The sequence below is a fragment of the Rhizobium sp. rho-13.1 genome, assembly GCF_007000305.1.
Taxonomy (GTDB): domain Bacteria; phylum Pseudomonadota; class Alphaproteobacteria; order Rhizobiales; family Rhizobiaceae; genus Rhizobium; species Rhizobium rhododendri.
In genome coordinates, this window is record NZ_SCFL01000001.1 from 613,168 (window position 1) to 728,510 (window position 115,343).

General features: G+C 61.7%; 101 protein-coding genes, 5 tRNA genes, 1 pseudogene and 1 riboswitch (2 of these 108 only partly in view). Of the genes and pseudogenes, 37 read left to right on the forward strand and 70 right to left on the reverse strand.

Features of this window, described 5'->3' with window-relative positions; translation table 11 throughout:
- Window positions 1–430, reverse strand: the 5' portion of a protein-coding gene (locus EQW76_RS03200) for a cold-shock protein (RefSeq protein ID WP_142823021.1). It extends 149 nt beyond the left edge of the window; only the first 430 of its 579 coding nucleotides appear in the window; its start codon is at window positions 428–430; the stop codon falls past the left edge of the window.
- Between the two features lie 195 nt (window positions 431–625).
- Between EQW76_RS03200 and gloA the strand changes: the two genes are divergently transcribed.
- The 4 genes from gloA (at window position 626) to EQW76_RS03220 (ending at window position 2,744) form a co-directional block, all read left to right on the forward strand.
- Window positions 626–1,066 carry a lactoylglutathione lyase gene (gene gloA / locus EQW76_RS03205; protein ID WP_142823022.1) on the forward strand — a complete coding sequence of 147 codons (441 nt, stop codon included), beginning with the start codon at window positions 626–628 and terminating at the stop codon, window positions 1,064–1,066.
- Window positions 1,067–1,366: 300 nt separating this feature from the next.
- Window positions 1,367–2,149: a hypothetical protein gene (locus tag EQW76_RS03210; protein WP_202617100.1), complete on the forward strand. Its 783-nt coding sequence runs from the start codon at window positions 1,367–1,369 to the stop codon at window positions 2,147–2,149.
- 190 nt (window positions 2,150–2,339) lie between these two features.
- Window positions 2,340–2,414: transfer RNA gene (locus tag EQW76_RS03215), tRNA-Glu, on the forward strand.
- A gap of 255 nt (window positions 2,415–2,669) precedes the next feature.
- Window positions 2,670–2,744 (forward strand) — tRNA-Glu (locus tag EQW76_RS03220).
- 59 nt (window positions 2,745–2,803) lie between these two features.
- Here EQW76_RS03220 and recJ read toward each other — a convergent pair.
- From recJ to EQW76_RS03240, 4 genes are all read right to left on the reverse strand, one after another.
- Window positions 2,804–4,612 (reverse strand): single-stranded-DNA-specific exonuclease RecJ, encoded by a 1,809-nt coding sequence (gene recJ, locus EQW76_RS03225; protein WP_142823023.1) that lies wholly within the window; start codon window positions 4,610–4,612, stop codon window positions 2,804–2,806.
- A 117-nt stretch (window positions 4,613–4,729) separates the two neighbouring features.
- The gene (locus EQW76_RS03230) at window positions 4,730–6,055 is read right to left on the reverse strand and encodes a homoserine dehydrogenase (protein ID WP_142823024.1); all 1,326 of its coding nucleotides are present in this window, start codon (window positions 6,053–6,055) and stop codon (window positions 4,730–4,732) included.
- A gap of 53 nt (window positions 6,056–6,108) precedes the next feature.
- Window positions 6,109–7,329: an LL-diaminopimelate aminotransferase gene (locus tag EQW76_RS03235; RefSeq protein ID WP_142823025.1), complete on the reverse strand. Its 1,221-nt coding sequence runs from the start codon at window positions 7,327–7,329 to the stop codon at window positions 6,109–6,111.
- Between the two features lie 223 nt (window positions 7,330–7,552).
- Window positions 7,553–7,957: a hypothetical protein gene (locus tag EQW76_RS03240; RefSeq protein ID WP_142823592.1), complete on the reverse strand. Its 405-nt coding sequence runs from the start codon at window positions 7,955–7,957 to the stop codon at window positions 7,553–7,555.
- 156 nt (window positions 7,958–8,113) lie between these two features.
- On the opposite strand from EQW76_RS03240, the gene phaC reads away from it, so the two are divergent.
- The 6 genes from phaC to sthA all read left to right on the forward strand — a co-directional run bounded on the left by phaC (window position 8,114) and on the right by sthA (window position 14,759).
- A complete protein-coding gene (phaC, locus tag EQW76_RS03245) occupies window positions 8,114–9,958 on the forward strand; it encodes a class I poly(R)-hydroxyalkanoic acid synthase (RefSeq protein WP_142823026.1) in 1,845 nt (614 codons plus the stop codon).
- A gap of 56 nt (window positions 9,959–10,014) precedes the next feature.
- Entirely contained in the window at window positions 10,015–10,695 is a 681-nt protein-coding gene (gene sfsA, locus EQW76_RS03250) for a DNA/RNA nuclease SfsA (protein ID WP_142823027.1), read from the forward strand.
- A 72-nt stretch (window positions 10,696–10,767) separates the two neighbouring features.
- Window positions 10,768–11,604, forward strand: a complete 837-nt coding sequence (gene map, locus EQW76_RS03255; RefSeq protein WP_142823028.1) for a type I methionyl aminopeptidase — start codon at window positions 10,768–10,770, stop codon at window positions 11,602–11,604.
- 102 nt (window positions 11,605–11,706) lie between these two features.
- Entirely contained in the window at window positions 11,707–12,450 is a 744-nt protein-coding gene (gene radC / locus EQW76_RS03260; RefSeq protein WP_244616926.1) for a DNA repair protein RadC, read from the forward strand.
- Window positions 12,451–12,691: 241 nt separating this feature from the next.
- On the forward strand, window positions 12,692–13,249 hold the full coding sequence (locus EQW76_RS03265; protein ID WP_142823593.1) for a dual specificity protein phosphatase family protein: 558 nt from the start codon (window positions 12,692–12,694) through the stop codon (window positions 13,247–13,249).
- Window positions 13,250–13,352: 103 nt separating this feature from the next.
- The gene (sthA, locus tag EQW76_RS03270; protein WP_142823030.1) at window positions 13,353–14,759 is read left to right on the forward strand and encodes a Si-specific NAD(P)(+) transhydrogenase; all 1,407 of its coding nucleotides are present in this window, start codon (window positions 13,353–13,355) and stop codon (window positions 14,757–14,759) included.
- A gap of 742 nt (window positions 14,760–15,501) precedes the next feature.
- Here sthA and tig read toward each other — a convergent pair.
- From tig to EQW76_RS03290, 4 genes are all read right to left on the reverse strand, one after another.
- Window positions 15,502–16,989, reverse strand: a complete 1,488-nt coding sequence (tig, locus tag EQW76_RS03275; RefSeq protein ID WP_142823031.1) for a trigger factor — start codon at window positions 16,987–16,989, stop codon at window positions 15,502–15,504.
- Window positions 16,990–17,178: 189 nt separating this feature from the next.
- Window positions 17,179–17,263, reverse strand: a tRNA-Leu gene (locus EQW76_RS03280).
- A gap of 142 nt (window positions 17,264–17,405) precedes the next feature.
- Window positions 17,406–18,008 (reverse strand): GDYXXLXY domain-containing protein, encoded by a 603-nt coding sequence (locus tag EQW76_RS03285; RefSeq protein WP_142823032.1) that lies wholly within the window; start codon window positions 18,006–18,008, stop codon window positions 17,406–17,408.
- On the reverse strand, window positions 18,005–19,108 hold the full coding sequence (locus EQW76_RS03290; RefSeq protein ID WP_142823033.1) for a DUF2157 domain-containing protein: 1,104 nt from the start codon (window positions 19,106–19,108) through the stop codon (window positions 18,005–18,007). The genes EQW76_RS03285 and EQW76_RS03290 overlap by 4 nt, the downstream gene beginning before the upstream one ends.
- A 741-nt stretch (window positions 19,109–19,849) precedes the next feature.
- On the opposite strand from EQW76_RS03290, the gene EQW76_RS03295 reads away from it, so the two are divergent.
- The 3 genes from EQW76_RS03295 (at window position 19,850) to trmFO (ending at window position 21,988) form a co-directional block, all read left to right on the forward strand.
- The gene (locus tag EQW76_RS03295) at window positions 19,850–19,996 is read left to right on the forward strand and encodes a DUF1127 domain-containing protein (protein ID WP_111221764.1); all 147 of its coding nucleotides are present in this window, start codon (window positions 19,850–19,852) and stop codon (window positions 19,994–19,996) included.
- 289 nt (window positions 19,997–20,285) lie between these two features.
- Entirely contained in the window at window positions 20,286–20,429 is a 144-nt protein-coding gene (locus EQW76_RS03300) for a DUF1127 domain-containing protein (RefSeq protein ID WP_111221763.1), read from the forward strand.
- A gap of 113 nt (window positions 20,430–20,542) precedes the next feature.
- On the forward strand, window positions 20,543–21,988 hold the full coding sequence (trmFO, locus tag EQW76_RS03305; protein WP_142823034.1) for a methylenetetrahydrofolate--tRNA-(uracil(54)-C(5))-methyltransferase (FADH(2)-oxidizing) TrmFO: 1,446 nt from the start codon (window positions 20,543–20,545) through the stop codon (window positions 21,986–21,988).
- On the opposite strand, the gene EQW76_RS03310 is transcribed toward trmFO, so the two are convergent.
- The 5 genes from EQW76_RS03310 to yajC form a co-directional block, all read right to left on the reverse strand.
- Window positions 21,979–22,440 (reverse strand): hypothetical protein, encoded by a 462-nt coding sequence (locus EQW76_RS03310; RefSeq protein ID WP_142823035.1) that lies wholly within the window; start codon window positions 22,438–22,440, stop codon window positions 21,979–21,981. The two genes, trmFO and EQW76_RS03310, sit on opposite strands and share 10 nt — an antisense overlap.
- Before the next feature lie 71 nt (window positions 22,441–22,511).
- Window positions 22,512–23,366, reverse strand: a complete 855-nt coding sequence (locus tag EQW76_RS03315) for a phytoene/squalene synthase family protein (protein ID WP_142823036.1) — start codon at window positions 23,364–23,366, stop codon at window positions 22,512–22,514.
- A 9-nt stretch (window positions 23,367–23,375) separates the two neighbouring features.
- Complete coding sequence (locus tag EQW76_RS03320) at window positions 23,376–23,765, reverse strand: Mth938-like domain-containing protein (RefSeq protein WP_111221759.1); 390 nt, start codon at window positions 23,763–23,765, stop codon at window positions 23,376–23,378.
- Window positions 23,765–26,314, reverse strand: a complete 2,550-nt coding sequence (gene secDF / locus EQW76_RS03325) for a protein translocase subunit SecDF (protein WP_142823037.1) — start codon at window positions 26,312–26,314, stop codon at window positions 23,765–23,767. Before secDF ends, EQW76_RS03320 begins: the two co-directional genes overlap by 1 nt.
- A gap of 62 nt (window positions 26,315–26,376) precedes the next feature.
- Window positions 26,377–26,727 (reverse strand): preprotein translocase subunit YajC, encoded by a 351-nt coding sequence (gene yajC / locus EQW76_RS03330; RefSeq protein WP_142823038.1) that lies wholly within the window; start codon window positions 26,725–26,727, stop codon window positions 26,377–26,379.
- 203 nt (window positions 26,728–26,930) lie between these two features.
- Here yajC and EQW76_RS03335 point away from each other — a divergent pair, with 203 nt between their 5' ends.
- Window positions 26,931–27,803 carry an ATP-binding protein gene (locus EQW76_RS03335; RefSeq protein WP_142823039.1) on the forward strand — a complete coding sequence of 291 codons (873 nt, stop codon included), beginning with the start codon at window positions 26,931–26,933 and terminating at the stop codon, window positions 27,801–27,803.
- A 214-nt stretch (window positions 27,804–28,017) separates the two neighbouring features.
- Window positions 28,018–29,565, forward strand: a complete 1,548-nt coding sequence (locus EQW76_RS03340; RefSeq protein ID WP_142823040.1) for a bifunctional diguanylate cyclase/phosphodiesterase — start codon at window positions 28,018–28,020, stop codon at window positions 29,563–29,565.
- Between the two features lie 134 nt (window positions 29,566–29,699).
- Here EQW76_RS03340 and EQW76_RS03345 read toward each other — a convergent pair whose 3' ends face one another.
- The 15 genes and pseudogenes from EQW76_RS03345 to EQW76_RS28985 form a co-directional block, all read right to left on the reverse strand.
- Window positions 29,700–30,248, reverse strand: coding sequence for a TetR/AcrR family transcriptional regulator (locus tag EQW76_RS03345; protein ID WP_142823594.1), 549 nt, complete (start codon window positions 30,246–30,248; stop codon window positions 29,700–29,702).
- A gap of 7 nt (window positions 30,249–30,255) precedes the next feature.
- Window positions 30,256–30,717, reverse strand: a complete 462-nt coding sequence (locus EQW76_RS03350; protein ID WP_142823595.1) for a nuclear transport factor 2 family protein — start codon at window positions 30,715–30,717, stop codon at window positions 30,256–30,258.
- A gap of 155 nt (window positions 30,718–30,872) precedes the next feature.
- Window positions 30,873–32,474 carry a LysM peptidoglycan-binding domain-containing M23 family metallopeptidase gene (locus EQW76_RS03355; RefSeq protein WP_142823041.1) on the reverse strand — a complete coding sequence of 534 codons (1,602 nt, stop codon included), beginning with the start codon at window positions 32,472–32,474 and terminating at the stop codon, window positions 30,873–30,875.
- Window positions 32,475–32,641: 167 nt separating this feature from the next.
- A complete protein-coding gene (locus EQW76_RS03360; RefSeq protein WP_142823042.1) occupies window positions 32,642–33,295 on the reverse strand; it encodes a protein-L-isoaspartate(D-aspartate) O-methyltransferase in 654 nt (217 codons plus the stop codon).
- Between the two features lie 216 nt (window positions 33,296–33,511).
- On the reverse strand, window positions 33,512–34,795 hold the full coding sequence (gene serS, locus EQW76_RS03365) for a serine--tRNA ligase (protein ID WP_142823043.1): 1,284 nt from the start codon (window positions 34,793–34,795) through the stop codon (window positions 33,512–33,514).
- A gap of 101 nt (window positions 34,796–34,896) precedes the next feature.
- Entirely contained in the window at window positions 34,897–35,724 is an 828-nt protein-coding gene (tatC, locus tag EQW76_RS03370) for a twin-arginine translocase subunit TatC (protein ID WP_142823044.1), read from the reverse strand.
- Between the two features lie 374 nt (window positions 35,725–36,098).
- Window positions 36,099–36,590, reverse strand: a pseudogene (tatB, locus tag EQW76_RS30210) (Sec-independent protein translocase protein TatB); the annotation flags it as partial.
- Window positions 36,591–36,644: 54 nt separating this feature from the next.
- Entirely contained in the window at window positions 36,645–36,878 is a 234-nt protein-coding gene (locus EQW76_RS03380) for a twin-arginine translocase TatA/TatE family subunit (RefSeq protein ID WP_111221750.1), read from the reverse strand.
- Between the two features lie 187 nt (window positions 36,879–37,065).
- Window positions 37,066–37,743, reverse strand: coding sequence for an SMC-Scp complex subunit ScpB (scpB, locus tag EQW76_RS03385; protein WP_142823596.1), 678 nt, complete (start codon window positions 37,741–37,743; stop codon window positions 37,066–37,068).
- Between the two features lie 35 nt (window positions 37,744–37,778).
- The gene (locus tag EQW76_RS03390) at window positions 37,779–38,624 is read right to left on the reverse strand and encodes a ScpA family protein (RefSeq protein ID WP_142823046.1); all 846 of its coding nucleotides are present in this window, start codon (window positions 38,622–38,624) and stop codon (window positions 37,779–37,781) included.
- Window positions 38,625–38,649: 25 nt separating this feature from the next.
- A complete protein-coding gene (gene nagZ, locus EQW76_RS03395) occupies window positions 38,650–39,663 on the reverse strand; it encodes a beta-N-acetylhexosaminidase (RefSeq protein ID WP_142823047.1) in 1,014 nt (337 codons plus the stop codon).
- A gap of 113 nt (window positions 39,664–39,776) precedes the next feature.
- Complete coding sequence (locus tag EQW76_RS03400) at window positions 39,777–42,818, reverse strand: SPOR domain-containing protein (RefSeq protein WP_142823048.1); 3,042 nt, start codon at window positions 42,816–42,818, stop codon at window positions 39,777–39,779.
- 60 nt (window positions 42,819–42,878) lie between these two features.
- Window positions 42,879–44,639: an arginine--tRNA ligase gene (gene argS / locus EQW76_RS03405; protein WP_142823049.1), complete on the reverse strand. Its 1,761-nt coding sequence runs from the start codon at window positions 44,637–44,639 to the stop codon at window positions 42,879–42,881.
- Window positions 44,640–44,693: 54 nt separating this feature from the next.
- Complete coding sequence (locus tag EQW76_RS03410; RefSeq protein ID WP_142823050.1) at window positions 44,694–45,911, reverse strand: deoxyguanosinetriphosphate triphosphohydrolase; 1,218 nt, start codon at window positions 45,909–45,911, stop codon at window positions 44,694–44,696.
- Window positions 45,908–46,072 carry a hypothetical protein gene (locus EQW76_RS28985; protein ID WP_153816507.1) on the reverse strand — a complete coding sequence of 55 codons (165 nt, stop codon included), beginning with the start codon at window positions 46,070–46,072 and terminating at the stop codon, window positions 45,908–45,910. Before EQW76_RS28985 ends, EQW76_RS03410 begins: the two co-directional genes overlap by 4 nt.
- A gap of 45 nt (window positions 46,073–46,117) precedes the next feature.
- On the opposite strand from EQW76_RS28985, the gene erpA reads away from it, so the two are divergent.
- Both erpA and xth read left to right on the forward strand, forming a co-directional pair.
- The gene (gene erpA, locus EQW76_RS03415; RefSeq protein WP_111221744.1) at window positions 46,118–46,450 is read left to right on the forward strand and encodes an iron-sulfur cluster insertion protein ErpA; all 333 of its coding nucleotides are present in this window, start codon (window positions 46,118–46,120) and stop codon (window positions 46,448–46,450) included.
- 125 nt (window positions 46,451–46,575) lie between these two features.
- Entirely contained in the window at window positions 46,576–47,367 is a 792-nt protein-coding gene (xth, locus tag EQW76_RS03420; RefSeq protein ID WP_142823051.1) for an exodeoxyribonuclease III, read from the forward strand.
- Between the two features lie 22 nt (window positions 47,368–47,389).
- Here the strand turns inward: xth and exoR are convergent, their stop codons facing one another.
- The 8 genes from exoR to EQW76_RS03460 form a co-directional block, all read right to left on the reverse strand.
- Window positions 47,390–48,193, reverse strand: coding sequence for an exopolysaccharide production regulator ExoR (gene exoR, locus EQW76_RS03425; RefSeq protein WP_142823052.1), 804 nt, complete (start codon window positions 48,191–48,193; stop codon window positions 47,390–47,392).
- A 666-nt stretch (window positions 48,194–48,859) separates the two neighbouring features.
- Window positions 48,860–50,128, reverse strand: coding sequence for an OmpP1/FadL family transporter (locus tag EQW76_RS03430; RefSeq protein ID WP_142823053.1), 1,269 nt, complete (start codon window positions 50,126–50,128; stop codon window positions 48,860–48,862).
- 402 nt (window positions 50,129–50,530) lie between these two features.
- Window positions 50,531–53,458 carry a valine--tRNA ligase gene (locus tag EQW76_RS03435; protein ID WP_142823054.1) on the reverse strand — a complete coding sequence of 976 codons (2,928 nt, stop codon included), beginning with the start codon at window positions 53,456–53,458 and terminating at the stop codon, window positions 50,531–50,533.
- A 118-nt stretch (window positions 53,459–53,576) separates the two neighbouring features.
- The gene (locus EQW76_RS03440; protein ID WP_142823055.1) at window positions 53,577–54,530 is read right to left on the reverse strand and encodes a DUF2497 domain-containing protein; all 954 of its coding nucleotides are present in this window, start codon (window positions 54,528–54,530) and stop codon (window positions 53,577–53,579) included.
- Window positions 54,531–54,770: 240 nt separating this feature from the next.
- A complete protein-coding gene (locus EQW76_RS03445) occupies window positions 54,771–55,442 on the reverse strand; it encodes a protein-L-isoaspartate O-methyltransferase (RefSeq protein WP_142823056.1) in 672 nt (223 codons plus the stop codon).
- A 205-nt stretch (window positions 55,443–55,647) separates the two neighbouring features.
- Window positions 55,648–56,148: a hypothetical protein gene (locus EQW76_RS03450; RefSeq protein WP_142823057.1), complete on the reverse strand. Its 501-nt coding sequence runs from the start codon at window positions 56,146–56,148 to the stop codon at window positions 55,648–55,650.
- 468 nt (window positions 56,149–56,616) lie between these two features.
- A tRNA-Cys gene (locus EQW76_RS03455) sits at window positions 56,617–56,690 on the reverse strand.
- 157 nt (window positions 56,691–56,847) lie between these two features.
- Entirely contained in the window at window positions 56,848–57,165 is a 318-nt protein-coding gene (locus EQW76_RS03460; protein ID WP_142823058.1) for a hypothetical protein, read from the reverse strand.
- Between the two features lie 117 nt (window positions 57,166–57,282).
- Between EQW76_RS03460 and EQW76_RS03465 the strand changes: the two genes are divergently transcribed.
- From EQW76_RS03465 to EQW76_RS03485, 5 genes are all read left to right on the forward strand, one after another.
- Window positions 57,283–57,357, forward strand: a tRNA-Asn gene (locus EQW76_RS03465).
- A gap of 250 nt (window positions 57,358–57,607) precedes the next feature.
- Window positions 57,608–57,898 (forward strand): hypothetical protein, encoded by a 291-nt coding sequence (locus EQW76_RS03470; RefSeq protein WP_142823059.1) that lies wholly within the window; start codon window positions 57,608–57,610, stop codon window positions 57,896–57,898.
- A gap of 153 nt (window positions 57,899–58,051) precedes the next feature.
- Complete coding sequence (locus EQW76_RS03475) at window positions 58,052–58,543, forward strand: hypothetical protein (protein WP_244615254.1); 492 nt, start codon at window positions 58,052–58,054, stop codon at window positions 58,541–58,543.
- Window positions 58,544–58,670: 127 nt separating this feature from the next.
- Window positions 58,671–61,616 carry an excinuclease ABC subunit UvrB gene (gene uvrB / locus EQW76_RS03480; protein WP_142823060.1) on the forward strand — a complete coding sequence of 982 codons (2,946 nt, stop codon included), beginning with the start codon at window positions 58,671–58,673 and terminating at the stop codon, window positions 61,614–61,616.
- 139 nt (window positions 61,617–61,755) lie between these two features.
- Window positions 61,756–61,959, forward strand: coding sequence for a hypothetical protein (locus tag EQW76_RS03485; RefSeq protein ID WP_142823061.1), 204 nt, complete (start codon window positions 61,756–61,758; stop codon window positions 61,957–61,959).
- Between the two features lie 99 nt (window positions 61,960–62,058).
- On the opposite strand, the gene EQW76_RS03490 is transcribed toward EQW76_RS03485, so the two are convergent.
- The 4 genes from EQW76_RS03490 to EQW76_RS03505 all read right to left on the reverse strand — a co-directional run bounded on the left by EQW76_RS03490 (window position 62,059) and on the right by EQW76_RS03505 (window position 64,677).
- On the reverse strand, window positions 62,059–62,640 hold the full coding sequence (locus tag EQW76_RS03490; RefSeq protein WP_224127713.1) for an SH3 domain-containing protein: 582 nt from the start codon (window positions 62,638–62,640) through the stop codon (window positions 62,059–62,061).
- 8 nt (window positions 62,641–62,648) lie between these two features.
- Complete coding sequence (locus EQW76_RS03495; RefSeq protein WP_142823062.1) at window positions 62,649–63,143, reverse strand: invasion associated locus B family protein; 495 nt, start codon at window positions 63,141–63,143, stop codon at window positions 62,649–62,651.
- Window positions 63,144–63,329: 186 nt separating this feature from the next.
- Window positions 63,330–63,809, reverse strand: coding sequence for a hypothetical protein (locus tag EQW76_RS03500; RefSeq protein ID WP_142823063.1), 480 nt, complete (start codon window positions 63,807–63,809; stop codon window positions 63,330–63,332).
- A 286-nt stretch (window positions 63,810–64,095) separates the two neighbouring features.
- A complete protein-coding gene (locus tag EQW76_RS03505; RefSeq protein WP_142823064.1) occupies window positions 64,096–64,677 on the reverse strand; it encodes a J domain-containing protein in 582 nt (193 codons plus the stop codon).
- A gap of 676 nt (window positions 64,678–65,353) precedes the next feature.
- Between EQW76_RS03505 and EQW76_RS03510 the strand changes: the two genes are divergently transcribed.
- Complete coding sequence (locus EQW76_RS03510) at window positions 65,354–65,566, forward strand: cold-shock protein (RefSeq protein ID WP_111223035.1); 213 nt, start codon at window positions 65,354–65,356, stop codon at window positions 65,564–65,566.
- 318 nt (window positions 65,567–65,884) lie between these two features.
- On the opposite strand, the gene dusA is transcribed toward EQW76_RS03510, so the two are convergent.
- The gene (gene dusA, locus EQW76_RS03515; RefSeq protein ID WP_142823065.1) at window positions 65,885–66,934 is read right to left on the reverse strand and encodes a tRNA dihydrouridine(20/20a) synthase DusA; all 1,050 of its coding nucleotides are present in this window, start codon (window positions 66,932–66,934) and stop codon (window positions 65,885–65,887) included.
- Window positions 66,935–67,156: 222 nt separating this feature from the next.
- Here dusA and EQW76_RS29295 point away from each other — a divergent pair, with 222 nt between their 5' ends.
- Window positions 67,157–67,702 carry a hypothetical protein gene (locus EQW76_RS29295; RefSeq protein ID WP_202617098.1) on the forward strand — a complete coding sequence of 182 codons (546 nt, stop codon included), beginning with the start codon at window positions 67,157–67,159 and terminating at the stop codon, window positions 67,700–67,702.
- Between the two features lie 445 nt (window positions 67,703–68,147).
- Here EQW76_RS29295 and EQW76_RS03525 read toward each other — a convergent pair whose 3' ends face one another.
- The 3 genes from EQW76_RS03525 to EQW76_RS03535 form a co-directional block, all read right to left on the reverse strand.
- Window positions 68,148–68,348: a hypothetical protein gene (locus EQW76_RS03525; RefSeq protein ID WP_142823066.1), complete on the reverse strand. Its 201-nt coding sequence runs from the start codon at window positions 68,346–68,348 to the stop codon at window positions 68,148–68,150.
- 223 nt (window positions 68,349–68,571) lie between these two features.
- Window positions 68,572–68,793 (reverse strand): hypothetical protein, encoded by a 222-nt coding sequence (locus EQW76_RS03530; protein ID WP_111218049.1) that lies wholly within the window; start codon window positions 68,791–68,793, stop codon window positions 68,572–68,574.
- Between the two features lie 46 nt (window positions 68,794–68,839).
- Complete coding sequence (locus tag EQW76_RS03535; RefSeq protein ID WP_142823067.1) at window positions 68,840–69,319, reverse strand: DUF2938 domain-containing protein; 480 nt, start codon at window positions 69,317–69,319, stop codon at window positions 68,840–68,842.
- Between the two features lie 211 nt (window positions 69,320–69,530).
- Between EQW76_RS03535 and EQW76_RS03540 the strand changes: the two genes are divergently transcribed.
- Complete coding sequence (locus EQW76_RS03540) at window positions 69,531–70,733, forward strand: amidohydrolase family protein (protein ID WP_142823068.1); 1,203 nt, start codon at window positions 69,531–69,533, stop codon at window positions 70,731–70,733.
- Window positions 70,734–70,754: 21 nt separating this feature from the next.
- Here the strand turns inward: EQW76_RS03540 and EQW76_RS03545 are convergent, their stop codons facing one another.
- The gene (locus EQW76_RS03545; RefSeq protein WP_244616921.1) at window positions 70,755–71,828 is read right to left on the reverse strand and encodes a prolyl oligopeptidase family serine peptidase; all 1,074 of its coding nucleotides are present in this window, start codon (window positions 71,826–71,828) and stop codon (window positions 70,755–70,757) included.
- 273 nt (window positions 71,829–72,101) lie between these two features.
- On the opposite strand from EQW76_RS03545, the gene EQW76_RS03550 reads away from it, so the two are divergent.
- On the forward strand, window positions 72,102–72,794 hold the full coding sequence (locus EQW76_RS03550; protein ID WP_142823070.1) for a fumarylacetoacetate hydrolase family protein: 693 nt from the start codon (window positions 72,102–72,104) through the stop codon (window positions 72,792–72,794).
- Window positions 72,795–72,807: 13 nt separating this feature from the next.
- Window positions 72,808–73,338, forward strand: a complete 531-nt coding sequence (locus tag EQW76_RS03555; RefSeq protein ID WP_142823071.1) for a gamma carbonic anhydrase family protein — start codon at window positions 72,808–72,810, stop codon at window positions 73,336–73,338.
- Window positions 73,339–73,420: 82 nt separating this feature from the next.
- On the opposite strand, the gene EQW76_RS03560 is transcribed toward EQW76_RS03555, so the two are convergent.
- The 17 genes from EQW76_RS03560 to EQW76_RS03640 form a co-directional block, all read right to left on the reverse strand.
- A complete protein-coding gene (locus EQW76_RS03560) occupies window positions 73,421–73,603 on the reverse strand; it encodes a hypothetical protein (protein ID WP_142823072.1) in 183 nt (60 codons plus the stop codon).
- A 73-nt stretch (window positions 73,604–73,676) separates the two neighbouring features.
- Window positions 73,677–74,633 carry an alpha/beta hydrolase gene (locus EQW76_RS03565; protein ID WP_161990934.1) on the reverse strand — a complete coding sequence of 319 codons (957 nt, stop codon included), beginning with the start codon at window positions 74,631–74,633 and terminating at the stop codon, window positions 73,677–73,679.
- Between the two features lie 188 nt (window positions 74,634–74,821).
- The gene (locus tag EQW76_RS03570; RefSeq protein ID WP_142823074.1) at window positions 74,822–75,757 is read right to left on the reverse strand and encodes a lipid A biosynthesis lauroyl acyltransferase; all 936 of its coding nucleotides are present in this window, start codon (window positions 75,755–75,757) and stop codon (window positions 74,822–74,824) included.
- Window positions 75,758–75,760: 3 nt separating this feature from the next.
- Window positions 75,761–76,789 carry a zinc-binding dehydrogenase gene (locus EQW76_RS03575; RefSeq protein WP_142823075.1) on the reverse strand — a complete coding sequence of 343 codons (1,029 nt, stop codon included), beginning with the start codon at window positions 76,787–76,789 and terminating at the stop codon, window positions 75,761–75,763.
- Window positions 76,790–76,987: 198 nt separating this feature from the next.
- On the reverse strand, window positions 76,988–78,274 hold the full coding sequence (locus EQW76_RS03580) for a beta-ketoacyl-ACP synthase (RefSeq protein ID WP_142823076.1): 1,287 nt from the start codon (window positions 78,272–78,274) through the stop codon (window positions 76,988–76,990).
- 5 nt (window positions 78,275–78,279) lie between these two features.
- Window positions 78,280–79,488 carry a beta-ketoacyl-ACP synthase gene (locus tag EQW76_RS03585; protein ID WP_142823077.1) on the reverse strand — a complete coding sequence of 403 codons (1,209 nt, stop codon included), beginning with the start codon at window positions 79,486–79,488 and terminating at the stop codon, window positions 78,280–78,282.
- 42 nt (window positions 79,489–79,530) lie between these two features.
- Window positions 79,531–80,004: a 3-hydroxyacyl-ACP dehydratase FabZ family protein gene (locus EQW76_RS03590; protein ID WP_142823078.1), complete on the reverse strand. Its 474-nt coding sequence runs from the start codon at window positions 80,002–80,004 to the stop codon at window positions 79,531–79,533.
- Window positions 80,005–80,123: 119 nt separating this feature from the next.
- The gene (locus tag EQW76_RS03595; protein WP_007814022.1) at window positions 80,124–80,402 is read right to left on the reverse strand and encodes an acyl carrier protein; all 279 of its coding nucleotides are present in this window, start codon (window positions 80,400–80,402) and stop codon (window positions 80,124–80,126) included.
- A gap of 123 nt (window positions 80,403–80,525) precedes the next feature.
- Entirely contained in the window at window positions 80,526–80,954 is a 429-nt protein-coding gene (locus EQW76_RS03600) for a L,D-transpeptidase (protein ID WP_142823079.1), read from the reverse strand.
- Between the two features lie 143 nt (window positions 80,955–81,097).
- The gene (cbiB, locus tag EQW76_RS03605; protein WP_142823080.1) at window positions 81,098–82,078 is read right to left on the reverse strand and encodes an adenosylcobinamide-phosphate synthase CbiB; all 981 of its coding nucleotides are present in this window, start codon (window positions 82,076–82,078) and stop codon (window positions 81,098–81,100) included.
- A complete protein-coding gene (gene cobD / locus EQW76_RS03610) occupies window positions 82,075–83,076 on the reverse strand; it encodes a threonine-phosphate decarboxylase CobD (RefSeq protein WP_142823081.1) in 1,002 nt (333 codons plus the stop codon). Before cobD ends, cbiB begins: the two co-directional genes overlap by 4 nt.
- Entirely contained in the window at window positions 83,073–84,377 is a 1,305-nt protein-coding gene (locus EQW76_RS03615; RefSeq protein WP_142823082.1) for a cobyrinate a,c-diamide synthase, read from the reverse strand. The genes cobD and EQW76_RS03615 overlap by 4 nt, the downstream gene beginning before the upstream one ends.
- The gene (gene cobA / locus EQW76_RS03620; RefSeq protein WP_142823083.1) at window positions 84,374–85,213 is read right to left on the reverse strand and encodes a uroporphyrinogen-III C-methyltransferase; all 840 of its coding nucleotides are present in this window, start codon (window positions 85,211–85,213) and stop codon (window positions 84,374–84,376) included. The genes EQW76_RS03615 and cobA overlap by 4 nt, the downstream gene beginning before the upstream one ends.
- 86 nt (window positions 85,214–85,299) lie before the next feature.
- Window positions 85,300–85,680: a hypothetical protein gene (locus EQW76_RS03625; RefSeq protein ID WP_142823084.1), complete on the reverse strand. Its 381-nt coding sequence runs from the start codon at window positions 85,678–85,680 to the stop codon at window positions 85,300–85,302.
- Window positions 85,659–86,081 (reverse strand): DNA-binding protein, encoded by a 423-nt coding sequence (locus EQW76_RS03630; RefSeq protein ID WP_142823085.1) that lies wholly within the window; start codon window positions 86,079–86,081, stop codon window positions 85,659–85,661. The genes EQW76_RS03625 and EQW76_RS03630 overlap by 22 nt, the downstream gene beginning before the upstream one ends.
- Before the next feature lie 212 nt (window positions 86,082–86,293).
- Window positions 86,294–87,241 carry a nucleoside hydrolase gene (locus EQW76_RS03635; RefSeq protein WP_142823086.1) on the reverse strand — a complete coding sequence of 316 codons (948 nt, stop codon included), beginning with the start codon at window positions 87,239–87,241 and terminating at the stop codon, window positions 86,294–86,296.
- A 127-nt stretch (window positions 87,242–87,368) separates the two neighbouring features.
- The gene (locus EQW76_RS03640) at window positions 87,369–87,731 is read right to left on the reverse strand and encodes a cobalamin biosynthesis protein (RefSeq protein ID WP_142823599.1); all 363 of its coding nucleotides are present in this window, start codon (window positions 87,729–87,731) and stop codon (window positions 87,369–87,371) included.
- Between the two features lie 197 nt (window positions 87,732–87,928).
- Between EQW76_RS03640 and EQW76_RS03645 the strand changes: the two genes are divergently transcribed.
- Entirely contained in the window at window positions 87,929–88,714 is a 786-nt protein-coding gene (locus EQW76_RS03645) for a TSUP family transporter (protein WP_224127718.1), read from the forward strand.
- Between the two features lie 19 nt (window positions 88,715–88,733).
- Here the strand turns inward: EQW76_RS03645 and EQW76_RS03650 are convergent, their stop codons facing one another.
- The 5 genes from EQW76_RS03650 to cobU form a co-directional block, all read right to left on the reverse strand.
- Window positions 88,734–89,159, reverse strand: a complete 426-nt coding sequence (locus EQW76_RS03650) for an EamA family transporter (RefSeq protein WP_142823088.1) — start codon at window positions 89,157–89,159, stop codon at window positions 88,734–88,736.
- Window positions 89,159–89,806, reverse strand: a complete 648-nt coding sequence (gene cobO / locus EQW76_RS03655) for a cob(I)yrinic acid a,c-diamide adenosyltransferase (protein WP_142823089.1) — start codon at window positions 89,804–89,806, stop codon at window positions 89,159–89,161. The genes EQW76_RS03650 and cobO overlap by 1 nt, the downstream gene beginning before the upstream one ends.
- Before the next feature lie 127 nt (window positions 89,807–89,933).
- Window positions 89,934–93,956 (reverse strand): cobaltochelatase subunit CobN, encoded by a 4,023-nt coding sequence (gene cobN / locus EQW76_RS03660; protein WP_142823090.1) that lies wholly within the window; start codon window positions 93,954–93,956, stop codon window positions 89,934–89,936.
- A 235-nt stretch (window positions 93,957–94,191) separates the two neighbouring features.
- Complete coding sequence (cobW, locus tag EQW76_RS03665; RefSeq protein WP_142823091.1) at window positions 94,192–95,238, reverse strand: cobalamin biosynthesis protein CobW; 1,047 nt, start codon at window positions 95,236–95,238, stop codon at window positions 94,192–94,194.
- Window positions 95,239–95,242: 4 nt separating this feature from the next.
- A complete protein-coding gene (gene cobU / locus EQW76_RS03670; protein ID WP_142823092.1) occupies window positions 95,243–95,767 on the reverse strand; it encodes a bifunctional adenosylcobinamide kinase/adenosylcobinamide-phosphate guanylyltransferase in 525 nt (174 codons plus the stop codon).
- Window positions 95,768–95,918: 151 nt separating this feature from the next.
- A riboswitch (cobalamin riboswitch) is annotated at window positions 95,919–96,310 on the reverse strand.
- Window positions 96,311–96,475: 165 nt separating this feature from the next.
- Here cobU and EQW76_RS03675 point away from each other — a divergent pair.
- From EQW76_RS03675 to pbpC, 5 genes are all read left to right on the forward strand, one after another.
- Window positions 96,476–98,266 (forward strand): chloride channel protein, encoded by a 1,791-nt coding sequence (locus EQW76_RS03675; protein WP_142823093.1) that lies wholly within the window; start codon window positions 96,476–96,478, stop codon window positions 98,264–98,266.
- A gap of 112 nt (window positions 98,267–98,378) precedes the next feature.
- Window positions 98,379–99,233, forward strand: a complete 855-nt coding sequence (locus EQW76_RS03680; protein ID WP_142823094.1) for an oxidoreductase — start codon at window positions 98,379–98,381, stop codon at window positions 99,231–99,233.
- Window positions 99,234–99,356: 123 nt separating this feature from the next.
- Entirely contained in the window at window positions 99,357–101,225 is a 1,869-nt protein-coding gene (locus EQW76_RS03685) for a glycoside hydrolase family 15 protein (RefSeq protein ID WP_142823095.1), read from the forward strand.
- A gap of 175 nt (window positions 101,226–101,400) precedes the next feature.
- Entirely contained in the window at window positions 101,401–106,863 is a 5,463-nt protein-coding gene (locus EQW76_RS03690; protein WP_142823096.1) for an alpha-2-macroglobulin family protein, read from the forward strand.
- Entirely contained in the window at window positions 106,863–108,947 is a 2,085-nt protein-coding gene (gene pbpC, locus EQW76_RS03695; protein ID WP_142823097.1) for a penicillin-binding protein 1C, read from the forward strand. Before EQW76_RS03690 ends, pbpC begins: the two co-directional genes overlap by 1 nt.
- Before the next feature lie 274 nt (window positions 108,948–109,221).
- Here pbpC and EQW76_RS03700 read toward each other — a convergent pair whose 3' ends face one another.
- Complete coding sequence (locus EQW76_RS03700) at window positions 109,222–110,676, reverse strand: cobyric acid synthase (RefSeq protein WP_142823098.1); 1,455 nt, start codon at window positions 110,674–110,676, stop codon at window positions 109,222–109,224.
- Between the two features lie 218 nt (window positions 110,677–110,894).
- Between EQW76_RS03700 and EQW76_RS29300 the strand changes: the two genes are divergently transcribed.
- The 4 genes from EQW76_RS29300 to EQW76_RS03715 all read left to right on the forward strand — a co-directional run bounded on the left by EQW76_RS29300 (window position 110,895) and on the right by EQW76_RS03715 (window position 114,949).
- On the forward strand, window positions 110,895–111,038 hold the full coding sequence (locus tag EQW76_RS29300) for a hypothetical protein (RefSeq protein ID WP_162854764.1): 144 nt from the start codon (window positions 110,895–110,897) through the stop codon (window positions 111,036–111,038).
- A gap of 711 nt (window positions 111,039–111,749) precedes the next feature.
- Window positions 111,750–112,748, forward strand: coding sequence for an ABC transporter substrate-binding protein (locus tag EQW76_RS03705; protein ID WP_142823099.1), 999 nt, complete (start codon window positions 111,750–111,752; stop codon window positions 112,746–112,748).
- Window positions 112,749–112,989: 241 nt separating this feature from the next.
- Window positions 112,990–113,901 (forward strand): proline/glycine betaine ABC transporter permease, encoded by a 912-nt coding sequence (locus tag EQW76_RS03710; RefSeq protein WP_111222951.1) that lies wholly within the window; start codon window positions 112,990–112,992, stop codon window positions 113,899–113,901.
- Window positions 113,894–114,949 carry a glycine betaine/L-proline ABC transporter ATP-binding protein gene (locus tag EQW76_RS03715; RefSeq protein WP_142823100.1) on the forward strand — a complete coding sequence of 352 codons (1,056 nt, stop codon included), beginning with the start codon at window positions 113,894–113,896 and terminating at the stop codon, window positions 114,947–114,949. Before EQW76_RS03710 ends, EQW76_RS03715 begins: the two co-directional genes overlap by 8 nt.
- A gap of 74 nt (window positions 114,950–115,023) precedes the next feature.
- Here the strand turns inward: EQW76_RS03715 and glf are convergent, their stop codons facing one another.
- Window positions 115,024–115,343 carry the final stretch of a UDP-galactopyranose mutase gene (gene glf / locus EQW76_RS03720; RefSeq protein ID WP_142823101.1) on the reverse strand. 856 nt of this gene lie beyond the right edge of the window, so only the last 320 of its 1,176 coding nucleotides appear in the window; its start codon lies beyond the right edge, outside the window; its stop codon occupies window positions 115,024–115,026.

Here is a 115,343-nt window from a genome sequence, read left to right on the forward strand (position 1 = left end):
AGATGTCCTCCGTCCCCTCGCCGCGCGTCAGAAAGCCAAAACCCTTGGTACGGTTGAACCATTTGACGATAGCACGCTCGAGACCGCTGGTGGCTGTGACCTGCACGTGGGTGCGGGCTGCCGGCATCTGCGAAGGGTGCAGCGCGGTCGACTGGTCCATCGAAAGGATCTTGAAGGCCTGGTAGCCACGCTCGCGGCGCTGGATCAGCGCGACGATCCGCGTTCCCTCGAGGATCGTCTGGTAGCCGTCGCGGCGCAGGCACGTCACGTGCAGCAGCACGTCCTGCATGCCATTGTCCGGAATGATGAAACCGAAGCCCTTGGCAACGTCGAACCACTTGACCAGCCCGGTGATCTCGATGAGATCGACGGCTTCACCCGCCAGATCCTCAAAGTCGGCAATTTCAGTCGATGAAGTCCTGTCACCCATCTTCGCCAGCCCCTTGGATACACGTTACGCTGTTACGGTTAACTGATTCTCGAAATCAAGATTAGCATCTTGGTAACGGAAAAGCGCAAGTCCTGTTTTGTTTATTCTCTGACGCTGATTTGAGCCGCTACACTTGCCTGGGGCTGGCGTTGGTACAGATAAGACTGGACAGATTCACATTAGAAAGGAAATAGAATGCGTTATCTCCACACGATGGTCCGGGTGAAGGATCTCGACGCCGCGCTGCACTTTTACACGACGCTGTTCGGCATGACGGAAATCCGTCGCTACGAGAACGAGAAGGGGCGGTTCACCCTGGTGTTTCTCGCAGCCCGCGACGATCTCGAACATGCCGGCACGCATATGTCGCCCTGCCTCGAGCTCACCTACAACTGGGACACTGAGGACTATGACGGCGGCCGCAACTTCGGTCACCTCGCCTATGAGGTCGATGACATCTATGCGACGTGCCAGAAACTGATGGATGCGGGTGTTATCATCAACCGCCCGCCCCGCGACGGTCACATGGCCTTTGTGCGCTCGCCGGACGGCATTTCCATCGAGATTCTCCAGAAGGGCGACAACCTGCCGAGCACTGAGCCCTGGGCTTCGATGACCAACACGGGCGTCTGGTAGCCCCAGGCTTTCCCGAGGCTTGCAGGAAAGTCGAATGACGGCCTGCAAGCCATCTTGACCCTTGCCGACGGGCAATGGTGCCAGCATGGTCCGGCTATCGAAGCATCACGCATCGAATCGTCGCGGCCTTGTCTCTCTCCCGCCGGCGGATCCACGGCGTCGTCCCTCCTGGACAGCGGTGCTTCTCGAGAGCCAACGCGGGGGACCGATCCTTTGGGCACAGTGCAGACGACTTCAAGCAGACAGTTCCTGCTCCGCGCGACGACAGCCGCTCTATGCTTCGTGATGTTGTCGGGATGCATGACGACCTCGGCCAGGAAGGCCAAGGAACAACAGGTCGCCGACGCGGCCGAGCCCGCGCCGGAAGTAGTGATGCGGACGCCCGGCGAACAACTGGCCGCAGAACTCAACGCCAAGGCGCAGGCACAGGGCCAGAAACCAGGTACCTATCGCGACCCGCAGGTCCGCACCGGCTCCGGCCAGCAGACGGTAGCCCAGCAATCGGCAACCGGCCTCTTCCCCAACGCGCCGATGCCCGCATCACAGGCATCGACCGAGCCCGCCAATATCGGCGGCCTGATCACCCAGCCGACGGCGGTCAACGCCAACCGCTCCAGCATATACGCAGCGCCGCCACCCATCGCCGTCAACCCCGACGGCACGCTGGCACCGGTCTCCACCTATGCAGCGCCGGCCTTGCGCAACGTCTACGCCCTGCCACCGGGAAGCGCGATGCAGCAGACGCAGCCACAGCCGCAGCAACAGCAGCCCATGATGGCGCCGCCATCCGGCCAGTCCTCGAATGCGATGCCCCAGGGTGCGCCGAGGATGGCATCTGCCTCCGCGACCCGCCCGACTGCGGACGCAACACCTTCCCACGTCCTGCCAGCCCCCGGTTCGAAGGGTAGGCATCTCGACAGCCAGGAAGCGCTGATGATGGCGCGCAATCTCGCGTCGGGCGGCAAGAGCACTCCCGCCAACTCGATGATGCCGCCGTCCTCCTCCGGCCTGACCCTGCCGCAAGGCGTCACCCTACCACCGGGCGTGACCTTGACGCCGGGCATGGAAGCCTCGCTGAAGTAGCCTGCTGCCCGGTCAAAGCCTGCGCCCCACACACCTGCAACGACATCCGAAAGCCCCTGCAACCCGCTGTTTCCGCCCGTTAATCGCTTCATGCCGAAACGACGATATAGAGCTCTATTTTTTTCGGGAAAAAGCAAATTCCCGGCTTGCAGGATCTGAAACGCCCCCCTATAAGGGCGCCACAAGTTATGCGCCCTTCGTCTATCGGTTAGGACGACAGATTTTCATTCTGTAAAGAGGGGTTCGACTCCCCTAGGGCGTACCACTTGTTTTTCTCTTCAGTGACGACCAATGTTTGCCATGGCAGCCGCCGTGAGCACTTGCTTCCACGTAATCGGCCTTGCCGTCAGAACATCGGATTGTCTTGCCGCAACGAGCGCTCATGTCCCCGAGGCCTGTTACGCACGGCAAATCGCGGACCTCCAAACGCCTCTCAAAAAACCGCTTTTCATTGTGGATTTGTGACGATTTTGCGCTTGCGGGATACGAATGGCCTGACTATAAGGGCGCCACAGTGATTGCGCCCTTCGTCTATCGGTTAGGACGACAGATTTTCATTCTGTAAAGAGGGGTTCGACTCCCCTAGGGCGTACCACTGCTTTCCCCCGAACTTCGAAATTGACTGATTAGGCGCCTTGCGTCAGGCAACCTGCGTCACGGCGCCTTGGCGGCATCGGTGACGCGGAGCTGGACGCGGCGGGCGCCTTGCCAGTGGTCGGCACCCAGCGTTCCCGCGACGTGCAGCTGTGCCCCACGTGAACCGAGCAGCAGGTCGCCGAGCGGCGTTTCCGCGGCGCGGAACGCAATGCCTTCCAGACGGCCGCCATCCATCGCTTCCAGCGTCACCTTGATATGGTTTTGCCCGACCAGTCGCGAATCGCGCAGGCGATGGCTGGGGATGGCAAAGATCGGCTGCGGGTGGCCGGAGCCAAAGGGTCCCGCCGTTTCCAGCTGATCGACAAGCTCGACCGTTGCGCCGCTCGCCCCGAGCGCCCCGTCGATCTTCAACGTCGAATCGGCGACGAGCCCGAACACCTGTTTTTCGGCGCGCTCGGCAAAGAAAGTCCGCAGCTTGCCGAGGTTGGCGCGTTCGACCGTCAGGCCGGCAGCCATCGCATGACCGCCGCCCTTGACGAGCAGCCCGGCATCGACGGCGGCGCGCACCATCTTGCCCATGTCGAAGCCGCTGATCGAACGGCCGGAGCCGGTGCCCTTGCCCTGCGAATCAAAGGCGATGGCAAAGGCCGGCCGGCGGAAGGAATCCTTGAGACGCGACGATATCAGCCCGACGATGCCCGGATGCCAGTTGTCATGGGCGGTGACGATGACCGCAGCGCCCTCGCCGTTGCCATATTCGGCCAGCGCTTCCGCCTCGGCCTCCTTCAGCATGACGGCTTCCATCGCCTGTCGCTCGCGGTTCAGCTCGTCGAGCCTCTCGGCAATGACGTCGGCTTCCGATGCATCCTCCAATGTCAGTAGCCGGCTACCGAGCGCGGCATCGCCGATACGTCCGCCGGCGTTGATGCGCGGGCCGATCATGAAGCCGAAATGGTAGGGCGTAACGGGGCCGCCGAGCCCCGCCTTGCGGAACAGCGCCGCCAGCCCCGGATTGGACTGATGGCGAGCGGCCAGCAGGCCCTTGACCACATAGGCGCGGTTCAGCCCCTTCAGCGGCACCACGTCGCAGACTGTGGCAAGCGCTACGATATCGAGCCAGGCCAGCAGGTCGATATTGCCTGCCCTGAGATCGCCGGATTGGCGCAGCAGCCGCAACGTCGCCACCAGCACCAGGAAGACCACGCCGGCAGCGCAGAGATGGCCCTGCCCCGACAGATCGTCCTCCCGGTTCGGATTGACCAGCGCATGGCAATGCGGCAGCGCGTCGCCGACCTGGTGGTGGTCGATGACAACGACGTCGATGTTCCGGGCCTTGGCAGCATCCAGCGATTCGAAGCTGGTCGAGCCGCAGTCGACTGTGACGATCAGCCGGGCACCGTTGTCGATCAGCTGGTTGATTGCTGTCGGGTTCGGGCCGTAGCCTTCGAAGATCCGGTCGGGGATATAGATGGTCGCGGGCACGTCGAAGTGCCGCAGGAATTTGTACATCAGCGCCGAGGAGGCCGCACCGTCGACATCGTAGTCGCCGAATACAGCGACACTCTCGCCGGTCTTGACCGCCTGCAGCAGCCGCTCGGCAGCCTTCTCGCAATCCGTCAGCCGGTGCGGGTCGGGCATCAGGCCGCGAATTGTGGGGTCGAGAAAGGCCATCGCCTCGTCGAGACCGACGCCACGGCCGGCGAGCACGCGGGCGATCAGGTCCGCCATCCCGTGGGTCTGGGCCATCGCCAGCGCCCGGTTCTGGCCCGCCTGGTCGAGCCGCGACACCCAGCGATTGCCGCCGGCCGAACGTTCCACCCCCAGAAATGCCCGCTGTACCGGGTCTGCCGCTTCGATCGGTCCCATCAGATTGGCCGGATCCGTTCTTTCATCCGCCGAAGCCCGCCATCAGGGAGCGGCTTCGCGTGCTTTCGGTGCAGATTATCGCAAGCAGGAGGCGCGTCCACGGAAATTGCGGTTGCCTCACTGCTCGTGCTTCGGACGCTCGATGCGGATGACCTGCGGTTCGCCGACCAGATAGCCATCGGTCTTGATCGCCGCCACCGCCTTGCGCACCGAATCCTCCATGGTCGCATGGGTGACGAGTATGATGGTCTGCTGGTCGGAGGGCGAGACGTGCTGCTTGGAGCGCTGGACGATCGATTCCAGCGATATGTGGTTTTCCGCCATGTGGCCGGCGATGCTCGCAAACACGCCGGTGCGGTCCTGCACGCTGAGGCGAATGAAGTAGCCGCCCTCGTGGCTCTGCATCTGCGCCTTGCGGTAAGGCTCGAGCGACTTGGCGGGATGGCCGAGCACGGGGACGCGCTGCGTGCCGGGCTGGCTCTTGGCGATGTCGGCGATATCGCCGAGCACGGCCGATGCCGTGGCATTGCCGCCGGCGCCGGGGCCGACCATCAGCAGTTCGCCGAGAATATCAGATTCGATCGCCACCGCATTGGTCACGCCGTCAACCTGGGCAATGACCGAATCGAGCGGCACCATGGTCGGATGAACGCGCTGCTCGATGCCGGTCTCGGTGCGCTGGGCAACGCCGAGCAGCTTGATCCGGTAGCCGAGATCGGCGGCAGCCCGGATATCCTCGATGGAGATGTTGGAGATGCCCTCGAGATAGATGTCGTCGGCGGCAAGCCGGTTGCCGAAGGCGAGCGTCGTCAGGATCGCCAGTTTATGCGCCGTATCGTTGCCGTCGATGTCGAAGGCCGGATCGGCCTCGGCGTAGCCGAGCCGCTGGGCTTCCTTCAGGCAATCGGCAAACGACAGGCCTTCCTTCTCCATCCGTGTCAGGATGTAATTGCAGGTGCCGTTCATGATGCCGTAGATGCGCGAAATCGTGTTGCCCGTGAGCGACTCGCGCAAGGCCTTGATGACCGGAATGCCGCCGGCAACGGCCGCTTCGAAGTTCAAAAGCGTGCCCTTCTCCTCGGCGATCTCGGCAAACTCGACGCCGTGATAGGCGAGCAGCGCCTTGTTGGCGGTGACCACATGCAGACCGCGCGCCAAGGCCGCGCGCACCGACGCATTGGCCGCACCCTCTGAGCCGCCGATCAATTCGACGAAGACATCGATATCGGCCTTGTGGGCGAGATCGACCGGACCGTCGAACCACTCGACGCCATCGAGATCGATGCCGCGATCCTTGCTGCGATCCCGTGCCGAGACGGCGACGATCTTGATCGGGCGGCCGCAGGTGGCCGTGAGCTCGGCGCTGCGCTGCTGAATGATACGGACAAGCGAGGCACCAACGGTGCCCAAGCCCGCAATGCCGATTTTGAGGGCATCTGCCATGATCGATCCTGATATGTCACGAAGCGGCAGCCGCATGGCGGCTGCCCTTGAAGTTAGCGGTGGGCGTTGAGCGAGATCACATTGTGCATGGTCTCGTCTGCCGTCGATAGAAAGCGTTTCAGATTGCGCGCCGCCTGTCGGATGCGGTGTTCGTTTTCCACCAGCGCGATGCGGACATAGTCGTCGCCCATCTCGCCGAAACCGATACCGGGTGCAACAGCGATATCGGCCTTCTCGACCAGCAGCTTGGAGAACTCCAGGCTGCCGAGATGGCGAAACTTCTCGGGGATCTTTGCCCAGGCGAACATCGTTGCGGCCGGTGGCGGAATTTCGAAGCCGGCCTTACCAAAACTGTCGACCAGCACGTCGCGGCGGCGCTTGTAGATCGAGCGCACTTCGGCGATGTCGGAACCGTCGCCGTTCAGCGCGTGGGTTGCCGCCACCTGGATCGGCGTGAATGCGCCGTAGTCGAGGTAGGATTTAACACGCGTCAGCGCTGCAACCAGCCGCTCGTTGCCGACGGCAAAGCCCATGCGCCAGCCGGGCATGGAGAAGGTCTTCGACATCGAGGTGAACTCGACGGCGACATCGATAGCGCCGGGCACTTCGAGGACCGAAGGCGGCGGGGCGTTATCGTCAAAATAGATTTCCGAATAGGCGAGATCCGACAGCACGATGATGTCGTGTTTCTTCGCAAAAGCGATGACGTCCTTGTAGAAATCCAGCGTCGCGACATAGGCGGTCGGATTGGACGGATAGTTGAGGATCAGCGCGATCGGCTTCGGGATGGAGTGCTTGACGGCCCGCTCCAGCGGCGGAAAGAAGCTTTCGTCCGGCTCGACCGACATCGAGCGAATAACGCCGCCGGCCATCAGGAAGCCGAAGGCATGGATCGGATAGGTCGGGTTCGGGCATAGGATCACATCGCCGGGCGCAGTGATCGCCTGCGCCATGTTGGCAAAGCCTTCCTTCGAGCCGAGCGTCGCCACGACCTGCGTATCCGGGTTGAGCTTGACGCCGAAACGACGGGCATAATAGCCGGCCTGCGCACGGCGCAGCCCCGGGATACCCTTCGACGAAGAGTAGCGATGGGTACGCGGATCCTGGACGGCTTCGCAGAGCTTGTCGACGATCGACTGCGGTGTCGGCAGATCGGGGTTGCCCATGCCGAGATCGATAATGTCGGCACCGCCCGCTCGTGCGCTGGCCTTCAAACGGTTGACCTGTTCGAAGACGTACGGCGGCAGGCGACGGACTTTATGAAACTCTTCCATTTCTTTCCCCATGGGACGGCGGTGATCGAGGCGGCAATGAAGTTCGTGTGTCTCCGGGCAGCCGCGATACGAACCTCAGGATCGCGGCGCCATATTCTCGTTTGACGCGAGTGATGCGGTGAATTTGGGGCGAGCACGGCACACTTGCCGCCTCAAACCCGAACGATACATGCAAACGCTTCTTGATTGAACCCTTTGCGTGCAAATGGGCTTTTGCGCAAGGTTACTTTTGGAGATCCGAGAGCGTCTGCTGCTGTTCGGCTGCCAGCTTGCGCATTTCCGCGACCTTGGCATCGTACTGCGCCTGCGTCAGCGCGCCGGAATCGCGCGCAGCGCCGGCGGCCGTCAGCTGCTTGCGGATATCCAGCGCCTGCGGATCGGCGATCTGGACGTTGGCGGACGTGAGCGGGCCGTTGAAGGTAGGATAGCCGTCCTTGCCGTATTCGAGCGTCTTGACGGCGGGTTCGCCCTTGCCTGTCTTCATCACCACGGCTGTCGGGGCTGCGCGCTTGCGAGCGTCTTCCGCCTGCTTTTCGGCAATGGTCTTGCAGCCGGTCAGTGTCAGCGCAACGAGCCCGAGGACCACGGAATACCGGTAGAAACTTGCCACTATGCCGCTGCCTATCATCATTATCCTGCCCGGTCCCGCATTGCCCGGAACGACTGTTAAATTCGTCGTCGCAGCAAAGCAAGAGCAGGCGTGCCTGTCATTGGAACTTGTATTCCATTTCCCGGGCGATGTACAAACGGAAATGAGAGCAGCACCGCCGCCGGAGAATGACGCGTGAGCGACAGCAAACGGGACGATAGCAAGGGCGAACCGGCCAAATCCGCGTTCGACGCGGCGTCGGCGGATCCCTATATCGTCAAGGATCCGGAGACGATGGCGTTGAATTTCGCCCGTGCCCTGGAGAATCTCGGCAAGGCTGCGTCCGCCTGGCTGGCCCCGCGCGAACGTGGCGAGCGGGTCGAAGGCAATGATTCGATGACCGATATGGTCAAGACGCTGTCGACGGTTTCGGATTACTGGATGTCCGACCCGCAGCGCAGCTTCGAGGCGCAGACCAAGCTCTTGTCCGGCTATTTCGGCCTGTGGACGCAATCGATGCAGCGGCTGTCGGAACCGCCGGGCGAACCGCCACCACAAGCGCCGATCAAAGACAAGCGGCTCTCCGGCGACGACTGGCAGAGCAATCCGTTCTTCGACTTCCTGCGCCAGACCTACCTCGTGACTTCCGACTGGGCGGACACGCTGGTGACTGGGGCCGAAGGGCTCGACGCGCATACACGCCACAAGGCCTCGTTCTATGTCAGGCAGATCATGGCGGCGATCTCGCCCGCCAATTTCATCGCCACCAACCCGCAGCTCTATCGCGAGACCGTCGCCTCGAATGCGGAGAACCTTGTGCGCGGCATGAAGATGCTGGCCGAGGACATCGGTGCCGGCGGCGGCGACCTGAAGCTGCGCCAGACCGATCTCAGCCACTTCGCCATCGGCCGCAACCTGGCGATGACACCGGGCAAGGTGGTGGCCGAGAGCGAGATCTGCCAGATCGTCCAGTACGAGCCGGCAACCGAGACGGTCTTCAAACGTCCACTGCTGATCTGCCCGCCCTGGATCAACAAGTTCTACATCCTCGACCTCAACCCGGAAAAATCCTTCATCAAGTGGTGCGTCGACCAGGGCCACTCGGTTTTCGTCATTTCCTGGGTCAACCCGGATGCCCGCCATGCGGAGAAGGATTGGGCAGACTACATTCACGAAGGCATAGACTTCGCACTGGACGCGATCGAAGAAGCGACCGGCGAAACCGAGGTGAACGCGATCGGCTATTGCGTCGGCGGCACGCTGCTGTCCTCGGCACTGGCGCTGCACGCGGCTGAAGGCGTCGAGCGCGTCAAATCCCTGACCCTCTTGACCTCACAGGTCGACTTCACCCATGCTGGCGATCTCAAGGTCTTCGTCGACGAGGACCAGCTGCAGGCGCTGGAGAAGCAGATGAGCCTGTCCGGCTATCTCGACGGCTCGAAGATGGCGACGGCATTCAACATGCTGCGCGCCTCGGAGCTCATCTGGCCCTATTTCGTCAACAACTACCTGAAGGGCCAGGAACCCCTGCCCTTCGACCTGCTCTACTGGAATGGCGATTCGACCCGCATGGCAGCGGCCAATCACCTTTTCTACCTGCGCAACTGCTATCTCGACAACACGCTGAGCCAAGGCCGCATGGTGATCAACGGCAAGACGCTATCGCTCCAGGACGTCACCATCCCCGTCTATAACCTCGCAACCCGCGACGACCATATCGCACCGGCGAAATCGGTTTTTGTGGGCGGCTCGTTCTTCGGCGGCCCGGTCGATTTCGTGGTCGCCGGCTCCGGCCATATCGCCGGCATCGTCAATCCGCCGGAAAGGCGCAAGTATCAGTTCTGGTCCGAGGGTCCTTCGGGCGAAGACTTCGACGGCTGGATGGCCGGCGCCAGGGAGACCGCCGGCTCCTGGTGGCCGCACTGGCAGACCTGGATCGAGACACGCGACGCAACAAGGGTCGCCCCCCGCATCCCCGGTAGCCATTCGCCGGTCCCGCTCGAGCCGGCGCCCGGCTCGTTTGTGATGCAGAAGACCTGACGGGCCTGCTTCACAAGACCTGACGGCCAACGGCCACCTCCCCATAGAGTATCGCAATGCTGTTCGAACGCCCCCTCGTGCCGGCCCGGCTCATTGCCCGCTACAAGCGCTTTCTCTTCGACGCCGAACTGGAGAGCGGCGGCATCGTCACCGGTTTCTGCCCCAACACCGGCTCGATGCGCGGCCTGACGACGCCGGGGTCGCGCATCTGGCTCTCCGAGCACGACAGCCAGACGCGTAAATACCGTTATGTCTTCGAGTTGATCGAGGCTGACGGTACGCGGGTGGGCGTCAACACCGCCTTGCCAAACCGGCTGGCCGAAGAGGCCATCCGCGCCGGACTGGTCGCCGATCTCGGCACCTATCCCGATCTGCGCCGCGAGCAGAAATACGGGCGCAATTCGCGTATCGACATGCTTCTGGCAGGCCCCGGCAAGGCGCCAGCCTATGTCGAGGTCAAGAACGTCCACTTCGCCCGCACGCCCGGCCTCGCCGAGTTTCCGGATTCGGTGACTTCCAGGGGTGCAAAGCACCTGGAGGAACTCGGCGACATGGTGGAACTCGGTCACCGGGCGGTGATGCTCTACGTCATCCAGCGCGATGATTGCACCCGCTTCCGGATCTGCGATGACCTCGATCCGCAGTACGGGCGCGCCTATCTCAGGGCCCGCCAGCGCGGCGTCGAGGCCTTTGCGCTCAAATGCTCTATATCGCCGCTCGAAATCACGGCCGCATGATTGATCCCCATGGACGAACCCGGCATAGCTGCACTACAAACTCAAACGGCAATTCTAGACTGAAGGCATATCATGGTGAACTATATCGAAGCAGCGACGGCATCGCCGAAGAATACCGGCGCGATCCGTCTCTACGGAGACGATGCTTTTGCCGGCATGCGCAAGGCCTGCCAGCTGACGGCACGCTGCCTCGACGAAATGGCTGCTCTCATCGTTCCGGGCGTCGCCACCGACGTGCTCGACCGCTTCGTCTTCGAATTCGGCATGGACCACGGCGCCTACCCGGCGACGCTGAACTATCGCGGCTATACCAAGTCGAGCTGCACCTCGATCAACCACGTCGTCTGCCACGGCATTCCCAACGACAAGGGCCTGCGCGAAGGCGATATCGTCAACATCGACGTCACCTACGTGCTCGATGGCTGGCATGGCGATTCCAGCCGCATGTACCCGGTCGGTGTCATCAAGCGTTCGGCCGAACGACTGCTCGAGGTCACCTATCACTCGCTAATGCTCGGCATCGCGGCGGTCAAGCCGGGCGCCCGCATCGGCGCCATCGGCGAGGCGATCCAGACCTATGCCGAGGGTGAGCGCTGCTCGGTGGTGCGCGATTTCTGCGGCCACGGCGTCGGCAGCCTGTTTCACGATTCGCCCAACATCCTGCATTACGGCCGTGCCAGCGACGGCCCCGAGATGCGCGAAGGCATGATATTCACCATCGAGCCGATGATCAATCTCGGCAAGCCGCACGTCAAGGTGCTTGCCGATGGCTGGACAGCCGTGACGCGCGACCGCTCGCTTTCGGCCCAGTACGAACATACCGTCGGCGTTACCTCGACCGGCTGCGAGATCTTTACGCTGTCGCCCGCCGGGCTCGATCGGCCGGGCCTTCCTCCTTATCAAGGGTGAACCATGGCCAAGCGCCCCGGTCCGGAAAACGGACATGGCGAGAGATCACCAGACAGCGAGGCCATACCGGGCGATAGCGAACCGGCGCTGTTCGACGAACGGATGTTCTTTGCCGAGCAGCCGGCCAAGACAGCCCAGATGCGAAAACCCATCGAGCTTCAAAAGCCCGACCCCATGGCCCATGTCCATGGTCATCGCGAACGGCTGCGGACGCGCTACCGCGAAAATGGCGATGCGGCGCTGGCCGACTACGAGATCCTCGAACTGCTGCTGTTCCGGCTGATCCCGCGCCGCGACACGAAGCCCATCGCCAAGGCGCTGATCGACCGCTTCCAGACGCTGGGCGGCGTTATGGGCGCGCCAGTTGCGCTGCTGCAGGAAGTCAACGGCATCGGCGAGGCGGTGGCGCTTGATCTCAAGCTGATGGCCTCGGTCGCCCAGCGAATGCTGAAAAGCGAGATCCGTGGCAAGAAGGTGCTGGCCTCCTGGTCCTCCGTCATCGACTACTGCCACAGCGCCATGGCCTGCGAAACCCGAGAGCAATTCCGCATCCTGTTCCTCGACAAGCGCAACACGCTGATCGCCGACGAGGTGCAGGGACGCGGCACCGTCGACCACACGCCGGTCTACCCGCGCGAGGTCGTCAAGCGGGCGCTGGAGCTATCGGCAACGGCGATCATCCTCGTCCACAACCATCCCTCCGGCGACCCGACCCCGTCGCGCGCCGACATCGACATGACCAAGACCATCGTCGATACGGCCAAGCCGCTCGGCATCGTCGTCCACGACCACATCATCATCGGCAAGGACGGCCATGCGAGCTTCAAGGGGTTGCGGCTGATCTGAGGTCAGCAGCGCCCTCGCCTGCGCCCACGTTTCGGCGTGCCCTGTCACGATTTCATCATAGTTTCTTCAGGTGGCTGTCAGTCTGGTCTGGCAGAACGACGACACTGCAGATCGCGGCATCCCCGGATGCTCGAGACGTGCGGGAGTTCGATCGCTTTACCCCGCCAGGCCGCTCCGGCCGGCGCCCGGAGATACCATGCTGACAGCAGCTTCGCCGCGCCGCTTTTCATCCCTTCGCCTGATGGCGCGGGGATTTTTCATGTATGGGGTCCTGCCCCTGCTCGCCCTGATCGGCGGCTTCTATGCTCATATGATCGCCACCACGAATTTCCATCCGGTCATTTCAGGCGAACTCTACCGTTCGTCGCAGCCTTCCGCCGCCACGATTGCCGCACTGCAGAAGCAGTATGGCATCAAGACGATCATCAACCTGCGCGGCGAAAATGCTGGCCATGGCTGGTACGATGCCGAAGTCGCCGAGGCCAAGGAACTCGGTATCAACCACATCGACTTCCGCATGTCCTCGCGCCACGAACTGACGCAGGAGCAGGCGGCAACACTGGTGCAGCTGATGCGCGATGCACCGAAGCCGCTTCTGATCCATTGCCAGGCCGGCGCCGACCGCACGGGTCTTGCCACCGCCCTCTATCTTGCAGCGATCGACAAGACTACCGAGAAGGTCGCCGAAGGCCAGATGTCGATCATCTACGGCCACGTCTCGCTGCCGATCAGCGCCGCCTATCCGATGGACGAGACCTTCGAAAAGCTCGAACCCTGGCTCGGCCTCTCCAATTCGTGATTGTCCGCCGTTAGACAATCTGTAACACTGCTCCGGTACCGATTGAACTGCGTATATTGTGCGACGCACCACTGATTCGCATTCAATCCTGCGGGGCCATTCGATGTACCAATACGATCTTATTGTTGTCGGCAGCGGTCCGGCTGGCCGCAGGGGCGCCATTCAGGCTGCCAAGCTCGGCAAGACGGTTCTGGTCATCGAGCAGGGCAAGCGCGTCGGCGGCGTCTCCGTCCACACTGGCACCATCCCTTCGAAGACACTGCGCGAAACGGCGCTCAACCTGTCCGGCTGGCGGGAACGCGGCTTCTATGGCCGCGCCTACCGCGTCAAGCAGCAGATCAGCGCCGAAGACCTGCGCCGCCGCCTGCTGATCACCCTCGACCACGAGGTCGAGGTGCTTGAGCACCAGTTCGCCCGCAATCACGTCCAGCACGTTCGCGGCAAGGCGAGCTTCGTCGATCCACGCACGATCGAAATCACCAAGGACGACGGCGAGGTCGTGCGGGCGACTGCGACCAGCATCCTGCTTGCCGTCGGCACAAAACCATTCCGCCCGAGCTACATGCCGTTCGACCACCAGACCGTGCTCGACAGCGACGAAATCCTCGAGATGGAAACGCTGCCGCGCTCGCTGATCGTCATCGGCGCCGGCGTCATCGGTATCGAATACGCGACGATCTTCTCTTCCCTCGACACGCAGGTCACACTTCTGGATCCGAAATCGACGATGCTCGACTTCATCGACAAGGAGATCGTTGAGGATTTCACCTACCAGCTGCGCGACCGCAACATGAAGCTGCTGCTCGGACAGAAGGCCGACAAGGTGGAGAAACTCGAAAACGGCAAGGTCGAGGTCACCCTCGGCAGCGGCCGTCGCCTGGTCACCGACATGGTGCTGTTTGCCGCCGGCCGCATGGGCGCCACCGACGAGCTCAACCTGCCGGCCGCAGGGCTGGAGGCCGACAGCCGTGGCCGCCTCTCGGTCAACCCTGAAACCTTTGCCACCAGCGTGCCGCACATCTTTGCCGCCGGCGACGTCATCGGCTTCCCGAGCCTTGCCTCGACCTCGATGGAACAGGGCCGCATCGCTGCCCGCGTTGCCGTCGGCGCCATCGCCAAGGAACCGCAGAAATATTTCCCCTACGGCATCTACGCCGTGCCGGAAATCTCCACCTGCGGCCTCACCGAGGAAGAGGTCAAGGAACGCGGCATCCCATACGAATGCGGCATCGCCCGCTTCCGCGAAACCTCGCGCGGCCACATCATGGGGCTGGATACCGGCCTGCTGAAGATGATCTTCTCCTTGAAAACCCGCCGCCTGCTCGGCGTCCACATCGTCGGCGAAGGCGCAACCGAGCTGGTCCATATCGGCCAGGCCGTGCTCAACCTGAAGGGCACCGTCGAGTATTTCGTCGAGAACACCTTCAACTACCCGACGCTGGCCGAAGCCTACAAGATCGCAGGCCTCGACGCTGGCAACCGTATGGGCGACATCAAGTCGGAGCTTTGAGGGTTTTCAACCGGCTGAAACCGGTTGAGCCTAACGATCGCGGAAAAAACCACGCGATGGGAGCCATCGGTGGGATCGAGCGGAAAGTCGGAACAGGCGCTGAAAGCTGCCTCGCAGCGGTAGTGGGTCGTTCAGTCTCTAAGTGACACCTCTCAGCGCCTCCCGTCCGGCCTGACACCGCCGGGTGGGACCCTCCACACCCGCCAGCCGCTCCCATTCGACCGGCTGACAGGTGCGTCTGCACCGCTGCATACAAGAGGTCCGTCGTAGCCCATTCGCCACGCTTTTCCTCTGGAGGTGACCGTACCTGCGGTCGGAAAAGCAGCCTGCGTCCTGCCCCATCCCCAAACCGGCCCCGCTGAAACTGCCACGCCTGACAGCCACATCGGGACGATTGGAATATATTCCTATTTTCCGAAAATAGGAAGAGAAATTTTACCGGGTGCAAGATTGACGTCGGTTAGCCCCTGCGCCAGCACGCCCCCCTCTGTCACCGCGTGACATCTCCCCCACAAGGGGGGAGATTGGCCGGGGCAACTTTCTATCGCAAAACCAGTACCGAACTCACAGCGCCCTTCTGGTAAACCGCAACCTATCGGCTGATCTCCCCCCTCGTGGGGGAGATGTCGGCGTCGCCGACAGAGGGGGGTGGCGCCACGCGCCGGATACCCGCCGCCCCAAACGCAAAAAGGCCCCACCGCGAACGGCAGGGCCTTCAAAACTTGCAGAGAGTTCCGAAGAATTACTCGGCGGTGTCGTCGGTTGCCTTCTTCTTCGAAGCGGCCTTTTTCTTCGGAGCGGCTTCTTCGCCTTCGGCTTCTTCAGCCTTGGAAGCTTCTGCCTTGGCAGCCTTCTTCTTCGGCGCCTTCTTGCCTTCGCTCTTCTCGGTGCTGTCGTCGTCTTCGGCGAGCAGCGCTTCCTTGGTGACCGTCTTGTCCGTCACGTCGACTTCGGAGAGCAGGTGGTCGATGACCTTTTCTTCGAAGATCGGCGCGCGCAGGTTGGCGGATGCGCCGGGCGTGTTGCGGAAGAATTCCAGGATTTCCTTTTCCTGGCCCGGGAACTGGCGGAGCTGTTCGTAGAGCGCGCGCTGCAGTTCGTCTTCGCTGACTTCGATGCCGGCCTTTTCGCCGATTTCGGAGAGAACGAGGCCGAGGCGGACGCGGCGTTCGGCAAGCTTCAGATACTCGGCGCGAGCTGCTTCTTCGGTCGTGTCTTCGTCTTCGAAGGTCTTGCCGCTTTCACCGAGATCGGTCTGGATCTGGCGCCAGATGCTTTCGAATTCGGCTTCGACGAGCTTCTGCGGGGTGTCGAACTGATACATCTCGTCGAGCTGGTCGAGGATCTGGCGCTTGACCTTCTGGCGCGTGACCGAGCCGTACTGGCTTTCGATCTGGCCGCGAACGATTTCCTTCAGGCGATCGGCCGATTCGAGGCCGAGTTTTGTGGCCAGTTCGTCATTGATCTCGGTGGCGGCGGCAGAGGCCACGTCCTTGATCGTCAGATCGAAGGTGGCTTCCTTGCCGGCCAGGTTCTTGGCTGGGTATTCGCTAGGGAAGGTGACCGTGATGACCTTCTCGTCGCCAGCCTTGACGCCGACGAGCTGCTCTTCGAAGCCCGGGATGAAGCGGTTCGAGCCGATGATCAGCTCGGCATTTTCGTCCTTGCCGCCTTCGAAGGCTTCGCCGTCGACCTTGCCGAGGTAGTCGAGGGTAACGCGGTCGCCATCGGCAGCAGCGCCTTCTTTGGTCTCGTAGGTGCGGGCGCTCTCGGCAATCTTCATGATCTGCTCGGTCACTTCGTCTTCGCCGATCTCGGCGACTTCGCGGATGACCTTGATGCCGTTGACCGGCTTCAGTTCGATCGCAGGGATGACTTCGTAGGACAGCGTGAATTCGAAGTCGGCTTCGGCAGCGAGGATCTTCTCGGCTTCGTCCTTGTCTTCGGTCATGGCGATTTCAGGCTGGGTGGCAGACTTTTCGCCGCGGCCGGTGAGGATCTGCGCCGGCTGGTCGCGAACGATCTCGTTGACGAGATCGGCCATGATCGACTTGCCGTACATCTTCTTCAGATGCGCTGGCGGGACCTTGCCGGGACGGAAGCCGTTGATCTTGACCTTGTCCTTGACCTCTGCAAGGCGCTCGTTCATGCGGCCTTCCATGTCCTTGGCCGGAATTACGACCTTGATTTCGCGCTTCAGCCCTTCAGCCAGCGTTTCGATAACCTGCATTTTCTCAACCTTCATTTCGTAGCGGCGGTGCCCAGACAGCCGTTCGTTTCAATGAGCACGACGCCGGACCGACGACCGGGCGTGGCTTTTCATGCAATTCTCAAACATTTTGCAGGAGGCAAAATGGCGCGTCTTCTCGCAAGCCTTCGGATGAGACTGTATCAGCCTCCCCCGGCAGCAAAGCAGCCTTGGTGCGGGTAGAGAGACTTGAACTCCCACGCCTTGCGGCACCAGAACCTAAATCTGGCGTGTCTACCAATTTCACCATACCCGCGTCCCTAAAACCGCATAGCAATGCCTACGCATGAGGCCTTCCGGAGCGCGGCGTCTCTATATCACCCGTTTCAAACCGCGCAAAGGAAAAATGACAGTTGTGCGGACAGGATCGGGCAATCCCCGATTTTGTTCGAAAAGCCTCAGTATAGCGGCTCTTCATACACAGGCTTGTTGTCGAGAAGCAGGGCTTTGATCTGTGCCGTGCCAGCCGGCGATACGCGGGCGGAGATGGCCATCCGGCCGCCCAGCGGCGCCTGCTCGAGCCTATGCCCCTCGCCTTCCGGCACGTAATAGCTCTCGATCCCGTAATCGACCCGGATCGTCGCGGTATCTGCCGTCGGGCGATAATCGAAGGGCTTGCTGGCAAGCACGACGGTGCCGTCCTTTGGCGCCAACGGCACGAAGGATGATTCGGCGATGCCCCAGTAGCCATCTGCCTGCTTTGTCAGCCGCACCGAAAGCGTCTGCTCGCCCGCGACGGGAGGCCGCTCGCCCACCAGCGTCGACACCGGCACATTCGAGATATCGTAATTGAGGATGACGTAGTCGCCGCGCAGAAGATCGCGCGGATCGACCGGCGATGCCTTCAGCAGCACCTCGGAGCCGTTTCGCAGGATCGTCGCGCGGCTGACGATCATGGTGCCGATCACAACAGTCTGCAGCAGCGCCAAAGCGATGGCGGCGATATAGGCGCGGCGGGCGAACGGCCGGCTCTCGCTGGCGGCGTCGATCAGAAAGCTCATGGCGTGACCTCCGGCGACGGGCTTGCAAAACGGCGTTCCACGCGGATCACCAGCCAGGCGACGACCGCAACCAGGAGCCCGGCAACCAGGAAGAAGCCCGATGTCCCGATGATCGAGCCGATGGTTTCGGAGGCGAGAAACAGGATCTCGCCGGCAAACACCAGATAACCGGTGTAGCGCACCGCGCCGTTGTCACGCCCGCAGAGAGTGATGGCGCCGACCGCGATGGCAAGCGTCGCAAGACCCAGCGCAATGAGGCGGGGTCCGCTGACGATCTCGATATGCAGCAGCAGAAGACCGATAGCGACGATGCAGAATGTGTAGAAGGCCGGCGTCGGCCCGGCGGTGCGCAGCATTCCGGCCAGCGGCGGAAGCGGAACGGCGACGCACAGGAAGGCGACAAGCCCGATGGCTGTGTAGAGCACCGCCATCCCCAATCCGTCGTTCAGGGAATAGATCCAGGTGAGCCAGCCGATCAACAGCAGGTAGACCAGATGCCGCGCCCGCGCGGCGCCGGTATAATAGATCAGCGCCAGCACGATGGCAGCCATCAGCGGCGGCGCATAGGGCGGCCAGCCGATCCAGTTCGAAAGATTGTTTTCGAGATAGAGCGCGAAATAGCCCCAGGCGAGAAAGCCGGCAACCACGACTTGGCTGCCGGAGCGAAACATCAGCGCCGAGAGGCAGGCAAGCCCGAACCACAGCAGCACCATCGTCATCTCGTCGCCCGAAAGATGATACATCTGCGCCACCAGCGACACCGCGCCGCCAAAGCTAAGGGTGGCAAGCAGCAGCATGGCGGCGGCCAGCGACGTCTGGTTGCGGGAGGAGAAGGCGGCACCGGACAGATAGAAGCTCCAGATCAGCACCAGGCACCCGACGACCCGAACCAACCTCGGTATGGCCTCCCAGTTGGAAGCAACCAGCAGCAGGATGGCTGATGCCACCAGCAGCGCTGCCAGCACCGCGAGAACTCTCCCGAGGCTGAAGCTCGCCGGACGACTGTCGTAATCCGCCATGATGGCAGCTGCCTGGTCGCTTTCGAGCAAGCCCTTTTCCACCCAGCCGCCGAGATCTCTCTGAAGTCTGCCGCGATACATTACTGCCTCATGCTGCACCCGGCGCCATCCGCCTCGCCATTCTCTATAGCGACCAAATGTGGCAGGTGGCAAATGCTGGCAGGCCTGGCTTTTTCGCTGCACGACATCCGGAGGCGTGGGAATTTAACGCTCCGTTAGGATCACTACATTATACTCGACTAATGGAGTGTTGATTGAGCAATCAGATATGCGCCAGTGGCATGCCTGGCAATCGGTTGCAGCTTGGTAAACCCCGATATCTCGCCGGCGAAAGTGCGGCTCTCGGGTAATTCGAAGCAACCGACCGATCGTACGCAGACTGATACGCAGACCGAGTTCGTGACGTTTCGGAGCCGATCTTCCTCCCCCGTTGCTCCGATTGATCAGCAGCCCTCCCCCATCCCTTGCTGATCCCCGCAAACAATGCCCACAGCTCCTCCCGCTGTGGGCATTGTTTTTTCAGTCACGAGCCGGGCCTTCGGGCATCAGTGACGATGTCCAGGCAGCCTACGCCGAGCGAAACGCCAATAGCGACCCACTCCCGCTGCACCCACGCACCCCGCGCTTCTTGCAATGCGACAATTGCGCACATTTTATAACCAATCATGGTGCAAATAGTGGCAAGCAATGCGTCCTGCGCATGGGTGACATGATGCATTGACGCTTTTGGTTTTCGCGGCATGCGTTATATTCAGCCTCAGTAGAAAGAAGCCAGCACAACGATTGCTGCTGGCGGATCAAACCCTCGGAAAGGGGATTACCATGAACATCACCCGCTCTTACAACAACTGGCGCAAGTATCGTCAGACCGTTACCGAACTCGGCCGCATGAGCACACGCGAACTGCACGACCTCGGCATCGACCGTTCTGACATCCACCGCGTTGCCCGCGAAGCCACCGGTCGCTAAAATAGACCCTGGCATCGCCATCAGCGATCGCCTTACAACGCCCGTTGCGGACCCCGCGGCGGGCGTTCTTTTTTGTCTTCTATCAACCCGCGCGGCGACACTGAAAACCGCGCTCTTTTGTCGCCTAAATTTTAAGTCGCGACTGTTATTTATGCGGCGTAGTGCACAAACGCATGGCAGTAGCCTTTTAATTGCACTGCACATTTTTCGGTCTATCGCCTATATGGAGGTCAATCGATGACACGGCAATCAAGCCTGTCTCAAACCTGATAGAACCGAGGATACCACCATGAACCCGATCCGCATTGCCAAGAGCTGGATTTCCTACCGCCGCACACTGAGCGAACTCGGCAGCCTGTCGAACCAGACGCTCTCCGACATCGGCATCAGCCGCTACGAAATCCGCAACATCGCCAACCGCTCGTTCCGTTAATAGTCTACGGAACGTTCTTCTAAAAACGGCGCCTTGGTGGCGCCGTTTTTGATTCTCCCGTTTTTGGTTCCGGGTGATTGGAAGCGGCGAGCCATCGTGCTATTCAGCCGCCCATGAAAACAACCCTATCTCCCATCCACGTCATCGGCGGCGGCCTTGCAGGCTCGGAAGCCGCTTGGCAGATCGCAGCCTCCGGTATCCCGGTCATCCTGCACGAAATGCGCGGCGTTCGCGGCACCGATGCTCATAAGGGCGACGACCTCGCAGAACTCGTCTGCTCCAATTCCTTTCGCTCCGACGATGCCAGCAGCAATGCCGTCGGCGTCATCCATGCGGAAATGCGGCTGGCCGGTTCGCTGATCATGGCCTGCGCCGATCGCAACCAGGTGCCGGCCGGCGGCGCACTTGCCGTCGATCGTGACGGCTTTGCAGCCGATGTCACCCGTGAGATCGAAAGCAACCCGCTGATTACCGTCGTTCGCGAGGAAATCACCGGCCTGCCCCCGAAGGAATGGGATCAGGCGATCATTGCCACCGGCCCCCTGACCGCACCGAGCCTTGCTGCCGCGATCCAGGAGGAAACAGGTGCCGATGCGCTGGCCTTCTTCGATGCGATTGCGCCGATCGTCTATCGCGACAGCATCGACATGGATATCTGCTGGTTCCAGTCACGCTACGACAAGGTAGGCCCCGGCGGTGACGGCAAGGACTACATCAACTGTCCTATGGACGAAGCCCAGTACAATGCCTTCATCGATGCGCTGATCGGAGGCGATGCCGTCGGCTTCAAGGAATGGGAAGGCACCCCCTATTTCGACGGATGCCTGCCGATCGAGGTGATGGCCGAACGCGGCCGCGAGACGCTTCGTCACGGCCCGATGAAGCCGATGGGGCTGACAAACGCTCACAACCCGACCGTCAAGGCCTATGCCGTCGTCCAGCTTCGCCAGGACAATGCGCTGGGTTCGCTCTACAACATGGTCGGCTTCCAGACGAAACTGAAATACGGCGCGCAGGCAGATATCTTTCGCATGATCCCCGGCCTGCAGAATGCCGAGTTTGCCCGCCTCGGCGGCCTTCACCGCAATACGTACATCCACTCGCCGGTGCTGCTCGATCACTCGCTGGCGCTGAAGTCGCGGCCCGGCCTGCGCTTCGCCGGCCAAATCACCGGCTGCGAGGGTTATGTCGAAAGTGCCAGCATCGGGCTTCTCGCCGGACGGTTCGCAGCTGCCGAACGCCACGGAAACACGCCGAGCCTGCCGCCAGCCACCACTGCGCTCGGCGCACTTCTCAACCACATTACCGGTGGCCATATCGTCAGTGACGAGGAGCCCGGCAAGCGCTCGTTCCAGCCGATGAACATCAATTTCGGATTGTTCCCGGAACTCGAACCCGGTTCGATCGTCAAGCCGGAAGGCATCAAGCGCTTTCGCGGCAAGGACAAGACGATCATGAAGCGCCAGCTGGTGGCAAAGAGGGCGCTGGCGGATTGCGCTCGATGGCTCGGTCTTGAGCCGGCTGCCGAACCCGTCGAGGCCATGGCCGTTCAGGGCTGATTGGCGGCCGTCTTTTCCGGCAAGACGAGATCATCGGTCGCGACATAATTGCCGAGCAACCACAGCGACACCTCGGCGGCCTCTTTTGCCGAGGTGAACTCGTAGGTGCCGTTGTGATGCGGCACGTCGAGGAAATCGATGGTGATGCGGCGCTGGTCGGCCGCGTCCCGCACGCGCGCCCTGCCCGGCTCGATCACGTGGCAGGCGAAATGCTTGCCGAGATCCTTCATGAAGCCGGCCTTGTTGTCGTGCAGGCGGACGAACAGCGCCTTTCCATCCCTCGTCTTCTGCAACTGGCGGATCGCTTCGGTCGGGAAGGCCCGGCCGAATTCCAGGATCGCCAGACCGAGGTCATTGAGGCTCTCCTCCTTGTCCTGCGCCACCATGCGGGTGGCGTAAAACCCGAAACCGACGACAGCAACAAAGATCGCCAACCAGATGAACATTGCCATGGCGATTCTCCCTTCAGGACGAGTGCGTTAAAGCCGCATAACGCGCGAGACTTGCGCGAGTTTGACTGGTGTCAAAATTTTCCGCGCATCGCGGCAACGGCCATGCTGAGCTGGCGACGCCATTGCGAGGCCTGTATCGGCCGATCGAGGATGCCGGCACCGAGTTTCTGCGCCTTGCGCAGGATAGGCCCTGTGAGCGCCACAAGCAAGAATGCCGGCATGAGGCCCGGTGCGACGGGCCCTGAGGCGCGGGCCTTCGCCAGATGCTCCTGCCCGAGACCTGCAAATGCATCGATGGCAGCGGTGACCCGGGGGATATCCGTGCCCGCGAGGAAACTGTCACGGTCGAGGCCGACAGCGGAGAGGATTTCCAGCGGCAGGTAGAGCTGGCCACGATGGCGATGCAGCGGCATCAGTAGCAGACAGCCGGCAATCGCCTGGGCGACGCCTGCGTGGCCGGCAGCATCGGTCGAGCGGGCAGCATCGGACGGCGACAGCACCAGACCGGCCAACTGGATCAGCGCCGATGCGGTCTCGCCGGCATAGCCTTCGAGGGCATTTCGGTTTTCCATCGGGTCGTCATAGAGATCGAAAATCCGGGCGTCGATCATGTTGACCAGCGTGGCGCGTGGCAACCTGTGTGTCTCGATTGCTTGCAACAACTCCGACGCCAGAGGATTGGCCTCGGTCGAGCCGTGCGATTGGCCTTCGAGCAGGTCGCGCCAGTATTGCAGGCGCACCTCGCCGGGCAGCGGCTCGTGGACCAGATCGCGGATGCGGGCAAGTTCGGCATGAAAACCATAAAGCGCTGCAAGCGGCCGGCGCTTGTCCTCCGGCGACAGCAGGCACGCGAGATAACGGTCGCGATCGGTGTCGCGAAGGATGGCGAGGCAGATCTCCTCGTTGCTGCGAAGCGCTGCCGCCATCTCGGGCCCCTAGTCGACGGCGATCAGGGCGCAGGCAACCGCCCGCGATTCGGACAGCATGATGTTGAAGGTCCGCACTGCCGCTCCCGTATTCATCGGATCCGACGACATGCCGGCATCGCGAAACGCCGTCTTCAGCGCCTGCGGCAAGGGTCGCATATCGTCACCGGTGCCGACCAGCAGGAATTCGATCTCGGCAGCCTCGTCGATGACCTTCTGGAAGCGATCCGGCGTCAGTGCATCGGCGGCCGTCATGTCCCAGCCGTAGATGCCAGACGGCAGGCAGAGGATCGAGCCGCGATGTGACATGTCGGCAAAACGAAAGCCGCCATTGCCATAGACGTCGATCGGCGCGCGGCCGGGAAAATGGGCGGAGCGGATCTCTATGCCACGGGCCATCAGGCCACCGCCTTGCCGGCTGGCGGCACATCCGGCTGCGGACCGGGCTGCACCCCGCGCGGCCGAAGCTTGAAGGCGATCAGCACCGGTGCGGCGATGTAGATCGACGAGAAGGTGCCGACCGCAACGCCGAAGAACATCACGAACGTGAACGAGCGGATGACCTCGCCGCCGAAGATCGACAGCGCCAGCAGCGCCAGCAATGTGGTTGCCGCCGTCAGCACGGTACGCGACAGGGTCTGGTTGATCGACGCATCGATGAGGATCGGCAACGGCATCTGCTTGTAGTGCCTGAGGTTTTCACGCATCCGGTCGTAGACGACGACGGTATCGTTGAGCGAATAGCCGATGATCGTCAGCACCGCCGCGATGCTCGTCAGGTTGAATTCGATACCGGTGACAACGAACAGGCCGAAGGTCAGGATGATATCGTGCAGCGTCGCGATGATCGCCCCCAGCGCATACTGCCAGGCAAACCGCACCCAGATATAGATGAAGATCGCCGCCAGGGAGGCCATCACGCCAAACGTACCCGCCCGCGTCAGTTGGCCCGATATCGCCGGACCCACGACCTCGACGCGGCGGAACTCGTACTTGTCCTGCAATTCGCCACGCACCAGCGTTACCGCCGACTGCTCGGCATTTTCGCCGCCATCCTGCGACTGCAGGCGGATCAGCGCACCGGTCGCATTGCTGATCGGCTGCGCCTGGACATCGCCGATATTCAGCTGCCCGAGCCGCGTCTTGATATCCGGGATATCGACCTTGCCCTGCTTGGCACGAACCTCGATCAGCGAGCCGCCGGTGAAATCGACACCGAGATGCATGCCGAACGAGAAGAAACCAATCATCGACAGCACCGAAAGCACGGCCGAGATCGTGAAAGTATAGCGGCGGATGCCCATGAAGCGAATATTGGCGCCGTCGAAGACGGCAGTCCGCACGCCCTTCGGCAAATGCTTCGGCCGGCGGCGCTTGATCCAGATGGCAATCAGCCAGCGGGTCAGCGTGAAAGCCGTAAACAGCGATGCGATGATGCCGATCCCGAGTGTCACGGCAAAGCCGCGCACGGGACCGCTCCCCATGGAGAACAGGATGGCAGCGGCGATCAGCGTCGTCACATTGGCGTCGATGATGGTCGTGTAGGCGCGCGCAAATCCGCTTTCGCAAGCCTGCACGAACGGCGTCCCACCCTTCAGCTTTTCGCGGATACGCTCATAGATCAGCACGTTCGAATCCACCGCCAGGCCCATCGTGAAGATGATGCCGGCGATACCTGGCAAGGTCAGCGTCGCCTGGAAAAGGCTGAGGATCGCCATGATGAGAATGATGTTGAAAACCAGCGCCGCGGTGGCGAAACCGCCGAGCGAACCATAGAAGAACACCATGAAGGCAACCACGGCAAAGGCACCGACGATGCCGGCGATGATGCTCGCACGGGTCGAATCGGCGCCAAGGCCGGGCTCGACGGTACGCTCCTCGACCACCGTCAGCGTTGCCGGCAACGAGCCGGAGCGCAGAAGGATGACGAGGTCGGCAGCCCCCTCTGGCGAAAAGTTGCCTGCCAGCATACCCTTGCCATCGGTCACGGGCTGTTTGATCAGCGGTGCCGAGATCACCTGGTCGTCGAGTACGGCGACGTAGGACTTGCCGACGTTCTTCGCCGTCGCCTGCGCGAATGCCTGGGTGGCCTTTGCATCGAGCTGGAAGGTAACGACGTTCTGCTTGGTCTGGGTATCCAGCATCGGCTCGGCGGCGATGATGCTCTGGTCGTTGGCCACGGGCCGCTTGAAGACGAGGTAGCTATCCGGCGGATCGTCCTGCGAATACAGCACTTCGGAATTGGCCGGTGGCTGCGTGTCGATCGCCGTCTGCACCGGCATGCTCGTATCCAGCATGTTGAAGGTCAGCTTCGCCGGCTGGTTCAGCAGCGTCTTCAGCCGCTGGGGATCGGTCAGGCCCGGCACCTCGACGATGAGCCGGTCGCTGCCCTGCCGCTGGATCAGCGGCTCGCGGCGGCCGACCTGCTTGACGCGGCTGCGAACCACTTCGATCGACTGGTCCAGCGCCTCCGCGGTACGGTAGGCGATACCCTCGTTGGTCAGTGCCATGGTTATCAGGCCGCCATCGCCGGGGACGACGGTCGCCTCGCGGATCGAACCGCCGGTGGCCGAGCTTCCGACGCTGTCGGTTAAAGGCTTGAGTGCATCGGTTGCCGCCGCCATCTGGCCGACGTCGGTCAGGTGCATGGTGATGGTCTGGACGGTACCGGAAAGATCGACGGTGGGAATTTTCGCATCACGCAGCCGGCGCGCGACATCGTTGATCGTTGATTGCAGCCGGGCTGCGACGATCTCGTCGCGCTCGATCTTCAGCGAGATCCGCGATCCGCCCTGGAGGTCGAGACCGAGGATCGCTTTGTGGTGCGGCAGCCAGCTCGGGAAACGCTCGAGCTGGCGGTCGCTGAACAGGTTGGGAAGTGCGACGAGGACGCTGGCAACAACGGCAAGCCAAACGAGGATTGTCTTCCAGCGGGAGAATTGCAGCATGGCGTTCTCGACTTTACTATTCGTCGCGACGCGGCCGGACGGCCGGCCGCCCGTTATCGATGCTAGGCTGCGTCCGCCTTGACCGGTTCACCCTTGACGCGGACTTCCGAGATCGCCGTGCGGACGACGCGGACCTTGACGCCTTCGGCAATCTCGACTTCCAGTTCCTTATCGTCGACGACCTTGACGACCTTGCCGACGATGCCGCCGCCCGTGACGATCTGGTCGCCGCGACGGATATTCTTCAAAACGTCGTCACGCTTGCGAGCCTGGGCGCGCTGCGGCCGGATAAGGAGAAAATACCAGACGACCATCAGCGGAACGAAGAGGAAAACCATCTCCATGCCGGAACCGCCAAACACGCCCATGGCGGTATCGGTGGCGCTCTGGGCGTATGCGTTGGTGATAAACATCGGGAACTCCTCAAAATCCAGGCGGGAAACAACCCGTTACACCGCGCGAGATATCATTGTGATCGTGGCAAATGCAACAAAAACAGCCGATAACCGTACCGTTTTCTCAGCCTCTTAACCTTTCGGCCGGGGAAAGGCCATGCTACCCGGCAGCGAAATGAACTTTTGCCGCTGCGTCCCATAACCCATCCGGAGGAAACATGGTGACCGAAGATCAAAACGCACTGATCCTTGCCGAACTCCGCCGTCTGGCATCGGCGGTCGAAAGATTGGCCGGCCCGGCTCGTGCCGTCAATGACTGGGATGCTGCGGACTGCTTCGTCTGGAGCCCTGCCCGCGAGCACCTACAGCCCGTGCCCCGTCCGAACCGGGTGGCAATCGGCCTTATCCGGGGTGTCGATCATGTGCGCGACATCCTGCACGAAAACACGCTGCGCTTCGCCGAGGGATTTGCTGCCAACAACGTGCTCCTCTGGGGCGCACGCGGCATGGGCAAGTCCTCGCTGGTAAAAGCCGTGCACGCCGACATCATCCGCTCGACCGGCGTCCCGTTGAAACTGGTGGAGGTCCACCGGGAGGATATCTCGACGCTCCCTCTGCTGCTCGACATCGTCAAGGCGGCCTCGCTGCGCGTCATCGTCTTCTGCGACGACCTCTCCTTCGATCACGATGACACAGCCTATAAATCGCTGAAAGCAGCGCTCGACGGCGGCGTCGAAGGCAGACCCGACAATGTGCTCTTCTACGCCACGTCCAACCGTCGTCACCTCCTGCCGCGCAACATGATGGAAAACGAGCAGTCGACGGCGATCAATCCGTCCGAGGCCGTCGAGGAGAAAGTTTCGCTCTCCGACCGTTTCGGCCTCTGGCTCGGCTTCCACAAATGCAGCCAGGACGACTACCTGCTGATGATCGATGGTTACGCCAAACACTTCAACCTCGCTCTCGATCGCGACGAGATGCACCGGGAGGCGCTGGCGTGGTCCACGACCCGGGGGGCGCGCTCCGGACGCGTTGCCTGGCAGTACATCCAGGATCTGGCCGGCCGACAACGGATCGAGCTGCCGCGCGACTGACTTTTCCCGGCCCGGGCAAGGAATTGCGACCGTATGCCAGCATTAAACTTGGAGGCTCAAGAAATACTTTGGAAACCCAAAGTATATGAATAAAAACTCATTTTCACTTTGAATTTGCTAATTAAGATTTACTTTATGATGCCGCGATATGTTTGGGCTGAGGAAAATGAGTGACCTCTGAGAAGGCTATGACAGCCATCGCCTGGGAGATGTCATGCCTTTTTTTCGCAGCAAAGCTGGCCACGAAGCGATATTCTTGGGAGTCTTCGGCACAGTCATCTGGGCGCTGGGAAGCCAATTCCAGGCGTTCGAGGCTGTAACCGCATTCGTGCTACGCAATGACGACTATCAGCTCGACGACCTGGCGCTGGCGATTACAGTCACCGGGTTGGTCAGCCTGATCTATTCCATCCTTCGCCTGCGCGATCTCAGCCGGGAAGTCGGCCGCCGCGAGATTGCCGAGCAGGGTGTGAAGTGGATCTCCGGTCACGACGAAACGACAGGGCTCCCCAACCGCCGGTCTCTCGACGAACGCATGGCCTGCCCGCAACACAGCGGGGAGGACAAGCTTGGCGTCTTCGCCCTCCAGCTCGACGGCTTTAAAAAGATCAAGGACCTGTTCGACCACAAGACGGCAGACGACGTGCTGCGGGTGATGGCGGAGCGCCTGAAGGCGATCTTCCCGTCTGACGATATCTTCAGGACCGGTGGACGGGACTTTATTGCGTTCATCGCCGGAGCGGATCACGCTGAAATCGCCGAACAGGTAGCGGCCGCAATCGCAAGACCGGTCGCCGTCAGGGGACAGGCGGTCGAAGTTGGCGTCGCGGTCGGTTATGCGCTTCTTCCCGTCGACGGGACTGACCTCGCAAGCGCCGTGCGCTGCGCCGAAGTTGCCATGGAAGCGGCAAAGAACGACCCGGCACGAAAAATCCGCGCCTTCGAACCCACGATGCGCGAGCGGTGGAAGGAAAGCTCCGAGCTCGAGAAACAGCTTCGTCAAGCGATCAGAAAAAATACGATAAAGCCCTATTACCAGCCGATCGTCGATCTCCACACGGGCAGGATCAACGGCTTCGAAGCGCTCGCCCGCTGGGAACAGGAACCGGGCAAGTTCGTGCCGCCCACCGTCTTCATCGACCTTGCCGAACGCACGGGCCTGATCGGCGAGCTGACGGTCAAGCTCTTCCGGGTTGCCTGCGCCGATGCCGCCACCTGGCCGAACGGCGTTATTCTCTCCTTCAACCTGTCGCCGACGCAGCTGCATGACGGGCTGCTGGCAATCCGTATCCTGACGATCCTCTCCGAAGCCGGACTGCCTCCGTCACGCCTCGAGATCGAGATTACCGAATCGGCGCTCATCCAGGATCTCGTCGCTGCCGAGCGGATCATCGCCGATCTGAAGAATGCCGGCATACGCATCGCGCTCGACGACTTCGGTACGGGCTATTCGAGCCTTGGCCAGCTTTCGAGGTTCAGCTTCGACAAGATCAAGATCGACCGGATGTTCGTCTCGGAAGCCGCCGACGGCAAGAAAAACGAGAAGATCCTGAGAACGATCATCGGTCTCGGCAAGGGGCTGGATATCCTGACGACGGCGGAAGGCATCGAGACCGAGGAGCAGCTCCAGGCACTGATCCGGATGGGATGCAATCTCGGCCAGGGCTACCTCTTCGGCAAAGCCGTCCCCGCCGCCGAAGCATCCCGCCTCCTCGAACTCGATTGCAAACTGGTGGAAACCTCGGAGATGATGGTCGCCTGAGGCTATTGACAAGGTTACCTGTACAGCAACTTGCTGGCCAAGCGCCGGCTTGAGTTGCTGAAACGCGCGCGAGGGAAATCCAGCGACAAACACGACGCAACTGGCTTGCGCGCGATTTTCCCGTTTCAGCTGGATTAGCGATATACGGCGCGCATATTTTCGACGGCACGCCGAAAGACTTCGGTGTCATCCAGGGCTCGAGCCAGTACAATTCCGCCTTGGATCGTCATCACCATGCGCTCCGCTTCGATATCAGCCAGATCCGCTGGTTGTCCCGCCCTGCGAAGAGCATCCGACAGCGCCGCGATCCAACGCCTAAAGTAACTCGCGATCGACGCGCCAAACGTGTCGCGCGTTGCAACCATGGCAAACGTTCCCACCAGACAGATGCGGCTGCCAGACCGGAAGTAGATCATGACGTTGTCCAACATCGCGGCAATCGCCGCATTTGGCTCGCCCCTGCGCAGCGGTTCGTAGATCTCCCGCTCAAACCACGCATCGACGTCTGCAAGCACTGCGGCCGCCATCTCCTCCTTCCCTCCGGGAAAGAAATGGTAGAGGCTTCCCTTTCCTACCCCGATGCGCTCCGTGATGCTGTTTAGGGTCGTGCCGTCATAGCCGAGATCACGAAAGACTTCGGCTAGCAACCGCACAACGTCTTGCCGTTCGAATACCGCTTTCACATCGACCTCAAAATCCGAAATCTGACAGACCGGGGTGGTCATCAGGTCGCCTGCCCAGTGGCCAGAAATACCGGCGCTCGTGCTCCTGTATGGGCTTGTCATTGATGCAAGCAAAGCGCCGCTGCATCAGGCCGTCGGCATCGAATTCCCAGTTTTCGTTCCCGAAGGAGCGAAACCAGTTTTGGCTATCATCGTGCCACTCATAGGCAAAACGGACAGCGATGCGGTTTTCCGAAAACGCCCAGAGCTCCTTGATGAGGCGGTAATCCAGTTCCTTTTCCCACTTTCTCGTCAGGAAGGAAATGATCGCAGGACGGCCGGTTACAAACTCGGCCCGGTTTCGCCATTCGCTGTCTGGCGTGTACGCCAGCGCTACCCTCTCCGGATTGCGGCTATTCCAGCCATCTTCAGCCGCCCTGACTTTCAGGGTGGCGGTTTCAACCGAGAACGGGGGAATCAGGGAAACCACGAGCAACCTCCTTCTTTTACCAATTTGCTTATTCTGTACCAAAAGGTACAGCCATGTCAATCAGCGAGCAGCTACTGAGTCACCGTCGTATCGTCCAAAACGACAAAAAGCCCGGCATGACCGGGCTTTTTGCATAACTCCTCGAGACGCACTATCTATTCAAGGAAGGTCATTGGGTTAACCGGCGAGGCATTCTTGCGGACCTCGAAGTGCATCTGCGGCTGCTTGGCATTGCCGCTCATGCCTGAAGTTGCGAGTGTCTGGCCGCGTTGTACTTTCTGTCCGCGCGTGACGCTCAGAGTGTCGGCGTGGCCGTATACGGTGACCGTGCCGTCGTCGTGGCGTACCAGCACCGTGTTGCCAAGCGCCTTGAGACCATTGCCGGCATAGATGACGACGCCGTTTTCGGCGGCCTTGATCGGCGTGCCCGATGGCACCGAGATGTCGATACCGTCGTTGCGGCTGCCTTCGACATTGGCGCCGTAGGCGGCGATGACCGCGCCGCGCACAGGCCAGCGATACTTGCCGATGCCGGTCGATTCCGGCGCAGCGGAGCCGGCGTCCGATTTCTGGGCGTCGTTGACGGACTGGGTCGGCAGCGAGGCGACCTTGGTCGGCTCCTCGGCAGCGACGGGTGCAGCTGCCTTGACCGGTGCCTTTTCAGGCGCGATCGAAGCTGTTTTCATATCGTCGGCAGCCGGTGCTGCGCCAGCCTGCGGCAGCTTCAGCGTCTGTCCGACCTGGATGCCGTTCTTGCCGATGCCGTTGGCTGCCTTCAGCGCGTCGATATGAGTTCCGGTGGCCTTGGCGATCTTGGCGAGCGAATCGCCCGGCTTGACCACGTAGCTGCCCGGCGTCGGTCCCTTGCCTGCCCCGGCCGAGAGCTTGCCGGAGCCGTTCTCGGCGCTCAGCTGCTGCTTGTCGCGGGCCGTATTGCCGTTCGGAAGAACAGCGGCATCCTGTTCGGGCGCCTTCGACGGGATCGGCTGCTTGCCACCCTTGTCGAGATCGGCGGCCTGCGACGATGCCTTCACGACATTAGCGCCGCCATTCATGGTTGGAATGATGATGGAGCGGCCCGGCTGGGCGGACGCGGCGCTCTTCAGGCCGTTGACGCGCAGGATTTCCTTTTCCGGAACGCCGTAGCGGCTGGCAAGCGTCTTCGTCGTCTCGCCGGGGCGCAGAGTAACGGTTGGCGCGTTATCGCCGGTCCAGGCAGACGGCTTGCCGGGCGTGGTGCCGGTCGCCATGCGATCCGGGGCCTCGCGCGGTGGGGCCAGCGAATGCGGAGCAGACCCGCGGTTCGGCGCGGCATCTGGATAGGGCTGCGCAAGAGCCTGCTGCTCTTCGCGGGGCGGCCGTGTCGACAGGTGGTCGGATGTGGCGATACCGGCAGGCGCGGCCAGCTGCGAGCGCTGAACCGACGGAGCGGCAGCAATCCGTGCGTTGGAATAGGCCGGCTTGTATGTCTGCGGCTGCGACGGATAGGGCTGGTTCATGGCAGCATTGCCATTGCCGTAATCCGATTGACCAGAGGCCACGTTGGCGGGCGGGACAGGATCGCGGTCGAGACCGCTCAGCTGCCGTCGCGGGATGGAACCCGTCGTCATGGTGTCGGAGCTCGAACCGGAGCTTGCGAACATCCCCGAGAAACGAGAGGCATCCGAACTGCAGCCTGTCGCGGCGCTCGCGAGAAATGCTGCAACCAGGACCTTGCCTGTCGTCGTGCTGATATGTAACGGAAAGCTGAAACGCATGACTCGACCCACTTAAGACGCAACCCATTTGTGAGTTCCATTAAAGCGCGTTAATCTTACCATGCGGTTAAGGCGCTGGAGTCATGTGGATTTTTTTGAGAAATTGCTAACCATAGTCCACAGCCCCGTGGCTGCGGCGTGCCGAAACGCTGCAATCCCGCCAAGCGTCAGAGATAGGCCGCAAGCTTCGGGATGATCGGCAGGTAGGGAACTTCGAACAGTTCCTCGCGCTCGAAACGGCTGCCGGTCTTTGTCAGGCGCACCATGCGGCAAACGGTATCCGTTATCATCACAGGCGTGATCATCGAGCCGCCGGAGACCAGCTGGTCGGCATAGAAGCGCGGCATGGTCGGGAAGGCGCCGGTCACCAGAATGCGGTCGAACGTACCCTCGCCCGGCATGCCGGCGCTACCGTCCGCCTGGCGTACGATGACGTTGCGCATCGCCAGTGTCTCGATGCGCTTCTGTGCTGCAATCGTCAGCGTCTTGTAGCGGTCGACTGTCAGAACCCGTTCGCCGAGCCGGCCCATGACGGCAGCTGTGAATCCCGTGCCGGTGCCGACTTCGAGTACGCGGTGGCCCGGCCGGACCTTCAGATGGTGGAGAAGCCTGATGACGAGGTCGATGCCTTCCATGAATGATCCGCATTCGATCGGGATCGTCCGGCTGGAATAGGCATCTGACACCGCCTGCGCCGGCACGAACAGCGAGCGAGGCGTCTGCTCCACGGCAGTCAATAGGTCGATGTCGGAAATGCCTTCAGCACGCAGCCGCAGCACGACGGCCGCAAAACCTTCCCTCTCAAGAAGTCGAGCTGTCAAACCGCTACTCCGTGACCAACCGCCCGCAATGTGCCGGACTGAGGCGCATAATTGGCGTGATCGGGTTTCAAAGAAGTTACCGGCAGCTGTTTTTGCTGTGAAGCGCGCATATCCGCACCCTCACCCGACAGGAAACAGGCAGCGATCCGCGCAGCAAATGGCCGCGAGGTCGCGAAGGTTTGGTCGGTCTTCGTCGATAACACTGGCACCGTCCTGCTATGCTGCCCGCTCGATGGTCTTCAATCCAGCCATATAGGGCACCAGAACTTCAGGCACAGTCACGGAGCCGTCCTCGTTCAGATAATTCTCGAGCACGGCGATCAGGCAACGACCGACGGCCGTGCCGGAGCCATTCAGCGTATGCACGAAGGTGGTGGCCTTGTCGTCCTTGCCACGGTAGCGGGCATTCATCCGCCGGCCCTGGAAGTCACCGCAGACGGAGCACGAGGAGATTTCGCGATAGGCATCCTGGCCGGGCAGCCAGACCTCGATATCGTAGGTCTTGCGGGCGCCGAACCCCATATCGCCGGTGCACAGCATCATCGTGCGGAAATGCAGCCCCAGACGCTTCAGCACTTCCTCGGCGCAGGCGGTCATCCGCTCGTGCTCGGCAACCGCGCTATCGGCATCGGTGATCGATACCAGCTCGCATTTCCAGAACTGATGCTGACGCAACATACCGCGCGTGTCGCGTCCGGCCGAACCGGCTTCCGAACGGAACGATGGCGTCAGCGCGGTAAAACGCAGAGGCAGCTTGTCCTGCTCGAGGATCTCGCCCGAGACGAGGTTTGTCAGCGGCACTTCGGCAGTCGGGATCAACCAGCGGCCATCGGTGGTGCGGAACAGGTCTTCGGAAAACTTCGGCAGCTGGCCGGTGCCGTACATAGCTTCATCGCGCACCATCAGCGGTGCGCTGACCTCGGTATAGCCGTGTTCGCCGGTGTGCAGGTCGAGCATGAACTGGCCGAGCGCCCGCTCGAGCCTCGCCAGCGGCCCCGTCAGCACGGTGAAGCGCGAGCCGGAAATCTTGGCGGCACGCTCGAAATCCATGTAGCCGAGCGCTTCGCCGATCTCGAAGTGCTCCTTGGGCGGATGGTTCCACCGCGGCTTTTCACCGACCACGCGGGCAATGACATTGTCGTGCTCGTCCTTGCCGACCGGTACGTCGTCGAAGGGAATGTTCGGCAGGCGCGACAGGGCATCCGTGAGCGCCGCCGTCAACTCGCGCTCCTCGGCCTCGGCGGCTGGCATGGCGACCTTGATCTCGGCTACCTCCGCCTTCAGTGTCTCGGCAAGCGCACTGTTCTTCTGGGCCATAGCCGCGCCGATATCCTTGGAGGCGGCGTTGCGGCGGGACTGCATGTCCTGCAGCGCCTGGACGACGGAGCGGCGCTTTTCGTCGAGTGCGATGATGGTTTGCGCCTGCGGCTCGGCACTGCGCTTGGCAAGCGCTGCATCGAGGGCTTCGGCATTGTCACGGATCCATCTGATATCGAGCATCGTCGTTCCCGGTCGCTTCGTGAAAACAGCTCCGGCCGGGGCCTGACCAAGCCTCCAGCCGGAGTTAAAGGGCGATACCGCAGGGATGCGGCGTTAAAAAATCAGTCTTCGTCGCGCGGTACGATGGCCGAAGAGGACGCTGTTTCTTCTTCACCCTGTCGCTTGCGGCTACGCTCCACCATACGTGCAGCGTAGATCGAAATCTCGTAGAGAAGGATGGTTGGAACGGCAAGGCCGATCTGCGACATCGGGTCCGGCGGCGTCAGTATGGCTGCGGCGATAAAGGCAAGCACGATCGCAAACTTGCGCTTCTCCGCAAGCCATGTCGAGGTCAGCAATCCGACCCGGGCAAGCAGCGTGGTGATGACCGGAAGCTGGAAGACCAGTCCGAACGAAAACACCAGCGTCATGATCAGGCTGAGATATTCCGACACCTTCGGCATCAGCGAGATGGCGATTTCACCATCGGCCGGCGATTGCTGCATCTTCAGGAAGAACCACATCACCATCGGGCAGAAGAAGAAATATACCAGCGCCGCGCCCATCAGGAACAGCACCGGCGAGGCGATGAGGAACGGCAGGAAAGCGTTGCGCTCGTTCTTGTAGAGGCCGGGCGCGACGAATTTGTAGATCTGTGCCGCGATGATCGGGAAGGCAATGACCAAGGCGCCGAACATCGCCACCTTGACCTGCGTGAAAAAGAATTCCTGTGGCGCCGTATAGATCAGCTGCGATTTGGCAACATCGAGATGGGCCCAGATCACCGCCCATTTATATGGGTAGACGAGATAGTTGAACAGTTGCTTGGCGAAGGCGAAGCACACCATGAAGGCGATAAAGAACGCGGCGATGGACCACATCAGCCGCGTCCGCAATTCCATGAGATGTTCGATAAGCGGCTGCGGCTTATCGCCGATATCACTGGTCATGCATCGTCTTCCTTGGTGACAGGCGTGTTCGAGGTGCCAGCCGCCTGCTGTGGAACAGCGTTATCGACAGCAGGCTTCGGCGCGACCGGCTTGCGCGCCCGCTTCGGCTTGTCGGCAGCGGGCAGCCCGACCTGGGCCGGCTCGACGACGGAAGGCCCTTCCAAATCGGCAGCCTGCGCCTTGACGCGGGGCCGACGGACTGGCGTCGACGGGGAGAGAACTTCCTTGACGACGGGTACGGACGTCACGACGGGAGCCGAGGCCTGCACGTCGAGCGCTTCAGCCCGCACGCGAGGCTTGCGCGCAGCCTTTGGCGCCGTGATCGCTTCAACCGTCGTCTCGAGGGTCGGCACCTCAGTGGCGATCAGCTCCGGCTTGGCGCGCGGCTTGCGCACCGCCTTGGGCTTTACGGCCGTCTCGGCTACCACGGCAGCGGCCTCCGCAATCGCGGCAGGTGCGGGAGCGACGACCGGTGCCGGAGCTTCGGCTACAACAGGAGCCGTCGGCTCCGACGCAACGCCATCAGTGTGCGGCAGCATCTGCGGTTCCGCTGGACGTTCGACTGTCGTCGAGCGCTGCAGATCGGCCTTGATGTCATTGCCCATCTGCCGCAACGGGTTCATTGCCTCACGCAGGCTATGCGCCGGGTTTAGCTTCTGAGCATCGGCAATCGTCTGACGGACATCGTCCAGGTCGGCCTCTCGCAAGGCATCATCGAATTGCGCCCTGAAATCACCGGCCACCTTGCGAAAACGCGTCATCATCTTGCCGAAAGTTCGCAGCATGGGCGGCAAGTCTTTCGGGCCGACGACAACGATCAAAACAACCGCTATGACGAGCAGTTCGCTCCAACCAATATCGAACATCAAAGGCTCCTGGGCGGGCACGGCACGAGAAGGCCGCCATGCACCCCATTCTGGTTATTTCGTTTCGTCGGCCTTGTGATCGACGGTGCGGCCCATTTCCGGACGGATGGGATCGCCACGTGGCTGGTCGCGCGGCGCAGCCGTTTCGTCCTCGTCGGTCATGCCCTTCTTGAAACTCTTGATGCCCTTGGCGACGTCGCCCATCAGTTCCGGGATCTTGCCGCGGCCGAACAACAACAGCACGATGGCCAGAACGATCAGCCAGTGCCACATACTAAAAGAACCCATGACGATACCCCTTGTGTTATGTCCCTAGGATGTAAGCGGTTTGCCAAGCTTTTTCAAACACCAAAATCGCCCGGTCGCTAAGACTTGATACCACCATCCATCGCCGCCCGCTTTCGCTATCCATAATCCTCTCGTGCTGTGGCGGAACAAAGACGGGTTGTCGAAGCAGTCCTCACCGCAACCGGCGTCAATCCGGCGCACCGGTCGGCGCCAGCAATCCCAGCTCCTCCAGGTCGAGCTGGGTGATCGGATCCTCGTCCTCGCTCAATTCGTCGCTCATCACAGGCGAGGGCATGGCGAAATTGGCAGGGATACGCCCGGTGAGAAGCCCTGCCCCCTTCAGCTCTTCGAGACCCGGCAGGTCGCGGAGCTCCTCCAGCCCGAAATGATCGAGAAAATCGCGTGTCGTGCCCAGTGTGACCGGCCTTCCCGGTGTGCGCCGGCGTCCCCGGAAGCGGACCCAGCCCGCTTCCATCAACACGTCCAGCGTTCCCTTCGATGTCTGCACGCCGCGGATATCCTCGATCTCGGCCCGGGTTACCGGCTGGTGGTAGGCAACGATCGACAGTACCTCGAGCGCGGCGCGCGACAGTTTGCGGACCTCATGCTCATCCCGCCGGATGATGAAGGAAAGATCGGCAGCCGTCCGGAATGCCCAGGCATCGTCGACCTGGACAAGATTGACGCCCCGCCCCGCATAATTCTCGCGCAGCCGCAGCACCATCGCGCGCACGTCGATGCCATCAGCAATCCGGTCGCGGATATAGGCTTCGGAGACCGGCATTGCCGAAGCGAAGATCAATGCCTCGGTAATCCGCTCGGCCTCGCGCAGCCGCGCCGCATCCGCTGCGCCCTCGCCCGTCATCTCAGTCTCTGCCTGCCCTTCCGACACCGCCACTCCTATTCCGCCGCGTCGAGGATGGCGTGCTTCGGGCCACGGCGCATGTAGAGCGGCTGGAAGGCGCCTTCCTGGCGGATCTCCATCTTGCCCTCGCGCACAAGCTCCAGCGACGCTGCAAAAGCGCTGGCGATGGCGGTCACTCGCTCGCTCGGGCTTGTCATGTAGCGCAGCAGGTAATGCTCGAGCGCCGTCCATTCAGGCACGTCGCCGATCATCCGTGTCAGGATGGCGCGCGCCTCGACGAGCGACCACACGGTCCGCCGTTCGATCGTTACCTGGGTTATAGCCTGGCGCTGACGCAGCCCTGCATAGGCATTGAGAAGATCGTAGAGGCTGGCGTCGAAGGCCGACTGCCGCTGGTCCGGAATGTGCTCCGGCGCCCCCCGGGCGAACACATCGCGGCCGAGCCGGTTGCGGTTGACGAGGCTGGCGGCAGCATCCCGCATCGCCTCGAGCCGCTTCAGCCGGAAGGCCAGCGCCTCGGCCATTTCCTCGCCGCTCGGCCCGTCATCCTTGTTCTGCTGTGGAATGAGCAGCTTCGATTTCAGAAAGGCAAGCCATGCCGCCATGACCAGGTAGTCGGCCGCAAGCTCGATGTGGACCCGGCGCGCGGTCTCGACGAAGACCAGATATTGTTCGGCCAGCGCCAGCACCGAAATCCGCGCCAGATCGACCTTCTGGTTGCGCGCAAGATGCAGCAGCAGGTCGAGCGGCCCTTCGAAGCCGGCGATGTCGATGACAAGTGCCGGCTCCTGCGGATCGCGATCCACGGCAGGTTCCTGCCACAGCCGATCCATCGGCGTTGCCGCCGCTTTGGTCAGATCCGTGGCCTTGCCGTTGTCCAATCTCGCCCCTCGCAGATCGCTCGTGTCAGGCGATCGACAGCATCCCGTCGAACTCGGCGCGAATGGCTTCCTCGTCGGCACCATCGCCCTGCCCGAAGGCCGCCTCGACCGCCCTGGTCCGCGCAAGCGCTTCGCCCGAAAGCACAGGCACTGCGCCAACCACCTGCTTCATTTCGTCCATAATGCCATTGCAATGCAACACGATATCGCAGCCGCCGGCAATGATATTTGCAGCCCGCTCGCCAATCGTGCCGGCAAGCGCATTCATCGAGGTGTCGTCGGAGATCAGAAGTCCCTTGAAGCCGATGAAGTCGCGAATGACTTCGTCGATGACGATCTTCGATGTCGTTGCCGGGTTGTCGGGATCGATGGAGGTGAAGACGACATGGCAGGTCATCGCCATCAGCTCGTCCTTCAGCGCCATGAAGGGCGGGAAATCATGGGCTTCGAGCTCTGACCGGGACACGGATACCACAGGCAGTTCGTGATGCGAGTCGGCAAAGCCCCGGCCATGGCCCGGCATATGCTTCATGACAGGCAGCACGCCGCCGGCCTTCAGGCCCTCCGATGCGGCGCGGCCCATCTCGGTCACGGTCACCGGGTCGCCGCCATAGGCGCGGTTGCCGATGACGTTGCTGCTGCCCTCGACGGGGACGTCGAGCACCGGCAGGCAATCGATGTTGATGCCGAACTTCAGGAGATCGAAGGCGTGCAGCCGTGACATCAGCCAGGCGGCGCGCAGGCCCGCCTCGCGGTCGCGGCGATAGATATCTCCGAGCGCCTGGCCTGACGGATAATGCTGCAGGATCGGCGGACGGATACGCTGCACCCGGCCACCCTCCTGGTCGATCATGACGGGCACGTCGGCACCGACGCTGTCGCGAAGGGCAGCCACGAGGTCGGCGATCTGCGCCGGCTCGCCGATGTTGCGGCCAAACAGAATGAACCCCCACGGCCGCTCGCCGGCATAGAAGGCGCGCTCTTCGGGAGTGATGGACAGGCCGCTACAGCCCAGGATCATTGCTTTCGATTCGGTCATGCCAAAATCATAAGGGTGGCAGGGCTCGATGACGAGCGTAGGCGGCCACTCGTGCACAAAAAAGAACGGCGGACCGAGGTCCGCCGTTCACTATGTGGGATAGCTGGGATCGCTTATTTCGAGATCAGGCAGGTGCCGCCGGCAGCCCGGAACTTGACGCAGAGCGCTGCGGCATCGTCCTTGGAGCCGACCGCGACGCGGACGCGGTAGTAGGTACCCTTGCCGGCGATGTCGACCTTGCGGACCTCCATCGGATGGCCACCGATGACGCTGGCATATTTCGCCGCCATGTTGGCCTGCGAGCGCTTGGCTTCCTGCTCGGAAGGCAGCGACGCGATCTGCATGCCGTAACCGCCGGCCGAAGCCGTTGCCGCGGGTGCCGTCTTGACCGGCTGTGCTGCCTGCGTAGCCGAAGCCACACGAACAGGCTGGGGCGTAACCGGAGGCTTGGCGGCGGCCGGCGTCGCCGATGCGGTTTGCGTCGGACGGGCCGTCGGCACCGGTGCTGCGTCGGTGGAGCCGGCAGCAGGCGTGTTGACTGGCGGCTGCGCAGCAGCGGGTGCGTTGGCAATCTGCGTCGTCTTCACCGTGCGGATCGGAGCGCTGTCGGCACTCGGCGCGTCGCCATCATCGGCCGATGCCATCTGGCTGTTGTCGGCAGCAGGCGTCGTCGGCGCTGCAGCCGCAGCGGGGGCGGAAGGAGCGGCACTGTCATCTGCGGGAGCCGGTTCTTCGCGAGCCACGAGCGAGCCGTCAGGCTTGACGATCATGGTGCGAACGCGGCGCGCCGCAACACCGGAATTGCCGTCCTGGCTGGTAGCAGCAGGGTTGCCCTGGCCTGGCAGCAGGCGCGGATCTTCCGTTTCGCCGACGGGTGTCGACAGATTGGCTTCTCCGCTCCCGTCATTGTCATCGGGAAGGCTGTTTTCGGGGATCAGCGTCTTCTGGACGACGTCGACCGGCTGCTCGTCCGAAGTCACGAGTTCCTTCTGCTTTGGCGGCTGAGTGGCCGCGCCGGCAACACGGTCGTAGACCGCCTTGTCCTGGTTCGGCACCACCTTGCCACCCGGATCGGTCGGAACGACCTTCACGGGATCCTTGTCGGCGGTGATGACGCGTGGCTCACCAGATGCAAAGCTGATCGGCGACCCGTTATGGGAGACCCAGCGATACATGCCGTAGGCACCGCCACCGAGCACAACGACAGCGGCAGCAGCAATGGCGATGCCGCGCATGGAACGCGCCCGCCAGCGGTCGTTGGCCGTGTGCGACGATTCGAACATCATCGGCGAGACGTTTTCAGGCCGGCTGGGCGTTTCGCGGAAGCTTTGGCGGAAATCTTCCTCCAGTGCCCGTTCGAACTCGTCGAGGCCTCCGCCGGTCTTCTGCTGCATCGTCACGCCGCGAACGGGAACAGACGTTGCCACTCCCGGCGCGAATGCCGCTTCCGTCATGGATGGCGCCGAGGCTGGCTCGGGCGAAGTATCTGCCGGCGCACTGAACAGGCTCGCCATCTCCGCATCGATGTCGAAATCGTAGTCGGGTGCGGCAACGACTGGCTCGTCCGGTTCTGCCGGCGGTAGTGCCGGAACGTGGATATCCTCGAATGTCTCGACCCGATCTTCCGTCTCCGAAATCTCATTGGGATCGAATGGCAGTTCCTGGTAGCTGTCGACGACGGGTTCAGCCTCGTGGACGGCGGCGCGCTGTTCGGCAGGCGCAGCAGCGCTGGCATAAGTTGGCGCGGTGGCGCTGGCATAGGTAGAGGCAGCTGCAGCGGCATAACTCGGAGAGCGCTGGACGGCGGCCACAGGCTCCGGTTGTCTCCAGTCCGTTGCCGGCTCAGAAGGCTTTGCAGGCTTTTCGACCTCTGCGAGCGACTTCGGGTCGGCAAAGTCGAGTTCGGCCAGCTCCAGTTCGATATCGGCAAGATCGAGGTCGAAATCATGCTCGTCGAAGCCATCGAAGTCTTCGTCCGCAGCAGCAACGACTGGCTCGGGGTCAGGTGACTTCACCGATTCAGGCTGGGCCGTGACAGGCGTGGCCATTGACGCGCGCGGTGCGGGCGGATTGACGAGTGAAGGATCGATACGCGCGGCGATCTGTTCGCGCGACGGCACGGGATAACGCGATACGTCGGCCAGAAGATCGTCGATATCGAGACCCTGGTAGCTGCTCGCAGCCGATACAGGCGCAGGTTCCGGCACGACGGTAGCGGCCGCAATCTCTTCGGCGCGGGCTGCGGGTGGGAGATCGACGCCAGCAAGCGGCGCTTCTTCTTCCACATGCACATCCGCCAAAACGGGATCGGGCTTGGAAACGACTGGCGTCTCTGCTTGCACCGCTTCGGCACGGTCCATTTCGACAGGATAGGAAGGCTGCTCGTGCGTCACGAATTCTGCGACGGGTTCGGGTTCAAAGGTCGCGACTTCCGGCGGCGCAGCGGGAGCAACAGGCTCTACGGTGGGCACAGGCTCGACAGCGCCGAAGGCATCCATCGTCGGCTCGCGGCGCGGCGCATTGAAATTCGCAAGCGGCAACCGGATGGTGGCTGCAGCCCACTGCTGCGTTCTCGGCGGGGTCGGCTGGACGTCCGGCGCAGATATTGACATTTCCAGTTCATCGACCAGATCGCGGTTGGCAACCTCGGGCGCAGAAGCCAGTTCTTCCAGCTCTTCGGCAGCAACCGGCATGGTGGTCGGCTCGACGACCGATTCCCAGCTCTCTTCAGCCGGTTCGAAATGCGAGGCATCGACGACCGGCGGCTCAGCATGAACCGGCTCTTCCGGCTGCAGCATCTGTTCTGCATGCGGAGCTTCGTATGCGGCCTGCACTTCCGCCTGCGGCTCCGGCGCATGCGTCGGTTCGACGGCGGCGAAATCGTTTGCCGGCGTGCCGTTCCCGTACACGGGCTCGGAATAAACGGCATGGCTGGGCTGGGATGCCTGGGGAGTGCGCGGCGCGTCGTAACGCTCAAACTCGCGGAGCAACTCGTCCTCGAGATCGAAAGCCGGCTCCTGTCGCTGGTTTGCAGCGACAGGTGTGGATGGCCGCTTGTCGTATCCGACGATGCGGGCGAGTTCGGCGAGCGGATCGTCGTCCGCGAAGAACTCATCTTTTCCGCCTGCGCGGTACGCCAACTGTTTTTCAGCCATTACTTCATCCACCCGCAACTGCTACGCTATTGCCAGCGCAATGTGGGTAAATGGTGACGTTTATCGCATTTCAGCCGGTGCTGCGGTCCCGGTAATACCGAGACCAGATTTCAAAACCGACGCGACAGCGTGCACCAGCCCAAGTCTGGCAATGCTCAATTCTCGGTTTTTATCGTTAACAAATCGTAATTCCGGAAAATCTTTACCTTTATTCCAGTGTCCGTGGAAGAAACTCGCCAGGTCATACAGGTAAAATGCGATGCGATGCGGCTCCTGGGCCAGCGCCGCACTCTCGATGATTCGCGGAAACTCCGCCAGTTTGGCAACCAGCGCCAGCTCCGCCGGATCGACAATCGCACCATGGACGGCAGCCGCCATTTCCTCGACAGATACTTCCAGACCCGGAAATGCTTCCTTCGCCTGGCGGAATATCGACATGCAGCGCGCGTGGGCATATTGCACGTAGAAGACTGGGTTGTCCTTCGACTGCTCGGTCACCTTGGCGAAGTCGAAGTCGAGCGGCTCGGAGCTCTTTCTGTAGAGCATCATGAAGCGCACGGAGTCGCGGCCGACTTCGTCGACAACCTCGCGGAGCGTCACGAAGTCGCCGGAGCGCTTCGACATCTTCACCGGCTCACCGTTACGGAACAGCTTGACCAGCTGGCAGAGCAGCACCGTCAGCTTTGCCTGACCATCTGAGACGGCGCGGGCAACCGCTTCGAGACGCTTGACGTAGCCGCCATGGTCCGCACCGAGCACGTAGATCATCTCGTTGAAGCCACGGTCGTACTTGTTCTTGAAGTAGGCAACGTCGGCGGCAAAGTAGGTGTAGGAGCCATCCGACTTGATCAGTGGCCGGTCGATGTCGTCGCCGACCTCGGTCGAGCGGAACAATGTCTGCTCGCGATCTTCCCAGTCCTCCGCCACCTGACCCTTGGGCGGCGGCAGGGTTCCCTTGTAGACGAAGCCCTTGAAGGTGAGGTCGTTGATCGCGGTGCGGATCGGCGCAGCACCGTTGGCGTGCAGCGTCCGCTCCGACAGGAAGACGTCGTGGACGACGTTCAGCGCCGCCAGGTCCTCGCGGATCATCACCATCATCGCGTCGATGGCCTTGTCCTTGACGATGGGCAGCCACTGATCTTCCGGCATGCTGCGCAGCTTGGTGCCGAATTCATCCGCCAGAGCTTTGCCGACCGGCACGAGATAATCGCCCGGGTAAAGACCCGCCGGAATGTCGCCGATCTGCTCGCCAAGTGCCTCGCGGTACCGCAGGAACACCGAGCGCGCCAGGACGTCGATCTGCGAGCCAGCGTCGTTGATGTAATATTCTTTGGTCACGCCATAGCCCGCGAACTCGAGCAGGTTGGCCAGCGTGTCGCCGACGACCGCGCCACGGCAATGGCCGACATGCATAGGCCCGGTGGGATTGGCGGACACATATTCGACGTTGACCTTCACGCCCTCACCGACCGTCGATCTGCCGAACGTCTCGCCATTGGCGATCATCGCTGCCAGCAGGCGCTGCCAGTAGCCGACCGAAAGGCGGATGTTTATGAAGCCTGGACCGGCGACGGAAACCTCGGCGATGTCAGCATCTTCCCGCAACTTAACGCTAATGACGTCGGCAAGTACGCGCGGATTGGTGCCCACGGCCTTGGCCAGAACCATCGCTGCATTGGTCGCCACATCGCCATGACTTGGATCGCGCGGCGGCTCGATGCCGACACGACGAAAATCGAGTTCGGATCGCTTTTCCTTGATGATATCAATATCTTCAAGGGCGAGCTTAACTCTGGCTTCGAAGTCTGTGAATAGGTTCATAATCAGTTCCAAGCATGGGCGGTTTCAGTCAGCCATCCGTCGGCGACCCGGTGCCTAACGCAAATCGGGAGTCTGGTCAAACAATCGCCTGTGGGCACTTATGGCATAGGTATCGGTCATTCCGGCCAGATAATCGCCGACATGCCGGGCCTTGGCGGCATCGGCGAGGCCGGAGATATGATCCACCCAGTAGTGGCTCTGCATCTCGCGCGGATCGGCCATGTAGGCGTGGAAAAGGTCGGTGACGATCTGCGCCGCATCCGCACGGATGCGCATGATATCGGGGTGGCGGTAGATGCGCTTGAACAGCATCGCCTTGATCTGCCTGTCGGTCTCGGCCATGTCGGGCGAGAAGGCGGCGACAACGCGGCCGGCATTGCGGATATCATCAGCGCTCGTCGGCCGGATCGAGGCAAGATTTTCCTGCGCCACCGAAATCACGTTCTCGACCATCCGGGTGATCTGCCGGCGCATGATCTCATGGGTAAACCGGCTGGCTTCCAGATTGGGGTAGCGGTCCCTGACCTCGGCCATCAGTCCGGCCAGGAATGGGATATCTTCCAGCATCTCGAAACTCAGATAGCCGGAGCGCAAGCCATCGTCGATATCGTGCGTGTTATAGGCGATATCGTCGGCGATCGCCGCCGTCTGCGCTTCGAGGCTGGCATAGCTGCCGATCTCCAGGTCGTGCAACTCGCAATAATCGAGGATCGGCTGCGGCACCGGCCCGTGCGTGCCCTTGCCGTCCGGCGCCAGCAGCGGGCCATTGTGCTTCACCAGTCCCTCGAGGGTCTCCCATGTCAGGTTCAGCCCGTCGAACTCGGCATAGCGCCGCTCCAGCTTGGTGACGATGCGCAGCGACTGGGCATTGTGGTCGAAGCCGCCATAGGGCTGCAGCATCTCGTGAAGCGCATCCTCGCCGGTATGGCCGAACGGCGTATGGCCGAAATCATGGACCAGCGCGACGCCTTCGGCCAGGTCCTCGTCGAGCCGCAGCGCCCTTGCCAGCGCCCTTGCCACCTGCGCCACCTCGATCGTATGCGTCAGTCGCGTGCGATAGTGATCGCCGTCCTGGGCGATGAAAACCTGGGTCTTGTGCTTCAGCCGCCGGAAGGCGGTGGTGTGCACGATACGGTCGCGGTCGCGCTGGAAATCGGACCGGGTCGGGCTGGAGGATTCGTCATAGAGCCGGCCGCGCGTTGTCCAGGGGTCCGCCGCGTAGATCGCCCGTTCGCCCGTGCCGAAACCCAATGCATGCCTGTCGATCGTCATAATCCATCCATCTCGGCCGCTGGCCATTGACGCCGCGTTCCGGCCTTCATACCTACAGTTTCAAGGAACGGCAAAGCAGTCCGGCAAAAACTCCCAACTGCTGCTGTCGCCGCCAGAACTTTGGTGATAGCCTTGTTCGATATCAGGCGTTTGAACGCCATCCTCAACTCATTCTCTCCGGGCCTTGACCCCGGCAGGAGGACATCATGACCGAAACAACTGTAACCCTTTCGGATTCCGCCGCCAAGCGCATAGCCGCAATCGTCAGTGCGGAAACCGGCAAGAGCGCGCTGCGCGTCGCCGTCGAAGGCGGTGGCTGCTCGGGCTTTTCCTACAAATTCGATCTCGTCGAAGCCCCCGCCGAGGACGACATCGTCGTTGCCAAGGGCGACGCCACAGTCTTCATCGACAAGCTGTCGCTGATCTACATGGCAGGCTCGCAGATCGATTTCGTCGACAACCTGCTCGGCCAGTCGTTCCAGATCAACAACCCGAACGCGGTTGCCAGTTGCGGCTGCGGCACCAGCTTCTCCGTCTGAAACGACATACAGTACTGCGCAACCGGTCGACGGCACAGCCGCCGGCCGGTTTTCTTTTGTCCTGAAGCCAATGGCCAAGCGCCGGTCGTGACGATAAAAGGGGCAATCCAAGGAGTCCCTCGCCCATGAAAATCGCCACCTGGAATATCAACGGCATCAAGGCCCGCATCGACAACCTTTGCCAGTGGCTGAAGGATTCCAGTCCCGATATCGCCTGCCTGCAGGAAATCAAATCAGTCGACGAGGGCTTTCCGAGGCTGCAGCTCGAGGAGCTCGGCTATCATGTCGAGACCCACGGCCAGAAGGGCTTCAACGGCGTCGCGATCCTGTCGAAGCAGAAGCCGGATGCGGTGATCCGTGGCCTGCCGGGTGACGACACCGACCAGCAGTCGCGCTTCATCGAAGCCTCCTTCTCCATCGCCGGCGACCGGACGCTGAGGGTCGGCTGCATCTATCTTCCGAATGGAAATCCCGTCGATACCGAAAAATATCCCTACAAGCTCGCCTGGATGGAGCGCCTTCAGGTGTTTGCAGCCGGTCGACTGGCGCTGGAGGAGCCGCTGATCCTTGCTGGCGACTACAATGTCATCCCGGAGCCGCACGACTGCTTCGATCCAAGGGTCTGGGCGAATGACGCATTGTTCCTGCCGCAGACGCGCCAGGCATTTCGAAGACTGGAAAATCTCGGCCTCACCGACGCCCTGCGGGCGACAAGCGATCAGTCAAAGCTCTACACGTTCTGGGATTATCAGGCCGGTGCCTGGCCAAAAAACAACGGCATCCGCATCGATCACCTGATGCTGTCACCCGAAGCTGCCGACAAAATGACCTCGGCGACAGTTGAGAAACACGTTCGCGCCTGGGAAAAGCCGTCCGACCACGTCCCCGTCGTTGCCCATTTCGATTTTGCGGGCTGAGCGGCAATAACCGTCCGCCCCATCACTCCGGAGCGGTCACGTCGAGCTTGTGGGCCATGACGACGGCGTTGCGGCGGTCGTTTTCGTTGGCTACGGAGAAAGCCTGCTCCTGCAGGTCTTCCATCCACGGACAATCCTTCGGCTTGCACTTGTCGAGAGCCGCCGTCATGAACGCGAGCCCGCGTGTCGACTGGCCTTCCTGGAACAGGATGTTGCCGAACACGGCCATGGCACCGGGATGGCCGCTCTTGCGAGCCTGATTGAGCCACTTCTTCGCCTGCTGGACATTCGACGTGCCGCCCTCGCCCGACAGCATCATCTTCGCCAGCTGAAACTGTGCTTCGGCGATACCGAAGGTCGATGCGACCTGGAAATACAGCTGGCGCGCCTGGTTCAGGTCCGTCTTGACGGGGGTGTTGGGAATTCCGCTCTTGTAATAGTTGGCGAGAGAAAGCAGCGCATTGATGAAAAAGCCGGTGTCTTCGGACCCGGGCTCGACGCCTTGCTGGGCGATCTCATTGTAGATCTTGAAGGCCTCGAAGTCATCCTGTGCAACGCCGTCGCCATCGGCATACATGTTCGCAAGTGCCCATCGCGAGCCGGTATGGCCCTTCTCGGCCGCATATTTGTAAGCCTCGACGGCTTCTTCCTTCTGCCCGTTCTTGTAGGCCTTGAAGCCGAACTTGAAGAGGTCGAAGGGTCCCGATTCCTTTGAGACGCCGGCATTGATATCAAAGGCCAAGGCAGGTGCCGCAACGGCAGCCGGCACGATCAACGCCATGCCAAGCCACATAACTCGTACTGATGGAAACTCGGATCTAAGCATCACAGTCGATTTCTTTCGCTCTATCCGGATACGCCACGATCAACCCCTCGTCACCGTTCAGCGCCGGATAAACTCCCACAAGCCGCCTACACCGGCCCGCATTCCATTCCGACCGGACCTTGAGAACGCCCCCGCTCCAGGATCCACTCGCCGCTTGTCCATGCGCTGCGGCAAGCCGTTTCCAAACTTCGGAAACATTTGCCGCCTCGCCATTCGTCACATTTTCAACCGTATCGCGAAATTGTGACCAAACCAGCGTAGGCACGTCCAACGAAGCATTTTTTGGCTCTTCAAACGCCAAATAATTCCTCGTTCAGGATCGATAGGCAGACTTTCGAATATTCAAAAAGCACCATGGCAACAAAACGTTACACCCGTTAGCTCGAAGTCACTCGAACCTCAGTCATGACACTTGTCTCACACTCTCCGAAATCAGCCTGAAGATCCCCACTGCACGTTTTCAGACGGGCTCGCCCTGAGCCCGCGCTTATCGGTGCGCTCTATTTGTGGCGGGAAATGGACAGATTTCCCGCAGGAGCGGGCAACGTAAACGGTTGCAAACGAGTGTTGCGATTTCGTCACAAAATGGCGCAACGGCGCGAACGTGCCCGCCCGGAACAACTGAAAGGAGCGAGTACATCCTGGCACAAACGGTGGTTGAGACAGCTAGAATTTGACCTTGACCGACGTCGAAAGGGCGCCGACGAAATCGTTGCCGTAGCGATAGGTGACATCGTCGCCGTAGGTCACGCCACCGGAGGTAACGGTCCCGGACTTGCCTGAAGTTAGCAGACCGACAGCGCCGGCAAGCCGGTATTCGACATGCTCGGTCGGCGAGAAGGAAAGGCCTGCCCCGAGCATCCAAGTATCGGACGACAGGCCATAGCCCTGGCTCGTGCCCTGGTCCCAGGTGAGGCTGACGGCGCCGCTCCACTGGGCATTGAACTTGTGGCCGATGCCGCCGCTCAACGTCCATCCGTCCTTGTAGAGGAGATCGAGGGAGGTCAGTTCCGCGGCGCTGCCCGGCCTGCAGGCGACAACTCCGCGCGTCGATTTCGGACAGAATGCGATACTCTGCAGCGTGCTCCAGTTGGTCCACTTGGCAGAACCGAACGCCAGCCAGTCGGGCGCGATGCCGGTCTGCAGCTTCAGCTCCAGCGAATCCGGCGCCGTGGCCGATCCGTAGACGGGCGTGACCGTGCCCACCGCCGGATTACCCGGGACTGCAATCTTCGGCACGGATGTCAGATCCACCGTGCCGGACAGATTGTCGTACTTGACCTGGCTGTTATAGACGAGGCTGGCCCGCATGGCGTATTCGGGGATCTCGTAGGCAACGCCCGAACGCCAGCCCCAGCCGCTGTCGCTGATATCGAGACGACCCATGCCGCTGTAGAGGGACGACAGCGACGCCGGCAAGGGCACCACCAATTCTTCCTTGAATCCACCGACCTCCTGGTAGAAGCCACCGCCGATCAGCCGCAGCTGGCCCGGACCTGCATCGAACTTGTAGGAGCAGGTCAGGCCGTAGTTGTGGCTGTATATCTTTTCGTCGCTGTTATAGTTGGCACCGGCCCAGTTTGTCCCGGGATTGGAATGGGCGCCGAACGGCTCGGAGTAGTCGGCCAGGCAATCGACATCGTCTGTGATACCGATCTTGATGCCCACGGAAGGCACGCCAAAATTGGGACCGTCGCTGACGGACTGCGGGCGATTGTTGAGGTTTCCATCACGTGGATTGATGTCACGTGCATTGGTCAGCTTGCGCTCCGGCATCACGAACGTGACTCCGCCCTCGAAAGCATAGCGTGACTTATCGAACAGCAGATCTATGTCATAACCCGCGCGCTCGATGCCTCCGGCCGCTGCGGAGCTGACGAAGCTACAGCCGGCAAGCAGCACGAGGGCGGCCTTGGCCACTGCACGATGTCCCATTACACTTCCCCGGTACCCAACTGCGGCAATCTTACGGTCATCGCAAGAATAGGCAACGTAACGATAAGCCCGTGATATCAATACTGGAGCGCGCTCCACGAGAAGTAGCGGCATCCTATCGCGTGAATATCACAAAGCGCAAAATTTTCTTCCCGAGAATGTATCGTTTAGTGCTTGAACTAGATTCTCTTTCTCTGACTTGCGCGCGATGTATCAAACGGATCACAGCAGCGAAATATAACCACCCCCTTAAAATGAGGGGTTTGATATTCAACCCGAGACTATACTTTGAATGTAACCAATCCACCTGAAGTCGAATTTTCTATGGATTCAAGAAGGGCGCACCCCTTTCGTGGCACGCCCTTTGTAATTCCACCGAACGATTCTAAACGGTCGTAGCAATCAGCCGACTTCGCTGAGCCTTGTCAGGGCGACCTTGAGGCTGGCGAGCTGGCTCTGCAGCTCCTCCAGCCGTTCGCGTTCCGCAGCCACGACTTCGGGGTTGGCGTTGGCAACGAACCGCTCGTTCGACAATTTCCCGACGATGCGATCCGCCTCGGCCTGTGCCTTGGCGACAGCCTTTTCAAGCCGGCTCCGCTCGGCGTCGATATCGATCAATGTGCCCAGCGGCAGACATGCAGTCGCCTCGCCGATGACGATCTGTGCCGAGCCCTTCGGCGCAGCTTCGGCGAGCGAGATAGCCTCGACGCGGGCAAGCCGCTTGATCGCCGCATCGTGGCGGAACAGCCGCTCGCGGGTGACGCCATTGGCATCGACGAACACCAGCGGCGCCGTGGCTGCCGGCGGCACGTTCATTTCCGAGCGCACAGAACGGATGCCCGAGACGAGGTCGATCAGCCAGTTGATCTCTGCTGCCGCGACATCGTCCGCATAGGACGGCACCGGCCAGTCTGCGTGGCAGATCAATCCATCGCGCTCCTTGCCCTCGCCAGCTGTGTGGGCCCAGAGCTCCTCCGTCATGAACGGCATGAACGGATGCAGAAGCTTGTAGATCTCTTCCAGCACGTAGGCGCTGCAGCCCTGCGCTTCGACCTTGTCAGCCTCTTCCTCGCCCATGAAGACGGGCTTCAGCAGTTCCAGGTACCAGTCGCAGAACTGGTTCCAGACAAAGCGATAGAGAGCGCCGGCCGCGTCGTTGAACCGGTAAGCCTCCAGCGCCTCCGTGACATCACGGGTGGTGCGCGCCAGTTCCGTCAGGATCCAGCGGTTGACCGTCAGTTCGGCCGCCTCGGGCACAAAATGCGCGCCACTGGCAGCGCCGTTCATCTCCGCGAAACGCGTCGCATTCCACAGCTTGGTGCCGAAGTTGCGGTAGCCGGCGATGCGCGCCGGATCGAGTTTCACGTCGCGGCCCTGCGCTGCCATGATGGCCAGCGTGAAACGTAGCGAGTCGGCGCCGTACTCGTCGATCAGTTCCAGCGGATCGATGACGTTGCCTTTCGACTTCGACATCTTCTGGCCGCTCTTGTCGCGAACCAGTGCGTGAACATAGACCGTATTGAACGGCTCTACCCCGTTGCCGGCGTCGTCCTTCATGAAGTGCAGGCCCATCATCATCATTCGGGCGACCCAGAAGAAGATAATGTCGAAACCGGTGACCAGCACGTTGGTCGGATAGTAGCGGGCAAGCTCGGCCGTCTGCTCAGGCCAGCCGAGCGTCGAGAACGGCCAGAGGGCGGACGAGAACCAGGTGTCGAGCACATCCTCGTCGCGGATGAGGATTTCACCCGGCTTGAAGTTCTCCAGTTTCTCCTCGACCCAGGCCTTCCAGACACCTTCGTGAGACAGGTAATGCTGGATCGCCGCCTGCAGCGCCTCTTCCTCGGTCTTTTCGACGAAAACCTGACCATCCGGGCCATACCAGGCCGGGATCTGGTGACCCCACCAAAGCTGGCGCGAAATGCACCAGGGCTGGATGTTGTCCATCCACTCGTAATAGGTCTTGTCCCAGTTCTTCGGCACGAAATTGGTGCGGCCTTCGCGCACGGAGGCGATGGCCGGCCCTGCCAGCGTCTTCGCATCGACGAACCACTGGTCGGTCAGCATAGGCTCGATGACGACGTTCGAGCGGTCGCCGAACGGCTGCATGATCTTCTTGGCTTCGACGTAGGGAATATCGTTGCCGTCGGCATCCTTGACGGTAACCGCCAGGCCCTCGGCGTTGATCGCATCGACGATGCGCTTGCGGGCGACGAGCCGGTCGAGGCCGCGATATTCTTCCGGTACGAGGTTGATGTCGTCGATTTCGGATTCCGTCGGCATGTCGCCGCCGCGGGCAATCGCCTGCGCCTGGGCAGCGCAGACTGCGTAGGGCTCGCCGTCATCGCGCATTTCGGCGCGGCCGTTCATCAGCCGGTAGAGCGGGATGTCGTTGCGCTTGGCGACCTGGTAGTCGTTGAAATCATGGGCGCCGGTAATCTTCACCGCGCCGGAGCCAAAATCTGGTTCCGGATATTCGTCGGTGATGATCGGGATCAGGCGGCGATGCTCCTTCGGCCCGACGGGGATTTCACAGAGCTTGCCGACGATAGGTGCATAGCGTGTATCCGAGGGGTGAACGGCCACGGCACCATCTCCCAGCATCGTCTCCGGCCGGGTCGTCGCAATCGAGATGTAGTCGCGCTCCTCCTGGAAAGTGACGTTACCGTCGGCATCCTTCTCGACATAGGTGTATGTCTCGCCGCCAGCCAGGCGGTATTTGAAGTGCCACATATGGCCGTTGACTTCGCGGCTTTCGACCTCGATGTCGGAGATTGCGGTTTCGAACTGCGGGTCCCAGTTGACCAGCCGCTTGCCGCGATAGATCAGGCCCTCCTTGTAGAGCGACACGAAGACCTTGAGGACGGCTTCCGACAGCCCCTCGTCCATGGTGAAGCGCTCGCGCGACCAGTCGCAGGAGGCGCCGAGGCGCTTCAGCTGGTTGAAGATCAGACCGCCCGACTCGTCCTTCCATTCCCAGACCTTGTCGATGAAGGCTTCGCGGCCCATGGCGACACGGCCGGGCAGCTGCAATTCCTTCAGCTTGCGCTCGACGACCATCTGCGTGGCGATGCCGGCATGGTCCATGCCTGGCTGCCAGAGCACGTCCTTGCCGCGCATCCGCTCGAAACGCACCATGATGTCCTGCAACGTGTTGTTGAGCGCGTGGCCCATGTGCAGCGAACCGGTGACGTTCGGAGGCGGAATGACGATGGTGAACGTCTCGGCTCCCGGCTTGGCATTGGCACCAGCGCGAAACGCGTCGGCCTCGTCCCATTTCTGGGCGATTTTCGGCTCAACAGCGGCAGAATCATAGGTCTTTTCGAGCATTTTGGGACCGGATCTAGAGTTCGATGATGCCGGTTGGTAAACAGGATGGCCGTCGGCAAGTCAATAAAAAAGCCGCCCCGTGCCCGGAGCGGCTGTTGTCGCCAGGTGTCGGGAAAAACTAGCGGCGGGGCCCGCGGGCAACCCGCTCGATCTCCTCGCGTACCAGCTTTTCGACCAGCGTCGGCAGGTTGTCGTCCAGCCATTCCTGCAGCATCGGCCGCAGCATGTCCTGGGCTATGTCGTCGAGCGAGCGGCGCTCGGCGCCAAGCGCTGCGGCAAGCTCGTCGAACGAACGCGCAACCTGCTCGCCGGTGGCTTCAGAGACCAGCATCTTCTGGGCCTCTTCATGCAGCTGCGGCAGGAACCGGTCATGCTGCTCAGCAGGCGCGACATAGGCGGCTTCCGGCTCGACATGAACCGGCTGCGGTGCAGTGGCGCGCTCGGGCTGCGGCTGTGTCCGGACACCGGATGGCATGTCAGGCGCCCGAGTGACCTGTTCGACGACCTGCTGCACAGGCTCGACCGGCCTGATGTGCACGACCACGTCGGACATCTCGGCCGCAAAATCCTGCGACACGGCGGCCATCGGTTCACGTTGCGTATGCCGCACTTCCGCCTCGGCGGCATCGGGCTGCATCGCATGCGAGCCAAGGCGCACCTCGGCGAGACGGGCGGCCATCGCCGGCGGCAATTCGCGAGACGGCGCCGCTTCACGCGACGCGTTCATCTGCATGGAATTGCGATCGGAAGCGGCACGCACGCGGGCTGCCACGTCGGCGAGCGACATGGTGCTGCGCGGCGCTGCATCCGGATCGTGGCCGGCCGAATTGGCGGCAACGAACCGCGGGTCCTGGGGAGCCGGCATCGGCGGCATGTCGTCGAGCGCGCCTTCGAACTCATCGTCGACGGTCAGATGGATGTCGTTGTCATCGTTTTCCGCAGCTTCGTACACCGGCGGCATCGGGGCCGACAGGGAAGGACCACCGCCTGGCTCGTTGCTTTCGATGATCTTGCGGATAGAGGCAAGAATCTCTTCCATCGACGGTTCACGCGCAACATTGGACTGAGCCATTTTCATCCCCGTTATCCTGCAGAAAGGACCGAAATGCCAGCGCGCCAGCCATTCGAATCATCGCTACCTTAGAATACTCTCCGGGGGAAAAAAATCACCGCGAATCGACTAAGTCCGCTGATGCACAGTTTTGTTTACCTTGTCCAGAGCCGCACGCAAAAGCAGCGGCTATGGAAAAACTGCAAATGAAAACGGGCACCCAGGGTGCCCGTCCGAAAGATCGTCAACCCATGGTATTGCTCAGAAGACGAATTCCTTGACCTTGGCAAAGCCCGGCAGCGCCTTCACGGAAGCGTTGAAAAATGCGTTTTCCGAGATTGCGCCACGTTCGCGCACGAACACCGAGGCACGCGCCGAATTGCCGAAACCCTTGACGACGACGAGACGGCCATTGTCACGCAACTGCTCGAAAAGATCGGAGGATACTTCTTCGACCGCGCCGTTGACGAAGATCAGATCGTAAGGCGCCCCGGCCGCATGGCCCTTTTCGAGCGCACCCGTCGCCACCGTGACATTGCCATAGCCAAGCGCCGAAAGCGTTTCGCGCGCCTGCGACGCCAAAGCGCCGTCGCATTCGAGCGCGACGACCGAGCCCGAAAGCAGCGACAGCAGCGCCGAGGTGTAGCCCGTCCCGGCACCGACCTCGAGGACGACATCGTCCTTCCCGATTGCCGCAAGCTGCAGCAGCTTTGCCAGCGGCGATGCCTGCATCAGGTACCGGGGCGGATTGCCGTCACGAGCAGGACAGATCTCGACGTCATTATCAATATATGCCAGCACCTTGAGCTTTTCCGGCACGAACGCTTCGCGCGGCACGGCGAGGAAAGCGTTCAGCACGGAGTGCGAGGTCACATCCGTCGTCCTGATCTGGCTCTCGACCATCTTCAGCCGCGCGGTTCCGAAATCCATCATGCTGTCCCGCCCCATCAAAAGCGATTATCCGTGCACCGTCTTAATCGCCACCGCGAAAGCTTTCAAGGCGTGGATGTGGACCGGAGGGAAATTCGTGCGGGGGAGCGCAGTTGGCGAAGCGGGCGGGAACGTTGCCTGCAATCCGCTACCTAACTCAAAAGCATGATCAGATTTACGACGCAAACATTCAATGATCTGCCATTTACTATTGTTTTGTCGGCATTTGGTAAAAAGGCGAAGGTAACGGCTTCTCCTTCGGCAAATTATCTTGCACCGCCTTCAGCAAAGCGTCGAATTTTTCGTTTGTATCAGCGGTTAGAGTTTCAACGCGCTTGTTTAGTGCGTCGTAGTGCGCGTTCATCGCGTTGATTGGAGGCGTCATTTTTTCGACGGCGTCTTGTGAAACTTTTTGAGCATCCATTCCCACGCTGAACCACTGGCCACCATAAGCCATAATCGCAACAGTCAAGCCGAGAGCCGCAATGGCCGTCACAATGACTGTCATTTTCGTGCCGTTGGTGGTGGTTTCCAGATGACCCATTTTAGCATTAATGAGCTTTAACTCACCGAGCAACTCAGCAAACTTTGTGTCAGTTCTCGCCTCTGCAGCTGCAATTTTCGCATCCACTTCGCTCATACCACCGTTTGCCCCCCCACCGCCGATGCTTTGCAACGGGCTTTTATTTTCAACCACCAACTTAACCATTTGGATTTGCTTCCAGCCAACTTATGATTGTGGCCATCGAAAATGTCTTCATATTCCCGCAATTAGCACACGATATTATCGAAACGGGTATTTTAAATGTTTCATACCCGGTGCTGTCTGTCACAGAGAAGCCAGTAACGTACTTCTCGGAGTTAGTCATAACACTCCAAAGATCAGTTCCGCATGCTTCGCATTTAAGGTCTTCGAGCTTGTTCTCAAAAAACCTAGTCACCTCGGTTGCAGGAGGATCAAGCTTGATTTTTGTCTCAGTCATTTGATCACCGGTGAACGCTTCGGTTTAAGTTGGCAGACCAAGTCCAACGTTGCAATCCACGTCGCAGGGATTCCCCGCTTTCCGGTCGAAATCCTGGAAACCAAGGAGGAGCGGCTTGCTAGATGTCAGCAATATGCAAAGCTGCCAATAACAACTGGCGTTGATCTAAAAAATTGATTTCACTGATAAAAAAGTGGAGGCCTCGCCCGGAATTGAACCGGGGTACGAGGATTTGCAGTCCTCTGCGTCACCACTCCGCCACGAGGCCATCCGTGTGTGGTCGCGGCGATTTAGACTAGCTCTAGACAGAGCGCAAGACCATTCGCCGCCAACGGGATAATTTTTCGTGCCCTTCGCGGCCCAGATCGGCTGTCCTTGCTAGCCCTGCCGCAGCGAAGCGATGCGGCTTTTCCGGGCAGCATACACTATCTGTTGTCCGGCTGACGCTTGCGGCCCCACCACACCGACATGCGACGGCGCCAGCGGCGGACGGTGGCGCTGTCCTGAGAGAGGATGACGAAACCGAGCGGTATCATCCAGAATCCGAGAATCGGCAGGAAGCCGAGGCAACCGCCGCCGATCAGCGCCGTGCCGACCGACATGCGCGCCAGCCGCGATTTCGGCAGCGGCACGTGCACGGAGCCGAGCACCAGCTTGCCGCGTGCGTGATCGACGCCAAAACGTTTTTTCGGCCTGGGGCGGCGCGTGGCGTCCGCATGCGGTGGGTTCGAAGCATCATTCATCCACAGGAAATGGGGATATGGGCGATTAATGCAAGCCGATGGGCGATTTTTGAAAAAACCGCTTGGCAAATCGGGAAAGCATTTGTATTAGGCCACTCACACCGCGCCAAGCGGTCTTCCCTGGTAGCTCAGCGGTAGAGCATTCGACTGTTAATCGACAGGTCGCCAGTTCGAATCTGGCCCGGGGAGCCAAATTATAAAAAGCCTTTGCAGAGATGCAGAGGCTTTTTTCTTTTTCGGTGCAATGGTTTCCCGCTTCCCATTCACACGTTGGGTGAAATGCCCGAGATCGCTACTTCCCAAAAATGAACCGCTACCATGCTTCATGGCACATTGCGCTCTCACACACGACCTGCAACCAGTTGACTACAACTGGACAGGTCACGGGGCGCCCCCGAATGATCGCCAAAAGCCGTTGCCGCGTCGCCCGAGGAGCGTGAGAATGAAATTTGTGCCTTTGCTTGTCGCTGCCGTCTTGCTCTCTCCCGGCCTTTCGCTGGCGGCACAATGTACACCGAATGACGCCTCGGCCCGGATTCTGGCATCCCCAAACCCGGACGACATCCATCCGGACTGGAGCGACGGCTCGACTATCGGGTTAAGCTGGACCTTCGAAGGTAAGGAAGTCGGCGACAGCGGCGACTACATGAAGGGAAAGCTAATTTCCCCGCGTGGCGATGTCACCAACAAGGGTGTCTATATTATTGCCCGCGAATGGGATTGCGCCGAATAGGCGCTGCGCCGAGCCCGCCACGTTGCAGAACCGAGCCCGATTTCCCGTTGATCGAACGGGCAAAGCAGTGGAGAATAGCGCCAGTTCAGCGTCCCGCGCCAAGACCCGCTGGCGGCGTCTGCAACATTTCGTGTCCCAGCAGGAATCGATCCCTTGATCCAGACATCCCTCCCCCGACTTCGCGCCCTCAGCCTTGCCGTTGGCACCTTCGTCGCTCTTGTGCTGCCGCAGACGGCTGCGATGGCGGCGCCCAGCTGCTGGTCGCTGTTGCAGAGCAAATACGGTCCCGGCATCCTGAAGGCCGCCGACGAAGCCGATCCCTGCGCCAAAATTCCCGGTTTCGACAAGAAGGAGCGCTTCAACCTCACCGGCCTCGATCTCTGCACCGCGCCGGATGGCGTGCAGATCAACGCCCAGGCTGACCTTGCCTGCAAATCGAGTTCGCACGGACTTCTCGGCGGCATCGATATGAAGGGCAAGCTGCAGGCATCGATGTCCGTCGATATCGGCGCCTGCAAGGTCACCGACGCCCGTGTCAGCGTCAGCGGCCCCGTCGGCGAATTGCTGAGCTCGGTCGGCGATATCCAGAATCTGGCGCGCAATTTTGCCCAGAAGAAGATATCAGAGGTCTGCGGCCCCCACTAGCCACGTGCTCTGAAAAGCGGCGGCCTGCACCTGCAAGCGGTCAGCCACTGTGGCAAACTGCTGCGCCGTTGCCGTTTTGTACTCATCCCCTCTTCACTTTCCGCCTTCGCCGCTCCATATTCCGGGCATGGCCAGATCCCCGAAAAACTCTCCCGCTCGCGATGATCGAAATACCGGTTTCGAGGAGGCGCCGCAGGCGCCGTTCGAAGGCGCGCCGCTGTCAGGCGGGGTTGCCGACTGGGTAAAGCAGCTCGAAGCGGAAGCCGAGATCTCCGGCGTCGAGACGCAGCGCGAGATCGCCTCCAAGGCCGGCAAGCATCGCAAGAAGGTGGAAATCGCCGCCTCGAAATCGGCGCGCGGTACATCCATGGGCGGTTCGACCGATCCGAAGACGCGGGCTGCCGCCGGGCTCAATCCGGTTTCCGGCATGGATACGTCGCTCGAAGACGCCGCCAATGCAGGCACGGCCGTCACCGCCACGGTCGAGGCGCTTTCGGCGCTGATCGAGAGCGGCAATCCGCTGTTCAAGGACGGCAAGATGTGGACCCCGCATCGCCCTGCCAGGCCGGAAAAATCGGAGGGCGGTATCAGGATCCGCATGCAGTCCGACTATGAGCCGGCCGGCGACCAGCCGACGGCGATCAAGGAACTTGTCGCCGGCATCGAATCCGGCGAGCGCAGCCAGGTGCTGCTTGGCGTCACCGGCTCCGGCAAGACCTTCACCATGGCCAAGGTGATCGAGGCGACGCAGCGCCCTGCCCTCATTCTCGCACCGAACAAGACGCTGGCGGCCCAGCTCTATTCCGAGTTCAAGAACTTCTTCCCAGACAACGCGGTCGAATATTTCGTTTCCTATTACGACTATTACCAGCCGGAAGCCTATGTACCGCGCTCCGACACCTTCATCGAGAAGGAATCGTCGATCAACGAGCAGATCGACCGGATGCGCCACTCCGCCACCCGCTCGCTGCTGGAGCGCGACGACTGCATCATCGTCGCCTCCGTCTCCTGCATCTACGGTATCGGCTCGGTCGAGACCTACACGGCGATGACCTTCCAGATGACGGTCGGCGACAAGCTCGACCAGCGGCAATTGCTCGCCGACCTCGTGGCCCAGCAGTACAAGCGCCGCGACATGGATTTCCAGCGCGGCTCTTTCCGGGTGCGCGGCGATACGATCGAGCTCTTTCCCGCCCACTTGGAAGATGCGGCCTGGCGGATTTCGATGTTTGGCGACGAGATCGACTCGATCACCGAGTTCGACCCGCTGACCGGCCACAAGACGGGCGACCTGAAATCGGTCAAGATCTACGCCAACTCGCACTATGTGACGCCGCGCCCGACACTGAACGGCGCCATCCGCCACATCAAGGAAGAGCTGAAAATGCGGCTGGCCGAGCTTGAAAAAGGCGGCCGTCTGCTGGAAGCCCAGCGGCTGGAGCAGCGCACCCGCTACGACATCGAGATGATCGAGGCGACCGGTTCCTGTGCCGGCATCGAAAACTATTCGCGCTATCTCACCGGCCGCAACCCGGGCGAGCCGCCACCCACCCTGTTCGAATACATCCCCGACAATGCCCTGCTGTTCATCGACGAGAGCCACGTCTCCGTCAGCCAGATCGGTGGCATGTACCGGGGCGACTTCAAGCGCAAGGCGACGCTGGCCGAATACGGTTTCCGCCTTCCGTCCTGCATGGACAATCGGCCTCTGCGGTTCGAGGAATGGGACGCCATGCGCCCCAACACCATCGCCGTGTCGGCGACGCCCGGAAACTGGGAAATGGAGCAATCAGGCGGCGTCTTTGCGGAGCAGGTCATCCGCCCGACCGGGCTGATCGATCCGCCCGTCGAAGTGCGCTCCGCCCGCAGCCAGGTTGACGACGTGCTTGGCGAGATCCGCGAGACGGCGGCTGCCGGCTACCGTACGCTGGTCACTGTCCTCACCAAGCGCATGGCCGAGGATTTGACGGAATACCTGCACGAACAGGGCGTGCGTGTGCGCTACATGCACTCCGACATCGACACCCTGGAGCGCATCGAGATCATTCGCGACCTGCGGCTCGGTGCCTTCGACGTGCTCATCGGCATCAACCTTCTGCGTGAGGGCCTCGACATCCCGGAATGCGGCTTCGTCGCCATTCTCGATGCCGACAAGGAAGGGTTCCTGCGCTCCGAGACGTCGCTGGTGCAGACCATCGGCCGCGCGGCGCGTAACGTCGACGGCAAGGTGATCCTCTATGCCGACAACATCACCGGCTCGATGAAGCGGGCGATGGAAGAAACCTCGCGCCGCCGCGAAAAGCAGATGGCTTACAACACCGCCCACGGCATCACGCCGGAATCGGTGAAGGCCCGGATTTCCGACATTCTCGACAGCGTCTACGAGCGCGACCACGTTCGCGCCGATATCTCGGGCGTGTCGGGCAAGGGCTTTGCCGATGGCGGCAACCTGGTGGGCGGCAACCTGCAGGCCCATCTCAACGCGCTGGAAAAGCAGATGCGCGACGCCGCAGCCGACCTCGACTTCGAGAAGGCAGCAAGGCTGCGCGACGAGATCAAGCGCCTCAAGGCCGCCGAACTCGCCGTCATGGACGACCCGATGGCCCGCCAAGAAGCCAGGGCGGTCGAAGGCGACAACGGCAAGCCAAAGGGCAAGCGCAAAACTCCCATCTCCCCCCTTGTCGGGGAGATGTCGGCGCAGCCGACGGAGGGAGGCGTATCCGCATCCTCGGCCTCCTACTTTCAGAAACCCTCCCTCGACGACATGGGACCCGGCACCGATACGGCCCGGCCGCTGTTCCGCAAGAACAGCCTCGACGAGATGACGGTCGGGCGGACGGAGAAGCCAGCGGCGGGCAGCCTGCCGGAACGCCCGCCGGAAACGGTGAGCAGCAAGAAGCGCTTTTCGCCGCTGCTCGAAGGCCAGCCGGACAAGGACGGCAGCTCCGCATCCGGCAAGGACGACCTGCGCCCGATCATCCGCGCCAAGGCCGGCGCCGGCTCCTACGAAGACGCCGGCGACGTCAAGCGCCAGAAGCGCACCAAGGGCAAGACGGGACGGCCGGGGCGGTAAAAACAAGGGCGGCGGAGCGCGAAAAGCGAAAAAACTTGGGTCCGGTAGCGCTCGTTGATAGGTTGCGGCCGCGCTGTTAAGACTAAGGCAATCTCCGCATGGCAAGCCATATGTCACTTGCCCTAAGGAGGACGAAACCATGGCGCTGATCGGCTTCAAGAATACCCACAACCAGCCCGTCTACGTCAATCCGGCGCAGGTGCTCTATGTGACGACCTTCGAGGAAGACGTGTCGATCATCGCATTTGCCGTATCCGGCGCCGGCGGCAACCCGCTGACGATTTATGTGCGCGGCAATGTCGACCAGATCCGCCTGAAGATCGACGGAACCGCCCAGCGCTGATGATGGAGATCGGCGCAAACGTGCGCCCGTCGTAACGATCCGATGCCTGCGTTTAGGCGCAGGTGCTGCGGCGAGCGAATTGATCGCCAGCTTGCGCCCTCACCCGAAAACCTCGCCAGGATAGGCACCCCAGATGGCGGCTTGCCTGATATAGCCGGTGAGCCGCAGCCCGCTCAGATGCACGCGGCACCAGCTGCCGTCGCAGGCCGATAGCCTCAGCAGCACCTTCGGCTGCAGCACCGCGATTGCGCTCGCCTTGGCATTGGCGGCGACCCGCAGCGGCACGTTGGCCGAGAGCCAGGGGCCGACAATGCCGGTCCGCTGGCCCGATAGCAGCGAGCCATACATCCACCCGGACGTACCGTCGGAATCCCGCACCTGCCGCCAGCGTCCATATTCCTGGATGACCTCGAGCGGCAGGCCGGGCGCGACATAGATGAAGCGCGTCGCATAATCGAGCGAAGGCCCGATGCGCAAGCGCGCCTTGCGCGGCTTCAGCGACACGAAACGCGGCACGGCCAAGCCGCTTTCGCTGCCGCGCGCAAATCCGGGCGCCAGCACCGGAGCCGGCGAACCAGCGCCTGAAAGCAGAGGTGCCGCGGATGGCAGCGGCTGCGAGAGTGGCGAGACCAGCAGCACAATGGCCGAAAAACCGGCGACGGCCATAAGGCTGCAGGACAAGGGCACCCTCACCGGCAGGCCGAGACCTTCTTCAGCGCCGCAGAGATGCCGGCCAGAGAATAGGTATAGCGGGTCGGAGTGCCGCGTTTCGAGGTGGCGCTGACGGTCATATCGCTGCCACCGCGCATCGCCGCCACCAGATCCGGCTCCTGCGCCACGTCCCGCACCCAGGCGGCATTGTCCTTGGACACCATGGCGAAGCGCTTGTCGTCGACCGCAACGGTGATCGGCGCCCCCGGCTTCAGCATATAGCCGCGCACCGCCTCGGGCACGAAGCCGCCGTCGGCAGAGGGCGACACAAGGAAAAAGTTCTTCCCATGGTCGATTCCGGCAGGCTCCATCTTCGTCGGCATCGAAAGCGCATAGCAGACCGTCCCAGACTTCGCCGCATAGGAATAGACGCCCCAGTCATCGAACTGCTGGATCCGGCTAGGCTCGGCAAACGCCGCGGCAGAAGAGGCGACAAGGGCGGCGACGGCGAAAATGGGGAGTTTTGCGGGCATGATATTCCAGACGGGTTTTGGACAAACTCAGGCCGGATTTCGGAACATTTCCGGCCGCGCGAAGGCCCAATTGGAGCCCGTCGAGGGTTACCGGGAGGTTAATGGGGTGGTTACGATATTGTGATGGGGGGGTGTGAGATCGGATCTACCGCCTAAGGCAAGAACCGGCGCAGGCAACTTCCGGAGCTATTTCCGACTGCGTCTGATAACATCACAAAATACTTCATCATCCGACTGTATATGAGGAGAAAGAACGTCTAGGCAGGATTTGAGCCTAGCTTGCAATGAATCATTTTTCCTTGGAGTTTCTGAATAGTTGGAAATCTGCCGAACTGATTTGATAGAAAGCAACTGCAGCAACACTCGAACGCCCTTTTTATCCGTCAGCCCTACGCTACGGGCGTCATAAGATCCTGGAAACCCAGCCAACTCGGGAAAAAGCTCTCCCTGTAAGGTACGGTTTGTCTTAGTTTGCCTCGCCTCGACATCGCTTAGCATGCGCCTCAAGGCCATTGTTTCAAGCTTCCGCGACTCTGCAATGATTAGATTGGAATGCCTAACTCTCAATTCACGGATAACTTCTTCGTATGTATACTGACCTTTAAGGCCAAGTTCGTGCGAAATATTTCTAAGAGCGCCGCGCAAGTTCATTTCGTCAAACTCCATTGGCACGCAAGACGAATCATAAGATCAAAAGGTGAACTTAAAAACCAAGACAGTCAACCATACTACAAAATAGAGTCTGAGCATCACGGCCATATTGGAGTATAAGAAACTGATACAACGGCGCATATATAGAATTGCCACCAAACAGATCAAATCTTGCATGTAGCGTTAAGCTTCGAAATGCGATCGCGGCCGCGTATCGTCACACTCAAAAACTACTCGATTTCTGGAAAAGAAGACAACGGTTAAAGATTTTCCCGTCTATTTTGGCGCCTATACGAGGTCACTACTCCGCCGCCCGTAACTCCACCACGTCCATCTCGTAGCCATACTCCTCGAGCATCGTATACGCGTGCTCGATCGTCGCCACCTGCGCTTCCGCCTTGCGGATTGCCTCGGCGATGGCTGATGTCCGGGCCCTTAGCATGGAGCCGAGGACGTCGGCTTCGGGGCGGCGGCCGAGGCGGTCCATGTGTTTGCGGACGCGGGCCCGGTGGCGTTCCAGCTCTAGGATGTGGAAGCGGTTCTTGACCGCCTCGTCCGAGAGCTTGCGGCGCATCGCGGCAACCGGATCGAATGAGCCGGGCTCGCGCTCATCGAGAATGAAATCGTTGACCAGCGCCTCGATCATCGCCGCCCCCTGCAGGTCGCGCGGATCGGCCAGCTGCGGATCGTAGCCGGTGTCGTCGTAGACCTTGCGGCGGATCGGGTCCTGCAGCAATTCGTACACCGCCTGCAGCCTGCCAAAGTGCTCCGCATCGCCGCCGCTGTCGGGATGGGCGGTCTTGGCAGCTTTCCGATAGGCGCTCTTGATCGCATCGAGGCCCGCATCGCGCGCGAGACCGAGCATCGCATAGGGATCCATCATCTTGCTACCTCTTCCGCCTGCCCGCACGCACCCACTCCGACTAGCCTCTTGCACGCCCGGCTTCAACCCCCGCAGCGCGTTGATATCATCGGCCTTGCTCGGGACCAAATTGTGGAGACCGTCACGATATCCCCGACTTTAAGGCAACCACAACCTTATGGCGACTGGCCGTCGGCCGCATGCCGAAAACCTGTGCCAACGGGCGCGAAAATCACGCCGCCGGGCCATCGGGGCAGAGGCTTTATAGGCGGAATATAACGGACCATGCCGGTGGTCTGCGAGGTCAGAATTGTGCGCCTGAAACTGCCCGAAACCACGTCCGGGAAGAGCCGGAATCCCGATCCGGGACAGCGAAAAATGCATCAACGCAACCTCCCGAAATGGTACAACCGGCTTGCGTGGGGCTTCAAAAACCCTTCAAACCCTTGATTTAAAGGCGCTATGCCGCGCAGGTTGAAACGTGTCAAAATTTTGTCGCTTGCTTTTTTAAAAAAATGCTGCCACGAATTGGTTCTCGGGCATTTACTTGCCGGTGACTGGACAGATGTGGCAAAGCCTGCGTAGACGTTCTTTCCCCGTACGTGACTACTCGACCCGTCTTCCGCGCCGCGCGAAGGCACAACCGTCCGGCTTCGACCACCGGGCAAAATGGACTAGAGGGAAAAGGACTATTTCCATGGCGACCAAGGGCACCGTTAAATTTTTCAACCAGGACAAGGGTTTTGGTTTCATCACGCCAGAAGGCGGCGCGAAGGATGTGTTCGTTCACATCTCCGCTCTCCAGGCTTCCGGCATCCAGTCGCTGCGCGAAGGCCAGCAGGTCACGTTCGACACCGAGCCGGATCGCATGGGCAAGGGCCCGAAGGCCGTCAACATCTCGGCTTTCTGAGACCCGTCCAGTCACGACGAAATTTTACAAGAACGGCGTGCTGCAGGGCGCGCCGTTTTTTTGTGCTTTGGGCCTGAGTTGGAGATTTGGCAATTGCCTGGGAGACCACCTCGTTGCTCGGTGCCCCCCTCTGTCAGCTGCGCTGACATCTCCCCCACAAGTGGGGAGATTATTCTTTTCCCTTGCGGACCCTGGCTTTCGGCTGATCTTCGTCTGGCGGGCTGACCGTTCCGCCCACTCTCCCCCCTTGTGGGGGAGATGTCCCGCAGGGACAGAGGGGGGAGATCTGGCACCGCAACTTACTTGCCGGCGACGCCGTCAGGCCGAAAGCGCCGTCGGCTCGGCGGGCGAGAAATCCACGGCGGCAAAGGCGGCGGTGATGACCTCCGGCCCTGCGCCCGGCTTGGCCGCATCGCTCGACAGGATCTGCCGGAACCGTCTCGCCCCGGTCATGCCCGAAAACAACCCGATCATATGGCGCGTCACCTGCTGCAATCGTCCGCCACCGGCGATGTGGGCGCCGGCATATGTCATCATCGTATCGCGCACCGCCATCCAGTCTGGCGCACAAAAAGGCTTGCCATAGATGCGGTGGTCGACATCGGCGAGAACCGCCGTATCGCCATAAGGCGCCCTGCCCAGCATGACGCCATCCACATGGCGCAGGTGCATCTCTGCCTCGTCGAGCGTCTTGATGCCACCGTTGATGCCGATGAACACATCCGGAAAGCGCTGCTTCATGCGGTAGACGAAGTCATAGTCGAGCGGCGGGATATCGCGGTTTTCCTTCGGCGACAGGCCCTTCAGCCAGGCTTTTCGCGCATGGATCCAGATGGCGTCGGCACCGGCGTCGAGCACCCGCACCATCAGGTCCGGCAGCGCCACCTCGGGGTCCTGCTCGTCGACGCCGATCCGGCATTTCACCGTCACCGGCAAGTCTGTCACCGCCTTCATCGCCGCCACGGCAGAGGCAACAACATCCGGCGTCAGCATCAGGCAAGCGCCGAACGTGCCGGACTGCACCCGGTCCGAAGGGCAGCCGACATTCAGGTTGATCTCGTCATAGCGGTAATCGGCGGCAATCCGCACCGCCTCGGCAAGCTTGCCCGCATCCGAGCCGCCAACCTGCAGCGCCACCGGATGCTCCTCGGCATGATGCCCGAGCAGCCTGTCACGCGGCCCATGGATGATAGCATCCGCCACCACCATCTCCGTATAAAGCAACGCTTCCCGGCTGATCTGCCGATGCAAAAACCGACAATGCCGATCCGTCCAGTCGATCATAGGTGCGACGGCGAAGACTTTTTCGCCTTTAAGATATTGATTTGTCAATGTTTTTCCAACTGGACCACGCTGCGCCACGGCCATTTTGGGCCACTCTCTACCACGCGCAACCATTTGAATCCATTGGCAGTGACGCTGGGTAACTTTTGAACTGCACCAAGAACTGCACCACAGCTGCACCAATATTTTCGCCAACTGCACCATTCGTCCAGTCTATTCAACGGATTGTTGAATAGTGGATTCCCGGTCTTGTACACTCACCGCTGACACCAACAGACGCGGCCACGAGCCGCCTAGGAAAGGAATGTGAACGATATAATTACCCTCTGCGGGTCGGCGCGGTTCGAAAGGCTGTTCAAGGCTTGGAACGAAGCGCTGACACTCGCGGGGCACACGGTGTTCTCTGTCGCGGTCTACCCAAGCGACAAATCCGGGGTTAAGCAGTGGTACTCTGATGATCAGAAAGCTGACCTCGATGCAGCCCACCTCCGTAAGATCGCGGCGAGTGACTCGATTTTCGTTCTTAATATGTACGGGTACATCGGCTCATCGACGCTAGGCGAAATAGAGCACGCAAAACGTCTCGGTAAGAAAATCTACTTCTTGGAATCGTGGAAGGCGGGCAACGGGGTGTGTGACATGCACCATGAGTGGCTGCGCGACGACATGGAGTTGGACGGATTGCCAAGGTGCTCAGCCTCGCCCATCGACACTATGACATCACCCCACGACCCGGCGATCTTCTCTCCTTGGAGCAGTGACCTGCTCGGCCCGGGTGGGGCAAAGCGCTCGTCCCTGGTTAACCTCACCAAAGCGGCGGAACGCCCAACTGCACCAAGCTCAGAAGCCTGAGTAGCGCCCCATTGCGACACTCCCCCCAGCGGGCAGGTTTTCAGCCACTGCCCGCTAACCCGCAGACATTCCCCGCCACGCCCAGCCCCGCGTCACCCTTGGTTGAATCTGCACCAGTCGTTTAGCACAAATTGCACCAAAACTGCACCATCGACCTTTTGAAAATAAAGAGACGAATGATGTCAATAGCTTAAAAGCGCGCTGTACAGTCGATCATGGGGGCGACGGCGAAGATTTTTCCGCCGGATGCATAGGGCGACGCTGTCGGCACGGGCGCCGTGTAGGTGGATGGGGAATTCATTGGCATTTGGTTTGGGATCTTCATGTCGGGAGCGCATGGCCCTTGGGCGCGCGTGCATCGCTGTATATAGCGGACCCGACAAAAAAGCGAGGCCCGGCCGGGCATGAAACCGACCGGGCCCTGTGATGTTTGGAGATCGGTGCTTTAGATAAAGGCAACCGGCATCTGTATCGGCGCGCGCTTGGCGCCGTAGTCGCGTTCGTGCGACGAGAGATTAACTTGCTTTTCCTGGGCGAGGACCAGAGCTTCGAGTGCCGGATGCAGCGCTTCTTCGCGGGAAAAATCGATGGCATCGACTTCGATGGAAGCGGCGCGCTTGCGGGCGTTGAAGAAATTGAAGATCATGGTCGGGGCCCTCCTGATAGCTACCGGATAAACGACGCATGCGCCGTCTTCGTTCCCTTCCTAGCATGTGAGTCGTTAAAAATTAACCATGCTGCACTGCACTAGGAAGAGCCATCAGCATAACCCGCAACGAAGACAGCGACGCGACAGCAGCAAGGCGGAAATCGGGCGTTCCCGAGGCCATCCGAAAAGGCGAATTCGTCGTCTGACACGAACTAAATCTTTAGTCGTCGAACTCGAACTTGTGCTTGGAAAGCTGCCACTCGCCGTTGGCATCCTTCTCAACGCGCTTGTTGCCGCGATAGAAAATCGGCTTGTTGACGCGCTTGTCGATGGCATAGCGGCTCGGCGTCCATTTCGCCTTGGGGTCGGTCCCGGTCACCGAGGCCAGCGCCTCCTTGAACTTGCCTGCCTTGTACAGCGTCATGAATTCGTCGTCGGCCATGTCAAAGTCTCCTTAAGCGTCGGCGGCGCGCGCGCCGCCCGTAAATTCAACGGATCAGCAGCGCCGTCCCATACAGCCCGAAGCCGAATACCGTGTGAGCCACCAGGTTGAGCAGGCGAGCCTTGTTCGGATTGGGCGTCTTCGATGCTGCCCAGCCGATGCCAAGCCCCGGCTGCAGCAGGAACCAGCCAGCCGCCACGGTGACGATCGCCCAGATCCAGGCAACCAGGAATGTCGGCGCCTGCAGCCAGCCCGGGCCGGTGATCGCCACCAGCAGGAAGGCGTAGGCGATGCCGACAGCATAGTGGCCGATCCAGCCGAGCGCCAGTTCGTGGGCATAGGGCGCGCTCGCATTGATATCGTCGTGAAACACCGTGCCATGGCTGAGGTGATAGAACCAGCGGCCGACCGGCGCCCAGTTCGGCATGCCGCCGCCGGAAAGCCGGGCGTAAAGGATCGCCCAGAGATCCATGAGGATCGTTGCGCCAATGCCGATGACAAGGCAGCGCCAGAAAATGTCGACCATGTGAAATCCGATAATTTGGGACGCCGGAAGCAGGCGCGCACCAAACCATAGGCGCACCGGCGAAAGCAATGCCCATCCGTCGAAGCCGGCCAAAAGAATCGCCTCGCCCCAAGCTTTCAGGCCTCCGATCCGGCTGCCCTTGCTGTCGCCGTCGCATTATTGCGCTACAAAGCCTCAGAAGACGCGCACGCCCCTTGCGAAGGAGAGAGATTTGACCGCCATCGACACGCTTTTCACCCATGCCCGGCTGGACGACGGATCCTTCAGCGACATCGCCGTCACCGGCGGCCGCATCGTTGCCATCGGCGCCAGCGGCAGCCTCGGCACCGGCGCCGGCACGACCGTCGATCTCGGCGGCGCGCTCGTGGTACCCGGCTTCGTCGAAGGCCACATTCATCTCGACACGAGCTTCTACGGCGGCCCGTGGATTTCCCACAAGCCTTGCACCGCCGGCTTCGACGTGTACGAGCGCGTCGCCTTCCAGCACCAGAACCTCGCCATTGCCGAACCGATGGACGTGCGCGCCAGAAAGCAGCTCGAGCTTGCCATCGGCAACGGCGCCACCGCCATGCGCAGCCATGTGATGGTCGACGGCTCCGTGGGCCTCAAGCACCTCAAGGAGATCCTGAAGGTGCGCGACGAGTATGCCGGGCTGATCGACATCCAGCTCGTCGCCTTCCCCCAGAGCGGCATCCTGAAAAGCCCGGGCACACCAGGCCTGATGGACGAGGCGATTGCCATGGGCGCCGATGTCGTCGGCGGGCTCGATCCGGCCAGTTTCGACCGTGACCTCGGCGGCCATCTCGACGTCATCTTCGACATTGCCGAGCGCCGCGGCGTCGATATCGACATACACCTGCACGATGGTGGCACGCTCGGCCAGTTCACCATCGAGGAAATCTGCGCCCGCACCCGCTCGCTGTCGATGGAGGGCCATGTCGCCGTCAGCCACGCCTATGGCCTCGGCGACCTCGCCCCTGACGCGGCAAAGCGCGCCGGCGAGCAATTGGCGGCCTCCGGCGTGTCGATCATGACCAACGCGCCCGGCAACCACGCCTTCCCGCCGGTAGCGCTGCTGCGGTCGGTCGGCGTCACCGTCTTCAGCGGCAGCGACAACATCCGCGACAGCTGGTGGCCCTATGGCGATGGCGACATGCTGGGCCGCGCCATGATGATCGGCTACCGCTCCGGCTTCTACACCGACGAAGACCTGCGGGCCGCCTTCGACGTCGTCACGACCTCGGGCGCCAAAGCGCTGCGGCTGGAGGACTATGGCCTGACGGTCGGCTGCCGCGCCGATTTCGTCACGCTGACGGCCGCCCATGTCCCTGAAGCCGTCGTCTCCGTCCCAAAACAACGCTCCGTCTACAAGGGCGGCAGGCTGGTGGCGGAGAACGGGATGGTGGTGCGGTGAGGCGGTGGCTCGCTCCTGTCCTTAGCGACCCGAACCAAGCTCTCGCTTGAAGGCCGCCGTCACGATGTCGATCAACTGCCTGTGGATGGCACTCCTGGAGCGGCTGCCGCCATCCCTGCAGATCGGATCGCCGATCTCCTTTGCCGTAGCGGTCTCTTCAGCACCCGGCTTGCATTCGGCGAACATGCTGAAATGACTGGAATCCGGGATCGTCGAGTATCTCGACTTTAAAATCGCCTTGGCAACTCCGGCCGCATCTGCGGTGACTGGAATTGTACCGGGCTTACCGAGATTGACGATCTCGACGGGAATGGAAATTTCCGCAAACGTCCCGGGCTGGAAAACGCCGATCGGCGCAGGGTCGATCGCCATTGCAAATCGAATGCGCCTGTCTTCGCTCTGACGGCCGGCGGACTGCATATCCATGGCATGAAGATCGACACCGCTTTGGCGAACCCAGTCGCAAAGCGATGGGTTGAGCGCATCTGTGTCGCAATAACTTGCCAGCCGCTGCGGATCGATCCGGGCACCAGCCAGCGCCAAGGCTGTGCTGCCGCCCGCCGACAAGCCCAGTGCACCTGTCTTGCCGCTTTCCAGATGCTCTTTGAAAAAGGCGTCTTTCCCGATTGCATCCAGCGTATCGCTGATATCGCCAGGTCTCAGCCAAAGTTTCATCGTCTCCGCTGCGGATCGCCCGGGCCCCGAATTGCCGGGGTGGTTGGGGGCGGCCACGATGAAACCCTCGCTAGCCAGTGGCGCTGCGAGCCAGCTCAGCGCCGGCGCGTTTCCGGCGATACCGGCGCCATGCGAAAGCAAGACAACGGGAAATGCACCCTCCGAGATCGGAGCGCCAAGCATGGCAGGCGTTCCCACGGAGAACATGCCTTCTCCCAGCAGCATGGATTTTCCACCGAGGAGCGCCGGGTACCAGACGATAACGTCGAGGTCGGTGCCGCGCTCAGGCGACAGTGCGGAAATTTCGCGCACTCCGACATTCTCACTGGCCAGGGCTCGCTGCTGCGCCGGCATCGTCAAAACTGTAGCCGTGCCCAGCATGGCGATCGCTTTTAGTGGAGAAAGCATATTGGTCCTCATGCTTGCGAGCGCCGGGGAGTAAGGTTCCCCGTTTCGTGGCGGAGAGAAGGCCGGCGCGCTTCGAAGCACAGCATCGACCACTGTCCTCAACCACGCGACCCGGATCGCAATCCCGGACGTCCGAAATCGCGATCAAGGTCCATGCCGGCGCCACGTTGCGACCGCAGCCTTCGCACACCCGTTTAAATCATCACGCAAACGGCACCACACAGTGCTGGATTTGTTGCCGGAATCGCGAGACAACAGGCTCTGATCAGTGAAAGAGTTTGCGCCATGACCGACCTTGCCACCGTCATTCCCCTGCCCCATCCTACCCTTCTGCCTGTCGATGGAATGGCTGCGACCTTTCCGGTGCGGCGTGTCTATTGCGTAGGCCGAAACTATGCCGACCACGCCATCGAGATGGGACACGATCCCAGCCGTGAGCCGCCTTTCTTCTTTCAGAAGAATGCCGACAATCTTCTCGTCGGCAGCGACTTTCCCTATCCGCCACTTTCCAGCGACGTTCATCACGAGGTCGAACTCGTCATCGCGCTGAAATCCGGCGGCAACGATATCCCGGCCGAGGCGGCGCTCGATTGCATTTACGGATACGGTGTTGGCATCGATTTCACCCGCCGCGACCTGCAGGCCATTGCCAAGAAGGCAGGCCGCCCCTGGGAGGTTGCCAAGGCATTCGAGCATTCGGCACCCGTCTCAGCCCTGGTACCCACCGAGCGCATCGGTCATCCTAACTCCGGCGCCATCTGGCTCGAGGTCAATGGCGAGCGCGTGCAGAACGGCGACATCGAGCAGATGATCTGGAAGATCCCAGAAATCATCGTCGAACTATCGAAGCTGTTCACGCTTACCGCTGGCGATGTGGTCCTGACCGGCACGCCAGCGGGCGTTGGCCCTGTCAGCAAGGGCGACCGTATTACCTGTGGCGTCGATGGTGTCGCCACGATGTCGCTGACCGTCATCTAACCGGGAGAACGCCATGCCGATCTATATGCTGGGAGGACTGACCCCGAAAACGCCGCCTGCCGGACGCTACTGGCTGGCGCCGGATGCGTCGATCATTGGAAAGGTCGAGCTTGGCGAGGACGTCGGCATCTGGTTTGGGGCGGTCTTGCGGGGCGACAACGATCCGATCGTCATCGGTGCCCGGACCAATATCCAGGAAGGCAGCATGGTCCACACAGATGCCGGCTTTCCGGTCGTCATTGGAGAAGGCTGCACGATCGGTCACCACGCCATCGTCCACGGCTGTACCATCGGGGACAACACGCTGGTCGGCATAGGCGCCACCATCCTTAACGGCGCGCGCATCGGTAAAAATTGCCTTGTCGGCGCCAATGCGCTGGTGACGGAAGGCAAGGAATTTGCCGACGGCTCGCTGATCGTCGGTTCGCCCGCAAAAGCGATCCGCCTTCTCGACGACGCCGCCATAGAAGGCCTGCGTCGCTCGGCAACAAGCTACGTCGCCAACTGGCAGCGTTTCGCACGGGATCTGAAGCTGGTCGATTAAAAATCAAAAGCGCGCTACAATCTCTGAGATCAGCGTGTCACGCTTTACCACTGTTCCCGGACATTTCTCCTTTAGACATGCCTCAGCGTTTGTCCTCGGGGGATTTGTCGAGGGCACGATCGAAACCCTTTTCCGCCGTCTTCTTCAGTTCTTCGCGATGGGCGTCGGCCTGTTTCGGGTCGCTCCGCGCCGCATCGCTTGTGGGATCCAGCTTTTTCGCGTCGACGTCGTTGTTGTTGTTGGCTGCAGCCTTGTCGTTGGTCATTTTTTTCTCCTAGTTGCCATCCCCAACCATAAGCGATGCCATAGGTTCCAACGCAGCTATCAGCTTATGGACCTCACACGGTCGGCAGCATGCCATTCAACCGCAGCCAGGTCTCTACCAGCTGGGTCCAGCTGCGCACCGATGGCCGGGTCTTGCCCATGCCCCAGCCGTGGCCACCGGATTGGAAGATGTGAAGCTCGGTGTCGACATCGGCGGCACGCAGGGCGCGGAACAGCATGAGGCTGTGGTCGACGGGCACGATAGGGTCATCCATTGCATGCGCGACGAAGGTCGGCGGCATGTCTTCCGTGACGTGCTGTTCGACTGAAAAGGCCTCGCGCATGTCTTCTGTCGGCTTCTTGCCGCAGATCTTCAAACGGCTCATGGTCTGGTCGAACGGTGCCATCATCGTCACGACCGGATAGAGAAGCGCTGCGAACGCGACATCGCTCGGCGAACTGTCGATTTCGTCGGTTTGCACGTAGAACTGCTCGGCGGCCTTGGTGGCCAGCATCCCGGCAACGTGGCCGCCGGCGGAAAAGCCCATCACGCCCAGCCTTGCCGGATCGATCCCGAGGCGTTTCGCCTCCGTATGGAGGATCTTCATCGCCCGGATACCGTCGAGGAACGGCGCATGGATGCTCCAGCCCTCCTGCGGCACGCGGTAGACGAGTTCGACGGAGGTGATGCCACGCGACGCGAAGTAGATGGCAGCCGGCGTGCTTTCGTTGACGATATCGACGCGCGCATATCCGCCGCCCGAACACATGAGCATCGCTGCCCCGGTCGGCTTGTCCGGCTTGTGGATGATAATGCGCGGCAGCGAGATCTGTGTCAGCGACCCGCGCGGCGTCAGGTTCTCGCCCTGGCCCGGACCGGCGCCACCCGGAGGTGGACCCGTCCAGAGGTTGATCACCTCGATCGTAGAATTCTGGGCAGGGTCTGGCGTGGCCGCCACCGCTGCGGTTGTCGTCGTCTGGACGGCTGCGGCTGCAACTGCCGCGCCAACCAGGAAATTTCGTCTTTTCAAATCCATCATCCCTGCCCCGTCAGAAGCATATGACTGAACTATGTCACGAATTTATTTCGAATAACGACTATAATGCACTGCAATATGGATGGTTGCTTTTTAGCATCGATTTTCGACGACTTTTCCACAATCGCAATTTTTGACATCCACTCGGATCAACTAGGTACAATGGACGTAACCCATTGATATCATTTCAAGACGTGCTTCTTGATATTCCACCGGTCATGATACCAGAGCCACTGCTCCGGATTTTCCCGTACCCAGCTTTCCACCTTGTCGTTCATCATCTGGGCAGTGGCCGGCAGATCGAGTGCGCCGGTATCGGTGCGCGGCAGCTCCATCCTTGGCTCGATTTCCAGCCGGAAGCGATTGTTCGGCAGCCGCACGCAGCGGGCCGGATAGACCTCGCATTCGAACTGCCGCACCAGCTTCGGCAGCAGCGGATTGGTCTTCACGTCGCGGCCGAAGAATTTCGTCCGCAGTCCCTTGCGGAATTTCTGGTCGACGAGCACGCCGACGCTGCCGCCCTCGTCCAACTGGCGCGCGAGCGCAAAGGACGAGCCGGCATGCGAGGGAACCAGATGACCCATCCGCTTGGCGCGGAAGTCGTAGACTTTCTTTGCGACATAAGGATTGTTCGGAGGCCTGAAAAGCACGGTGACTTCAAGCCCGAAGGCGGCACTGGCCACCGGCAGCAGTTCGAAATTTCCAGTATGGGCGGTAAAAACGATGAATGGCCGTGGATTGTCGCGCAATTCCAGAAAGATCGGGACGCCGGAAACCTCGATGCGGCCCGGCTCGGTCTTCTCGGGATCGAAGTCGAAAAGGCGGTCGAGGAACACATATTCCGCCGCCAGCCGCCCCATGCTCCCCCAGCTGGCAAGCGCGATTGCCTCGATCTCCGCATCGCTCCTTTCCGGAAAAGCATTGCGCAGATTGGTGAGCATTAGCGCATGACGACGCGTACGCGGACCGACCTTGCGCATCAGCCAGTCGGCAAACCGTATGCCGCCATCAGCTGGAAACAGCTTCAGGAAATTCAGGAACCCAAAGGCCAGCTGCGCGATCGACCATTGGCGAAAGTGCCGGAAGGCCAGTACGATCCGGGTGATGAAGAGCTTCACCGGTCAATCCATCTTCAGGATGATCTTGCCGAAGATCTGCCGCGACTCCATCCGCTCAAGCGCCTTGTCGATGTCGTCGAAACGTACTTCCGTGTCGATGACGGGATGCACGTAGCCGCGCGCCATCTTCTGCATGGCATCCGCCATGTTTTCCATGCGGCAGCCGAACGAGCCCATCAGCTTCAGCTGCTGCTGGAACAGCATCATCAGGTTGATCTCAGCCGACACGCCGGATGTCGAGCCGCAGGTGACGAGCCGACCGCCGCGCTTCAGGCAGAACATCGACGGTCCGAACGTGTCCTTTCCGACATGCTCGAAGACGACGTCGACGCCCTTCTTCTTGGTGAGCTTGCGCACGACCCCTTCGAAGCGGTCGACGCGATAATTGATGACATGATCGGCGCCAAGAGCCTTTGCCCGTTCGATCTTATCGTCGGAACCGACCGTGGTGATGACGGTGCAGCCGATGTTCTTTGCCAGCTGGATCGCCGCCGAGCCGATACCGGAGCCGCCGGCATGGATGAGGATGGTCTCGCCGGACTGCAGTTTGGCATTGTCGAACAGCATGTGCTCGACGGTGCCGAAAGTGACCGGGGCAAGCGCTGCCGCAATGGCATCGACGCCGGGAGGCGCCGGCACCAGCAGACGGGCCGGCAGGTTGACCTTCTCCTGCGCAAAGCCGTCGAGATGAAAGCCGTGCACGCCGCTGACGTTTTCACAGAGATTATCGCGGCCCGCGCGGCAGTGATGGCAAAGGCCGCAGGTGCGCGCGCCATAGATCGACACCAGCTGGCCCGGCAATACGCTGGATACGCCAGGGCCGATAGCCTCGACGACGCCGGATGCTTCGGCGCCGATGACAAGCGGCATCTTGCGCTTGGCAAAGGCCATGCCGCGCCATCCCCAGACGTCGATATGGTTCAGCGCCACCGCTTTGACGCGCAACGTCACCTCGCCGGGACCGGGCGCATCCGGTTCAGGCAGGTCGGTGATTTCAAGCTTGCGGTCGTCGACGAGTTGCAAAGCACGCATGGAAAGGCCCTCCGCCCGAAGGCGTTATCAAGTAAATCGTGTGGCGACAGGCTCTAGAGCATTTCGTCCAGAACTGGAAGCCATTCCGTTGGCAGTACGCGGATGCCGGCGCAAAGGATCACGCATCGGGCCGAATGAAAACAGCCGCCCTCTCGCAAGGCGGCTGTGTTTCAAACAAACTTGCGTCATTCTCGGCCTCTAGGCCGGATCGAGCGCCATGACAAGGCTGGCATTCTGCCCGCCGAAGCCAAACGAGTTCGACAGCACCGCGTGGACCTGTGTCTCGCGCTTGACATTCGGCACCACGTCGAGGTCGATGCTGGTGTCTGGGATGGCGTAGTTGATGGTCGGCGGCAGCGTACCCGTCAGCATCGTCTGCAGCGAGAACACGGCCTCGACGGCACCGGCAGCAGTCAGCGTATGGCCGATCATCGACTTGTTGGACGACACCGGGATCTTGGCCAGCCGCTCGCCGAAGACGGCCAGCATCGCACCATATTCCATCTTGTCGTTTTCCGGCGTCGAGGTGCCGTGGGCGTTGATATAGCCGATGTCGGTCTCCGCCATGCCGGCATCCGCGAGAGCCGCCCGGATCGTAGCAATGGCCGGCGCGCCGTCGGGTGACGAGCGGGTGCGATGAAAACTGTCGGCCTTGTCGCCGGCGCCCTTCATGATGCCGAGGATTTTTGCACCACGGGCAACAGCTGATTCCAGCGATTCCAGCACCAGCGTCGCAGCACCCTCGGCAATCACGAACCCGTCCCGGTCCTTGCTGAACGGCTTCGATGCCTTGGTCGGCGGATCGTTCTGGGTCGACAGCGCCGACAGCAGCGAAAAGCGGATCAGCGCCTCGGCGCTCAGCGAGCCGTCTGTCGCAACCGACAAGGCCCGCTCGGTGCGACCCTGGCGGATCGCCTCGATCCCGAGCTGGATTGCGGTGGCGCCCGAGGCACAGGCTGTCGACAGGGTTACCGGCAGACCGCGCGTGCCGAAACGGTCGGAAAGACGCTCCGAGATGGCGCCGAACGAGGCGGCCTCGTGGAAGGATGGATCCGGACGTTCGCGCATGGCGGCAAGAAATCGCTCATAGGCATCGCCCGGGTGATCGGCCGGCGGCGAGCGATCGCCAAGAGCGAAACGGGCGCTCCATTCCGGTTCGATCGGCGGCGCGGCCAGGAACAGCGGACCGTTGAAATCACCGGACAGGCCAGCCTGCGCCAGCGCCTCGACGGTGGTCTCGCGGGCAAACGCATAGGAGCGCTCGACGGCGTTGGAAATCGGCACCTCGATGAAATCGACGGTACCGGCGATGCGGGTCGAGATGTTGTCGGTCGGAAAGCGCGTGATGGCGTGGATACCGGAAACGCCTGATGTCAGCGCATCCCAGTTGTCCTTCAGGCCCTGGCCGAGCGAGGTGATGATGCCCATGCCGGTGACGGCAACGATCGGGCGTCCGAGATGGTCCCTATAGGCTGCAGCTGTCATGCTCATCACTCCTGAGGCTCAGTGGACAGGACGGCAACGCCCTCGCCGCGCGTATGTCCGACGGTTGTCACGATCGCCGTCCGGGCGGCTGTGCCCATCGGCTTTTCATGGTTTGGGTCGAACGCCGGCACCTTGGCCTTGTTGGCCAGCGCCAGTGCGGCAAACGCGATGCCGAGCGGAAACTGCGTTTCGAGCCCGTGTCCGGTCACGCCGCCATAGCCACGGATCGCCGCTTCCGGAAGCGCCTTGTCCAGCACTGCCTTCTCGCGGGCTGCAATCTCGTGGAGGCCGGAGCTTCCGGAAAACACGATTGCTTCGCTGCCGGAACCCATGGCGGGCTCGAGCAACCGCTCGAGGCGAGCCTCGAACCTGCCGTCGTCGCGGTTGCCGCGGTCACCCTCGATCGCGTCGATCGTCGCATAGATATGGGCACCACGGCTTTCGGCGTGGGCCCGGGATTCCAGAACCAGGAAGGCTCCGAGCGAGCCGACGATCATGCCGCCGCCGCTGCCCTCGCGACGCGACCACAAGGGCTGCCAGTCGCCGACGCTGTGGCCGCCGATCGATTCGAACAGCAGGATCATGTCCAGCCGCTCTGCCGAAAACGCGCCGCCGACCAGCGCATGGGTGGATTCGCCGGATTTGATGCGGTGAAAGGCGGTCTCGACCGCCGATATGCCGGCAGCCTCCTCGCCCATGAAGGTCCGCGACGAGCCGGTGACCTTGTGGACGATAGAGATATTGCCTGCGAGCAGGTTTGAAAGCTGGGCGAGAAACAGCGTTGGCCGTAGCTCTGTCGTCAGCTTTTCGTTGAGCATCAATTCGCGGTCGTTGCGCTTCAGGCCCTCGTCGACGATCAGCGTATCGACATTGATGTCGCGCTCGCCACCGCCGGCAGCAACGATCATGTCCATCGCGCCGCATGCCTCGAAATTGTCCTTGAAGCCGGCGTCGTCGAGCGCAAGACCGGCGGCAAAGACGCCGATGCGCTGCCAGTTCTCCATCTGCCGCTGGTCACCGCGCTTGGGGATCTGCTGCGACCAGTCGATCTCTGGCAACGGGTGCACGGGATAGGGCTTGAATTTTTCTGTCTCGACGATGACAGCCGGCGATGTGCCCGATGTCAGCAGCGCAACATGCGCATCCTTGCCGACGCCCTGGCAGGTTACGATACCGACGCCTGTGATGACGACGTCATTGGGAGCCTTGCTCATACATCAATCCTTTTCGGCTGCGTCGCGGATGGCCAAACCTGTTCAGGCGCTGGCAGCAATCGCGTCGAGAAGCCCGACTTCCGTGGCGCGCTTGCGAACAATATCGGCCAGCGGCACCTCATTAAACGGCAGCGTGCGCAGCTTCAACTGCGCATCGCAGACCTTCTTGCCGGCGACAGTGATCTTCGCCTTGGTGACAGCATAGCCGGATCCGTCATGTTCCAGAATGGCCTCGATATCGAGTACCGCATCCGGCTCGACGAAGGAACGCATCTTCGCGCCGTCGACGGTCATCAGGAACGGCATCGCGGCAAAATTCGTGGCGGCCAGAACGAGCATGCCGGACGCCTGCGCCATGGTCTCGATCAAGAGGACACCCGGAACCAACGGCATTCCGGGAAAATGGCCTTCGAAAACCGGACTGTTGGACGGCACGACGGAGCGCGCCCTCAAGATACCCTTGGACAGGTCGACGGACTCGATCCGGTCGATCATCTGGAAATATTCCAGCAGCATGGTGCTCTCCGGTCCGACCCGCGAGAAAAAGCAAAGCGGGTGGGAGATAGTGCTTGGAACAAAACCGCCCGGCCGTCCTATCAAAGGCGGCAGGGCGTTGGCAAAGATGCAGCGGTGGCTCAGGCCTTGGCGGCGCGCAACTCATCGATCTTGGCGCAGAGATTCTTGAGGACGAAATACTCCTCCGTCGAGACCTTGCCTTCGTTGACTTCCTGCGTCCACTTTTCCAGCGGAATCTTGATGCCGAATTCCTTGTCGATCGCAAACACGATATCGAGGAAATCGAGGCTATCGATGCCGAGATCGTCGATCGTGTGGCTTTCCGGCGTAATCGTCGCCCGGTCGATTTCGCTCGTTTCCGCGATGATGTCGGCAACCTTATCGAATGTAGCAGTCACGCCAGTACCTCTTCAAATGATCTTTCGATCTTCGTCATAGGGAAATCCGTCTCAAAAGCCAATGGCCTGCGCGACAGCCTGCCCAAAATTTGGGACAGTGTGTCAGGCAGGGCGGTCACTGGCTTATTGGCTGATGATAATGCGTGTGTTCTCAAGCCCGGCTTGGCTCGCCATAGAGAAGAACACAGCAGCATTCGCGGTCTGCAAGCGGACGCAACCGTGAGACGCCGGCCGGCCGAGACGGCGGACCTCGGTGGTCCCATGCACCGCATAGCCGCCGTTGAAGAACACCGCGAAGGGCATCGGGGCGTTGTCATACTTCTTCGAGTGATGGTCGCGGGACAGCCACTTGGCGGTATAGTTGCCGGTCGGCGTGACATAACCCGGCCGGGCCGTCGAGACTTTCCACTGATAGCGGGTGATGCCGTTTTCGCTGACTGTCATCGTCTGCGCGGCAATGTCGATCCGCGCCAGGAGCGCCGAAGCATCGGCAGACGCAGCATAAAAACCGAGGCAGAGAGTTGCCACAGCAGCAGGAATCGTCGTCTTCATGATTTTCCCCTCGGTCGTTGCTTCGGAGCGAGCAATTTCGACTGGGAAAGGAATAGCACGAAGTTTTCTATATTGAATTAATTTGCACGACGCGCGCTGCCTAATTATTATTTGTGGATCGGGCGCAAATCTTTATTGAGAAATTAAAGTAAAGCGAGAAAACCCGCAAGCACGGCCAGCGCCAGTACGCTGCAGGCCGTGTAGAAGATGGCCACGCCCGCCTCGACATCGCTGACGGTCGCGGTATCTCGCCCGGATCCGTTGATCATCGGCTCCCGCACGGTCTCTCCGGCATAGATACGCGGACCCGCCAGCTGTATATCGAGAGCGCCGGCCATGGCTGCCTCCGGCCTGCCGGAATTCGGCGAACGGTGCAGACCACCGTCGCGCGCGGCGATGCGAAAGGCATTGTTGAGCGCCGTCACACCACGTCGCACCATCGCCCCGAGGGCAATCAACAGGATCGACAACCGCGCCGCCGGCCAGTTCGCGACATCGTCGAGCAGTGCCGACGCCCGGCCGAAATCGATATAGGTCTCGGATTTGTGGCCAATCATCGAATCGGCCGTATTGAGCATTTTGTATAGAAGCAGGCCCGGCAGGCCGAAAACCGAGTACCAGAGCACCGGCGCCACCACGCCATCGGAAAAATTCTCCGCCAGGCTCTCGATGGCCGCCCGACAGACAGCGGGCTCGTCGAGCGTCTCGGGATCGCGACCGACAATGCGCGACACCGCGCGCCGTCCGCCTTCGAGCCCCTCCTGCCGCAATGCCTCCGAGACAGCAATGACATGGTCGGCGAGGCTCTTCTGGGCCAGGAAAACCGCCACCAGCACCGCTTCGATCAGCAGACCGAGCCAGCCGAACATCCCGAGCAAAGCATGCAGCACGCCACCGGCAAGTGCACTCAGCGCCAGCAAAGCCAGTATCGACACGAGACCGTTGCGACGACGGTCTGCGGCCGAAAGCCGCGTCAGATTATAGCGCTTGTCGACAAAGCTGATCGCCTTGCCGAACAGCACCACCGGATGCGGCAGTCTCGTCCACAGCCAGTCTGGATCGCCGACGATCCGGTCGAGCAGCAGAGCCAATACGAGGATGAGCAGGTGTTCGTCGATGATCATGATGTCAACCCGGTGAGTGCCGATGCCAGCCGGCGATCCTCTGCCGCATCGGCCGTCAGCCCGAAACGCAGCCACTCTGCGGCATAGTCGAATTTGCGGACCAAAATGTGATGCCGGCAAAGGTGCTCGTGAATCGCACCCGCCCGGCTGTCGGCAACGAGAGCGAACAGATCGGTCCCGCCGGTAACCGATAGCCCCGCGCCGGCAAGCACCGAGCGCAATGCAGCGCTGCGTTCGGCCAGCCGCCTGCCGATTGCTGCCGTATCTCCGGCAAACACGTTGGCCGCCAGCGATAGCGCCGGACCCGAAACTGCCCAGGGTCCGAGCCAGTCCTCAAAACGTTCCTGCAGGAAGGGATTGGCGATCACGAAACCGAGCCTGATACCGGCCAGCCCGAAGAATTTTCCGAACGACCGGAAGACTATCAGCTTGTCCATGCCGGACGCCAGCGGCGTAAGGCTCGCCTGCGGGCTGCCGTCTCCAAATGCCTCGTCGACCACCAGCCAGCCATCCTGCCGGCGAAGTCGATGCTGGAGCGCCACCAGTTGGTCGGGCATATGAACGCGACCATCCGGATTGTTGGGATTGACCACCACCACCAGCCCATGCGCCTCCGTGACGGCGTCGAGATCGGCGATCTCATCGACGGCAAGGCCAGCCAGCGAAAACACGCGCCTGTACTCGCCATAGGTCGGCCCCAGCACCGCGACGCGCGTGCCCTCGGCCACCAGACGCGGCAGCAGTTGGATGACCGACTGCGTCCCCGGCACCGGCAATGGCCGGCAATCGCCACTGCGGTAATAGGTCTGCGCAGCCGCCCTGGCGCGCTCCACCAGATGCTGGTCCGGCAGCCGGTGCCATGCGCTCGCTTCTATCGGCGGGATCGTCACCAGGTTGGGGTTGATCCCTGTCGACAGGTCGAGCCAATCGTCGGCGTCACCGCCGTAGAGATGCGCCGCGGCAGTGATGCCGCCGCCATGGGCGATCCTGCCGCTCATCCGGCCTCTCCGGACAGGTCGATCAGGTGCATGTAGGAACCGGCGACATTGCCACGCTGCAGGCCGGCCGTGCCGAGATCGTTGTCCAAGGCATCGGTAACGGCAAACAGCGGGTCGGCATCGCCTTCGGACACCAGCGTCGAATAGTGGAATTCATGCGCTTTCATCGGCGCCTCGAAGAAACTGCCCGGCAATGGCGTGACGCGGCGATAGCCCAAATGCCGCTTGCGCGTCTCGTAGCTGGTGACGACCGGCAGCAGCCCGAGCATCGCATGGCGCCCACCGGCTGCATCGATCAGTTCCTCACCGAGCGTCATATAGCCGCCGCACTCGCCGAAAATCCTGACGCCACGCTCGGCCGCCTCCCGCATGGCGGAGCGAAACGCACTGGCCGACGCGATGGCCCCCGCGTGCAACTCCGGATAGCCTCCGGGCAAATAGATGGCATCGGCGTCTGCCACTGGGGCCTCGTCGGCAAGCGGCGAGAAGAACGAGATCTCCGCACCGCGTCGCCGCCAGCCCAGCAGCATGTGTTCATAGGAAAAGGCAAAGGCGATGTCGCGGGCGACTGCGATCTTCTGGCCAAGCGGCGCCATACGGTGAATGTTGGCAGGAGAGGCCTTGGCACGTCCGGTACCGGCACGCATCAGCAGATCGAAATCGCACTCGGCGGAAACAGCCGCGGCGGCACGCTCGATAAACTCCTCGAGCCCCGAGTGTTCGCCGGCCTGCACCAACCCCAGGTGACGCTCCGGCACCGCCAGCCCCGGATCGCTGCGCACTACGGCGACGACGGGCATGCCGATTGCCCGCAGCGCCTGTCGCAGCATCAGTTCGTGGCGAGCGCTGCCAACCCGGTTGAGAATGACGCCGACGATGCGGATGTCGGCGCGAAAATTGGCAAAGCCGCTAACGAGCGCCGCCACCGATTGTGACGTGCGCGCCGCGTCGACGACGAACACCACAGGCAGAGACAGCATCGCCGCCAGATCGGCCGCTGTACCCTGACCATCGGCAGCGCCGTCGAAGAGGCCCATCATCGCCTCGACCACCAGCATCCTGCCGCCTTCCCGGTGGAGGGCGGCATTGGCGGAGATCAGTTCCGGGCGCATGCCCCAAGGGTCGAAATTGAGGCAGGTCGTCCCGCTCGCCGCCGCATGGAAGGCGGGATCGATATAATCGGGTCCGGCCTTGCCCGGCGCCACGGCAACGCCCCGATTGCGCAGCGCCCGCAAGAGCCCGAGCGTTATCGTCGTCTTGCCCGACCCGGAGGACGGCGCCGAAATCAACAGCCCGCTCATACTCGCACCTGTCTCGGTTCGCCGATGCTTTCAGGCACCAATGTGCGCCCGGAGAGTGCGCCCAGCCAATCCAGCGATGGGCGCAGCCCTACCACCGCGCCGATGACGACGATGGCAGGCGGCAAGAGACCCGCGCTTGCAACATCCGCCTCGGCAGATCCGAGCGTCGTCTCCAGCACCTGCTGGCGCGGTGTCGATGCATTGCAGACGAAGGCGACAGGCTCGTGCAGCGACCGGCCGGCAGCAATGAGATTGGCAACGATCTGGGAGATGTGTTTCATCGCCATGTAGATGACGATCACAGGCGACCCCTTGCCGATCGCCTGCCAGTCAATGGCATCCGGCACCAGCCCCGACGAATCATGACCGGTGAGGAACGTCACGGCGTGATTGACGTCCCGGTGGGTCACCGGAATGCCGGCATAGGCAAGTCCACCGATCCCGGCGGTGACGCCCGGCACGATGCGGAACGGGATGCCATGCTCTACGAGAACCAGTGCTTCCTCGCCGCCACGCCCGAAAACGAAGGGATCCCCGCCCTTCAGCCGCAGCACCCGCTTGCCGGACCGCGCCAACTCGACCAGTCGCAGCGAAATATCGCGCTGCTTTGCCGAGGGCTTGCCCCCACGCTTGCCGGCATATTCGAGCACGGCACCGGCACCGGCGAGCCTAAGGCAGGCATCGTCGACCAGTGCATCGTGGACGATAACATCAGCCTCAGACATAGCCTTTGCAACCAGCAGCGTCAGCAAGCCCGGATCGCCCGGCCCCGCCCCGGCCAGCCAGACGCTGCCCGGCTCAAGGGTTGGCAATGTGGAAAACAGGGTTTGGTTCATGCGGCTGTGTTAGGCGTGGGAGGGCGGAATTGCAATATTGCGGCAGAAGATCGAACCGGCCGAGAGGCGCCATAACGCGGTGATCTCTACGCGGCTATATTCGACCTGATCAAAACGCCATCCGGCAAGAACATGCCGTCAAATGTATTTCCGGAAACGTTCGCAGCGCCGATATTCGGCATTTTCATAAATTTTGCCATAGACCGAACGACGGATTTGGTGTCGGCGGTGAACTCTACCATCCCGACATCGAGGCCGCCGAGATCATCGCGATGTTTCGATATCGTATCCGCGACAGTATGATAGAACGCTCGCTTGTCGGTGATAGACTTCGCTGGAACGATCCAGAGTTTCCAGCTTTCGGCTTCAGAAAAATTGACCCACATCGCGAAGCGTGGATTGACCGGAGTCTCGTCCAGATACCTGACGAGATCCTGACCACTCTTCACCATCGTTCCCTGATCCATGGCAGAACTCCTCCGGTTTCATCCATCACGGCGGCTATCATCACCTGAGCCGTGCCCAGGTCCTTTAAGCCGTATCGATCGTCAGGCTTCCACTCGCAAACGATCGCCCAATTTACGGCAAAATCTTTGTCGGCATCCTGTGCTTGCTTCAATTCGGCCGACAGGCCGGCAACCCTGATTAGCTTTTGTAGATCATGATCATATATCGACCTTACAAAATTAAGCTCGGGAATCGTTTCCGCTGATATCTGCTTCGCGATGCAAGCCTTAAGCCCGATCTCCACCGCATATCCCGCTAGATAGTAAGCATTCGACGCCCTGCGATGGGCCAACAGCAACTGGGCATCGTTGATCTTTGCTTGAGCAACACGTTGCAGATCGTCGCGCCTCACAGCGAACATCTAGGGAAGCCCAAAGACCTAACGGACATCTCAGTCTCCCCGGTCAAACATGAACGCGATTAGTCCAAACGGTCAGCGATATCCATCGTCGCACCGATCATGAATAATTCATACCACAGAAGGCCATTGCAACCATAGCGCTACATGAGGAGTAATGCGATCCATCTTTGTCCTTGGGTAAAAGGAGCGTCCTTGGGGTGCCCCCTACCCAATCACCCCACGATCACATCCCGGATCAGATCCACGACCTTCTCCGACTCGATCCCGACACACACCGTCTGGCTCGGCAGTCCGTCCCATTGCCCCGGGGGGAAGTGGCGGCCGTCGGGCTTGACGATGGTCTGGCCGTCGGCGATGCCGCCGCAGACGACGCGCACGGCACCTGATATCGATGTGAAGAGGTTGGGGGCGACGATATAGGCGCTGGCGCAGCTGTCGTGCACCATCATGCCGTCCTCGACCGCGTGCTTGTAGAAATCGATGTAGGACTGCGAGAGGTCGGCGAGCAACTGTACGTCCTTGCCGCCGGCCTTGGCCATGTCGGCGAGATAGCCGCGGCTCATTGTGGTGATGGCGGTCACGTCGAGGCCGATGAGCACGACCTTCCAGCCAGCCGTCATGACGACGTCCGCAGCCTCGGGATCGCCGTAGATATTGGCTTCCGCCACCGGCGAGACATTGCCCGGCACGTAGAAAGCGCCGCCCATGATGACGACGTCCTTGACCAGTCCGGCAATCTCCGGATCGTGCTTCAGCGCCAGCGCCAGGTTGGTCATGCGACCGACGGCGACGAGCCGCACCTCGCCGGGATTGGCCCGGACAGTATCGATGATGAACTGGTAGGCCGGGCGCGGATCGATGGGAAGATCGATGGTTTCCGGCACAGCGATATCGCCGAGACCGTTGACGCCGTGCACATGTGTCGGCCAGCCATGCTCCTTGCGCGATGGATCGAAGGTCGCGTCGGCGCCGCGTGCCACCGGGCATTCGAAGCCCCATTCCCGCTTCAGGAACAGCGCATTGCGCGTCGTCGTGTCGACCGAGGCATTGCCGAAGATGGTGGTGACGCCGATCAGGTCGATCTCGGGATGACGGTGCAGGAAGAGCAGCGCCATTGCGTCGTCGACGCCGGGATCAGTGTCGTAAATGACCTTGTGCATGGAAATTCCTTATCGCGGCACGGAGCCGGCAGCCATCTCGGCCAGCGGCGAAAGACGTTACCATACCGGCGCCGGGCGGTTTCGCAATATCGCAGATGCCCCGCCGGCACGTCGTCCAGCGCGAAATTCAAACGACGACGGCAATTGCCACGGTGGCGAGCGCGGATTTGAGTTTCGGCACGATGAGCACGGCCTCAGGCCCCGCCCCGGCCAGCGCCGCAGCCTCCGCGACACCATGGCAACCGATGAGCGCGAAAATCTTGTCGGAGGGATTTTGCAGCCGCGGCGTCTCGCACTCAAGCCGCTCGGCATCGAAAAACAACGCCGGAATGCCGTAATAGGCCGCAACGGCAAGGATAGCCGGCTCCTGCGCCTTGCCGTCGATCGAGGCGAGCGCCTGGAGGTCACTGGCATCGAGACCAGCTCCGGCGAGGGCGCACTTTGCCAGGGCCAGCAATTCGCCTTCCGGCGCTCCGCTCTCGCAGCCCATGCCGATCACAAGGCGGGACCTGCCGGACGATTGCCGATCGGAGGACGAATGGGTCACGCAGGCTCTCTTCGGTAAGGATGGCGATCTGTCTAGGCTTCAGCGCGGCTCACGTCAATTTTGGTCGCCCCCGCAAACAACGATTGCAGCCGGCAAGCGCGGGTGCCAGAAGACGCTCCAGTGAAATCGGATGGCCCGCCGTGCAAGACATCTCCCTTCAACTGCTCCTGCTTCTGTTCATGGCAGCATTCTTTGCCGGCTTCGTCGATTCGATTGCCGGCGGTGGCGGATTGATCACCGTGCCGGCCATGCTGATCGCCGGCATACCGCCGCTGCAGACGCTCGGCACCAACAAGCTGCAAAGCATCTGCGGCTCGGCCTCGGCGACCATCGCCTACGCCCGCAAGGGCCATGTGCAATTGCGCGAGCAGGTGCCGATGGCAGCCATGGCGGCGCTCGGTGGCGTGCTCGGCGCGCTGCTGGCGACGATCATGCCAGCAGATCTGTTGCGCACCATCATGCCTTTCCTGCTGATCGCCATCGCTCTCTATTTCGCCCTGAAGCCCAACATCAGCGACGTCGAGACCCACAGGCGGATGACGGCGCTGATGTTCGGCCTGACCGTCGTGCCGCTGGTCGGCTTCTACGACGGCGCTTTCGGCCCCGGCACCGGCTCGTTCTTCATGCTCGGCTTCGTCAGCCTCGCCGGTTTCGGCCTGTTGAAGGCGACCGCCCATACAAAGCTTCTGAACTTCGGCTCGAATTTCGGGGCGCTTGTGGTCTTCCTGTTTTCGGGCGCCATCCTCTGGAAGATCGGCATCCTGATGGGCATCGGCCAGTTTCTGGGCGCCCAGGTCGGCTCGCGGCTTGCTATGCGTATCGGTGCGAAAGTCATCAAGCCGCTTCTGGTCGTCGTCTGCATCGCCTTCGCTATTAAACTGCTGGCCGATCCGAACAATCCCGTCAGGCTTTGGCTCGGCTACTAAGGGCTGCAGGGGACACCGATCAGAACAGCGCCAGCAGCAGCGCACCGCTGGCAATCAGCGCAACGCCGAGCCAGTTGACCATTCCAAGCTTTTCACCGAGGAAGACGACGCCGAAGATGGCGACCAGTACGATCGACAGCTTGTCGATAGGCGCGACGCGGGCTGCATCGCCGAGCTTCAGGGCCCGGAAATAAGCGATCCACGAGCCGCCGGTAGCAAGGCCGGACAGGCCGAGGAACAGCCAGGTCTTGGCAGAAATTGTCGACGGCGCCTGCCATTGGCCGGTGGCAGTAACGATGGCGGCGAGGATGACGATGATCACCATGGTGCGGATCAGCGTCGCGAGGTCCGAATTGACGCCGGAGATGCCGATCTTGGCGAAGATCGCGGTCAGCGCCGCGAAGGCGGCCGATAGGATCGCCCAGAAAACCCAGCTCTGCGTCATCAATATTCCACTCCGGCCTGCCCCTTGATACCGGAGCGGAACGGATGCTTGATCAGCTCCATCTCGGTCACCAGGTCGGCGATCTCGAACAACTCTTCCTTGGCATTGCGGCCCGTCAGCACGACATGCGTCATATAGGGCTTTTCCGTTTTCAGAAACTCGATGACCTCTGCCAGATCGAGATAATCGTAGCGCAGCGCAATGTTGATCTCGTCGAGCAGCACCATCGAGTTGCGCTCGTCGCGGATAAGCTCCTTGGCCTTCTCCCACGCAGCTCCAGCCGCCGCTACGTCGCGGGCGCGGTCCTGCGTCTCCCAGGTAAACCCCTCGCCCATGGTGTGGAAGGCGCATATATCCGAGAAATGCTTCTCGATCAGGTCCCGCTCGCCCGTCCACATCGCGCCCTTGATGAACTGCACGACGGCGGAGCGCTTGCCGTGGGCAATATGCCGAAAGATCATCCCGAAAGCGGCCGAGGACTTGCCCTTGCCCTTGCCGGTGTGGACGATGATCAGCCCCTTGTCGCCGCTCTTCGTCGCCATGATCTTGTCACGCGCCGCCTTCTTCTTCGCCATCTTCTCGGCGTGGCGGCTATCGTCGGGCTTTTGCTCCGGCGCGGTCACGCCGTCGGTTGTGTCTTCGCTCATGGCTGTCGTCCTGAAATCTCGGGCTTCTGTGCCAGCGGGCCGCCCGGCCGGAAATGGAAACCGATTTGCGGCTCGCTAATTGTTTTCGGCGTCTGCAGAAAACTGGTCCTACTCTCTACAACGACTATCATGCCAGCGCCTCTTCGCCTGTTTCCATCAGCGCGAACCGCGCCGAGTTGCTGCGCGGTGTCCACAGCTGGCGATCAATCGCCTCCAGAAGCCGCTCCTTCATGTCAGCGAAGGCAGCGGGGTTCTTCTCCGTCATGAAATCGGCGACGCGGGCGTCTGTTACGAAGGCCTGGTAGACCGCCTCGAAGTGGTGATCGCGGACGGCGCCTGTCGTTGCCGAAAAGGCGAACAGGAAATCAACGGTCGCAGCGATCTCGGCAGCCCCCTTGTAACCGTGGCGCATGACGCCGGAGATCCATTTCGGATTGACGACGCGGCCGCGCACCACCCGGCCGATCTCTTCCTCAAGCGAGCGGATCACCGGCTTTTCGGGCCGCGAATGGTCGTTGTGATAGATAGGCGGCCGGGCGCCGCCCAGTTGCTCGGCCGCGGCCGCCATGCCGCCCTCGAACTGGTAGTAATCGTCGCTGTCGAGCAGGTCATGCTCGCGGTTGTCCTGGTTCTGCACGACGGCCTGAATCGATGCCAGCCGCTCTTCGAAGACACCGCGCTCGGCTTTGCCATCTTCACCGGCGCCATAGGCGTAGCTGCCCCAGACCAGATAGGCCTCGGCGAGATCGGCGCGCTTCTCCCAGCCCTTTTCGTCGATCAGCGCCTGCAGGCCAGCACCGTAGGCGCCCGGCTTGGAGCCGAAGACACGATAGCCGGCCCGTTTTGCTGCTGCAGCCGCATCCAGCCCCTCGGCCATCAGGCGTGCGGTTTCTCCCTGCATGCGGGCTGCGATTGCATTGTCCTCAGGGTCTTCATCCAGCGCGCCGACAGCCCGGACGGCCTTGTCGAACAGCGCGATCTGCTCGGGAAAGGCATCCCTGAAGAAGCCGGAAATCCGCAGCGTCACATCCACCCTAGGACGACCAAGCATGGCCGGCGGTATGATCTCGTAGCCGGTGACCCGCCGAGACGCCATATCCCACAGGGGCTTGACGCCAATCAGCGCCATCGCCTGGGCAATATCGTCGCCGCCGGTGCGCATATTCGACGTGCCCCAGGCCGTCAGGCCGATCGAGACCGGCCATTCCCCGTGATCCTGGACATAGCGCCGGACCAGCAGTTCGGCCGAGGCCTTGCCAAGCTGATAGGCCGCAGGCGTCGGCACCGCGCGGCTGTCGACGGAATAAAAATTGCGGCCCGTCGGCAGCACGTCCGGCCGGCCGCGCGTCGGCGCGCCCGACGGTCCCGGAGGCACGAAGCGGCCGTCGAGACCGGCCAGCAGCCCGTCGATCTCGGCCGGTCCACAGGCCTGGATCGAGGGTTTCAGGCGGGACTCAATTTCGGCAAGCACGGCCTGCGTCTGCGACCAATCCGGCGGGCAGAGGCTGGTGCCATCGACCAACCGGGTGGCCAGCAATTCGATGCGCTCCACGGTATCGCCGTTGGTGCGCCATGGGTCGCCGGATACATCGACGAGGATTTTCGGGCGCTGGCCTGCCCAGGCATCGGCCATCCCGCAGTCCAGCGGGTCGAAGGTTTTGGGTTGCGGAGGTTTACCCCCCTCTGTCCTGTCGGACATCTCCCCCACAAGGGGGGAGATCGATGGGGCGGCGGCAATCTCCACACTGAAGTCCGCTTTTGCAGCAAGCTCCGCAGGTGCATTTTTGTGACCACGGCGCGGCATACCAATCTCCCCCCTTGTAGGGGAGATGTCAGCAGACCCGACAGAGGGGGGTGGAGCGTCACACACAAACGCCGCCAGCCCCGCATCCGCAGCAATCGCCCGCTGCAGGCTCTGGTCGCCGCCCTCGCCCAAACCGCGCGGCACACGGGCCAGCGCTACCGTCAGGTCAGTCAGCAGCCGTCCCTGCGGCGACACGCCGAAGACGTGCAGCCCGTCGCGGATCTGCATTTCCTTCAGGTCGCAGAGATAGGCATCGAGCTTCTGCAGCGCACTCTCCTCGCTCTCGCCCTTGGCAATGCCGGCATCCTGGTCGAGGCCGATATCGGTGACGAGATCGAGGATCTGCTTGCGCAGCAGCAGGATGCGGCGCGGATCGACGCCGGAGGCTTCGTAATATTCGTCTACCAGCGCTTCGAGGTCCTTCAGGGGACCGTAGCTTTCGGCGCGCGTCAGCGGCGGCGTCAGGTGGTCGATGATCACGGCACTGGTGCGGCGCTTGGCCTGCGTGCCCTCGCCGGGATCGTTGACGATGAACGGATAGAGATGCGGCATCGGCCCTAGGATGGCTTCGGGATAGCAGGTCTCCGACAGCGCCAGCGCCTTGCCCGGCAACCATTCGAGATTGCCGTGCTTGCCCATGTGGATGACGGCATGGGCACCGAATTCCTGGCGCAGGAAGGCATAGAAGGCGAGATAGCCATGCGGCGGCACGAGATCCGGCGAGTGGTAGCTCTCCTTCGGATCGATGTTGTAGCCGCGTGCCGGCTGGATGCCGACCAGCATTTCGCCGAAGCGGGCAAAGGACAGGGCGAATGCGCCATCGACGACATAGGTGTCGCCCTCGGGCCCACCCCAGCGCGCCGTCACCTCATCCTGAATCTGAACCGGAAGAGACGCAAAGAAGGTCTTGTAACGACTCATCGAAAGCGTTTCGCGGATCACCTTCCCGTCGCGGCCGGAGTTGGTCGGCCCCTGCATGAGATGGGTGATCAGCGCGTCGCCATCGGCCGGGATATCGGCCACCGGATAACCGTTCGCCGCCATCGCCCGCATGACTTCCACCGTGCCGGCCGGCGTGTCCAGCCCGACACCGTTGCCGAGCCTGCCGTCGCGGTTCGGATAGTTGGCCATCACCAGCGCCACGCGGCGCTCACCCGGCGGCGTCCGGCGCAGCCGCGCCCAGTTGGCAGCGAGTGATGCAGTATAGCGCATGCGGTTGATCGACGGCTCGCTGCCGACGATATTGGCCTCCACCCGCTCGTCGTAACGGGCTGCCGCCTTGAACGATACGGCGCGCGACAGCACGCGGCCATCGACCTCGGGCAGCGCCACGTTCATGCCGAGATCGCGCGCCGAAAGACCCTGCGCCGAGGCGGTCCAGGCCTCCTTGGAAGACGCGGAGAAGATCGCCTGCAGCACGACGGCGTCGCTCGCCTCCAGCACCGTCGGCTTGCGGTCTGCGCCGGGGGCGGAGATCGCAAAGCCCGTGGTGTTGATGACCACATCCGGCAACGCGGCGCCAAAAATGTCGGCGATGATGGACTTGGATGCCGGGTCCTTGAGACTATAGGCGAACACCGGCAGCGGCCGCACACCGGCCTCCACCAGCGCCGATATCATTGCCTCGACCGGCCGCGTCTCGCCGCTCTGAACGAGAGCCCTGTAAAAGCTGATTGCGACAATAGGCCGTTGCTCCCGGTTATTCTCCTCCCTTGTGGGGGAGATGTCGGCCCGGCCGACAGAGGGGGGTAACGTCGCAACCTCAGAGGCCACCTCCCACGCATCAACATCGACAACACCCTGCCCCGGCCACCAGATGCCGGCCTTGGCAAGCGGGCTCGCCGGCTGCGGCTTTTCGGCTCCGGACAGCATCGCCGACGCATAGGCCAGAAACGCCCGCGCGTTATCGTCGCCACCCTCGATCAGATAGGACCACAGCGCATTGAGATCGTCGAGCGCGATGTTGGAGAACGGCATGACGCCCGGATCCGGCTTGGAATCGCCCGGTATGACCGCGATCTTAGCCCCCTGCCGTGTCGCCACTGCATGCAGCGCTTCCAGGGCATATTGAAAATAGCTCGCGCCACCGAGCGCCCGGACGATGATCATCTTCGCATGTCGCGCCGTCCGCTCGACATAGGTGTCGACCGACATCGGATGTTTCATGCTGAGCAGGCTTGCCAGACGCAGCGAACGGGTGCCGTCATTGTGGGCATAAGCCGCAGCGATAGCGGCAAGCTCGGTATCGGCTGCCGACAGGAACAGGATATCGCCCGGCGACTGACCGAGGTCGATCGCCTCGTCGCCATCGGATATCGAGCCCTTCTGGGCTAGGAGAAGATGCATGCGGCACCTCCCCGATGGGCGGGTTCGAGCACGGGGCGGCGCCCCCCTCTGTCCTGTCGGACGTCTCCCCCACAAGGGGGGAGATCGGTTGCGGGAGCCTCCATGCTCAAACGAAATTCAACGCCTGTAAAACGCTCAGTTGGACAGGAAAAGATCAGCCGCAGCTTCCCGATCTCCCCCCTTGTGGGGGAGATGTCACGCAGTGACAGAGAGGGGTAAGCCGCGGCAAATACCATCAAACAAGCGCCTCGATCGCACTGCGTACCGCCGCCTGGTCCATATCGTGCAGCCCGATCACCACCAGACGCGTCGCGCGGACTTCGCCCGGCGTCCAGGCGCGGTCAAAATAATGGTCGACACGGCTGCCAACGGCCTGCAGCTGCAGTCGCATCGGCTTGCCCGGCACATCGACGAAACCCTTGAGACGCAGTACGTCGTGATGGCCGATGACTGTCTTCAGCCGCTCGATAAACGTGACCGGCTCGGCGATGGGCCCGAGGTCGACAACGAAACTGTCGAACTCGTCATGGTCGTGCGGCGTACCGTCGGCATGCTCGATCTCATGGTGGGACAGCCGGTTGCCGACATCGGCCTCCGTGCCGATGCCGAGCCCCAGCAGCACGGCTGCCGAAACCTCGCCGTTGCGGGCCTCGATCATCGGGGGCTTGCGCTCGGTGCGCGACAGGACTTCGGCCCGAACGGCTGCAATGCCGGCGGCGTCCAGCAGGTCGGTCTTGTTGAGCACGATGAGGTCGGCGCAGGTCAACTGGTCCTCGAACAGTTCCTCGATCGGGTTGTCATGGTCGAGCGAGGCATCTTCCGCCCGCGCCGCATTGACGGCGTCGTGGTCGTCGGCAAACCGGCCGGCAGCGACGGCAACGCTGTCGACAACGGTGATCACGCCATCGACCGTCACGTGCGTGCGGATATCCGGCCAGTTGAATGCTGCCACCAGCGGCTGCGGCAACGCCAGGCCGGATGTCTCGATGACGATGTGGTCGGGCCGCGGGTTGCGGGCAAGCAACTGGGTCATCGTCGGGATGAAGTCATCGGCGACCGTGCAGCAGATGCAGCCGTTGGTGAGCTCGATGATATCGTCGGCAGAGCAGTTCTCAGCGCCGCAATCCTTCAGCACGTCGCCGTCGACGCCGAGATCGCCGAACTCGTTGATGATGAGGGCGATGCGCTTGCCGCCGGCATTCTGCAGCAGGTTGCGGATCATCGTCGTCTTGCCAGCCCCGAGGAAGCCGGTGATGACGGTGGCGGGAATTTTCTGTTGCAATGGATCAGCCTTTCATTTTCAGCGGCAGTCCGGCGGCGACGAAATAGACGTCGGTGGCCTCAGCCGCGATCATTTGGTGGAGACGGCCGGCATGGTCGCGAAAATCCCGCGCCATGCGGTTTTCCGGCACGATGCCGAGACCGACCTCGTTGGAGACGAACACCAGGCGCGCCTTTGCGCCCGGCAGGAATTTGCAGAGTGAGGCGAAGGCAGCAGCCATGTCGCGCTCTTCCATCATCAGGTTGGTGACCCACAGCGTCAGGCAATCGACAAGAACAGCGCGGCCGGGCGCGTCGATGGCACCGAGTGTGCCGACAAGATCGAGCGGCTCCTCATGCGTCGTCCAGCCCTCGCCGCGATCGACGCGGTGTTGGCGGATGCGCTCCGCCATCTCGGCATCCCAGGCTCGACCGGTGGCGACGTAATGGCGGTCGAGGCCGGAGCCGGTAACGAGCGCCTCGGCAAAAGACGACTTGCCGGAGCGCGCGCCGCCAAGCACGAGGGCCGTTCCGAATGTTGGGGATGACATCAGGTCGTTCCGATCCTCACGCGGTTCTGCGCGAAGCTGCAAGCGTGCAACAGTTCGGATCAGGCAAGCGCGCCGCAATGACGCGCAAAAGCAAACGTTCAGCCATGACAACCTCCGTGCTGGCAGCGGGACGACGTCCCAAAGGGTGGGCTTTTCGCCCGGCACGGATGGCAGGTCTCCTGGCTCACGGTTGCAATCTCCGGTCGGAACGACGGATATCGTTCCGACCGGAGATCACGGGTCTTTCTCGCCTTCCCGGCAGGTCATCATGAAAAGGCGGACGATTCGTAGATGAAGAGGCGTCCCACCCCGGTAAATCATGATGCCACGCCAGTGGCTTTTCCGATGCCTTCGACTTAAGGCCCGCCTGCACCATTGCAGAACATCACCCGTCGTCCCGGAACACCGGACGAAAGACCCTGACCGTTCTACAGTCGCGGGGTCGGCTGCGATAGGAGCGCCCTGTATGGGTCCGCCCGGTCACATTCCCTTTTGATCCCATACCGTTTTCACGGCGCGGGAACCTTCCGTTATGCGTTCAGGATTAGGCCTTCGCCTTATGCAAGTCAACTGATCGACGAATTCGGTTTCTGCCATATATGTGTTGAAACGGCGCTGAAATCATTCCCGGCGGCGGTCTTTTTGTCGCAATTGCCAGTGTAAAGACGTCCTGCTTTAAACAACCGCCTCTCTTTCATGCGTAACGCCATGCTTCAACGATTCCATGCGCCCCGCTTTCGCACCCTCCGGTCGCTTTTCGAAGCCGGGCGGATGCGCGCGATCCTGCGACAGAGCGAAGTCGGCCTCGTCATTGCCGGCGCATTGGTCGGCGTGACGTCCGGGCTGGCGGTGACGGCCATGAGCCTGATCTCTCGCCAGATGCACATGCTGATCTACGGTATCGGCGATGACGGCAGGCTGAGCAGCGCGGTGATCGACAACAAGCTGTTGTTGCTGCTGGCGCCGATTGCCGGCGGCGTGCTGCTGGGGCTGATGCTGTTCATCCTCTCCAAGACCCGCAAAAAGCCGATGATCGACCCGATCGAGGCCAACGCGCTTCACGGCGGCCGGCTGTCGCTGACCGACAGCATTCTGGTCTCCATTCAGAACCTCATATCCAACGGTTTCGGCGCATCCGTCGGGCTGGAGGCCGGCTACACGCAGATCGCCGCCGGCATCGCCTCGAAACTCGGACTGAAACTGCAGCTGCGCCGGGGCGACCTTCGCACTCTTGTCGGCTGCGGTGCGGCCGGTGCCATCGCCGCAGCCTTCAGCGCCCCCCTCACCGGCGCCTTCTATGCCTTTGAGCTGATCATCGGCAGCTACACCATTGTCACCCTGACCCCGGTCGTCGTTTCCGCCCTCGTCGCAACGCTGGTCGCACGCCTGCTCGCCGGCAGCGACGTGATGATCGATATCGGCGATTTCGGCAGCGTCGTGCCGGCCGACTACATTCCGGCCCTGCTTCTCGGCGCAGTCTGCGCCGGTTGCGGCATCCTGCTCATGCAGGGCGTCTCCTTCATCGAGGAGCTGGCCCGCAAGAGCGCCATCCCCCAGTATGTCCGCCCGGCACTCGGTGGCATCGTCGTCGGCATGCTCGCCCTGATCTCGCCGCAGGTGCTGTCGGCCGGCCACGGAGCGCTGCATCTCAATCTCGGCCGGGATATCGCCATCCCGGCCTTGATCGGCATCCTGCTGCTGAAGTCGCTGGCCTCGGCGGTTTCGATAGGCTCCGGCTTCCGTGGCGGCCTGTTCTTCGCCTCGCTGTTCATGGGCGCCCTGCTCGGCAAGATCTTCGCCTACTCCGCGCCCTACTTCGATCACGCGACGCTGACGCCGGTCATCTATGCCGTGGTCGGCATGAGTTCGCTGGCCGTGGCAGTCATCGGCGGCCCGCTGACGATGACCTTCCTGGCGCTGGAAATAACGGGCGACTTTCCGATCACCGCGCTGGTGCTTGCCGCCGTCATAACCTCGTCGCTCGTCGTTCGCACCACCTTCGGCTACTCCTTTGCCACCTGGCGCTTTCACCTCCGCGGCGAGAGCATCCGCAGCGCCCACGATGTCGGCTGGATCCGCAACCTGACGGTCGCCCGTATGATGCGCCCCGATGTGCGCAGCGCCAACGTCAACATCAGCATCGCCGACTTCCGCCATGATTTCCCGATCGGCTCGACCCAGCGGGTCGTGCTGCTGGACGATGCGGAGAAATATGCCGGCATGGTGCTGGTGCCGGAAATATACGCCAGCCCCGTCGACCAGGACGATGGCGATCGCGGCCTTGGCGATTTCATCCGCTACAAGAACGACTTCCTGCAGCCGCAGATGAATGCAAAGCAGGCGGCCGCGATCTTCGACAAGACCGAAAGCGAAGCACTGGCTGTGGTCAACAATCTGATCGAGCGAAAGGTCATCGGCCAGCTGTCGGAAAGCCATACCCTGCGGCGCTATTCGGAAGAGCTCGACCGGCGCCGGCGAGAGGAGTCAGGCGAACTCTGAGCCCGCAATCAATTTCAGTATTGACGCGTACGCACCACGCTCTAACTCAGATGCACCATAACGTCCGGTACCGTGCCAAGTGGCGCCGCCGGCACAAGCACTGAAAGCAAACATGGCAACCTCCTCCACGCCCGTCTGGTTCATCACCGGCTGCTCGACCGGCTTCGGCCGCGAACTCGCGACATTGGTACTCGAACGCGGCTGGCGCGCCGTCGTCACCGCCCGTGGCAAGGAGCGTGTCGCCGATCTCGTCACGGGTCACGAAGACAGTGCCCTAGCGCTGGACCTCGACGTCACCGACAAGGAGCAGATCGCTGCCGCCGTAAGGGCCGCCGAAGAACGCTTCGGCCAGATCGACGTGCTGGTCAACAATGCCGGTTACGGCTACCAGGCATCGATCGAAGAGGGCGACGACGACGCCATCCGCGCCCAGTTCGATGCCAACGTCTTCGGCCTCTTCGCCATGACCCGGGCCGTATTGCCGGGCATGCGCAAGCGCCGCCGGGGCCATATCATCAACATCACCTCGGTTGCCGGTCTCGTCGGCTTTCCCGGCTCCGGCTACTATGCAGCCAGCAAGCACGCCGTCGAGGGCATGTCGGACGCGCTTGCCGTCGAAGGCCGGCCGCTCGGCATTAAGGTTACCTGCATCGAACCCGGCCCGTTCCGCACAGATTGGGCCGGCCGGTCCTTACAGCAGACGGTCTCCGGCATGGCCGACTACGAAGAGACCGTCGGCGCACGGATGGCCTCGACAGCAGCCATCAGCGGCAAGCAGAAGGGCGATCCGATCCGCGCTGCAAAGGCGATGATGATGGTAACGGAACTGGAGCACCCGCCGCGCCACCTGGTGCTCGGCGCTTTCGGCGTCGATGCCGTATCGAAAAAGCTCTCGGACAGTCTGGCCGAAGTCGAACAGTGGCGCGACACCTCCATCGGTGCCGATTTCCCAGAGTCCGAACAATAAGTTCACAGCTATGGCGGCGTTCCTCTTACCGCTCGCGAAAAGCCGGTCGTCCACCGCGACGACCGGACACCACCTTACTGCGCCGTCGCGGATAGGCGGTGGCGAAAAACAGGGACGGCATGGATGACTGACAACAGGTCCGCTGCAACAGACATCGGCAAGCATGAGCCGCCGCCCCTGAACGAAGGCCACCTGACCGCCATCCCACGGCCAGTGGCCGACCATGGAACCATCGGCAATCTGCGCACCACCGCTCTGGTCGCCCGAGACGGTGCCATCGACTTCCTGTGCTGGCCGAACTTCGACAGCCCCAGCGTCTTCCTGGCTTTGCTCGATCCGGAAAAGGGCGGCGCCTTCGAACTCTCGCCGGATATCGCCGGCGCGCGCACCATCCAGATGTACGTCCCCGAAACCAACGTCCTGATGACGCGCTGGCTCGGGCATGCCGGCAGCGCCGAAATTACCGACCTGATGCCGAGCCCGACTACGACCGGCGAGAGCGTCTGCCGGATCGTGCGCCGCGTCGCCGTCACGCGCGGCACAGTCACCATCCGGCTGAAATGCTGGCCACGCTTCGACTACGCTCGCACCATCCCGGACGTTACCGTCGATGAACACGGTGCCGTATTCAGCGGACCCGACGGCTTGCGCTTGCGCCTGACCGCACCGGTGGCACTGACGCCGATGAACGGAGGAGTGACGGCGGAATTGACGCTCAAGGTCGGAGAGCAGGCGGATTTCACCTTCGGAGACGACGACGGCGTGCTCATGCAGACCGAGGAGGTGTCATGCGTCATCCTCGAGACAAAAAACTACTGGCAGAAATGGGCTGCCCGGTCGACCTATCACGGTCGCTGGCGGGATGCCGTGACCCGCTCGGCGCTGGCCCTTAAACTGATGACCTCGCTCAGCCACGGCTCGATGGTCGCTGCCGCCACCTTCGGCCTGCCGGAGGCGCCCGGCGGCGAACGTAACTGGGACTATCGCGCCACGTGGATCAGGGATGCATCGTTCACGGTCTATGCGCTGATGCGGCTCGGCTACCAGGAGGAGGCAATGGCCTTCAGCCGATGGACCGGCGCGCGCACCCAGCAAGACTGGGACGGCCAGCTTCTGATCATGTACCGGATCGACGGCAGTTCCGATCTGGAGGAAGTCGAGCTGGACCATCTGGCAGGCTACGGCGGCGCACGCCCCGTGCGTGTCGGCAACAAGGCTGCCGAGCAAATCCAGCTCGACATCTACGGCGAGCTGATGGACTCTATCTACATCAGCAACAAATACGGAGAGGCTATCTCCGGTCGGGGCTGGCGCGGCGTTCAGCGCTTTGTCAATTACGTTTGCGACAACTGGCAGCTACCGGATGCCGGCATTTGGGAGGTGCGCAACGAACCGTCCGAGCATCTGCACTCCCGGCTGATGTGCTGGGTAGCCGTCGACCGCGCGATCCGGCTGGCTGAAAAGCGCTCGCTGTCCGCCCCCTTCGAAAAATGGGTGACGACGCGCAACGAGATCAGCGAAGATATCTGGGCGAACTTCTGGAACGACGAACTCGGCCATTTCGTGCAGGGCAAGGGTGCGACCAATGTCGATGGCGCACTGCTGCTGATGCCGTTGGTACGTTTCGTCAGCGCCACCGACCCGGCGTGGCTGGCGACGCTCGATGCCATCGGCGACCAGCTGGCCGACGACAGCCTGGTGAAGCGCTACAAGCAGGAAGATGGCCTCGACGGCCAGGAAGGTGCGTTTGCCGCCTGCTCCTTCTGGTATGTCGAATGCCTCGCCCGCGCTGGTTGCCTCGACGAGGCACGCATAAACTTCGAAAAGCTGCTGCTCTACGGCAACCACCTGCAGCTCTATCCGGAAGAGTTCGATGCGCGCGGCGAGTTCCTCGGTAATTTCCCGCAAGCCTTCACGCATCTCGCCCTCATCAGCGCTGCCTTCTATCTGGACAGGGCACTGGATGGCAAATTCGGTCAGTGGCGGGCATAGAAGGGCACGGCTTGTTAGCGTCACTGCTTCCCGAATAGTTTGATTTTTATCGGATAACGCGCCGAAGGTGTGTTGTCGTGTTTCATTTCAGGGCGGTTGCATCTCAGCGATTGACAATTTGCCGATATGTTTCAAGAGTGCGCCGCATCGGCTGACTGCTTGGGGGGTATGGGCTATGTCACGGCGCGCGATTATCGGACTGTCGGCTCTTTTGTTCGGCGCTTTCCTTTCTCTCGCGCCCGGACAGGCGGCGGACGCAAGTCGCCAGGTGGTGACCACCCCCGGCGGCGATTATTTCGGCTTCGACCTGCGCACCGTCCAGAACCAGACAATCGAGCAATGCGAGGCGACCTGTATCGCCGATCGCTCCTGCCGCGCCTTCACCTACAATCCGAAGGTGAAATGGTGTTTCCTCAAATCCGACTTCAACCAGCTGAACGATTTTCCGGGCGCCATTGCCGGCAAGATCGTCGAAGTCACAGCCCAGCCCGATATCGGCGCCGCACCCGCTTTGCCCTTCATCAGCGACAAGCTGCGCGACGATGCGGCGAAGGCAAAAGCGAACCTCGCTCTGACCGATGACCAGAAGACGCAAGGCGTCCAGAGCCTGGTGGCGCTCGCCCATGTAGAGCAATCCGCAAAGAATCCGGCAGAAGCCGTAAAAGCCTTTCTTGGCGCCCTGTCCATTACGCCGGAAGATCCCGTCCTCTGGATCGAAACGGCGCGTACAGCAAACAGCATCAAGAACAATACCGAAATTGCCGGCCAGGCCGCCATTGCCGCGCTGAATGGCTACCAGCTGACACGCACCAAGGAGAGCCGCGCCGACGCCCTCGCAGTGCTCGCGGCGTCGCTGGCCAATTCGGACAACGCCCGCGCCGCTCTCAGCGCCTACAAGGCGAGCCTCGCGCTGGTCAATTCCAAGACTGTTGCCGCTGCCTATGCCGACCTCAAAAGCCGCAAGGGTTTCCGCATTCTCGCCAATACCATAGATAATGACAGCACGACCCCGCGCGCCTGCGTGCAGTTCTCGGAAAAGCTCATCAAGAGCGGCACGGACTACACACCCTTCGTCACCGTCGATGGCGCAACGCCGAACGCGATGGAAGCCAAGGACGACCAGATCTGCGTCGAGGGACTTGCCCATGGGCAGCGCTACAAGATCTCCTTTCGCGCCGGCCTGCCCTCCTCGGTCGATGAAACTCTCGAAAAGACCGCTGACGTCAGCATCTACGTCAAGGATCGCACCGCCTCGGTGCATTTCACCGGCGACAACTTCGTGCTGCCGCAAACCGTTCGCCACGGCATCCCGCTCGTCTCCGTCAACGCGACCACAGCAAATCTGAAACTTTACCGGATCGGCGACCGTGGCATCGCGCCGCTGCTCACCTCCTCGCAGTTCCTGACGCAACTGGATGGCTACAGCGCCCAGCGCCTGCAGGATGAATCCGGCGAACTGGTGTGGCAGGGCGCCATCGACATCAAGTCCGATCTCAACAAGGACGTCGTCACCAGCTTCCCGGTCGACCAGGCATTGCCGCAGCGCAAGCCCGGTATCTATGTTATGACCGCGACCGTGCAGAACGGCGGCGGCCAGGAATGGGATTCGCAGGCGACACAATGGTTCGTCGTCTCCGATATCGGCCTCTCCACCTATGCCGGCACCGATGGCCTCAGCGTCTTCACCCGCTCGCTTGACACTGCCAAGCCGCTCGCCGGCGTCGAGCTGCAGTTGCTCGCCAAGAACAATGAAATCCTCGGCACGGCCAAGACCGATGAAAACGGCCATGCCACCTTTACCGCAGGCCTGATGCGCGGAACGGCGGCCATGACGCCCGCCGTCATCACCGCCAAGGACGGCGACAAGGACTATGTGTTCCTCGACATGACGCGCGCCGGCTTCGACCTGTCGGATCGCGGTGTCACTGGCCGCAAGACACCCGGCGCCATTGACGTGCTCGCCTGGACAGAACGCGGCATCTACCGCGCCGGCGAGACGGTGCACGCCTCGGTGCTCGCCCGCGACAGCGCCTCGGCAGCTATCGAGAACCTGCCGCTGACCTTTATCTTCAACCGGCCGGATGGCGTCGAGGATCGCCGCGTCGTTAGCAATGGCGGCCTGCTCGGCGGCTACACGATCGACTTGCCCCTGCAGACAAACGCCATGCGCGGCACCTGGACGATGCAGGTGTTCACCGACCCGAAGGGCACGGCGATTGGCGAAAAGCAGTTTCTGGTCGATGATTTCGTGCCGGACCGGATAGAGTTCGATCTGAAGAGCGAGGCAAAGACCATCGACCTCGATGCGCCCGCCGCAGTGTCGGTGGACGGTCGCTACCTCTATGGCGCGCCTGCTGCCGGCCTCACCATCGAAGGTGACGTCGCGCTGAAGACGACGCGCGAAAGCGCCGATTTCCCTGGCTATCTGTTCGGGCTTGCCGACGAGCAGGCGAGCGAGGACACCAAGGTGCCTCTCGAAGGCCTGGAGCCGGTCGACGACCAGGGCCACGAGACCTTCGATGTCTCGCTCGCCACGCTGCCTTCCACCACACAGTTGTTGAATGCCAATATCACGCTGCGCATGCAGGAAGCCGGCGGCCGTGCCGTCGAGCGGTCGCTGACGCTACCGGTCAAGGCGCAGAGACCAATGATCGGCATCAAGCCGGAATTCGACGGTAATCTCAGCGAGAATGCCATCGGCAAGTTTCATGTCATCTCCATCGACCGGGATGCCAAAAAGCAGGCGATGTCCGGTTTGAACTGGAAACTGCTAAGTATCGAGCAGAACTACCAGTGGTACCGCGACGGCTCCGGATGGAAGTATGAGCCGGTGAATTCGACCAAGCTGGTCGCCAACGGCACGATTGATGCGACAGCCGAAAACGGCGCCGAAATCGCAGTTCCCGTCGCTTTCGGGCGCTATCGTCTAGAGATCGAAACCGCAGCCGTCGATGGCCCGGCCTCCAGCGTCGAGTTCGACGCCGGCTGGTACGTCGCGGCATCCTCGACCGAGACGCCGGACGCCCTCGAAGTCGGCCTCGACAAGGAAAGCTATGCTGTCGGTGACACCGCCAAGCTGAAGATTTCCCCACGCTTTGCCGGCGAAGTGCTCGTCACCATCGGCACCGAAAACCTTGTCTCGACCCAGACGGCGAGCATTGCGGCCGGCGGTGGCGAGATCGACATTCCGGTGACCGAGGCTTTTGGCGCCGGCGCCTACGTCACCTCCACCCTCTTCCGTCCGGGCGATGCGCAGGACAGCCACATGCCGATGCGAGCCATCGGCGTGAAATGGCTGAAGGTCGATCCCGCCCAGCGAAAACTGTCCGTCAAGCTGACGCCGCCACAAAAGACCCTGCCACGCCAGCCTCTGGTCATCCCGGTGGAAGTCGCCGGTGCCGGTATAGGCGAAGAAGCCTATGTGACCGTGGCAGCCGTCGATGTCGGCATTCTCAACCTGACGCGCTACGAAGTGCCGGATCCCGATGGCTGGTACTTCGGCCAGCGTCGGCTCGGGCTTGAAATCCGCGACCTCTACGGCCGGCTGATCGACGGCTCGCTCGGCGCCATGGGCACCATTCGCACTGGTGGCGATGGCGCGGCGGTGGCACTACAGGGCAGTCCCCCGACCGAAAAGCTGGTCGCCTTCTTCTCCGGCCCGGTCAAGCTCGATGCGTCGGGCAAAGCCAACATCACATTCGACATTCCGCAGTTCAACGGCACCGCCCGCATCATGGCCGTTGCCTGGTCGAAGCACGGCGTCGGCCATGCCAGCACCGACGTCGTCATCCGCGACCCCGTCGTCGTCACCGCCAGCCTGCCGAAATTCCTCGCCCCCGGCGACGCCAGCCGCCTGCGGCTCGACATCGCCAACACCGATGCGCCGGAAGGCAATTACCAGGTACAGGTCACCAGCAACCCGGCCGTCAGCATCGCCATGAAGGATGCGTCGCAGACCGTAAAGCTGGCCGCAGGTGGCAAGGTCGCCCTGACCCTGCCGCTGACCGGCGCACAGCCGGGAGCCGGTGTCGTCTCGATCAAGTTGTCGGGCCCGAACGGCCTGTCGCTGGAGCAATCGCTCGACATTCCCGTCCGCCCATCGTCGCTCCCGGTCACCGAAGCCCGGCCGCTGACGATTGCGGCAGGCGCGAGCCTGACAGTCAACGGCGAGCTTCTGGCCGACAGCCTGCTGCAGGGCGCCTCCGTCAGCCTCAATGTCGCCCGGGCCCAGGGCTTCGATATCCCGGCGCTGCTGATGAGCCTCGACCGGTATCCCTATGGCTGCACCGAGCAACTGACGAGCCTTGCCATGCCGCTGCTCTATTTCAGTGAGCTCGCCAAGAAATCCGGCTTGCCGGACGATCCGGAGGTACGAAAGCGCGTGCAGGATGCCATCTACAAGGTGCTTGCCAACCAGTCGTCCACCGGAAGCTTTGGCCTCTGGAGCCCCGGTTCCGGCGATCTCTGGCTCGATGCCTACGTCACCGATTTCCTGACCCGTGCCCGCGAGCAGAAGTTCGACGTGCCTGATTCAGCCATGGTGCAGGCGCTCGACAACCTACAAAACGCGGTCGGCGTCGACGCCAACATCAAGGACAACGGTAACGAGATCTCCTATGCGGTCTACGTCCTCGCCCGCAATCGAAAGGCAGCGATCAGCGACCTGCGCTATTATGCCGATACCATGTTGTCGAGCTTCCCGACACCGCTCGCCAAGGCGCATATCGCCGCGGCCCTCGCTCTCTACGGCGATGCACAGCGCTCGCGCAACGTTTTCCTCGATGCCATGCAGACGGCAGAAAAGGATGCCGTGACCAGGGTCAGCTTCGTGCGCTCCGACTACGGTTCATCCTTGCGTGACGGTGCGGCCGTTCTGGCACTGGCGACGGAAGCCCGCCCGGTGCCGCCCATTGTCCCTGGCCTGACCAAGCTCGTCGCCACCGAATGGCAGAAGAAGGGAAACACCAGCACCCAGGAACAGACCTGGATGCTGCTCGCAGCCCGTGCCCTGCAGACCGGCGACGAAGACCTGAAGCTCAACATCGACGGCACGGCGCATACCGGCGCCTACAATACCCGGCTGACCGGGGACGAACTGCTTGCCCACCCGATCACCGTCACCAACCAGACGGCCCAGCCGATCTCCGCCACCGTCACCACGATAGCCGCACCAAAACAGCCGCTGACCGCCAGCAGCAACGGTTTCACCATCGAGCGCAGCTTCTACACCTTCGGTGGTGAGCAGGCGAATATCAGCGAGGTGAAGCAGAACGAGCGCTACGTCGTGGTGCTGAAAGTCAACGAAACCAACAGTTGGCCCTCGAAGATGATGATCACCGATCTGCTGCCGGCCGGCTTCGAGATCGATAATCCGGGGCTGGTCAACAGCGCCCAGCTGTCGAACTTCGATTTCCTGCAGGAGGTCAATCCGGCCCATGTCGAATTCCGCAGCGATCGCTTCGCTGCCGCCGTCGACCGTGCTGCTGACGAGAGCGGCGAGATCACGCTGGCCTATGTCGTGCGCGCCGTGACGCCGGGAACCTACGATATGCCGGGCGCCAATGTCGAGGACATGTACCGGCCGCAGTTCTTCGCCCGCACGGCGACGGGCCGCATGGAGGTCGAGGCAGCAAAATAATGCGGTTCTGGCGCACCCTCGGCATCGGCACATCGGCATCGCTGCTTCTGGCGCTGGCGGCTGGCCTCGGCCTCGAGGCAGCCGACAAGGCCTATCCGCCGCCGCTTGAAAAAGCCATGGTGACATCGGCCGAGGTGCTGGACAGCGATGGCCAGTTGCTACGGGCCTTCGCCACGCCGCAGGGCCGGTGGCGCCTGAAAACCACAGCTGCCGACGTCGATCCGCAGTTCGTCCGCATGTTGGTCGCCTATGAGGACCGGCGATTTTACGAGCATCACGGCGTCGACATCGTGGCCATGGGGCGGGCGGCCCTTCAGTTCGTCACCCACGGGCGCATCGTCTCCGGCGCCTCGACACTCTCGATGCAGGTGGCAAGACTTATCGAGCCGCGCCCCGAGCGAACCTTCGGGGCAAAACTGCTGCAGCTGGCCCGCGCCATCCAGATCGAGCGCCGGCTGAGCAAGACCGAGATCCTCGACCTATACCTCACCCACGCCCCCTATGGCGGCAACCTCGAAGGCATCCGCGCCGCAAGCCTCGCCTATTTCGGCAAGGAGCCCCGGCGATTGACAGTGGCCCAGTCGGCCTTGCTGGTGGCGCTGCCGCAACTGCCGGAAAAGCGCCGGCCGGACCGCCATCTGCAGGCGGCAGAGGCTGCACGAAAACGGGTGCTGACCCGCATGGCCGTGGCCGAGATCGTCGGCGACAGCGAGGCCGGGCGCGCCGAGTTCAGCCCCATCCCCGCCCGCCGGCTGCAACTTCCGGCCTATGCCGCACATCTCGCCGAGGCAGCCCTCAAAAAAGAACCGTCGGTGGGCCAGCACCACACGACCCTCAAGCGCAGCATCCAGCAAGGGTTGGAGGCCGTCGCCCGCGAATCTGCAGCCAGGCTCGATCCAAAAGTATCGCTGGCCATGGTCATGGCCGACAGCCGCACCGGCGAAATCGTCGGCGAGGTTGGGTCCGCCAACTACTTCGACGCCAGCCGCTCCGGCTGGATCGACATGACACGCATTAACCGATCGCCCGGCTCGACGCTGAAACCATTCATCTACGGGCTCGCCTTCGAGGAAGGCCTGCTCTCGCAGGAAACGATCATCGAGGACCGGCCCGCCGATTTCTTCGGCTACCGGCCAAAGAACTTCGACACCACCTACCAGGGCGACGTCACCGTCCGCCAGGCCCTCCAACTCTCCCTCAACGTCCCGGCCGTCCGCGTGCTCGATGCCGTCGGGCCATCCCGGCTGCTGGTCCGCTTCCGCCGCGCCAATGTGCGACCGGTACTGCCGGCGAATGAAACGCCCGGGCTCGCTATCGGCCTCGGCGGGCTCGGCATCACGCTGAAGGACCTCGTGCAGCTCTACGCCGGCCTCGCAAACCGCAGCAATCCGGTGAAACTCGGCGACGGCATCGTCGACAAGCCCGAAGTCGTGGACAGCCAGCCGCTGCTGGAGCCCGTCGCCGCCTGGAATGTCGCAGATGTGCTATCGGGCATCATCGCACCCGCCGGCAGCGCCCAGCACGGCATCGCCTACAAGACCGGCACCAGCTACGGCTACCGCGATGCCTGGTCGGTCGGCTATGATGGACGCTATGTGCTTGGCGTCTGGGTCGGCCGGCCCGACAATGGCGCAGTCCCCGGCCTCACCGGCTACGCCTCCGCAGCCCCCATCCTGTTCCAGGCCTTCGCAAAATCCGGCGTCGGCATCACGCCGCTGCCGTCAGCGCCGATCGGCGCGGTGCGCATCGCCCAGGCGCAGCTGCCGATCAGCCAGCGCCGCTTTTCAATGGACGCCAGCGGCCTGATGGCCGCTACCACCCGCGAACCCGCGCCGCAGATCGTCTATCCGCCGGAAGGCGCCCATGTCGAACTCGGCGAAACGGGCGACGGTCGGCTAATGCCGCTGGTCCTCAAGCTGCAGGGCGGCCGCGCGCCCTTCCGCTGGCTCGCCAACGGCAAGCCCCTCGCCACCATCGCCCGCAACCGCACCAGCCAATGGACCCCGGACGGCGACGGCTATTCCACACTCACAGTCATCGACGCCGCCGGCCGCGCCGCAACCGTGGGTGTGTTTCTTCAGTAACGGTCGAGGGTCGACCACACCCATCCTGCAGGCGTTGGTTCATTCCGAAGAAAGAGGAAGAGCCGCCGGCATTGCCTGCCTCCCTCCTCGCTGTGCTCGTCACAGCGATCCAGCCACGCCGGGTCTGCGCCGCAAGAGGGCTTTTTGCCGTAAAAGTCACTCGCGCTCAAGGACTTGAGCGCACTGGATTCCTTTGACGAGCCGCGGAATGAGGGACGAGAGAGCGAGCTTGGCCGATAGTGCACGACTGCGGAATAGGAGAAATATCACCCCCCTATCCCAGCAGGCGTCCGAGCCAGTCCTTGTCGAGCACCGCCTCGAGTTCGCTGGCGACATCGTCGAGGGCCTTGTCGACACTCTCGCGGTAGTTGCTGCGATCGCCGGAGAGGCCGAAGCTTTGGAGGAGGCGGGCGCGGTAGGTGTCGCTTTCGAACAGCCCGTGCAGGTAGGTCCCCATGATACGGCCATCGCCGGAGATTGCTCCATCCGGACGGCCATCGATGATGACGGGCGGGCGGGCGCAGTCGCTGCCGGTCGTCTCGCCCAAGTGGATCTCGTAGCCGCTGAGCGGTGCGTCATACTCCGTCGACCGCGCAAAGCTGTTGCGCACCGTCTTTTCCGGCGCCATCGACGTCTCGACGTCGAGGAGGCAGAGGCCGGGCGTTTCCAATACGTCGCCCTCGATGCCGAGCGGATCGCGGATAGTCGTTCCTAGCATCTGATAGCCGCCGCAGACCCCGATCACCCGTCCGCCACGCCGCACATGCGCCGCAAGATCGCGGTCCCACCCCTGCCTGCGGAAATGCTCGAGATCTGATATCGTCGACTTTGAGCCCGGCAGGATCACCAGTGAGGCGTCCGTCGGCAGCGGATCGCCGGGGCGTACGAAGACCAGGTCGACATCCGGCTCGGCCCTGAGCGGGTCGAGATCGTCGAAATTGGCGATGCGCGGCAACACCGGTACAGCGATCTTGAGCGCCCCCGCACCACCACGCGCCAGCCGCTCCAGCACCACGGAATCCTCCGCCGGCAGCCTTCCCGCCGACTTCAGCCACGGCACGACGCCGAAGCAGGGCCAGCCGGTAAAGCTGTGAATGGCCGCCAGCCCGTCGTCGAAAAGCGACACGTCTCCCCGGAACTTGTTGATGATGTAGCCTGCGATCATCCCCCGGTCCTCATCGGACAGAATGGCATGCGTGCCGACAAGCGAGGCGATGACCCCGCCCCTGTCGATGTCGCCGACGAGAACGACGGGAACGCCGGCTTGGGTCGCAAAGCCCATGTTGGCGATGTCGCCGGGCCTCAGGTTGATTTCGGCCGGCGACCCCGCACCCTCGACAATGACGAGGTCGGCGCCATCGCCGACAAGGGCAAAGCTTTCGAGCACCGACGCCAGCAATCTCGGCTTCAGCGCCTGATAGTCCCGCCCCTTGGCCTGCCCCCAGACCTTGCCCTGGACGATGATCTGGCTGCCCACCTCCGATTGCGGCTTCAGCAGCACCGGGTTCATGTGGATGGAGGATGGGACGCGCGAGGCGAGCGACTGCAGCCACTGTGCTCGACCGATCTCCCCGCCGTCGTCGGCAACGGCGGCGTTGTTGGACATGTTCTGGGGCTTGAAGGGACGGACCCGCAGTCCCCTGTTTGCGGCAAGGCGGCAGAGGCCCGCCACCAATACCGTTTTTCCGACATCGGAGCCGGTCCCCTGCAGCATGATCGCCCTGGTCATAGTCTGAAATTCCCGGTATCGGCTCGTCTTGAGCCCCTGCTGTACAGCCGTTCTGTCGAAATTATCGAGCGATGTCACCGCGCTTCGACGGCCACCTGGATGACTACTCTATTTGCGACAAACGATGACGACTTCGCTCGTTGTTTCGTGTCGACAACAGCATTATCTGCACGCCACATCACGCACAAGGCCGGGCTTCCGGCGCAGAGGATACCGGAATGCTTTTCGTCTTCAACAACAAGAATTCGATCCAGATCGCCTGGGGCTCGAAGGTCCCGTCGCAGAAGGCCGAAAGCCGCGCACAGGAACTGGATATCCGCAGCGGAACGGTTGGCGTCGTGCGCACAGGCTCCGCTGGCTGACACGCCAGACTGCACCGCTCGATCCATACCCTACACGCACAGACAAAAATCGCGCCGGCTGCAGGACAGCGCGGCGCGATTTATATACCGGAGGTCTTCGGCAGAGGCGCGAGACAGGCTTTCTCCGGGACGCAGTACCTGATCCGGAGAAACAGCGGTGTCGCCGCCTTGGCACAATCAATAGACGGACACGGTTACCGGATGGTTATTGAGACGTTAATTAAGAATGAATCGTGTTTTTTTTCGATTTTTTTCACGGCTCGCGCTCAGCCGTCGGAGGACGCGAATGGAATACAAAACGTCTTGCGCAGGCGTAGCAATTGAACTTTTCTCCATGTCCGCATTTTAGAAAGACCTTTTTTGCCTCGCGCATGCACAATTTGCAGCCAGTAGCCTCACCTCTCAGGCTATTTTGCAGGCTTTTCCGGCAGCCCAGCGATAGTCCCGGCATCTGTCCGCACATCCCCCCGGTTGATTTCTCCGCATGAATCCTTAGGCTCGATTTCAAGGTATGAAAAAGCGCGCGCCGGGGGATCTTTTATCCTCAGGCACAATAACAGCGGACATACCAAAGGGGACCGGCATAGACGCTTTCGGGCGGCTGGATCGGTGAAGCAGATACGGTCAGGGGTGGGCGCGCCACATCGTGGGCGACCTCCGTGGCCGGATGCACGAACGTGATCAACGGCAAGAAACTGGGAGAACTTTCACATGAAGAAGCTCATCGCTTCCGTTATATTCGCAGCAGGTACCTATGCGCTCGCTGGCTCGGCAAGTGCAGCGGAGTGCGGCGACGTCTCTATCGCCGAAATGAACTGGGCCTCCGCCGGCGTCGCTGCGCAGGTCGACAAGATCATTCTCGAAAACGGCTATGGCTGCAAGGTATCGCTGGTGACCGGCGACACCCAGCCGACATTCACCTCGATGAACGAAAAGGGCCAGCCGGATATCGCCCCGGAACTCTGGGTCAACGCCGTTCGGACCGCGCTTGACAAGGCCACCGCCGAAGGTCGCCTGATCGAGGCAGCCCCGCTGCTCAGCGACGGCGGTGTCGAAGGCTGGTGGATACCGAAATTCCTCGCAGACGCCCATCCGGACATCAAGACCGTGCAGGACGCCCTGAAGCATCCAGAGCTGTTCCCTGCCCCGGAAGACAAGACCAAGGGCGCCGTCTACAACTGCCCGTCGGGTTGGAACTGCCAGATCTCGACCGCCAACCTCTACAAGGCGCTTGGCGCCGAGAAGGAAGGTTTTGCGCTGGTCGATACGGGCTCGGCAGCCGGCCTCGACGGCTCGATCGCCAATGCCTTCGAGAAGAAGACTGGCTGGCTCGGCTACTATTGGGCACCGACCGCGATCCTCGGAAAGTACGAAATGGTCAAGCTGAGCTTCGGCGTTCCCCATGACAAGAAGGAATGGGACGCCTGCACCTCGCAGCAGGATTGCGCGGCCCCCAAGGTCAATTCCTATCCTGTCTCTGACGTCTTTACCGTCGTCACCAAGTCCTTTGCCGAAAAGGCCGGCGTTGCCATGGACTACGTCAAGACCCGCAAATGGGACAACGGAACCGTCGGCAAGGTGCTGGCCTGGATGACGGACAACCAGGGCACCAACGAAGACGGCGCGAAGTATTTCCTGAAGACCTATCCGGACATGTGGACCAAGTGGGTGGCTCCCGATGTCGCGACGAAGGTCAAGGCTTCGATCTGAACGATGCGACGGCAGGCCGGGAGGCCTGCCCTCACCTCTCGCCGCTGCAAGGATCGCGTCTCCCCCTTGGAAGCGCACGCACCGACGGGGTCACGCGACCACACTGCGTCCGCCTGAAGGCGGACAGGCGAGCAGACTGAGAACCGGCATCAGCACTGCACCACGGACGGCAATCTTGATAGCCACACGGATTGCGCGTCACTGCCCCGATAAAAAGGGCCCGGATAAAAAGGGGAATGTGATGGCTCTGCAATGTAGTTTTCTGCCGAATTTCCTGTGTAACTTCCCGGCGATCAACGACACGATCATCCGGGAAGGCCGCAAGAACATCGACGACGGCTTTCGCGGCATGGTGCGATCCTGGGGCGCTGTGATCGACATCGTCGTTCAGCCGCTGCAATGGTTCCTGAACTACCTCGAGTGGCTGTTCACCAACACGCCCTGGTTCATCATCCTCGCGGTCATGATGGCCATCGTCTACCTCGCCAGCCGCAATATAAAGATCGTCATCGGCACCGCCATTTCCATGGCCCTGATCGGCGTTTTCGGGCTGTGGAACGACACGATGATCACGCTCGCAATGGTCACCGTCTGCACCCTGATCGCCATCGTCATCGGCCTGCCGATCGGCATCCTCATGGCACGCTCCGACCGTCTGCAATCGGTGATCAATCCGACGCTCGACGTCATGCAGACCATGCCGAGCTTCGTCTACCTCATCCCGGTCGTCGTCATCTTCGGCATCGGCAAGGTGCCAGGCCTGATCGCTGTGGTGATCTACGCCGTGCCGCCGATGATCCGCCTTACCAACCTCGGGATAAGACTGGTCGACAAGGAAGTGCTGGAGGCAGCAGATGCATTCGGATCCTCCCACACCCAGAAGCTCTTCAATGTGCAGATCCCGCTGGCACTGCCGACCATCATGGCCGGCATCAACCAGACCATCATGATGTCGCTTGCCATGGTTGTCGTCGCCTCGATGGTCGGGGTGGGCGGTCTCGGCAAGAACACGCTGCAGGCGATCAACAACCAGTTCTTCACGGTTGGCTTCCTCAACGGCTTTGCGCTCGTCGCCATCGCCATCATTTTCGACCGTACCAGCCAGGCATACGGCAGGCGGCTGCAGAAACATTCGGAGGTGGTCCATGGCTAGTCACGCGATAGAGATCAAGAACCTCTACAAGATCTTCGGCCCCCGCGGCCGCGAGTACGTCGAGCAGGTGAAAAACGGCCTCGGCAAGACCGAACTCAACGTCAAGCACGGCCATGTGCTCGGGCTGCAGGACATCAACATCAACATGCCGGCCGGCGCCATCACCGTGGTCATGGGTCTCTCCGGCTCCGGCAAGTCGACGCTGATCCGCCATATCAACCGGCTGATCGACCCGACCGCCGGCGAGGTGCTCTACGACGGCGTCGACGTCTGCAAGATGACCGAGAGCGCGCTGCGCGAATTCCGACGCCACAAGACGGCGATGGTGTTCCAGAAGTTCGCGCTGCTTCCCCACCGCACTGTGATCGAAAACACCGTCTACGGCCTCGAGATCCAGGGGGTGCCACGCGCGGAGGCGCAGAAGAAGGGCCGCCACTGGATTGCACGCGTAGGCCTCGATGGCTTCGAGAACCACTTTCCGAACCAGCTGTCGGGCGGCATGCAGCAGCGCGTCGGGCTTGCGCGGGCGCTGACCAATGACGCCGATATCCTGTTGATGGACGAAGCCTACTCGGCGCTCGATCCGCTGATCCGCGTCGATATGCAAAGCGTGCTGCTCGACTTGCAGAAGGAACTGAAGAAGACCGTCGTCTTTATCACCCACGATCTCGACGAGGCGTTGCGGCTCGGCGACAGGATCGCCATCCTGCGCGACGGCAAGGTCATCCAGCAGGGCTCCGGCCAGGACATCGTCCTGCAGCCCGCCGATGAATATATCAGCGCCTTCGTCAAGGAAGTGAACCGCGGACGGGTCATCAAGGTGCAAACGGTGATGAAGCCGATCTCCGGCGAAGGCTCGTCTATGCGCCTTGCGGGCGACATGACACTGGAGATGGCTGCGCGCCAGATGACCGGCGCCAACCAGACGGTGGCCATGGTGGTCGACGCAGCCGGCAAGCCGATCGGCTCGCTCGATCTGCACAGCATCATCCTGGCGATGGTGACGCCGACCAGCCACACCGTCCCGGAAGCAAAAGCGGCGGCCTGACGCCGCCGCTGACGATTTACGATTGAACAGACGCGATCAAGCGGCCCGCAGCAATGCGGCGCCACTTCTCGCTGTTACTTTCCGCCGCCAAAGGCACGGCCCTCGGCGAAGTGCGGCATGACCATACTGTCGAAGGTCTTCAATGCCGCGCCGATGGCCTGGTGCATGTCGAGATAGCGGTAGGTACCGAGCCGGCCGCCGAAATGCACATTGGCCTCCGCATCCGCCCGTGCGCGGTAGCGCAGGAACACATCCTTGTCCTGGCGCGTGTCGATCGGATAATAGGGCTCGTCCTTGCGCTGTGCGGAACGCGAATATTCGCGCACGACGACTGTCTTTTCGTTCTGGTAGTTCCGCTCCGGATTGAAGTGGCGGAATTCGAGGATGCGGGTAA

Excerpts from the sequence above, each read along its gene's own strand:
- gloA (WP_142823022.1), top strand. The coding sequence starts at position 626 with ATGCGTTATCTCCACACGATGGTCCGGGTGAAGGATCTCGACGCCGCG.
- EQW76_RS03210 (WP_202617100.1), top strand. The coding sequence starts at position 1,367 with ATGACGACCTCGGCCAGGAAGGCCAAGGAACAACAGGTCGCCGACGCG.
- recJ (WP_142823023.1), bottom strand. The coding sequence starts at position 4,612 with ATGGGACCGATCGAAGCGGCAGACCCGGTACAGCGGGCATTTCTGGGG.
- EQW76_RS03230 (WP_142823024.1), bottom strand. The coding sequence starts at position 6,055 with ATGGCAGATGCCCTCAAAATCGGCATTGCGGGCTTGGGCACCGTTGGT.
- EQW76_RS03235 (WP_142823025.1), bottom strand. The coding sequence starts at position 7,329 with ATGGAAGAGTTTCATAAAGTCCGTCGCCTGCCGCCGTACGTCTTCGAA.
- EQW76_RS03240 (WP_142823592.1), bottom strand. The coding sequence starts at position 7,957 with ATGATAGGCAGCGGCATAGTGGCAAGTTTCTACCGGTATTCCGTGGTC.
- sfsA (WP_142823027.1), top strand. The coding sequence starts at position 10,015 with ATGCTGTTCGAACGCCCCCTCGTGCCGGCCCGGCTCATTGCCCGCTAC.
- map (WP_142823028.1), top strand. The coding sequence starts at position 10,768 with ATGGTGAACTATATCGAAGCAGCGACGGCATCGCCGAAGAATACCGGC.
- radC (WP_244616926.1), top strand. The coding sequence starts at position 11,707 with ATGTTCTTTGCCGAGCAGCCGGCCAAGACAGCCCAGATGCGAAAACCC.
- EQW76_RS03265 (WP_142823593.1), top strand. The coding sequence starts at position 12,692 with ATGGCGCGGGGATTTTTCATGTATGGGGTCCTGCCCCTGCTCGCCCTG.
- sthA (WP_142823030.1), top strand. The coding sequence starts at position 13,353 with ATGTACCAATACGATCTTATTGTTGTCGGCAGCGGTCCGGCTGGCCGC.
- tig (WP_142823031.1), bottom strand. The coding sequence starts at position 16,989 with ATGCAGGTTATCGAAACGCTGGCTGAAGGGCTGAAGCGCGAAATCAAG.
- EQW76_RS03285 (WP_142823032.1), bottom strand. The coding sequence starts at position 18,008 with ATGAGCTTTCTGATCGACGCCGCCAGCGAGAGCCGGCCGTTCGCCCGC.
- EQW76_RS03290 (WP_142823033.1), bottom strand. The coding sequence starts at position 19,108 with ATGTATCGCGGCAGACTTCAGAGAGATCTCGGCGGCTGGGTGGAAAAG.
- EQW76_RS03295 (WP_111221764.1), top strand. The coding sequence starts at position 19,850 with ATGAACATCACCCGCTCTTACAACAACTGGCGCAAGTATCGTCAGACC.
- EQW76_RS03300 (WP_111221763.1), top strand. The coding sequence starts at position 20,286 with ATGAACCCGATCCGCATTGCCAAGAGCTGGATTTCCTACCGCCGCACA.
- trmFO (WP_142823034.1), top strand. The coding sequence starts at position 20,543 with ATGAAAACAACCCTATCTCCCATCCACGTCATCGGCGGCGGCCTTGCA.
- EQW76_RS03310 (WP_142823035.1), bottom strand. The coding sequence starts at position 22,440 with ATGGCAATGTTCATCTGGTTGGCGATCTTTGTTGCTGTCGTCGGTTTC.
- EQW76_RS03315 (WP_142823036.1), bottom strand. The coding sequence starts at position 23,366 with ATGGCGGCAGCGCTTCGCAGCAACGAGGAGATCTGCCTCGCCATCCTT.
- EQW76_RS03320 (WP_111221759.1), bottom strand. The coding sequence starts at position 23,765 with ATGGCCCGTGGCATAGAGATCCGCTCCGCCCATTTTCCCGGCCGCGCG.
- secDF (WP_142823037.1), bottom strand. The coding sequence starts at position 26,314 with ATGCTGCAATTCTCCCGCTGGAAGACAATCCTCGTTTGGCTTGCCGTT.
- yajC (WP_142823038.1), bottom strand. The coding sequence starts at position 26,727 with ATGTTTATCACCAACGCATACGCCCAGAGCGCCACCGATACCGCCATG.
- EQW76_RS03340 (WP_142823040.1), top strand. The coding sequence starts at position 28,018 with ATGCCTTTTTTTCGCAGCAAAGCTGGCCACGAAGCGATATTCTTGGGA.
- EQW76_RS03355 (WP_142823041.1), bottom strand. The coding sequence starts at position 32,474 with ATGCGTTTCAGCTTTCCGTTACATATCAGCACGACGACAGGCAAGGTC.
- serS (WP_142823043.1), bottom strand. The coding sequence starts at position 34,795 with ATGCTCGATATCAGATGGATCCGTGACAATGCCGAAGCCCTCGATGCA.
- tatC (WP_142823044.1), bottom strand. The coding sequence starts at position 35,724 with ATGACCAGTGATATCGGCGATAAGCCGCAGCCGCTTATCGAACATCTC.
- EQW76_RS03380 (WP_111221750.1), bottom strand. The coding sequence starts at position 36,878 with ATGGGTTCTTTTAGTATGTGGCACTGGCTGATCGTTCTGGCCATCGTG.
- scpB (WP_142823596.1), bottom strand. The coding sequence starts at position 37,743 with ATGACGGGCGAGGGCGCAGCGGATGCGGCGCGGCTGCGCGAGGCCGAG.
- nagZ (WP_142823047.1), bottom strand. The coding sequence starts at position 39,663 with ATGACCGAATCGAAAGCAATGATCCTGGGCTGTAGCGGCCTGTCCATC.
- EQW76_RS03400 (WP_142823048.1), bottom strand. The coding sequence starts at position 42,818 with ATGGCTGAAAAACAGTTGGCGTACCGCGCAGGCGGAAAAGATGAGTTC.
- argS (WP_142823049.1), bottom strand. The coding sequence starts at position 44,639 with ATGAACCTATTCACAGACTTCGAAGCCAGAGTTAAGCTCGCCCTTGAA.
- EQW76_RS03410 (WP_142823050.1), bottom strand. The coding sequence starts at position 45,911 with ATGACGATCGACAGGCATGCATTGGGTTTCGGCACGGGCGAACGGGCG.
- EQW76_RS28985 (WP_153816507.1), bottom strand. The coding sequence starts at position 46,072 with ATGGCGTTCAAACGCCTGATATCGAACAAGGCTATCACCAAAGTTCTG.
- erpA (WP_111221744.1), top strand. The coding sequence starts at position 46,118 with ATGACCGAAACAACTGTAACCCTTTCGGATTCCGCCGCCAAGCGCATA.
- xth (WP_142823051.1), top strand. The coding sequence starts at position 46,576 with ATGAAAATCGCCACCTGGAATATCAACGGCATCAAGGCCCGCATCGAC.
- exoR (WP_142823052.1), bottom strand. The coding sequence starts at position 48,193 with ATGCTTAGATCCGAGTTTCCATCAGTACGAGTTATGTGGCTTGGCATG.
- EQW76_RS03430 (WP_142823053.1), bottom strand. The coding sequence starts at position 50,128 with ATGGGACATCGTGCAGTGGCCAAGGCCGCCCTCGTGCTGCTTGCCGGC.
- EQW76_RS03435 (WP_142823054.1), bottom strand. The coding sequence starts at position 53,458 with ATGCTCGAAAAGACCTATGATTCTGCCGCTGTTGAGCCGAAAATCGCC.
- EQW76_RS03440 (WP_142823055.1), bottom strand. The coding sequence starts at position 54,530 with ATGGCTCAGTCCAATGTTGCGCGTGAACCGTCGATGGAAGAGATTCTT.
- EQW76_RS03445 (WP_142823056.1), bottom strand. The coding sequence starts at position 55,442 with ATGATGGATTTCGGAACCGCGCGGCTGAAGATGGTCGAGAGCCAGATC.
- EQW76_RS03450 (WP_142823057.1), bottom strand. The coding sequence starts at position 56,148 with ATGGTTAAGTTGGTGGTTGAAAATAAAAGCCCGTTGCAAAGCATCGGC.
- EQW76_RS03460 (WP_142823058.1), bottom strand. The coding sequence starts at position 57,165 with ATGAATGATGCTTCGAACCCACCGCATGCGGACGCCACGCGCCGCCCC.
- EQW76_RS03470 (WP_142823059.1), top strand. The coding sequence starts at position 57,608 with ATGAAATTTGTGCCTTTGCTTGTCGCTGCCGTCTTGCTCTCTCCCGGC.
- uvrB (WP_142823060.1), top strand. The coding sequence starts at position 58,671 with ATGGCCAGATCCCCGAAAAACTCTCCCGCTCGCGATGATCGAAATACC.
- EQW76_RS03485 (WP_142823061.1), top strand. The coding sequence starts at position 61,756 with ATGGCGCTGATCGGCTTCAAGAATACCCACAACCAGCCCGTCTACGTC.
- EQW76_RS03495 (WP_142823062.1), bottom strand. The coding sequence starts at position 63,143 with ATGCCCGCAAAACTCCCCATTTTCGCCGTCGCCGCCCTTGTCGCCTCT.
- EQW76_RS03500 (WP_142823063.1), bottom strand. The coding sequence starts at position 63,809 with ATGGAGTTTGACGAAATGAACTTGCGCGGCGCTCTTAGAAATATTTCG.
- EQW76_RS03505 (WP_142823064.1), bottom strand. The coding sequence starts at position 64,677 with ATGATGGATCCCTATGCGATGCTCGGTCTCGCGCGCGATGCGGGCCTC.
- EQW76_RS03510 (WP_111223035.1), top strand. The coding sequence starts at position 65,354 with ATGGCGACCAAGGGCACCGTTAAATTTTTCAACCAGGACAAGGGTTTT.
- dusA (WP_142823065.1), bottom strand. The coding sequence starts at position 66,934 with ATGGCCGTGGCGCAGCGTGGTCCAGTTGGAAAAACATTGACAAATCAA.
- EQW76_RS03525 (WP_142823066.1), bottom strand. The coding sequence starts at position 68,348 with ATGATCTTCAATTTCTTCAACGCCCGCAAGCGCGCCGCTTCCATCGAA.
- EQW76_RS03530 (WP_111218049.1), bottom strand. The coding sequence starts at position 68,793 with ATGGCCGACGACGAATTCATGACGCTGTACAAGGCAGGCAAGTTCAAG.
- EQW76_RS03535 (WP_142823067.1), bottom strand. The coding sequence starts at position 69,319 with ATGGTCGACATTTTCTGGCGCTGCCTTGTCATCGGCATTGGCGCAACG.
- EQW76_RS03545 (WP_244616921.1), bottom strand. The coding sequence starts at position 71,828 with ATGAGGACCAATATGCTTTCTCCACTAAAAGCGATCGCCATGCTGGGC.
- EQW76_RS03550 (WP_142823070.1), top strand. The coding sequence starts at position 72,102 with ATGACCGACCTTGCCACCGTCATTCCCCTGCCCCATCCTACCCTTCTG.
- EQW76_RS03555 (WP_142823071.1), top strand. The coding sequence starts at position 72,808 with ATGCCGATCTATATGCTGGGAGGACTGACCCCGAAAACGCCGCCTGCC.
- EQW76_RS03560 (WP_142823072.1), bottom strand. The coding sequence starts at position 73,603 with ATGACCAACGACAAGGCTGCAGCCAACAACAACAACGACGTCGACGCG.
- EQW76_RS03575 (WP_142823075.1), bottom strand. The coding sequence starts at position 76,789 with ATGCGTGCTTTGCAACTCGTCGACGACCGCAAGCTTGAAATCACCGAC.
- EQW76_RS03580 (WP_142823076.1), bottom strand. The coding sequence starts at position 78,274 with ATGACAGCTGCAGCCTATAGGGACCATCTCGGACGCCCGATCGTTGCC.
- EQW76_RS03585 (WP_142823077.1), bottom strand. The coding sequence starts at position 79,488 with ATGAGCAAGGCTCCCAATGACGTCGTCATCACAGGCGTCGGTATCGTA.
- EQW76_RS03590 (WP_142823078.1), bottom strand. The coding sequence starts at position 80,004 with ATGCTGCTGGAATATTTCCAGATGATCGACCGGATCGAGTCCGTCGAC.
- EQW76_RS03600 (WP_142823079.1), bottom strand. The coding sequence starts at position 80,954 with ATGAAGACGACGATTCCTGCTGCTGTGGCAACTCTCTGCCTCGGTTTT.
- cbiB (WP_142823080.1), bottom strand. The coding sequence starts at position 82,078 with ATGATCATCGACGAACACCTGCTCATCCTCGTATTGGCTCTGCTGCTC.
- cobD (WP_142823081.1), bottom strand. The coding sequence starts at position 83,076 with ATGAGCGGCAGGATCGCCCATGGCGGCGGCATCACTGCCGCGGCGCAT.
- EQW76_RS03615 (WP_142823082.1), bottom strand. The coding sequence starts at position 84,377 with ATGAGCGGGCTGTTGATTTCGGCGCCGTCCTCCGGGTCGGGCAAGACG.
- cobA (WP_142823083.1), bottom strand. The coding sequence starts at position 85,213 with ATGAACCAAACCCTGTTTTCCACATTGCCAACCCTTGAGCCGGGCAGC.
- EQW76_RS03625 (WP_142823084.1), bottom strand. The coding sequence starts at position 85,680 with ATGGATCAGGGAACGATGGTGAAGAGTGGTCAGGATCTCGTCAGGTAT.
- EQW76_RS03630 (WP_142823085.1), bottom strand. The coding sequence starts at position 86,081 with ATGTTCGCTGTGAGGCGCGACGATCTGCAACGTGTTGCTCAAGCAAAG.
- EQW76_RS03635 (WP_142823086.1), bottom strand. The coding sequence starts at position 87,241 with ATGCACAAGGTCATTTACGACACTGATCCCGGCGTCGACGACGCAATG.
- EQW76_RS03640 (WP_142823599.1), bottom strand. The coding sequence starts at position 87,731 with ATGGGCTGCGAGAGCGGAGCGCCGGAAGGCGAATTGCTGGCCCTGGCA.
- EQW76_RS03650 (WP_142823088.1), bottom strand. The coding sequence starts at position 89,159 with ATGACGCAGAGCTGGGTTTTCTGGGCGATCCTATCGGCCGCCTTCGCG.
- cobO (WP_142823089.1), bottom strand. The coding sequence starts at position 89,806 with ATGAGCGAAGACACAACCGACGGCGTGACCGCGCCGGAGCAAAAGCCC.
- cobN (WP_142823090.1), bottom strand. The coding sequence starts at position 93,956 with ATGCATCTTCTCCTAGCCCAGAAGGGCTCGATATCCGATGGCGACGAG.
- cobU (WP_142823092.1), bottom strand. The coding sequence starts at position 95,767 with ATGTCATCCCCAACATTCGGAACGGCCCTCGTGCTTGGCGGCGCGCGC.
- EQW76_RS03675 (WP_142823093.1), top strand. The coding sequence starts at position 96,476 with ATGCTTCAACGATTCCATGCGCCCCGCTTTCGCACCCTCCGGTCGCTT.
- EQW76_RS03680 (WP_142823094.1), top strand. The coding sequence starts at position 98,379 with ATGGCAACCTCCTCCACGCCCGTCTGGTTCATCACCGGCTGCTCGACC.
- EQW76_RS03685 (WP_142823095.1), top strand. The coding sequence starts at position 99,357 with ATGACTGACAACAGGTCCGCTGCAACAGACATCGGCAAGCATGAGCCG.
- EQW76_RS03690 (WP_142823096.1), top strand. The coding sequence starts at position 101,401 with ATGTCACGGCGCGCGATTATCGGACTGTCGGCTCTTTTGTTCGGCGCT.
- pbpC (WP_142823097.1), top strand. The coding sequence starts at position 106,863 with ATGCGGTTCTGGCGCACCCTCGGCATCGGCACATCGGCATCGCTGCTT.
- EQW76_RS03700 (WP_142823098.1), bottom strand. The coding sequence starts at position 110,676 with ATGACCAGGGCGATCATGCTGCAGGGGACCGGCTCCGATGTCGGAAAA.
- EQW76_RS29300 (WP_162854764.1), top strand. The coding sequence starts at position 110,895 with ATGCTTTTCGTCTTCAACAACAAGAATTCGATCCAGATCGCCTGGGGC.
- EQW76_RS03705 (WP_142823099.1), top strand. The coding sequence starts at position 111,750 with ATGAAGAAGCTCATCGCTTCCGTTATATTCGCAGCAGGTACCTATGCG.
- EQW76_RS03710 (WP_111222951.1), top strand. The coding sequence starts at position 112,990 with ATGGCTCTGCAATGTAGTTTTCTGCCGAATTTCCTGTGTAACTTCCCG.
- EQW76_RS03715 (WP_142823100.1), top strand. The coding sequence starts at position 113,894 with ATGGCTAGTCACGCGATAGAGATCAAGAACCTCTACAAGATCTTCGGC.